Source organism: Rhodococcus sp. NPDC004095 (genome assembly GCF_053604015.1).
In genome coordinates this window covers 1-113,592 of record NZ_JBSGGS010000013.1, presented here as the reverse complement: position 1 = coordinate 113,592, position 113,592 = coordinate 1, and the positions used below count along the sequence as shown (strand labels likewise).

Annotated in this window: 109 protein-coding genes and 1 riboswitch (1 of these 110 only partly in view); of the genes, 72 read left to right on the top strand and 37 right to left on the bottom strand. The window is 70.0% G+C overall.

Annotated features, from left to right (window positions below; translation table 11 throughout):
• Both ACWEPG_RS23050 and ACWEPG_RS23045 read right to left on the bottom strand, forming a co-directional pair.
• On the bottom strand, positions 1–1,360 hold the 5' portion of the coding sequence (locus ACWEPG_RS23050) for a hypothetical protein (RefSeq protein WP_452595439.1). It extends 242 nt beyond the left edge of the window; 1,360 of the gene's 1,602 nt are visible here — the first part of the coding sequence; its start codon is at positions 1,358–1,360; its stop codon lies beyond the left edge, outside the window.
• Between the two features lie 20 nt (positions 1,361–1,380).
• Complete coding sequence (locus tag ACWEPG_RS23045; RefSeq protein ID WP_450113393.1) at positions 1,381–1,974, bottom strand: histidine phosphatase family protein; 594 nt, start codon at positions 1,972–1,974, stop codon at positions 1,381–1,383.
• Positions 1,975–2,053: 79 nt separating this feature from the next.
• Here ACWEPG_RS23045 and ACWEPG_RS23040 point away from each other — a divergent pair, with 79 nt between their 5' ends.
• Entirely contained in the window at positions 2,054–2,338 is a 285-nt protein-coding gene (locus ACWEPG_RS23040) for a helix-turn-helix transcriptional regulator (RefSeq protein ID WP_450113394.1), read from the top strand.
• An 18-nt stretch (positions 2,339–2,356) separates the two neighbouring features.
• Here ACWEPG_RS23040 and ACWEPG_RS23035 read toward each other — a convergent pair whose 3' ends face one another.
• Positions 2,357–2,740: an excalibur calcium-binding domain-containing protein gene (locus tag ACWEPG_RS23035; protein ID WP_450132515.1), complete on the bottom strand. Its 384-nt coding sequence runs from the start codon at positions 2,738–2,740 to the stop codon at positions 2,357–2,359.
• Between the two features lie 293 nt (positions 2,741–3,033).
• Here ACWEPG_RS23035 and ACWEPG_RS23030 point away from each other — a divergent pair, with 293 nt between their 5' ends.
• Together ACWEPG_RS23030 and ACWEPG_RS23025 are read left to right on the top strand one after the other, a co-directional pair.
• Entirely contained in the window at positions 3,034–4,683 is a 1,650-nt protein-coding gene (locus ACWEPG_RS23030) for an NERD domain-containing protein (protein ID WP_450113396.1), read from the top strand.
• 70 nt (positions 4,684–4,753) lie between these two features.
• On the top strand, positions 4,754–5,905 hold the full coding sequence (locus ACWEPG_RS23025) for a hypothetical protein (RefSeq protein WP_450113397.1): 1,152 nt from the start codon (positions 4,754–4,756) through the stop codon (positions 5,903–5,905).
• 3 nt (positions 5,906–5,908) lie between these two features.
• On the opposite strand, the gene ACWEPG_RS23020 is transcribed toward ACWEPG_RS23025, so the two are convergent.
• Positions 5,909–6,541, bottom strand: a complete 633-nt coding sequence (locus tag ACWEPG_RS23020) for a TetR family transcriptional regulator (protein WP_450113398.1) — start codon at positions 6,539–6,541, stop codon at positions 5,909–5,911.
• Between the two features lie 176 nt (positions 6,542–6,717).
• On the opposite strand from ACWEPG_RS23020, the gene ACWEPG_RS23015 reads away from it, so the two are divergent.
• The 13 genes from ACWEPG_RS23015 (at position 6,718) to ACWEPG_RS22955 (ending at position 18,256) form a co-directional block, all read left to right on the top strand.
• Positions 6,718–7,896: an acyl-CoA dehydrogenase family protein gene (locus ACWEPG_RS23015; RefSeq protein ID WP_450113399.1), complete on the top strand. Its 1,179-nt coding sequence runs from the start codon at positions 6,718–6,720 to the stop codon at positions 7,894–7,896.
• A gap of 9 nt (positions 7,897–7,905) precedes the next feature.
• Positions 7,906–9,039, top strand: a complete 1,134-nt coding sequence (locus ACWEPG_RS23010; protein ID WP_450113400.1) for an acyl-CoA dehydrogenase family protein — start codon at positions 7,906–7,908, stop codon at positions 9,037–9,039.
• Positions 9,040–9,141: 102 nt separating this feature from the next.
• On the top strand, positions 9,142–9,699 hold the full coding sequence (locus tag ACWEPG_RS23005) for a TetR/AcrR family transcriptional regulator (RefSeq protein ID WP_450113401.1): 558 nt from the start codon (positions 9,142–9,144) through the stop codon (positions 9,697–9,699).
• 107 nt (positions 9,700–9,806) lie between these two features.
• Positions 9,807–11,411, top strand: a complete 1,605-nt coding sequence (locus ACWEPG_RS23000) for a GMC oxidoreductase (protein ID WP_450113402.1) — start codon at positions 9,807–9,809, stop codon at positions 11,409–11,411.
• An 86-nt stretch (positions 11,412–11,497) separates the two neighbouring features.
• Positions 11,498–13,153, top strand: a complete 1,656-nt coding sequence (locus ACWEPG_RS22995; protein ID WP_452595426.1) for an LVIVD repeat-containing protein — start codon at positions 11,498–11,500, stop codon at positions 13,151–13,153.
• Positions 13,150–13,782: a DUF305 domain-containing protein gene (locus ACWEPG_RS22990; RefSeq protein WP_452595425.1), complete on the top strand. Its 633-nt coding sequence runs from the start codon at positions 13,150–13,152 to the stop codon at positions 13,780–13,782. Before ACWEPG_RS22995 ends, ACWEPG_RS22990 begins: the two co-directional genes overlap by 4 nt.
• Positions 13,783–13,908: 126 nt before the next feature.
• Positions 13,909–14,109, top strand: coding sequence for a hypothetical protein (locus ACWEPG_RS22985; RefSeq protein ID WP_450113405.1), 201 nt, complete (start codon positions 13,909–13,911; stop codon positions 14,107–14,109).
• Positions 14,110–14,305: 196 nt separating this feature from the next.
• On the top strand, positions 14,306–14,749 hold the full coding sequence (gene rplM / locus ACWEPG_RS22980) for a 50S ribosomal protein L13 (protein WP_450113406.1): 444 nt from the start codon (positions 14,306–14,308) through the stop codon (positions 14,747–14,749).
• On the top strand, positions 14,746–15,264 hold the full coding sequence (rpsI, locus tag ACWEPG_RS22975; RefSeq protein ID WP_450113407.1) for a 30S ribosomal protein S9: 519 nt from the start codon (positions 14,746–14,748) through the stop codon (positions 15,262–15,264). Before rplM ends, rpsI begins: the two co-directional genes overlap by 4 nt.
• Positions 15,265–15,419: 155 nt before the next feature.
• The gene (gene glmM / locus ACWEPG_RS22970) at positions 15,420–16,760 is read left to right on the top strand and encodes a phosphoglucosamine mutase (RefSeq protein WP_450113408.1); all 1,341 of its coding nucleotides are present in this window, start codon (positions 15,420–15,422) and stop codon (positions 16,758–16,760) included.
• 157 nt (positions 16,761–16,917) lie between these two features.
• Complete coding sequence (locus ACWEPG_RS22965; protein WP_452595424.1) at positions 16,918–17,178, top strand: hypothetical protein; 261 nt, start codon at positions 16,918–16,920, stop codon at positions 17,176–17,178.
• Positions 17,175–18,074: a hypothetical protein gene (locus ACWEPG_RS22960; protein ID WP_452595423.1), complete on the top strand. Its 900-nt coding sequence runs from the start codon at positions 17,175–17,177 to the stop codon at positions 18,072–18,074. Before ACWEPG_RS22965 ends, ACWEPG_RS22960 begins: the two co-directional genes overlap by 4 nt.
• Entirely contained in the window at positions 18,071–18,256 is a 186-nt protein-coding gene (locus tag ACWEPG_RS22955; protein WP_450113411.1) for a hypothetical protein, read from the top strand. Before ACWEPG_RS22960 ends, ACWEPG_RS22955 begins: the two co-directional genes overlap by 4 nt.
• On the opposite strand, the gene ACWEPG_RS22950 is transcribed toward ACWEPG_RS22955, so the two are convergent.
• On the bottom strand, positions 18,229–19,059 hold the full coding sequence (locus ACWEPG_RS22950) for a hypothetical protein (RefSeq protein ID WP_450113412.1): 831 nt from the start codon (positions 19,057–19,059) through the stop codon (positions 18,229–18,231). The genes ACWEPG_RS22955 and ACWEPG_RS22950 overlap by 28 nt on opposite strands.
• A 91-nt stretch (positions 19,060–19,150) precedes the next feature.
• Here ACWEPG_RS22950 and ACWEPG_RS22945 point away from each other — a divergent pair, with 91 nt between their 5' ends.
• The 3 genes from ACWEPG_RS22945 to glmS all read left to right on the top strand — a co-directional run bounded on the left by ACWEPG_RS22945 (position 19,151) and on the right by glmS (position 23,364).
• Positions 19,151–20,215, top strand: coding sequence for an alpha/beta fold hydrolase (locus ACWEPG_RS22945; RefSeq protein ID WP_452595422.1), 1,065 nt, complete (start codon positions 19,151–19,153; stop codon positions 20,213–20,215).
• Positions 20,216–20,310: 95 nt separating this feature from the next.
• On the top strand, positions 20,311–21,468 hold the full coding sequence (locus tag ACWEPG_RS22940; protein WP_450113414.1) for a sialidase family protein: 1,158 nt from the start codon (positions 20,311–20,313) through the stop codon (positions 21,466–21,468).
• Between the two features lie 33 nt (positions 21,469–21,501).
• Positions 21,502–23,364: a glutamine--fructose-6-phosphate transaminase (isomerizing) gene (gene glmS, locus ACWEPG_RS22935; protein WP_450113415.1), complete on the top strand. Its 1,863-nt coding sequence runs from the start codon at positions 21,502–21,504 to the stop codon at positions 23,362–23,364.
• Between the two features lie 90 nt (positions 23,365–23,454).
• On the opposite strand, the gene ACWEPG_RS22930 is transcribed toward glmS, so the two are convergent.
• Both ACWEPG_RS22930 and ACWEPG_RS22925 read right to left on the bottom strand, forming a co-directional pair.
• Positions 23,455–23,817 carry a cupredoxin domain-containing protein gene (locus tag ACWEPG_RS22930; protein ID WP_450113416.1) on the bottom strand — a complete coding sequence of 121 codons (363 nt, stop codon included), beginning with the start codon at positions 23,815–23,817 and terminating at the stop codon, positions 23,455–23,457.
• 56 nt (positions 23,818–23,873) lie between these two features.
• Entirely contained in the window at positions 23,874–24,260 is a 387-nt protein-coding gene (locus ACWEPG_RS22925) for a cupredoxin domain-containing protein (RefSeq protein ID WP_450113417.1), read from the bottom strand.
• Positions 24,261–24,324: 64 nt separating this feature from the next.
• Here ACWEPG_RS22925 and ACWEPG_RS22920 point away from each other — a divergent pair, with 64 nt between their 5' ends.
• From ACWEPG_RS22920 to ACWEPG_RS22885, 8 genes are read left to right on the top strand one after another with little or no spacing between them, the layout of a single operon-like run.
• Entirely contained in the window at positions 24,325–25,764 is a 1,440-nt protein-coding gene (locus tag ACWEPG_RS22920) for an NAD(P)H-hydrate dehydratase (RefSeq protein ID WP_452595421.1), read from the top strand.
• A 59-nt stretch (positions 25,765–25,823) separates the two neighbouring features.
• Positions 25,824–27,029: an alanine racemase gene (alr, locus tag ACWEPG_RS22915; protein WP_452595420.1), complete on the top strand. Its 1,206-nt coding sequence runs from the start codon at positions 25,824–25,826 to the stop codon at positions 27,027–27,029.
• Positions 27,029–28,102: an alpha/beta fold hydrolase gene (locus ACWEPG_RS22910; RefSeq protein ID WP_450113420.1), complete on the top strand. Its 1,074-nt coding sequence runs from the start codon at positions 27,029–27,031 to the stop codon at positions 28,100–28,102. Before alr ends, ACWEPG_RS22910 begins: the two co-directional genes overlap by 1 nt.
• Positions 28,095–28,574, top strand: coding sequence for a tRNA (adenosine(37)-N6)-threonylcarbamoyltransferase complex ATPase subunit type 1 TsaE (tsaE, locus tag ACWEPG_RS22905; RefSeq protein ID WP_450113421.1), 480 nt, complete (start codon positions 28,095–28,097; stop codon positions 28,572–28,574). Before ACWEPG_RS22910 ends, tsaE begins: the two co-directional genes overlap by 8 nt.
• A gap of 49 nt (positions 28,575–28,623) precedes the next feature.
• The gene (gene tsaB / locus ACWEPG_RS22900) at positions 28,624–29,274 is read left to right on the top strand and encodes a tRNA (adenosine(37)-N6)-threonylcarbamoyltransferase complex dimerization subunit type 1 TsaB (protein WP_452595419.1); all 651 of its coding nucleotides are present in this window, start codon (positions 28,624–28,626) and stop codon (positions 29,272–29,274) included.
• Complete coding sequence (gene rimI / locus ACWEPG_RS22895) at positions 29,271–29,759, top strand: ribosomal protein S18-alanine N-acetyltransferase (protein WP_450113423.1); 489 nt, start codon at positions 29,271–29,273, stop codon at positions 29,757–29,759. The genes tsaB and rimI overlap by 4 nt, the downstream gene beginning before the upstream one ends.
• Positions 29,756–30,808: a tRNA (adenosine(37)-N6)-threonylcarbamoyltransferase complex transferase subunit TsaD gene (gene tsaD / locus ACWEPG_RS22890; protein ID WP_450113424.1), complete on the top strand. Its 1,053-nt coding sequence runs from the start codon at positions 29,756–29,758 to the stop codon at positions 30,806–30,808. Before rimI ends, tsaD begins: the two co-directional genes overlap by 4 nt.
• Positions 30,798–31,412 carry a potassium channel family protein gene (locus ACWEPG_RS22885; protein WP_452595418.1) on the top strand — a complete coding sequence of 205 codons (615 nt, stop codon included), beginning with the start codon at positions 30,798–30,800 and terminating at the stop codon, positions 31,410–31,412. The genes tsaD and ACWEPG_RS22885 overlap by 11 nt, the downstream gene beginning before the upstream one ends.
• On the opposite strand, the gene ACWEPG_RS22880 is transcribed toward ACWEPG_RS22885, so the two are convergent.
• Positions 31,409–31,855, bottom strand: coding sequence for an RrF2 family transcriptional regulator (locus ACWEPG_RS22880; RefSeq protein ID WP_450113426.1), 447 nt, complete (start codon positions 31,853–31,855; stop codon positions 31,409–31,411). The two genes, ACWEPG_RS22885 and ACWEPG_RS22880, sit on opposite strands and share 4 nt — an antisense overlap.
• Positions 31,856–31,926: 71 nt before the next feature.
• Positions 31,927–33,645, bottom strand: a complete 1,719-nt coding sequence (locus ACWEPG_RS22875; RefSeq protein WP_452595417.1) for a TIGR03767 family metallophosphoesterase — start codon at positions 33,643–33,645, stop codon at positions 31,927–31,929.
• Between the two features lie 242 nt (positions 33,646–33,887).
• Here ACWEPG_RS22875 and groES point away from each other — a divergent pair, with 242 nt between their 5' ends.
• Both groES and groL read left to right on the top strand, forming a co-directional pair.
• Entirely contained in the window at positions 33,888–34,190 is a 303-nt protein-coding gene (groES, locus tag ACWEPG_RS22870) for a co-chaperone GroES (RefSeq protein ID WP_007535256.1), read from the top strand.
• 108 nt (positions 34,191–34,298) lie between these two features.
• On the top strand, positions 34,299–35,915 hold the full coding sequence (gene groL, locus ACWEPG_RS22865) for a chaperonin GroEL (RefSeq protein WP_452595416.1): 1,617 nt from the start codon (positions 34,299–34,301) through the stop codon (positions 35,913–35,915).
• Positions 35,916–35,987: 72 nt separating this feature from the next.
• Here the strand turns inward: groL and ACWEPG_RS22860 are convergent, their stop codons facing one another.
• Positions 35,988–36,281 carry a WhiB family transcriptional regulator gene (locus ACWEPG_RS22860; protein WP_450113429.1) on the bottom strand — a complete coding sequence of 98 codons (294 nt, stop codon included), beginning with the start codon at positions 36,279–36,281 and terminating at the stop codon, positions 35,988–35,990.
• Between the two features lie 550 nt (positions 36,282–36,831).
• Here ACWEPG_RS22860 and ACWEPG_RS22855 point away from each other — a divergent pair.
• The 3 genes from ACWEPG_RS22855 (at position 36,832) to ACWEPG_RS22845 (ending at position 39,352) form a co-directional block, all read left to right on the top strand.
• Positions 36,832–37,650 (top strand): hypothetical protein, encoded by an 819-nt coding sequence (locus ACWEPG_RS22855; protein WP_450113430.1) that lies wholly within the window; start codon positions 36,832–36,834, stop codon positions 37,648–37,650.
• Between the two features lie 90 nt (positions 37,651–37,740).
• Positions 37,741–38,319, top strand: a complete 579-nt coding sequence (locus ACWEPG_RS22850; protein WP_450113431.1) for a sigma-70 family RNA polymerase sigma factor — start codon at positions 37,741–37,743, stop codon at positions 38,317–38,319.
• Positions 38,312–39,352, top strand: a complete 1,041-nt coding sequence (locus ACWEPG_RS22845; RefSeq protein ID WP_450113432.1) for an anti-sigma-D factor RsdA — start codon at positions 38,312–38,314, stop codon at positions 39,350–39,352. Before ACWEPG_RS22850 ends, ACWEPG_RS22845 begins: the two co-directional genes overlap by 8 nt.
• Before the next feature lie 127 nt (positions 39,353–39,479).
• Here ACWEPG_RS22845 and ACWEPG_RS22840 read toward each other — a convergent pair whose 3' ends face one another.
• Positions 39,480–39,884 carry a DUF5319 domain-containing protein gene (locus ACWEPG_RS22840; RefSeq protein ID WP_450113433.1) on the bottom strand — a complete coding sequence of 135 codons (405 nt, stop codon included), beginning with the start codon at positions 39,882–39,884 and terminating at the stop codon, positions 39,480–39,482.
• Positions 39,885–40,138: 254 nt separating this feature from the next.
• Here ACWEPG_RS22840 and guaB point away from each other — a divergent pair, with 254 nt between their 5' ends.
• The 7 genes from guaB to ACWEPG_RS22805 all read left to right on the top strand — a co-directional run bounded on the left by guaB (position 40,139) and on the right by ACWEPG_RS22805 (position 49,408).
• Positions 40,139–41,662, top strand: coding sequence for an IMP dehydrogenase (guaB, locus tag ACWEPG_RS22835; RefSeq protein ID WP_450113434.1), 1,524 nt, complete (start codon positions 40,139–40,141; stop codon positions 41,660–41,662).
• A gap of 53 nt (positions 41,663–41,715) precedes the next feature.
• Positions 41,716–42,852: a GuaB3 family IMP dehydrogenase-related protein gene (locus tag ACWEPG_RS22830; protein WP_450132490.1), complete on the top strand. Its 1,137-nt coding sequence runs from the start codon at positions 41,716–41,718 to the stop codon at positions 42,850–42,852.
• 177 nt (positions 42,853–43,029) lie between these two features.
• Complete coding sequence (locus tag ACWEPG_RS22825; protein WP_450113436.1) at positions 43,030–44,775, top strand: FAD-dependent oxidoreductase; 1,746 nt, start codon at positions 43,030–43,032, stop codon at positions 44,773–44,775.
• 180 nt (positions 44,776–44,955) lie between these two features.
• Complete coding sequence (locus tag ACWEPG_RS22820; RefSeq protein ID WP_452595415.1) at positions 44,956–46,560, top strand: class I adenylate-forming enzyme family protein; 1,605 nt, start codon at positions 44,956–44,958, stop codon at positions 46,558–46,560.
• Between the two features lie 38 nt (positions 46,561–46,598).
• Positions 46,599–48,185, top strand: coding sequence for a glutamine-hydrolyzing GMP synthase (gene guaA / locus ACWEPG_RS22815; RefSeq protein WP_450132488.1), 1,587 nt, complete (start codon positions 46,599–46,601; stop codon positions 48,183–48,185).
• A gap of 223 nt (positions 48,186–48,408) precedes the next feature.
• Complete coding sequence (locus ACWEPG_RS22810; protein ID WP_452595414.1) at positions 48,409–48,918, top strand: sigma factor-like helix-turn-helix DNA-binding protein; 510 nt, start codon at positions 48,409–48,411, stop codon at positions 48,916–48,918.
• Positions 48,919–49,018: 100 nt separating this feature from the next.
• Positions 49,019–49,408, top strand: coding sequence for a hypothetical protein (locus ACWEPG_RS22805; protein ID WP_452595413.1), 390 nt, complete (start codon positions 49,019–49,021; stop codon positions 49,406–49,408).
• Between the two features lie 62 nt (positions 49,409–49,470).
• On the opposite strand, the gene ACWEPG_RS22800 is transcribed toward ACWEPG_RS22805, so the two are convergent.
• Both ACWEPG_RS22800 and ACWEPG_RS22795 read right to left on the bottom strand, forming a co-directional pair.
• The gene (locus tag ACWEPG_RS22800; RefSeq protein ID WP_450113441.1) at positions 49,471–49,689 is read right to left on the bottom strand and encodes a hypothetical protein; all 219 of its coding nucleotides are present in this window, start codon (positions 49,687–49,689) and stop codon (positions 49,471–49,473) included.
• Positions 49,682–51,061 (bottom strand): PspC domain-containing protein, encoded by a 1,380-nt coding sequence (locus ACWEPG_RS22795; protein ID WP_452595412.1) that lies wholly within the window; start codon positions 51,059–51,061, stop codon positions 49,682–49,684. Before ACWEPG_RS22795 ends, ACWEPG_RS22800 begins: the two co-directional genes overlap by 8 nt.
• 130 nt (positions 51,062–51,191) lie before the next feature.
• On the opposite strand from ACWEPG_RS22795, the gene ACWEPG_RS22790 reads away from it, so the two are divergent.
• Complete coding sequence (locus ACWEPG_RS22790; protein WP_450132483.1) at positions 51,192–52,541, top strand: ATP-binding protein; 1,350 nt, start codon at positions 51,192–51,194, stop codon at positions 52,539–52,541.
• A gap of 20 nt (positions 52,542–52,561) precedes the next feature.
• Positions 52,562–53,218 carry a response regulator gene (locus ACWEPG_RS22785; RefSeq protein WP_450113444.1) on the top strand — a complete coding sequence of 219 codons (657 nt, stop codon included), beginning with the start codon at positions 52,562–52,564 and terminating at the stop codon, positions 53,216–53,218.
• Positions 53,219–53,302: 84 nt separating this feature from the next.
• On the opposite strand, the gene ACWEPG_RS22780 is transcribed toward ACWEPG_RS22785, so the two are convergent.
• The 3 genes from ACWEPG_RS22780 to ACWEPG_RS22770 all read right to left on the bottom strand — a co-directional run bounded on the left by ACWEPG_RS22780 (position 53,303) and on the right by ACWEPG_RS22770 (position 56,639).
• Positions 53,303–53,527, bottom strand: a complete 225-nt coding sequence (locus ACWEPG_RS22780; protein WP_450113445.1) for a hypothetical protein — start codon at positions 53,525–53,527, stop codon at positions 53,303–53,305.
• Positions 53,524–55,245 (bottom strand): aa3-type cytochrome oxidase subunit I, encoded by a 1,722-nt coding sequence (gene ctaD / locus ACWEPG_RS22775; RefSeq protein ID WP_450113543.1) that lies wholly within the window; start codon positions 55,243–55,245, stop codon positions 53,524–53,526. The genes ACWEPG_RS22780 and ctaD overlap by 4 nt, the downstream gene beginning before the upstream one ends.
• Positions 55,246–55,469: 224 nt before the next feature.
• A complete protein-coding gene (locus ACWEPG_RS22770) occupies positions 55,470–56,639 on the bottom strand; it encodes a serine/threonine-protein kinase (protein WP_450113544.1) in 1,170 nt (389 codons plus the stop codon).
• 244 nt (positions 56,640–56,883) lie between these two features.
• Here ACWEPG_RS22770 and ACWEPG_RS22765 point away from each other — a divergent pair, with 244 nt between their 5' ends.
• The 4 genes from ACWEPG_RS22765 to ACWEPG_RS22750 are packed head-to-tail and all read left to right on the top strand — an operon-like array spanning position 56,884 to position 62,208.
• Positions 56,884–57,675 carry a hypothetical protein gene (locus ACWEPG_RS22765; protein ID WP_450113446.1) on the top strand — a complete coding sequence of 264 codons (792 nt, stop codon included), beginning with the start codon at positions 56,884–56,886 and terminating at the stop codon, positions 57,673–57,675.
• Complete coding sequence (locus ACWEPG_RS22760) at positions 57,672–59,264, top strand: DNA polymerase Y family protein (RefSeq protein ID WP_452595411.1); 1,593 nt, start codon at positions 57,672–57,674, stop codon at positions 59,262–59,264. The genes ACWEPG_RS22765 and ACWEPG_RS22760 overlap by 4 nt, the downstream gene beginning before the upstream one ends.
• 56 nt (positions 59,265–59,320) lie before the next feature.
• Positions 59,321–61,438: a heavy metal translocating P-type ATPase gene (locus ACWEPG_RS22755; RefSeq protein ID WP_452595410.1), complete on the top strand. Its 2,118-nt coding sequence runs from the start codon at positions 59,321–59,323 to the stop codon at positions 61,436–61,438.
• Positions 61,435–62,208, top strand: a complete 774-nt coding sequence (locus tag ACWEPG_RS22750; RefSeq protein WP_450113449.1) for an alpha/beta fold hydrolase — start codon at positions 61,435–61,437, stop codon at positions 62,206–62,208. Before ACWEPG_RS22755 ends, ACWEPG_RS22750 begins: the two co-directional genes overlap by 4 nt.
• A gap of 4 nt (positions 62,209–62,212) precedes the next feature.
• Here the strand turns inward: ACWEPG_RS22750 and ACWEPG_RS22745 are convergent, their stop codons facing one another.
• Positions 62,213–63,034 (bottom strand): AraC family transcriptional regulator, encoded by an 822-nt coding sequence (locus ACWEPG_RS22745; RefSeq protein WP_452595409.1) that lies wholly within the window; start codon positions 63,032–63,034, stop codon positions 62,213–62,215.
• A gap of 24 nt (positions 63,035–63,058) precedes the next feature.
• Between ACWEPG_RS22745 and ACWEPG_RS22740 the strand changes: the two genes are divergently transcribed.
• Together ACWEPG_RS22740 and ACWEPG_RS22735 are read left to right on the top strand one after the other, a co-directional pair.
• Positions 63,059–63,577, top strand: a complete 519-nt coding sequence (locus tag ACWEPG_RS22740) for a hypothetical protein (protein ID WP_450113451.1) — start codon at positions 63,059–63,061, stop codon at positions 63,575–63,577.
• Between the two features lie 72 nt (positions 63,578–63,649).
• A complete protein-coding gene (locus tag ACWEPG_RS22735; RefSeq protein WP_452595438.1) occupies positions 63,650–64,537 on the top strand; it encodes a sucrase ferredoxin in 888 nt (295 codons plus the stop codon).
• 46 nt (positions 64,538–64,583) lie between these two features.
• Here the strand turns inward: ACWEPG_RS22735 and ACWEPG_RS22730 are convergent, their stop codons facing one another.
• Positions 64,584–66,695 carry an MMPL family transporter gene (locus ACWEPG_RS22730; protein ID WP_452595408.1) on the bottom strand — a complete coding sequence of 704 codons (2,112 nt, stop codon included), beginning with the start codon at positions 66,693–66,695 and terminating at the stop codon, positions 64,584–64,586.
• A 119-nt stretch (positions 66,696–66,814) separates the two neighbouring features.
• Here ACWEPG_RS22730 and ACWEPG_RS22725 point away from each other — a divergent pair, with 119 nt between their 5' ends.
• The 4 genes from ACWEPG_RS22725 (at position 66,815) to ACWEPG_RS22710 (ending at position 72,175) form a co-directional block, all read left to right on the top strand.
• Positions 66,815–67,978 (top strand): RNA-guided endonuclease InsQ/TnpB family protein, encoded by a 1,164-nt coding sequence (locus ACWEPG_RS22725; protein ID WP_452595407.1) that lies wholly within the window; start codon positions 66,815–66,817, stop codon positions 67,976–67,978.
• 193 nt (positions 67,979–68,171) lie between these two features.
• Complete coding sequence (locus tag ACWEPG_RS22720; protein WP_450133297.1) at positions 68,172–69,176, top strand: zinc-binding alcohol dehydrogenase family protein; 1,005 nt, start codon at positions 68,172–68,174, stop codon at positions 69,174–69,176.
• Between the two features lie 318 nt (positions 69,177–69,494).
• Positions 69,495–70,484, top strand: coding sequence for a linear amide C-N hydrolase (locus ACWEPG_RS22715; protein ID WP_452595406.1), 990 nt, complete (start codon positions 69,495–69,497; stop codon positions 70,482–70,484).
• Positions 70,485–70,540: 56 nt separating this feature from the next.
• A complete protein-coding gene (locus ACWEPG_RS22710; RefSeq protein WP_452595405.1) occupies positions 70,541–72,175 on the top strand; it encodes an MFS transporter in 1,635 nt (544 codons plus the stop codon).
• A 31-nt stretch (positions 72,176–72,206) separates the two neighbouring features.
• On the opposite strand, the gene ACWEPG_RS22705 is transcribed toward ACWEPG_RS22710, so the two are convergent.
• On the bottom strand, positions 72,207–73,514 hold the full coding sequence (locus tag ACWEPG_RS22705; protein ID WP_452595404.1) for a lipase family protein: 1,308 nt from the start codon (positions 73,512–73,514) through the stop codon (positions 72,207–72,209).
• Between the two features lie 168 nt (positions 73,515–73,682).
• Positions 73,683–74,258, bottom strand: a complete 576-nt coding sequence (locus ACWEPG_RS22700; RefSeq protein ID WP_452595403.1) for a hypothetical protein — start codon at positions 74,256–74,258, stop codon at positions 73,683–73,685.
• 159 nt (positions 74,259–74,417) lie between these two features.
• Between ACWEPG_RS22700 and ACWEPG_RS22695 the strand changes: the two genes are divergently transcribed.
• On the top strand, positions 74,418–74,834 hold the full coding sequence (locus tag ACWEPG_RS22695) for a helix-turn-helix domain-containing protein (RefSeq protein WP_450132472.1): 417 nt from the start codon (positions 74,418–74,420) through the stop codon (positions 74,832–74,834).
• A gap of 150 nt (positions 74,835–74,984) precedes the next feature.
• Here the strand turns inward: ACWEPG_RS22695 and ACWEPG_RS22690 are convergent, their stop codons facing one another.
• The 3 genes from ACWEPG_RS22690 to ACWEPG_RS22680 all read right to left on the bottom strand — a co-directional run bounded on the left by ACWEPG_RS22690 (position 74,985) and on the right by ACWEPG_RS22680 (position 77,602).
• Positions 74,985–75,323 carry a hypothetical protein gene (locus ACWEPG_RS22690; protein ID WP_452595402.1) on the bottom strand — a complete coding sequence of 113 codons (339 nt, stop codon included), beginning with the start codon at positions 75,321–75,323 and terminating at the stop codon, positions 74,985–74,987.
• Between the two features lie 115 nt (positions 75,324–75,438).
• Complete coding sequence (locus ACWEPG_RS22685) at positions 75,439–77,118, bottom strand: PHA/PHB synthase family protein (RefSeq protein ID WP_452595401.1); 1,680 nt, start codon at positions 77,116–77,118, stop codon at positions 75,439–75,441.
• Entirely contained in the window at positions 77,111–77,602 is a 492-nt protein-coding gene (locus ACWEPG_RS22680) for a MaoC family dehydratase (RefSeq protein ID WP_452595400.1), read from the bottom strand. The genes ACWEPG_RS22685 and ACWEPG_RS22680 overlap by 8 nt, the downstream gene beginning before the upstream one ends.
• Positions 77,603–78,157: 555 nt before the next feature.
• Here ACWEPG_RS22680 and ACWEPG_RS22675 point away from each other — a divergent pair.
• From ACWEPG_RS22675 to ACWEPG_RS22665, 3 genes are all read left to right on the top strand, one after another.
• Positions 78,158–81,466 carry an error-prone DNA polymerase gene (locus ACWEPG_RS22675; protein WP_452595399.1) on the top strand — a complete coding sequence of 1,103 codons (3,309 nt, stop codon included), beginning with the start codon at positions 78,158–78,160 and terminating at the stop codon, positions 81,464–81,466.
• A 113-nt stretch (positions 81,467–81,579) separates the two neighbouring features.
• Positions 81,580–83,217, top strand: coding sequence for an FAD-dependent oxidoreductase (locus ACWEPG_RS22670; protein ID WP_452595398.1), 1,638 nt, complete (start codon positions 81,580–81,582; stop codon positions 83,215–83,217).
• A gap of 93 nt (positions 83,218–83,310) precedes the next feature.
• Positions 83,311–85,488 carry an MMPL family transporter gene (locus ACWEPG_RS22665; RefSeq protein ID WP_452595397.1) on the top strand — a complete coding sequence of 726 codons (2,178 nt, stop codon included), beginning with the start codon at positions 83,311–83,313 and terminating at the stop codon, positions 85,486–85,488.
• 32 nt (positions 85,489–85,520) lie between these two features.
• Here ACWEPG_RS22665 and ACWEPG_RS22660 read toward each other — a convergent pair whose 3' ends face one another.
• A complete protein-coding gene (locus ACWEPG_RS22660) occupies positions 85,521–85,943 on the bottom strand; it encodes a hypothetical protein (protein WP_452595396.1) in 423 nt (140 codons plus the stop codon).
• Between the two features lie 146 nt (positions 85,944–86,089).
• Between ACWEPG_RS22660 and ACWEPG_RS22655 the strand changes: the two genes are divergently transcribed.
• The 6 genes from ACWEPG_RS22655 to ACWEPG_RS22630 all read left to right on the top strand — a co-directional run bounded on the left by ACWEPG_RS22655 (position 86,090) and on the right by ACWEPG_RS22630 (position 90,966).
• Positions 86,090–86,359, top strand: coding sequence for a metal-sensitive transcriptional regulator (locus tag ACWEPG_RS22655; protein WP_450113463.1), 270 nt, complete (start codon positions 86,090–86,092; stop codon positions 86,357–86,359).
• Between the two features lie 5 nt (positions 86,360–86,364).
• The gene (locus ACWEPG_RS22650; protein ID WP_452595395.1) at positions 86,365–86,958 is read left to right on the top strand and encodes a class I SAM-dependent methyltransferase; all 594 of its coding nucleotides are present in this window, start codon (positions 86,365–86,367) and stop codon (positions 86,956–86,958) included.
• Between the two features lie 47 nt (positions 86,959–87,005).
• Positions 87,006–87,395, top strand: coding sequence for a DUF302 domain-containing protein (locus ACWEPG_RS22645; RefSeq protein WP_450113464.1), 390 nt, complete (start codon positions 87,006–87,008; stop codon positions 87,393–87,395).
• A gap of 123 nt (positions 87,396–87,518) precedes the next feature.
• Positions 87,519–88,697, top strand: a complete 1,179-nt coding sequence (locus tag ACWEPG_RS22640; RefSeq protein ID WP_452595394.1) for a hypothetical protein — start codon at positions 87,519–87,521, stop codon at positions 88,695–88,697.
• Positions 88,698–88,782: 85 nt separating this feature from the next.
• A complete protein-coding gene (locus ACWEPG_RS22635; protein WP_450113466.1) occupies positions 88,783–89,676 on the top strand; it encodes a LysR family transcriptional regulator in 894 nt (297 codons plus the stop codon).
• A gap of 495 nt (positions 89,677–90,171) precedes the next feature.
• Positions 90,172–90,966, top strand: a complete 795-nt coding sequence (locus tag ACWEPG_RS22630) for a class I SAM-dependent methyltransferase (RefSeq protein ID WP_452595393.1) — start codon at positions 90,172–90,174, stop codon at positions 90,964–90,966.
• An 18-nt stretch (positions 90,967–90,984) separates the two neighbouring features.
• On the opposite strand, the gene ACWEPG_RS22625 is transcribed toward ACWEPG_RS22630, so the two are convergent.
• Positions 90,985–91,449 (bottom strand): tRNA (cytidine(34)-2'-O)-methyltransferase, encoded by a 465-nt coding sequence (locus ACWEPG_RS22625; RefSeq protein ID WP_450113468.1) that lies wholly within the window; start codon positions 91,447–91,449, stop codon positions 90,985–90,987.
• Positions 91,450–91,549: 100 nt separating this feature from the next.
• Between ACWEPG_RS22625 and ACWEPG_RS22620 the strand changes: the two genes are divergently transcribed.
• The 3 genes from ACWEPG_RS22620 (at position 91,550) to ACWEPG_RS22610 (ending at position 93,273) form a co-directional block, all read left to right on the top strand.
• Positions 91,550–91,960 carry a pyridoxamine 5'-phosphate oxidase family protein gene (locus ACWEPG_RS22620; RefSeq protein ID WP_450113469.1) on the top strand — a complete coding sequence of 137 codons (411 nt, stop codon included), beginning with the start codon at positions 91,550–91,552 and terminating at the stop codon, positions 91,958–91,960.
• A gap of 81 nt (positions 91,961–92,041) precedes the next feature.
• The gene (locus tag ACWEPG_RS22615; RefSeq protein ID WP_450113470.1) at positions 92,042–92,647 is read left to right on the top strand and encodes a pentapeptide repeat-containing protein; all 606 of its coding nucleotides are present in this window, start codon (positions 92,042–92,044) and stop codon (positions 92,645–92,647) included.
• A gap of 35 nt (positions 92,648–92,682) precedes the next feature.
• Positions 92,683–93,273, top strand: coding sequence for a class I SAM-dependent methyltransferase (locus tag ACWEPG_RS22610; RefSeq protein ID WP_452595392.1), 591 nt, complete (start codon positions 92,683–92,685; stop codon positions 93,271–93,273).
• Between the two features lie 7 nt (positions 93,274–93,280).
• On the opposite strand, the gene ACWEPG_RS22605 is transcribed toward ACWEPG_RS22610, so the two are convergent.
• A complete protein-coding gene (locus ACWEPG_RS22605; protein ID WP_452595391.1) occupies positions 93,281–93,802 on the bottom strand; it encodes a GNAT family N-acetyltransferase in 522 nt (173 codons plus the stop codon).
• A gap of 31 nt (positions 93,803–93,833) precedes the next feature.
• Here ACWEPG_RS22605 and ACWEPG_RS22600 point away from each other — a divergent pair, with 31 nt between their 5' ends.
• Positions 93,834–94,694 carry a bifunctional methylenetetrahydrofolate dehydrogenase/methenyltetrahydrofolate cyclohydrolase gene (locus ACWEPG_RS22600; protein ID WP_452595390.1) on the top strand — a complete coding sequence of 287 codons (861 nt, stop codon included), beginning with the start codon at positions 93,834–93,836 and terminating at the stop codon, positions 94,692–94,694.
• 5 nt (positions 94,695–94,699) lie between these two features.
• The gene (locus ACWEPG_RS22595; protein ID WP_450113474.1) at positions 94,700–95,005 is read left to right on the top strand and encodes a DUF3017 domain-containing protein; all 306 of its coding nucleotides are present in this window, start codon (positions 94,700–94,702) and stop codon (positions 95,003–95,005) included.
• A gap of 96 nt (positions 95,006–95,101) precedes the next feature.
• Here the strand turns inward: ACWEPG_RS22595 and metX (ACWEPG_RS22590) are convergent, their stop codons facing one another.
• From metX (ACWEPG_RS22590) to ACWEPG_RS22560, 7 genes are all read right to left on the bottom strand, one after another.
• Complete coding sequence (gene metX / locus ACWEPG_RS22590; RefSeq protein ID WP_450113547.1) at positions 95,102–96,217, bottom strand: homoserine O-acetyltransferase MetX; 1,116 nt, start codon at positions 96,215–96,217, stop codon at positions 95,102–95,104.
• A gap of 194 nt (positions 96,218–96,411) precedes the next feature.
• Positions 96,412–97,596, bottom strand: coding sequence for a homoserine O-acetyltransferase MetX (gene metX / locus ACWEPG_RS22585; protein ID WP_452595389.1), 1,185 nt, complete (start codon positions 97,594–97,596; stop codon positions 96,412–96,414).
• A gap of 91 nt (positions 97,597–97,687) precedes the next feature.
• Complete coding sequence (gene metX / locus ACWEPG_RS22580) at positions 97,688–98,857, bottom strand: homoserine O-acetyltransferase MetX (protein ID WP_452595388.1); 1,170 nt, start codon at positions 98,855–98,857, stop codon at positions 97,688–97,690.
• On the bottom strand, positions 98,854–100,158 hold the full coding sequence (locus ACWEPG_RS22575) for a bifunctional o-acetylhomoserine/o-acetylserine sulfhydrylase (RefSeq protein WP_450113477.1): 1,305 nt from the start codon (positions 100,156–100,158) through the stop codon (positions 98,854–98,856). The genes metX (ACWEPG_RS22580) and ACWEPG_RS22575 overlap by 4 nt, the downstream gene beginning before the upstream one ends.
• 137 nt (positions 100,159–100,295) lie before the next feature.
• Positions 100,296–100,406: riboswitch (SAM riboswitch) on the bottom strand.
• A 49-nt stretch (positions 100,407–100,455) separates the two neighbouring features.
• Positions 100,456–100,854: an arsenate reductase ArsC gene (locus tag ACWEPG_RS22570; RefSeq protein WP_452595387.1), complete on the bottom strand. Its 399-nt coding sequence runs from the start codon at positions 100,852–100,854 to the stop codon at positions 100,456–100,458.
• Positions 100,851–101,921: an ACR3 family arsenite efflux transporter gene (gene arsB, locus ACWEPG_RS22565; RefSeq protein ID WP_452595386.1), complete on the bottom strand. Its 1,071-nt coding sequence runs from the start codon at positions 101,919–101,921 to the stop codon at positions 100,851–100,853. Before arsB ends, ACWEPG_RS22570 begins: the two co-directional genes overlap by 4 nt.
• A 4-nt stretch (positions 101,922–101,925) precedes the next feature.
• A complete protein-coding gene (locus tag ACWEPG_RS22560; protein ID WP_452595385.1) occupies positions 101,926–102,387 on the bottom strand; it encodes an ArsI/CadI family heavy metal resistance metalloenzyme in 462 nt (153 codons plus the stop codon).
• A 107-nt stretch (positions 102,388–102,494) separates the two neighbouring features.
• On the opposite strand from ACWEPG_RS22560, the gene ACWEPG_RS22555 reads away from it, so the two are divergent.
• Positions 102,495–102,854 carry an Rv2640c family ArsR-like transcriptional regulator gene (locus ACWEPG_RS22555; protein ID WP_450113548.1) on the top strand — a complete coding sequence of 120 codons (360 nt, stop codon included), beginning with the start codon at positions 102,495–102,497 and terminating at the stop codon, positions 102,852–102,854.
• A gap of 84 nt (positions 102,855–102,938) precedes the next feature.
• Positions 102,939–104,330: an amino acid permease gene (locus ACWEPG_RS22550; RefSeq protein ID WP_450113481.1), complete on the top strand. Its 1,392-nt coding sequence runs from the start codon at positions 102,939–102,941 to the stop codon at positions 104,328–104,330.
• Between the two features lie 13 nt (positions 104,331–104,343).
• Here ACWEPG_RS22550 and hutU read toward each other — a convergent pair whose 3' ends face one another.
• Positions 104,344–106,050 carry a urocanate hydratase gene (hutU, locus tag ACWEPG_RS22545; protein ID WP_450113482.1) on the bottom strand — a complete coding sequence of 569 codons (1,707 nt, stop codon included), beginning with the start codon at positions 106,048–106,050 and terminating at the stop codon, positions 104,344–104,346.
• Positions 106,047–106,364, bottom strand: coding sequence for a hypothetical protein (locus tag ACWEPG_RS22540; RefSeq protein WP_450113483.1), 318 nt, complete (start codon positions 106,362–106,364; stop codon positions 106,047–106,049). The genes hutU and ACWEPG_RS22540 overlap by 4 nt, the downstream gene beginning before the upstream one ends.
• Positions 106,365–106,515: 151 nt before the next feature.
• Between ACWEPG_RS22540 and ACWEPG_RS22535 the strand changes: the two genes are divergently transcribed.
• Positions 106,516–109,353: a DEAD/DEAH box helicase gene (locus tag ACWEPG_RS22535; protein ID WP_452595384.1), complete on the top strand. Its 2,838-nt coding sequence runs from the start codon at positions 106,516–106,518 to the stop codon at positions 109,351–109,353.
• Positions 109,350–110,066: an SWIM zinc finger family protein gene (locus ACWEPG_RS22530; RefSeq protein ID WP_450113484.1), complete on the top strand. Its 717-nt coding sequence runs from the start codon at positions 109,350–109,352 to the stop codon at positions 110,064–110,066. The genes ACWEPG_RS22535 and ACWEPG_RS22530 overlap by 4 nt, the downstream gene beginning before the upstream one ends.
• A 51-nt stretch (positions 110,067–110,117) precedes the next feature.
• Here the strand turns inward: ACWEPG_RS22530 and ACWEPG_RS22525 are convergent, their stop codons facing one another.
• Both ACWEPG_RS22525 and ACWEPG_RS22520 read right to left on the bottom strand, forming a co-directional pair.
• Positions 110,118–111,008, bottom strand: coding sequence for a hypothetical protein (locus tag ACWEPG_RS22525; RefSeq protein WP_452595383.1), 891 nt, complete (start codon positions 111,006–111,008; stop codon positions 110,118–110,120).
• The gene (locus ACWEPG_RS22520) at positions 111,005–111,832 is read right to left on the bottom strand and encodes a DUF4386 domain-containing protein (protein WP_452595382.1); all 828 of its coding nucleotides are present in this window, start codon (positions 111,830–111,832) and stop codon (positions 111,005–111,007) included. The genes ACWEPG_RS22525 and ACWEPG_RS22520 overlap by 4 nt, the downstream gene beginning before the upstream one ends.
• A 207-nt stretch (positions 111,833–112,039) precedes the next feature.
• Here ACWEPG_RS22520 and ACWEPG_RS22515 point away from each other — a divergent pair, with 207 nt between their 5' ends.
• Both ACWEPG_RS22515 and ACWEPG_RS22510 read left to right on the top strand, forming a co-directional pair.
• Positions 112,040–112,774 (top strand): TetR/AcrR family transcriptional regulator, encoded by a 735-nt coding sequence (locus tag ACWEPG_RS22515; protein ID WP_450132446.1) that lies wholly within the window; start codon positions 112,040–112,042, stop codon positions 112,772–112,774.
• 140 nt (positions 112,775–112,914) lie between these two features.
• On the top strand, positions 112,915–113,592 hold a 678-nt coding region (locus ACWEPG_RS22510), incomplete at its 3' end, for an aldehyde dehydrogenase family protein (protein ID WP_452595381.1).

The window sequence follows — 113,592 nt, the reverse complement described above, 5'->3', positions numbered from 1 at the left end:
TCGCCTCCCGCGTGGTGGCCGCCGGGTCGAACGCGGTGACTTCGAGGCGATATCCGGACGGTGCCGCGTGACTGCCGAGTGCTTCCAGTGCTCGCGGATCGACCACCGTGTAGGGGAAGCCGATGTCGATCAGGACCTGCGCGTCGATCAGTGCGTCACGGGACGGCAGATCCGCGGTGAAGTTCCAGGGGGCCGGTGGGGCGAGGGTGCGGTCGGAACGGTCCTCCGCCGGATTCTGCACCGCGATACCGAGCCTGCCGGCTCGGGTCGGGGTGAACTCCCATGCGGGGGAGTCGAGGTCCTTGTGCCAGAACCCCGCCTCGCGGCCACGGCTGCCCTCCACCCGCAGCTCCCGCCGACCGGGACCGGGTCCGGTGGAATGCACGCTGATCGCGGAGGTGATCTCGCCGGGGATCTTCGGTTGGTGCACCCAGTCCGGGGCGGGCAGTTGGATCGCGGCGGTGCTGCGGTCCAGCGTCTCCACGACCAGGTTCGGTGCCGTCGGCTTGCCGGACTGGTCGTCCCAGCTGTACCGGAAGAAGATCGAATCGGAGCCCGAAGAGTCGAAATCGAAGGTGCGGGTGTACATGTCGCCGTAGGAGTTCATCACGAAGGTCGTCGATCCGGCCGCTGAGAGCGACGATGCGCGGAACCGTCCGCCGAGCGGTGACCCGATCTCGTAGCTGTCGTCGTTCGGCAGCCACGGATCCGCGTAGGTGATTCGGCTGCCGTCCCCGGTCAGGGCAGGCACCATCGTCATCTTGCCCAGTCCGACGTAGTGGATGCGGCCCGCGATGTCGGTGTACGTCTGGTTGTCCCATGGTGACGACACGCTGAGCGCCCACCCGTTCGGGCGGTCGTCCGGGAGTTGGCGTCCCGAGGCGAGCCAGAGCGGTGCACCCCACGCCGACGTCCAGGTCCATGCGACCGGGTCCTGGGACACGTTGTCCATCGTGTAGATCCACCCGGACTCGTCGACCGCGATCAACTCGTCGTCGTCCACGGAGATCCCGACGAGGCGGTCTCGGAGGCACTCCGGCATCGGTGCGAACCGCCACGGCTCCGCGGTCGCACGCGGCCGGGCCAGCAGGGCGTGACCGGCGAGGGCGAACTCCCAGGACCTGTTGAACTGGGTTGTCGCCGTTCGCAGTTCGACGTTTTCCGGTGCGTCGGTGCCGGGGTACGTCGGGAGGGCGGTGAGTCCGAGCCGGCCACCTCCGGACGGCACGCCGGGCGGCAGTTGGGCGGTGCCGAACGGGACGCAGCCCGCTGGTGCCGCCGACGGCGCCGCCGCCGCGGGCGGGGCGAAGGCCACCACCGTGGCGAACGCCGCCGCCGCGGCCAGTCGAACGTGGTGCATCGTCATCGGTGCCTCCCGGGTCAGGGCTCGATCGGCGCGCGGTCCATCGTGATGCGCCCGCGGACAGCGACACCGTTGATGCTGAGCACCGACCAACGGTGGCCGTCGTGATGCAGCGTCGCGATGCCCGCGTTCGGGATCCGTGGAACGGGTGGGCCGTGCAGGGCGCCGATCACCGAGCGGATCAGCCCACCGTGGCTGACCGCCACGACCGAGCTCCCCGAATGTCGCTCCGCGAGTTCACCGAGGACGGCCAGACCCCGGCGCCGGACCTCCTCGCGCGGCTCGAGGCCCGGGTACATCCCGTCCGGCCAGCGGTCCCACGCCTCGTAGTCGGTCACGCCCTCCGCCCCACCGAAGTGGCGTTCGGCCAGGCCCGGATGGGTCGCCGAGCGGGTCAGCCCGAGCCGGGTGCCGATGATGTCCGCGGTCTCGCTGGCCCGGGAGAGCGGGGAACTGACCAGCACGTCCCACGGTCCGTCCGCCAGGCGAGTAGCCGCGCGCTCGGCTTGGAAACGACCGGTGTCGTTGAGCGGGACGTCGGAGGAACCCTGCAGACGTCGCTGCGCGTTCCAGTCCGTCTCGCCGTGCCGGACCAATGCCAGGTAAGTCATGGTTGCCGCAGGCTAGCACCGCTGGACAGTGCTCGGGGGTAGGCGCACACTGCACACATCCAGGCGAGGAGATGGTGTGGTGCCCGAGACTGACACCCCGACGACGTTGGCGCGGGCTCGGCCGCGGCGCAGCGGCCGGGCACCGTCCGGTCAGATCGCGGACGGCTTCGTCGCGCGGCGGCTGCAACTGGGGCTCACCCAGAGCAGGCTCGCAGAACAGGCCGGGGTCTCCCGGTCCAGTGTGCAAGCCATCGAATCCGGCCGCGCCACCGTGCAACTGGACGTGCTCGAGGCCGTCGCGGACGTGCTCGGCTGCGACATGGTCCTTGCTGCGCGGGCCGGTCGCCGCGTCCCGGAGGAGTGACCGGCGCCCGGCCGGGGGTCAGTTCTCGCAGCCGATGCCGTCGTTGTCGCGATCGAGGTGCGGTGCGTAGCCCGCCTGGCCACGGTAGACCGGAGCGGCACCGGCATTCCGGGCCTCGGTGCAGTTCCGGTAGTACACCTGACTCGGTGCGGGCTGCGGCACGGCGGCCGGCGGTGCGGGCTGCGCGGGCGGAGTCGGGGTAGCGGGCGGCGCCGGGGTGGCGGGCGGTGCCGGGACCGGAGGCAGGAGCGGTGCCACCGAGTCCGCAGATGCGCTCGGGATCAGTGCCACGATCTCCGGCGGCAGGAAGTCGGAGAGGGTGGACGCGGCGGCTGTCGAGGTCCCGCCCACCGCAATTGTCGTGGCGGCAACGAGGCCGATGGTCAGTCTGCGAAGAGTCATGTTTCCCCAGAAATGGTCGAAGGTGCGCTCGAACGATACCGGCGGGGAGGTTTGCCGCACAGTTGCGGGTGGGCGCGATCTCGGCGCGCCCGAGTTTGTCGGGTCAAGCGTTCACGACCTGATCGGGGACAACTTCGGGAACGCCGAAAGGCATTGTCATTCAGTTGGATGACAAGAACCGCGCCGGCACGGTGGGCGGTCGCGGACCGGGCCGACGAGGAGTCGGACAACCGCGAAGTCGCCGCCGTTGCCGCGGGTGCGCCTCCTCGCCGGCCCGTGACAAGCTCACCGTCATGGTGACACGCATTCCGGAGAATCCCCGTCTGGTCAACGCCGCCGAGCGGACGGTGTGGGATGCGTTGAGCAGTCAGCTCGGCGACGCGGACCTGATGGTCGCAAACCAGCGGGTAACCGATCACCAGAAGGACCACGAGATCGACATCGTCGTCGCGGTGGCGGGTCAGGGGATCGTCACCGTCGAGATCAAGGGCGGGATGATCTGGCACGACGGCACCGACTGGTATCAGGATCGGCGCACCGGCCCGACCGTGATCAACCCCGTCCGGCAGGCCCGCGACGGGTGCTACGCGTTGCGTCACTACGTCGAGACCGATCCCCGGTGGACGCAGGGCAGGCTGCGCTGGGACCACCTGGTGGTCTTTCCGAACGCCACCATCGACGCCGGCTTCGCACTGCCGGACTGCCCGCGGTGGAAGGTGATCGACCGCACCGAGCTCGACCAGATCGCCGGACGCATCTGGAAGGTGCTGGTCGGGCAGGAGCTCGACCGCCCCGGGCTGTCGGACGAAGGCGTCGAGCAGCTCGCCACCGCGCTGGCCGGACGCGGGCTGCCGCAGCGGGACGTCGTCGCCCGCGCGGTCGCCAACGAGGACGCGGCGGACGCTTTGTCGGCGCAGCAGGCCGTGATCCTCGACGCCACCCGCCTGCTCACCCGGGTGGAGGTACGCGGTGGAGCCGGCAGCGGCAAGACGTTCCTCGCCGTGGAGCAGGCCCGCCGTCTCGCGAAGCGCGGACAGCGGGTCGCACTGCTCTGCTACTCCCACGGGCTCGCGTCCTACCTGCGTCGCGTGACCGCGAACTGGAACAGGAAGGAGAAGCCGGCCTACGTCGGCGAATTCCATTCGCTCGGCCGCCGGTGGGCCGGGGACGCCGATCCGGACGGGCCGACGTCGGTCCCGGTGCGTCAGGACTACTGGGAGTACGAACTCCCGCGCCAGATGACCGAATTGGCCGCTGCGTTGCCGCAGGGGGAACGGTTCGACGCGGTCGTGATCGACGAGGCGCAGGACTTCGCCGACGCATGGTGGGAGCCGGTCCTCGCGGCACTCGTCGACGAGGAGACAAGCGGCATCTACGTGTTCAGCGACGAGGGCCAGCGGGTGTTCGACCGGCAGGGCGTGCCGCCCGTGCCTCTCGTTCCGCTGGTTCTCGACCAGAACCTCCGCAACACCCGCCAGATCGCCGAGGCGTTCGGCCCGCTCGTGGGGCAGCGGATGCGGCTGCGGGGCGGTGAAGGGCCGCAGGTCCGCTTCGTGGCGTGCGGGACCGCCGACGCAGTGTCGGTCGCCGACGACCAGGTCGACCAGTTGATCGATGCCGGGTGGCGGCCCGAGGACGTGGCGTTGCTGGTGACCGGCAGCCGGCACCCGGAGCAGGTCGAGCGTCAGCAGGAGGGCAACCGTGCCTACTGGGACAGCTTCTGGGACACCGAGCAGGTGTTCTACGGGCACGTGCTCGGGTTCAAGGGACTCGAGCGCCGCGCCGTGGTGCTCGCGTTCAACGAGAAGGAGGCGGCGCAGCGGTCGCGGGAACGGCTGTACGTCGGACTGTCCCGCGCCCGCGACCAGCTCGTGGTGTGCGGCGACCCGGACCTGATCCGCGAGGTCGGAGGCGAGGAACTGGCCCGGCGGCTCGGCCTCTGACCGGGGCTCCGACGAGGACGTCGAAGTTCTGGGACAGTGGAGTCGGCGAGTATCGATTCTGGGAGGGCCGATGGACGCGGCGCAGCGGCGGGAACGAATCACCGCACAGGTGCGGCGGTGGTGCGAGGAGGCGCGCGTCGACGGCTTCCGGCAGGACCTGTCCGCGGACGCGGCGGTACTGATCGCCGCCGGCCACCTGGACGAGCCGACCAGGGAGGTCCTCGCGAACCGGCGCCGCATCGGGCGCCCACTGCCCGACATCGGCGGGTTCGGCGCGCTGCGTACCCTCGCCGACGACTACAGCCGGCTCGACCGCAAGGCGCGCGGCATGCGACCCGGCGCGATGCAGGCGTTGACCTCGTACCGGGCGGGCGAGCTGGAGCGGCGGCTGCTCACCGCCCGCGCGAAGTTCACGCACTCACCCGCGCACTACGCGAACGGGGTTCGCACCATTCGCAGGGACCGGAGGGACGGCGTCCACCTGGAACCGGCGCAGCGGCAGGCGCTGTTCGACGCGCTGGCCTGCACCCCGACCCCCATCTCCGAGCACCGCACGGATCAGGCCACCGCGGCCGCGGCCGCCCTCGCGGCCGAGCGGCTGGCGGGCCTGGCCGACCGGACGCCCTGGGCGGCTGCGGGCCGGCGCGCCGCGGAGATGCTGGGCGGGGTGGCCGGTCCGCCCGACCGCTTCACCGACCGGTTCGACGCGCTGCTGTTCTTGGCCGGAGCCCTCTACGACCGGATCGACGGCTCCGCCGCCTGGCACTCCGAGTACTTCGCGGTTCAGCGTGTGCAGCTGGACCTCGCCGACGAGCTGACGCAGATCGCGGTCGACGCCGTCGCATTGCGGGGGATCGGCGGGGAACTCGACGATGCGTTGCGCGTCGCGCACGGGGACGCCGCCCGCGACCAGATCCGGTCCCGGCAGCGGTCACTCGAACCGGTGTGGGATCAACTGGTCGAGCGGGTCGCCGCGCTCGCCCGGATCGGCGACCTGCTCGGGGATGCCGAGGGGCAGTTGCGGTCGATGGCCGCGGTGCAGCGCACGATGAGCCTGGACTCGCGGATCGACGACCTCGTCGCTCGGGCCGGAAACCGCGAACTGTCCACGGAGAACACCCATCACGTCGGGGACCAGATCGGCGGCGTGGACGAGCTGATGCTGAGCTATCAGGCGCTGCTGCACGGCGACATCCTCGCGCTGCAGGCCCGTACGCGCTGAGACTCAGGCCGCGACCAGACGCAACGCGAGCTCCGCGTACAGGTCGGCGACGGTATCGGGGTCGGTGAACCCGCCGCCGGGGAACCAGCGGCACACGTCCACGCACAGCGAATTGATCGCGAGGTTGACGCCCTGGACGTCGGGCACGACGAAGGAACCGTCCTCGGCGCCGGCACGAATGATCCGCTCGATGATCCGGCTGATCTCGCGGCGCAGGCCGAGGATCTCGTGGTAGTGCTCGGGGGAGAGCGCGGTCAGCTCGTACTGCACCACTCTGCCGCGGGTGTGGTGGGTGGCCTGCCAGCTCGTGAACGCCCGGACCACTGAGGTGAGCCGCTTGGCCGGAGCCTCCCCAGAGGGGTCCGCCTCGGTGAGCAGCTCGACGCACAGCAGGTGGCCCTCGTAGCTGATCGCGAAGAGCAGGTCTTCCTTGGACTTGTAGTGCGGGTACATCGCCGCGGGGGACAGCCCGAGTCGCGCAGCGATGTCCCGGGTGGTGGTGCCGCCGTAGCCGTTCTCGGCGAACGCCTCGGCCGCCGCAACGCGGATCCGCGCCGCGGCTTTCGACGAGCTCACCACGGTGTTGGGTGTCGTGAGACGTATCGCGTTCGCGTCCTTCTCGTCCGTCTCGCTCATCGCCACCTCCTTCGCGCCTGTCGGCCTTGACAACGGCCGTTCACCGGGTAAGTATAAGCATGCGCTTATATAATGAGCGAGCGCTTAGTTCTGGCGCTCACCGGCAGGCGGAATGTGGCCACCGCCCCTGTTCGGCGAACAGGGGCCGGCCCTCGATCTGACACAGAAAGCACGCCATGAATCTGAAACTGACCGACGAGGAACTGCAGTTCCGCGACGAACTGCGGACGTTCTTCACCACGCAGATCCCCGCCGAGATCCGCGAGCGGGCCGCCGGTGGTGGCGGTGAAGTCACCCGTGAGGATTTCGTCGCCACCCAGAAGATCCTGAACGCCAACGGTCTCGCCGTCCCGCACTGGCCCGCCGAGTGGGGTGGCCGGAACTGGACCCCGGTGCAGATGCACATCTACCGCGACGAGATGCAGCTCGCGTCCGTGCCGGACCCGCTCGCGTTCAACGCCGACATGGTCGGCCCCGTGATCGCCGCCTTCGGCTCGCAGGAGCAGAAGGAGAAGTTCCTCCCCGGCACCGCGAACCTCGACATCTGGTGGTGCCAGGGCTTTTCCGAGCCGGAGGCCGGCTCCGACCTCGCGTCGCTGAAGACCCGCGCCGTCCGCGACGGGGACAGCTGGATCGTCAACGGTCAGAAGACCTGGACCACGCTCGGTCAGCACGCCGACTGGATCTTCTGCCTGGTGCGCACCGATCCGGACGCGCCGAAGCGGCAGCAGGGCATCTCCTTCCTGCTCATCGACATGAAGACCCCGGGCATCACCGTCCGCCCGATCAAGCTGATCGACGGCGGCTACGAGGTGAACGAGGTCTGGTTCGAGGACGTGCGCGTCCCCGCCGAGAACCTCGTCGGCGAGGAGAACGCCGGCTGGTCCTACGCGAAGTTCCTGCTCGGCAACGAGCGCACCGGCGTCACCCGCACCGGTGCCAGCAAGGCGCGACTGGCCAAGGCCAAGAAGTACGCCGCCGAGACCAGGGTCGGTGACGGCTCGCTGCTCGACGACCCGCTGTTCGCCGCCCGGTTCGCCGAGCTCGAGAACGAGCTCGTCGCGCTGGAGCTGACCCAGCTGCGCGTGGTTGCGGCCTCCGCCGACGGCAAGCCGAACCCGGCGTCGTCGCTGCTGAAGTTGCGTGGCTCCGAGCTGCAGCAGGCCACCACGGAGATGCTGATGGACGTGGCGGGTCCCGACTCGTTGGCGTTCGAGGCCGGCGACGACATCGCCTCCCCGGCCTGGGCGCAGCGCAGCGCCCCGGTCTTCCTGAACTACCGCAAGGTGTCCATCTACAGCGGATCGAGCGAGGTTCAGCGCAACATCATCTCCTCCTCGATTCTCGGATTGTGAGTAGCAGCCATGGATTTCGAACTCAATGACGAGCAGGTCATGCTGCGGGACACCACCCGTGAACTGCTGAGCCGCAGCTACGACGCAGAGAAGCGCAACGCCGTCACAGCCGAGGGCAAGGGCTGGAGCGACGACGTGTGGGGCAAGCTCGCCGAGATCGGCCTGCTCGGTCTGCCGTTCTCCGAGGAGGACGGCGGCATGGGGGCCGGACCGGTCGAGACGATGGCCGTGATGAACGAGATCGGCCGGGCCCTCGCGCCGGAGCCGTTCCTCGACGGAGTCGTCACCCCGGGCGGACTGGTTGCCGAGGTCGGGTCCGCCGATCAGCGCGCCAAGATCCTGCCTGCGCTCGCCGAGGGCACCGCGCTGCTGGCCTTTGCGCACGCCGAGCCCGGCAGCCGCTGGCCGCACGAGGTCGTCTCGACCAAGGCCACCAAGGCCGGTGACGGCTGGACCCTGACCGGCACCAAGAACCCCGTGCTGCACGGCGACTGCGCCGACACGCTCGTCGTCAGCGCCGTCCTCCCCGGCGGCGGTGTCGGGCTGTTCCTGGTCGCCGCAGGCGCGGCCGGTGTCACCCGCAAGCCGTACGCGACGCATGACGACCTGCGTGCCGCGCAGATCGAGCTCGCCGACGCTCCCGCCGAACAGCTCGGCGAGGGCGGCGACGCGTCCGCAGCCATCACGGCCGCGCAGGTGCGCACCCAGGCCGCACTGTGCGCCGAAGCGGTCGGTGCGATGGAGGAGACCCTCCGTCTCACCACCGAATACCTCAAGCAGCGCAAGCAGTTCGGGGTCCCGCTGGCGAGGTTCCAGGCGCTGACCCAGCGGGCCGCCGACATGTACGTCGAGCTCGAGCTGGCCTCCAGCATGAGCCTGTACGCCACCATGAACCTCGCGGACGGCATCGTCGACCCGATCGTCGCCTCGCGTGCCAAGCTGCAGATCAGCCGCGCCGCCCGGCACATCGGCCTCGAGGCGATCCAGATGCACGGCGGCATCGGCATGACCGCCGAGTACCCGGTCGGCCACTACGTCTCTCGTCTGACCGCGATCGGCCACACCCTGGGCAGCGCCGACGACCACCTCCGGGTGCTCGCCGGTGTGGTTGCCGACCACACGATGGTCGAACTCGCCAAGTAGGACCGTATTTCCCCCTCGCACGGCGGCCCCGTCGACCATCCGGTCGGCGGGGCCTCGGTGTTCTTGCCCCGAGATCGCGGTGCGGCCCGCGATAATGGTGCGATGCGGTCGAGAGACAAGATCCTGGACGCCACACTGGCGACGATCGGCACCGAAGGCTTCGGGGGCGTTTCCATCGCGTCCGTGGCCTCCGCCGCCGGCGTGACCCGGCAGACCATCTACACCATCTTCGGTTCCCGCGAGAACCTGGTGTCGCAGGCGATGGCCGGGCACCTGACGGAGGTCGCGCGGGAGATCCAGTCCGGCCTGACCTCCTCTCGAAACCCCTGCGAGTACGTCGTCGAGCTGATCGTCGCCTCCCGGCGTGCGGTGCGGGCGGATCCCGTCCTGATCACCCTGCTGCGGTCGGAGGCCAGCAACCCGCTGTTCGACTCGGGGGCGATGAGTCGGGCGAAGGAGGTCGGGCGCGGGCTGATCGCGCCGCTCGCCGAGCTGTTCCCGGAGGCCACGTCGCAATTCGACGACATCGTGGAGATCGGCGTGCACCTCGGACTGCCGGTGGTGTGTTTCGACGACGACGAACTACGGACCGACGACGAATTGCGCGCCTTCCTGACCCGGTGGATCGAACCCGGACTGAAATCTTCCGCAACTCCTTGACACTTTCCCGTGCAGGTGTCTAGTTTTAGCCGTCCCGGTGGGCCGGCGTGACATGGAACACGCAATCCTCGGGGGCCATTTGTCGTTCGCAGTCTGGGGGTAGCTCTGTGTCCGGGATCAACCGTCGGTCCTTCTTCACCGCCGCAGCCGCAGCGGGATTCGCCTTGACCGGAGCGTCCGCCGCGCAGGCCGCGACCACCGCGACGGGCATCGGCGCGCAGGTTCGACGGGTGCCGCTCACCCAGGAGGAACACCGGGTGGTGGTGGTCGGTTCCGGATTCGGCGGCGGCGTGGCCGCGCTCCGGCTCGCCGAGGCGGGCGTGCCGGTTCTGGTGCTGGAACGCGGGATTCGCTGGCCGACGGGTCCGAACGCCAAGACGTTCCCGAGTCCGACCGCCCCCGACAAGCGGTTGCTGTGGTACCGCTCCGCGCCTCAGCTGTTCGGCAGGCCGGTCGCATTCGACCCGTACGTCGGCCTGGTCGAGGCGGTCGTCGGCGAGAACATGACCGCACTGTGCCCGGCGGGTGTGGGAGGCGGATCCCTGGTCTACCAGGGGATGTCGCTGCAGCCCGCCGAGGCCGTCTTCAACTCGTGCCTCCCGAACGAGCTCGACTGGCAGCTGATGAACCGGGTGCACTACCCGCGTGTCGCCAAGATGCTCCAACTCGCGACCGCTCCCGACGAACTCGTCAACACGGATGCGTACCGCGCACCTCGGGTGTTCGCCGAGCGCGTCAGGCGCGCCGGTCTGCCCCTGTCGAAGATCCCGATGCCCATCGACTGGAACTACGCGCTCGCCGAATTGCGCGGCGAGATGGCCCCGTCCTACTCGGACGGCTCCGGCGCCATGGGAGTGAACAACGGCGGCAAGCACTCCGTCGACGTCACCTACATCGCGGCGGCCGAGGCCACCGGCAACGTCAAGGTCGAGACCCAGCACGAGGTCACAGGTATCGAGCGCGCAGGGGGCGGTCGATGGCGGGTCCTCGTCAACCGGATCGACACCGACGGAACGGTTCTCGAGAACAAGGTCCTCACCACCGACGCGCTGATCATGGCGGCGGGCAGCGTGAACACCACCAAACTGCTGGTACGGGCCCAGGCGACCGGGCAGATCCCGGACCTGCCCGACGGACTCGGTGGAGGTTGGGGGACCAACGCCGACCGGATCTACGTGTGGACCAACCCGTTCGAGGAATTCGGGGCAACCCAGGGCGGACCGGTCGTGTACGGCAGCCTCAACTGGGACGACCCGACCCGCGCGCACACCGTCATCCAGGCGTCGATCCCGTCGATCTCGCTGGACATGCACAGCACGATGATGGTCGGCTTCGGTGTCAGCGAAGGACGCGGCAGGTTCGCGTACGACTCCGCGCGGGACGAGGCGACGCTGCACTGGCCGTTCGAGGGGGACTCGGTCATCCAGAACAGCGCCATCGGCCCGACCGCGCACAAGATCGCCGGTCCGGACAGCGTGCTCACCGACACCAACGCGATCGTCAACTCGACCTGGCACTCGCTCGGCGGTGCGAGCATGGGGACCGTCTGCGACCTCGACGGCCGCGTCCACGGCCAGCGCGGGCTGTACGTTCTCGACGGCGCACTCATCCCGGGTACGACCGCCGCCTGCAACCCGTCCATGACCATCGCCGCGGTCGCCGAGCGTGCCATGGACAACCTGGTCGCCAACGACGTCGGCACCGTCTTCTGACCGGAGCTCGTTCGTACAACCACGCCCACCGTGCCGGGCAGATCACCGTGCGGTCCGGGCGCGGACGTCCAAATGGAGGGGGAGCCATGTCGGGAACAACGGGACGCAGCGGCGGAGCCGCACGGGTTCGCACCGGCGGAGCCGGACGGGTTCGCAGCGGCGGAGCCGCACGGGTTCGCAGCGGCGGAGCCGTGCGTCGGCGCAGATCCCTGGTCGTCGCAGTGGCGGCGGCGCTGCTGTTGCCGGTGGGTCACGTGGCCGCCGCCCCGGTGGCGGACACGTCGGGGGTGGTCCTGGAGGATCACGACGTCGTACGGGTCGCGGCCGGCCGGGCCGACTGCGGTCCGGGATCGCGGCCGGAGCCCGGACTCCAGGGGGACGTCCCGGCCGCGGATCGTGCCGGTGGGCGCAGCGTGGAAGGCTACGACTGCAACATCTCCCGGGTCGGCGGCTACGCCGGGCAGGGCAGCGGGATCGTCTCCGCCGCCTACGACCACTGCGCCTACATGGGCTCGATCTTTCCGAGTGCACTTCTCGGGCCGTCCCCGGGCGTGCAGGTCGTCGACGTCTCTGACCCGGCGAACCCGGTGCCGACCGTCGCGCTGACGGAACCCGCCATGGTGGCGGGCACCTGGGAGAGCCTCAAGGTGCACGCGGGCCGGAAGCTGTTGGTGGGCACCGGAGTCCCGGCGCTGTTCGGTGCCGGACTGCTGTCGGTGTACGACATCTCCGACTGCGGGTATCCGCGGCTGCTCAATCCCGGGCCCGGCACGAGCCTGCAGATGCCGCTGCCGATCACCGCGCACGAGGGTGGATTCTCCCCGGACGGCCGCACCTACTGGACGTCCGGAACCGAGGGTGTGCTCAGCGCGGTCGACCTCGCCGACCCCACCAACCCGAAGGTGATCTGGCAGGGTTGGATCGGGTTGTCCGGGCACGGGTTCGGTGTCAGTCCCGACGGCAACCGGTTGTACCTGTCGAACAACTTCGGTGGCCTCACCGTCCTGGACACCAGCGCGGTGCAGCGGCGTGACGCCAACCCGCAGGTGCCGCAGCTGTCGAAGATGTCGTGGACCGACGGCTGGGCCACCCAGCACAGCATTCCCGTCACCTACGACGACCGCCCCTACCTGTTCACCGCGAACGAGAGCGGTTCCGGCGGAGTCAAGATCATCGATGTCGCCGACGACGCGAACCCAAAGATCGTGAACGCGATCAAGCTGGAGATCAACCTGCCGGAGAACGTCGACAGCCAGATCGCGTCCGGCATGGGTGGGTCACTGTTCGCCTACGAATCGCACTACTGCGCCGCGGACCGGCCGGACAATCCGACCGCCCTCGCGTGCGGCTGGTTCTCGTCCGGCATCCGGGTGTTCGACGTGCGGGATCCGTTCGACGTCCGTGAGATCGGCTACTACAACCCGCCGGCCATGACCGGGCGCACCCTCGATCTCCCGAATTCGAGCCACGCGATCGCCTCGCTCCTCGGGGTGCCGGCGCTCAGCCTGCCCGCCGTGATCGAGTCCGTCGCGGGCGGACAGTTCGACCCGGCGCAGGCCTCGGGGCCGCGCTCCGGCATGGTCCTGGGCGGCGACCTGTCCACCGACTGGTGCTCCTCCCCGCCGGAATGGCGTGGGAACGAGCTGTGGGTCTCCTGCAGTGACAACGGCTTCATGACCCTGCGGCTCGACGACCGCGTCTACACGGCGCCCGCCGACCAACGGTCCACCGTCGGCTCATGACCCGACTCGTCCGCGCGCTCGCCCTCACCTCGCTGGCACTGCTGTTGCTGGTGGTGGGGGCGGCGCTGCGGCCGCTCGTGGTGCCGGAGTCTCCTGAGCAGGGCGCCCTGCTCAGCGACGTCGAGATCGGGTTCGTACAGGACATGGCCGCCCACCACCAGCAGGCACTCGCGATGGTGAACCGCCTCGCCCCCGACGTCGATCCCGCCGTCGCGGCGCTGGCCCGGCAGATCGGCGACACCCAGCGCATCGAGCTCGGCACCCTGCACGGCTGGCTCACGCTCGCCGAGGCCGCGCCGACGAACACGGCGCCGATGGCATGGATGGCCGGTGCCTCGGAGCATCACCACGCGACGCCCGCCGCCGCATCCGGGCCGATGCCCGGCATGGCGTCCATGGCCGAACTCGACGCCCTGTCCACCGCCCGGAGCCGCGACGCCGAGATCCTGTTCCTGCAGCTGATGCTGCGTCATCACGTCGGCGGGGCGACGATGGCGCGGGCCGCGGACGGGTTGCTGACCGGTGGACCGGTCGCGCAGACCGCCCGCGACATGATGCAGTCGCAGAGTCAGGAGGCGGGACTGATGGGCGTCATGCTGGCCCAGCGCGGTGCCCAGCCACTGTCCTGATCGTCGCCGACTCGTGTGGTTCGGTTGCGCGCGCCTCCCACACCTCGGTCGCTGACGGCAGTAGTCTCCGGAGCTGTCCCTGCGCGCGTGCGTGCGACACCAAAATGTTCGGGTAGGTGTTCTCCGATGGCCGCAATTCCTTCCCCCACGAAGAAGATCGTCGGGACCCTTGTGTTCCTGGCCGGACTGATCGGCGCAGCCGTCGGCATCTGGTCCCTCGACGTCGTCGCGGCGGTCGTCTGGCTGGTGGTGGCCACCCTGTCCGGCTTCTATCTGCTGAAATTGCGGGCCGAGGCACGCGGTCGCCTCGACCAGACCTCCTCCTGAGGTCCACCCCACTTTGACCCGCCCCTGACCTGGGCGGTAAGGTCTTCTGTCGGCGTACGGTACGACGCGCATCCAATCCACTTCACGGTGGCCGGCTGTGCTCGTAGCGCGGGTTCCCGGGTCTCCACTGGTCGCCGGGAACGCATCCGGACCGTACCCGCTGGCCAGCAGTTATACGACATGACGAGGAAGTTCTGTGTCTACCTACGCTCCGAAGGCAGGTGACGTGACCCGCCAGTGGTACGTCATCGACGCCACCGACGTGGTGCTCGGCCGCCTTGCCGTCCAGGCAGCGAACCTGCTGCGCGGCAAGCACAAGCCCACCTACGCTCCGAACGTTGACGGCGGCGACTTCGTCGTCATCATCAACGCCGACAAGGTTGCCATCTCCGGCAACAAGCGCACGGACAAGTTCCTGCACCACCACTCCGGTCACCCGGGTGGCCTCAAGTCCCGCTCCGTGGGCGAGGTGCTGGAGAAGAACCCCGATCGCCTCGTGGAGAAGGCCGTCACCGGCATGATCCCGAAGAACAAGCTCGGCCGCGCCATCGCCGGCAAGCTGAAGGTCTACGCAGGCCCGAACCATCCCCACGCCGCGCAGCAGCCGGTTCCGTTCGAGATCAAGCAGGTGGCACAGTGACCGAGCAGAACGAGACCCCCGAGGTCGAGACCGCCGAGGTCGTCGTCGAGGAGTTCGCCGCCGAGCCCGAGGTCGTCGAGGAGTACGTGGCCGAGGAGTCCGTCGCTCCCGCCGCGCCGATCTACATCGACCGCCCGATCCAGACCGTGGGTCGCCGCAAGGAGGCCGTCGTCCGCGTTCGGCTCACCCCCGGCACCGGTGAGTTCAAGCTCAACGGCCGCACCCTCGAGGACTACTTCCCGAACAAGGTGCACCAGCAGCTGATCAAGGCCCCGCTGGTCACCGTCGAGCGGACCGAGTCCTTCGACATCACCGCGCTGCTGCACGGTGGCGGCCCCTCCGGTCAGGCCGGCGCACTGCGCCTCGCGATCTCCCGCGCCCTGATCGAGGTCACCCCCGAGGATCGCCCCGCCCTCAAGAGCGCCGGCTTCCTCACCCGTGACGCCCGCGCCGTCGAGCGCAAGAAGTACGGCCTGAAGAAGGCCCGCAAGGCTTCGCAGTACTCGAAGCGCTGATGCGCCACCGGCCCCGCCTTTCACGGTGGGTGCCGGGACCTGTTCACCCGAGAGCAGGCGTCCACGCAACACCGGACGCCTGCTCTTGGCGTAGAAGTGCAACAGCAGGAAATCAACCACGCGGGAAACAGCAAGAACGGCAAGGGGTCTGATTCATGGGTCGAATGTTCGGTACGGACGGTGTGCGAGGTCTGGCGAACGCCGACCTCGACGCGGAGCTGGCGCTGCGGATTGCCGGGGCGGCCGCCTCGGTGCTGGCGCTGTCCGAGCGGGCCGCGCCCCGACCGACCGCGGTCGTCGGCCGCGACCCCCGGGCCAGCGGTGAGATGCTCGCCGCTGCGGTCACTGCCGGCCTGTGCGCGGCCGGTGTCGACGTGATCGACGTCGGGGTCCTGCCCACCCCTGCCGTCGCGCACCTGACCGGCGCCTACGACGCCGCGCTCGGCGTCATGATCTCCGCCTCGCACAACCCCATGCCCGACAACGGCATCAAGATCTTCGCGGCCGGCGGCCACAAGCTCGACGACGAGTCCGAGGACCGCATCGAGTCGGCTCTCACCGACCGGGACCTGATTCCGCGGCCCACCGGCGCGGCGATCGGACGGGTCACCACGGCCACCGACGCCGCCTCGCGTTACCTCACGCACCTGGAGGCGGCGGTAGCGCATCCGCTGACCGGGCTGACCGTCGTCGTGGACTGCGCCAACGGCGCCGCATCCGTCGTCGGCCCCGCCGCCTACCGGGCCGCGGGCGCGACCGTCGTCGAGATCCACAGCGCCCCGGACGGCTACAACATCAACGACGGCTGCGGGTCGACGCACCTCGAGGACCTGCGGGCCGCGGTGGTCGAGCACGGCGCCGACCTCGGCATCGCCCACGACGGCGACGCCGACCGCTGCCTCGCCGTCGACGCGACCGGTTCGGTCATCGACGGTGACGTCATCATGTCGATCCTCGCCGTCGCCATGCGCGATTCCGGCGAACTCGCCGACAACACCCTCGTCGCGACCGTGATGAGCAATCTCGGCCTGCACATCGCCATGCGCGAGGCGGGCATCGAGGTCCGCACCACCGCCGTCGGTGACCGCTACGTCCTCGAAGAACTGCGCGCCGGGAGCTTCAGCCTCGGTGGCGAACAGTCCGGGCACGTCGTGCTGCCCGGATTCGGCACGACCGGGGACGGCGTGCTGACCGGCCTGCGGCTGATGAGCAGGATGGCGCAGACCCGGTCGACCCTCGCGGAGCTGGCGACCGTCATGCGGACCCTGCCGCAGGTGCTGGTCAACGTGAAGGTCACCGACAAGGCCGCGGTCGCCGTCGCACCCTCGGTACTCGACGCCGTCGCCGAGGCCGAGCGCCGACTGGGAGACACCGGCCGGGTGCTGCTGCGCCCGTCCGGGACCGAGCAGCTGGTGCGGGTCATGGTCGAGGCCACCGAGATCGAGGTCGCCCGCGCGCTGGCCGACGGTCTCGCCGACCGGGTCGCCTCGGTCTAGAACTCGACCGGTCCTCGCCCGCTCGCGCCTCCCACGTCCGCCGATTGTTCCGGTTCACCCGGAACCGAGGCGGGGTCCGCTGCGTCTGACACCGTGACGGTGTAGTCGGCGGGCGCGCAGCGAAGCGGAGCCGCCCCATACGACAGCGGGAGTTCAGGTGGGTGACGGTCAACTGGAGTTCGACGAGGAGACGGTCCGCGCGGTGGCCGCGGCGCTGATGGATTCGGTAGCGGAACTCATGCGCCTCGCCGAGCGCGTGGACGCGACGGTGACGCACGACCACGGGCGACTGGCCAGCGTGGTGCGCGCGTGGGCACAGAGAACCGGGGCGGATGCGGCCCGGTTGTCCCTCATCGCGGATCGCTACGCAGAGCAGGACGGGGCCGCGGCCTCGAGCGTGCGGCGGTCGGGGTCGTGAGCCGCGACGACGGCCTGGGTCGGTACCGGGTGCACCGCGCGGTCGACCCGGGACCCCTGCACGCCGACGCCGAGGTCTTCCGCTCCACCGCCGCCGTCATGCGGGCGCACCTGCTCGCCCAGGAACAGGCGGTGGCACGGTTGGCCGCGGGCTGGGCGGGGGAGGCGGCCGATGCGGCGCTCGCCGCACTGGGGCGTCGACTCGACCGGGCCCGCGCGGACTGTGCGGCGGTCGCGGCTGCGGCGGAGACACTCGACGGTGCCGCAGACCTGATCCGCGACGCGCTGGCGGCACAGGCGGACTTCGTGGAGCGGCTCGGGTCCGTTGCCGGGGACGGACCCGGCGCCGGGCCGGACCCGGGCCGGGTCGACAGCGCGGTCGCGCCGTACATGCGGGCCCGCAGCAGCGCGCTGACGGACCTGTTCGCGGTGATTCACCTCGTCGTCGACGGGGCACGAACCGTGGTCGAGGAAGCGCTCGACGCGGTCGGCGGAGATGTGGAGCCGGCGGCGGACGAATGGCTCGAGACCCCGGCCTCGGGGCCGCGGGAGGTCGCCGTGCCGCAGGAGTGTGCGGCGCCGCTGGAGGCCGCCGCCCCGCAGGAGGCCGCCGCCCCGCAGGAGGCCGCCGTGCCTCGGGAAAGTGACGTGCCGCAGGAAGAGCCCGGGGTGCAACAGGATTCGGTGCTCAGGGGACTGGTCGATCCTCCGGCCCCGCCCGATCCCGCAGACGTGGCCGATCCTCCGATACCCCCTCCGGTCGACGTTCCCGGCGCGCTCGGATTCGGGTCGGGCGCGGTGCCGCAGCGCGATCGTCCGCGGGTCGCTGTGCCGCCCGCGGATCTCCCCGGCGACTCCGCAACCGGTGCGGAACTGGCCGCTGCGGGACAGCTGTGAATCTCGAGGACTTGCGGGCAGTGCTGGCCGCGGCGCTCGACCGAGCCGAGCGCGCGAGCGCGGAGGCCGAACGCCTTGCGGGGGAGGCGGTGCCCACCCGTCCGGCCGAGTCCGTGCCCACGGGTGAAGTGGACCCGGGTGACGGTGGGGCCGGTTACCCGCGCAGCAGCTGGCTCGTGTGATGCGGCTCCTCGACCTCCGAAACCAGCGTGGTGTGCGGGATCTCGACGCCCGGGGTCGCGAACGGTGCGTACTCCGTCTCGCCGGTCAGGTGGTAGAGCAGGTAGCCCGTGAGCAGGGCCCGGGTGGTGCGCTGGGTACTCCGTTTCGAGCCGCCGAGACCCAGGGCTCCGAGCAGGGCCCGGCCCTCTGGAAGCCCGTTGCCGGACGCCTTGTCGACTCCGCGCAGGATCGCCTGCCCACCCCAGGCCGCGGCGAGGGAGCGGGCGTTGCAGTTCATCGAATCCAGGTCTTCGGCGGCCGCCAGGATCAGCGCGGGTCCGGACTGGCGGGCCGCGTACTTCTCCGCCGGGGGCGTCGTCGGTGCCGGAAACACCGCGGCCACAGCGGGGGCGCCGTGGTCGGCGGCAGCGATCACGGCGGCACCGGCGCCCATCGCGTGCCCCGCGAACGCCACCCGGTCTCGCGCGACGCTGATCTTGCCCGGACCGAGCCGGACACCCGTGCAGATGTCGGCGGCACTGCGCAGGTCCGCGGCGAGCGTGAGGTGCGATGCGACCGGAGAGCGCTGGGTGTCCGGGGCGGCCGCGACGATTCCCCACGACGCCAGGTGGGTCAGGGTCTCCCGGTAGCGGTCGGCGCCGGTCATCCAACCGTGCCCGAACACGACCGCGGGCAGTCCGAAGCCCTCGGCGGGGGTGTACACCACGCCGGGCAGACCCGCCAAGGCGAGGTCACCGCGCAGCACCGGATGGGGTCCACGCTTGGATAGACGGGAGGCCAGGGTCTTCGGAGTCGGCGCCACGTGCACGACCGTATCCGATTGCCGGGCCGTGGTGTTCGAAGGACGGGTCGTCCCCAGCCGGAAACGGCGGCAGAGAGAGGAAACGATCAGGGTGTTTGGCATTCCGGTTCCGGTACCGCGGGACCTGACGCAGGCAGTGGTGAACGTCCGGGACCGGATCGACTCCGGCGGACTGGCGGATCTGCGTCCGACCGAGTCCGAGATCGTCGACACGAACGCGGAACGGACCATCCGCCGCTTCCGGTCCACCGAGCGCGAGGCCACCGGCGCGCCGGTCCTGCTCGTCACCCCGCTGGCCGCCACGTCGATCGCCTTCGACCTGCGACGCGGCTGCAGTCTCGTCGAATACCTGAAGGAGACCGGCCGGGACGTGTACGTCCTCGACTACGGGCCGGTGAACTTCGCGGACCGTTCCCGTGGATTCGAGCACTGGGTCGACGGCGTTGTGCCGGACGCCGTCCGGGTGGTCAGCGACGATGCAGGCGGATCCGACGTACACCTGGCCGGCTGGTCGCTCGGTGGGATCTTCGCGGTGTACGCCGCAGCGGCACATCCCGGTCTGCCGCTGCGATCGCTGACACCGATCGCGAGCCCGTTCGACCTGCGTCGGGTGCCGCTGTTCGCGACGCTGCGTCCACTGGACCGGTTGTTCGGGCCGTTCACCGTCGCCCCCCTGTACCGCCTCGTCGGCACGATCCCGGCGCCGTTGACCAGTCTCGGCTTCAAGGCGGCGAGCGTGGACAAGTACCTCACGCGGCCGTGGACGGTGCTGGCGAACCTGGACGATCGCGACCACCTCGAGCAGATCGAGGCCGTCGACCGGTTCATGAGCAGCATGTACGCCTACCCGGGCCGGACCTTCGGCCAGCTGTATCACGTCGTCATGCGGTCCAACGAGTTCGCCACCGGGCACATGCAGATCGGTGGCAGGCAGGTGAACCTGGACGCGATCGACGTGCCGGTGATGGTCGTCGCGGGCAGCGGTGACGGGCTGGCACCGAAGCACGCCGTCCGGCACCTGACCGACCTGCTCGGCGGTGCGCCCGCCGTGCGCTACGGCGTGTATCCGGGAGGTCACCTCGGGGTGCTCACCGGGCGCAGCGCCCGCGACACCATGTGGCCGGCATTCGCCCGCTTCCTGACCGACTGCGACTGACGATCCACGCCGGCGGGGACCAGTTTCGCGGAACCCCCGCAATCGAGGGGCCGCCTCTGTTTGACTGACGCCTCCTCACGGTAAGGACGGTGCGCATGCGGCGAACGGCCCGCGTCTTGACTTTGGTGTTCCTGCTCCTGCTGACTGTCGGCACCCTGCCGACCGGTGCTGTCGCCGCCCCGCCCGGACCCGCCGAGCCGGAGCCCGCGGTCCTCGGCGTCGGACAGTATCCGCGCCTGGTCCGGCTCGACTCCGGGGCGATCGTCGCCTCGCTGACGACACGGGACGCACAGGGCGACTTCACGCAGATCATGGAGAGCACCGACGAGGGCGTGAGCTTCCATCCGATCGGTGCGGTGCGTGATCCCGAAGCGATCGGCGGCCAGTGCTGCGCCACCATCTTCGAGATGCCGCAGCAGGTGGGCTTCCTGCCTGCGGGCACCCTGCTGTGGGCGGGCACCGTCGGCTATCTGGCAGGCACCGACCGGAAGGTCGGTATCAAGGTCTGGTCCAGCGCGGACGGCGGCCGCAACTGGAGTCCCCTCGGCGTCGCGGCGAGGTCCTCGGGAGACGGCGGCGTCTGGGAACCGGAGTTCACCGTCGACGCGGGCCTGCTGTGGCTGTACTACGCCGACGAGACCGAGCGCCCGCGCCACTCGCAGGTGCTGAGCCGGGTGGCCACCCTCGACGGCGTGAACTGGTGGGGCAGGCACGTGGTGCAGGCCAACGACGAACAGAGCCTGCGTCCGGGCATGGCTACCATCGCGCGCCTGCCGGACGGGCGTCTGGCGTCCACCCACGAGATGTGTGAGCAGGGCGGCGACCGCTGCACGCCGTACCTGAAGTTCTCCGACACCGGGATCTGGTGGGGCAACGGCACCTTCGACCCGGGCGTCCAAGTGGTCGCCGACGACGGCAGCATGCTCAAGCACTCGCCGTTCCTCACGGCGTTGGCGGGCGGACCGAACGGCACCCGACTGGTGCTCGGCGGGCAGGCCCTGATCGACCGGGACGGCAAACGGGACGGACGCAGCGGCCGGGTGCTGCTCGTCAACGACAACTTCGGGATCGGCCCGTGGTTCGAGATCGCGGCGCCGGTCCCCGTCCAGGATCCGAAAGCCGACACGTGCGCCAACTACAGTTCGCCGTTGCTGCCGGTCGACGGCGGAGCGAACCTGCTGCAAATCGCGGTCACGCTGAAGGACGGCGTGTGCACTGCGCGATTCGGCAAGGGTCCCGCGGGTCCGAACTGATCTGGGTTCCGGTGCCCAGTAGGCTTGGGAGCCATGTGCGGAATCGTGGGATATGTCGGCCACCGCCAGGCCCTGGACGTCGTGGTGGAGGCGCTGCGGCGGATGGAGTACCGCGGCTATGACTCCGCCGGGATCGCGGTCCTGGACGGCGCGGGCGGCCTCGCGGTCGAACGCAAGGCTGGGAAGCTGGCCAACCTGACGGCGGAGCTGGCCGAGGTCGGCGCGGAACGCTTCGCCGGCACCACCGGCATCGGCCACACCCGGTGGGCCACCCACGGTCGCCCCACCGACCGCAACGCCCACCCGCACCGCGATGCGAGCGGCAAGCTCGCCGTCGTGCACAACGGCATCATCGAGAACTTCGCCCCGCTGCGCCACGAGCTCGAGGCGGCCGGGGTGGAACTGCTCAGCGACACCGACTCCGAGGTCGCGGTGCACCTCGTCGCGCAGGCGTACGCCGAGGGCGACACGGCCGGCGATTTCGTGGCCAGCACGCACAAGGTGCTCCGTCGCCTCGAGGGTGCGTTCACGCTGGTGTTCACGCACGCCGACCACGCGGACACCATCGTCGCCGCTCGCCGCTCCACCCCGCTCGTGGTCGGTGTCGGCGACGGCGAGATGTTCGTCGGTTCCGATGTCGCCGCGTTCATCGAGCACACCCGCGACGCGATCGAGCTCGGCCAGGACCAGGTCGTGGTGATCACCGCGGACGGCTACGAGATCACCGACTTCGCCGGCAACGAGTCGACCGGGCATCCGTTCCGGATCGACTGGGACCTCGAGGCCGCCGAGAAGGGTGGCCACGACTACTTCATGCTCAAGGAGATCGACGAGCAGCCCTCTGCGGTCGCCGACACCCTGCTCGGTCATTTCGAGGACGGCAAGATCGTGCTCGACGAGCAGCGGCTGTCCGACCAGGAGCTGCGCGACGTGGACAAGGTCTTCGTCGTCGCCTGCGGCAGCGCCTACCACTCCGGCCTGCTCGCCAAGTACGCGATCGAGCACTGGACCCGACTGCCCGTCGAGGTGGAACTCGCCAGCGAGTTCCGCTACCGGGATCCGGTCCTGGACCGGTCCACGCTGGTCGTCGCGATCTCGCAGTCCGGCGAGACCGCCGACACGCTCGAGGCGGTCAAGCACGCCAAGGACCAGAAGGCCCGTGTGCTTGCGATCTGCAACACCAACGGCGCTCAGATTCCTCGCGAGGCCGACGCCGTCCTCTACACCCGGGCCGGTCCGGAGATCGCCGTCGCGTCGACGAAGGCGTTCCTCGCCCAGGTGACCGCCAACTACCTGGTCGGGCTGGCCCTCGCGCAGGCGCGCGGCACCAAGTACCCGGACGAGGTGGCGCGCGAGTACGCCGAACTCGAGGCGATGCCCGCCCTGGTGAGTCGGGTGCTCGAGACGGTCGAGCCGGTGCGGGCACTGGCACGCGAGTTCGCCGATGCGTCGACGGTGCTGTTCCTCGGCAGGCACGTCGGATACCCGGTGGCCCTCGAGGGTGCGCTCAAGCTCAAGGAGCTCGCGTACATGCACGCGGAGGGCTTCGCCGCCGGTGAGCTCAAGCACGGGCCGATCGCGCTGATCGAGGAGGGCCTGCCGGTCATCGTCGTGATGCCGTCCCCGAAGGGGCGGGCGGTGCTGCACTCGAAGCTGGTCTCGAACATCCAGGAGATCAAGGCTCGTGGTGCCCGCACGATCGTGATCGCGGAGGAGGGCGACGAGATGGTGCGCGCGCATGCCGACCATCTCATCGAGATCCCCGCGGCACCGACGCTGCTGCAGCCGCTGCTGTCCACCGTGCCGCTGCAGGTGTTCGCGGCCGAGATCGCTCGCGCCCGCGGCTACGACGTCGACAAACCCCGCAACCTGGCCAAGTCCGTCACGGTCGAGTGACACTCGGCTCCGCCGCCCGTGAGTGCTCTTCTCCCCAGAGGGGGCCCCGCCCGCCCGAGGGCGAAGAGCACACACGGGCGCGTCGGCGCCCTAGCCGACGACGATCGTGCCGCCCATGCTGGTGTGCACGTTGCACCGGTACGGGTAGGTGCCGGGCTGGCTGAACGTGTGGGTGTAATAGCCGCCGGTCATGGTGCCGCTGTCGAAGTAGTCGTGCGTGGTGCCCCGCTGGGTGGCGGTGACACTGTGCGCGCTGCTGGCGTCGCTGAAATCCCACGTCACGGTGTCGCCCACGTGGATCCGGAGAGTCGACGGCCGGTAGGCCATCTGGGTGACCTGAACGGTGTACTCGGTCCCGGTTTGCGCCGAGGCCTCGAGCACGGTGACCGGTGTGGCGAAGGAGATCAGGGCGGCTGCCGCGGCACACGACATGGCGACCCGAATCGTGTTCATGTTATGAGGGTAGTCCCGGATCCAATCGGGCGAAACCGGCAATTCGACCGAGTGGTCTAGTCGGTGACGACGACGGTTCCGGTCATGTTCGGGTGCAGTGTGCACTCGTAGGCGTAGGTGCCCGGCGTGTCGAACTGCTTGGTGTAGGTGCCGCTGGCCAGGATCGGGCTCTTGAGTTCCGTGGCGGCGGCGCCGGTGCCGGTGACGTTGTGCGGGATCGCGTTGTCGTCGAACTGCCATGTGACCGACTGTCCGACCCTGATGGTGACCGTGGCCGGGGTGAACGCCATCCCCGCGACCCGCACCACCGTGGTGTCGGCGGGCAACGTCGCCTCCGCGGACGGCGTCGGCACCGTCGACGGAGTGTCGGTGGAGTCGCCGCAGCCGGCCAGCGTCCCGAGGAGCAGCAGTGCGGTGGCGGTCGAGGTCGCGAGTGCACGCATGGACCGAGCGTAGACCTCTCGATACGGTCGTCTCGTCGTATCGATCGATCGGGAGGAATGTCCGGTGCGCCGGTTCCACACGACCTCGCAAGTCCGTGCCGCCGAGGCGCCACTGCTGGCGGCACTGCCGGAGGGCACGTTGATGCGCCGGGCCGCACACGGCCTGGCCGTCGTGGCCGCAGCCGAATTGCGCTCGCGCACAGGTGGTGTCGCGGGAAGGTCGGTGACGTTGCTGGTCGGGTCCGGGGACAACGGCGGCGACGCGCTGTGGGCGGGCGCAATGCTCCGACGGCGCGGGGTGGCCGTGCGGGCGGTCCTCCTCGATCCCGCCCGCGCGCACGGTCCGGGACTCGCCGCGCTGCGTGCGGCCGGGGGCCGGGTGGACGAGGAGGTGGGGGATCCCGACCTGGTCCTCGACGGCATCGTCGGGATCTCGGGCCGAGGGCCGCTGCGACCGGCGGCGGCCGCGCTGGTGGCAGGCATCTCCGCGCCGATCGTCGCGGTCGACCTGCCGAGCGGCGTGGACCCCGACACGGGTGCCACCGCGGGGCCCGCCGTGACCGCCGCGGTGACCGTGGCCTTCGGTGCGCTGAAACCGGTGCACGTGCTCGCCGGCGCGCGGTGCGGGCGGGTCGAACTCGTCGACATCGGGCTGGACCTGCCGCCCGCGGCGATCGCCGCGCTCACCCCGGACGAGGTGGGGGTGCGGTGGCCGCTGCCCGGTGCGGTGGACGACAAGTACAGCCAGGGCGTCGTGGGTGTGGTCGCTGGGAGCGACCGCTATCCGGGCGCCGCGGTGCTGTGCTGCGGCGGCGCGGTCGCCGCCACGTCCGGCATGGTCCGGTACGTGGGAACTGCCGCCCCGCAGGTTCTTTCGCGCTGGCCGGAGGTCGTGGCCGCCGAGACGTTCGCGGACGCCGGCCGGGTGCAGGCATGGGTGGTCGGGCCGGGGATCGGTACCGGGGACGCCGCCCGCGAACTTCTGCGCGCCGCGCTGGCGTCGGATCTGCCGGTCCTCGTTGACGCCGACGGGCTGACCGTGCTCGCCGCCGAGCCGGCGCTGGTCGCCGGGCGCACCGCACCCACCCTGCTGACGCCGCACGCCGGTGAGTTCGCCCGACTGGCCGGCATCGATCCGGCCGACGACCGGGTCGGCCACGTCCGGGCCCTGGCGGCCCGGTGGGGGGTGACCGTACTGCTGAAGGGACGCTCGACGGTGATCGCCGACCCCGAGGGCCAGGTCCTGGTCAACGAGGCGGGCGGTTCCGCGGCCGCGACCGCCGGTTCCGGGGACGTCCTCTCTGGGGTGATCGGGGCGCTGATGTCGACGGGGCTGGATGCCTCGACCGCCGCCGCGATGGGCGCGCGGGCCCACTCCCTGGCCGCGGCCCTGGCTGCGGGCGAAGGATCGGAGGTGCTCGCACCGATCTCGGCCGGGGCCCTGTCGGAGCAGGTCAGGTCCGCGATCCGCATCCTTCGCGCGCAGCGTGTGGTCAATCCGTGACCTCGACAGTGAGCGAGGTCATTGGGCATAACGGCAGGTGGTGGCAGGATTGACGCATCATGACCATCACCGCGCACAGTGACCGTACGGAGTCCGTCCCACCGAAGGAATCCGGTTTGTCCGAAACGTCACCGCAAGCGGAGGCGCTGATCGACCTCGACGCGATCGCCCACAACGTTCGGATCCTGCGCGAGCACGCCGGTGACGCCGCGTTGATGGCGGTGGTCAAGGCCGACGCCTACAACCACGGAGCCGTCCCGGTGGCGCGGACCGCGCTCGCTGCCGGTGCCTCCGAACTCGGCGTCACCACCGTCGGCGAGGCACTCACCCTGCGTGCGGCAGGAATCACGGCGCCCGTGCTGTCGTGGCTGCACACCGCCGACACCGATTTCCGTGCCGCCATCGCCGCCGACGTCGAACTCGCCGTCTCCTCACCCCGGCACTTGGACGCGGTGGTCGCCGCCGCTCGCACGGTCGGAACCACGGCGGGCGTGACGCTGAAGGTCGACACCGGGTTGAACCGCAACGGTGTGTCCGCGACGGAACTCGACGAGCTGCTCGACGGACTGGCCCGCGCGCAGTCCGAGGGCGCCGTGCGGCTCGGGGGCGTGTTCTCCCACCTCGCGCACGCCGACCAGCCGCACCACCCCGTCATCGACGCGCAGGCGCAGGTGCTGCGCGACGCCGTGGACCGGGCCGCCCGGCTCGGGATGCGGGTCGATCGCGTGCACCTGTCCAACTCGGCGGCCGCGCTGACCCGACCGGATCTGCGGTTCGACATGGTTCGCCCCGGCATCGCTCTGTACGGGCTGTCCCCGGTGCCGGAACTCGGCGGGTTCGGACTGCGGCCCGCGATGGAGCTGCGCGCCCGGGTCGCACTGGTCAAGAAGGTCGCGGCCGGTGCCGGGGTGTCGTACGGGCACACCTGGATCGCCCCGCACGACACCACTGTGGCCCTGCTGCCCGTCGGGTACGCCGACGGTGTGCCGCGCGCGCTCGGTGGCCGGTTCGAGGTGCAGATCGGGTCGCGCCGCTACCCGCAGATCGGTCGGGTGTGCATGGACCAGGTCGTCGTCGATCTCGGGACCGACCCCGGCCCGGTCGCGGAGGGCGACACCGCGGTCCTGTTCGGTACCGGCGAGAGCGGCGAACCCGTCGCACAGGACTGGGCCGACGCCCTCGACACCATCCACTACGAGGTGGTCACCGGGGTGCGCGGACGCGTCGTGCGCAGCTACACCGGTGACGAGCAGGTTTGGCGGTGATGCCGTTCGGACGCCGCGGTGCGATCGGCGGGGCCGGAGTCGCGACCGCGGTCGGGGCGCTGGCCGGCGTGCGGGCCGTGCACCACAGAACCGAGCCGAGCCGACGCAGGCGGGACCGGCACGCGGACGAGGACTTCGGCCTGCTCGAGAGCGACCGTGGCAGCATGGTCGTCGCCGACGACGGCGTGACCCTGGCGACCCGCGAGGTCGGGCCTGCCGACGCGCCGCTGACGGTGGTGTTCGTGCACGGCTACTGCCTGCGGATGGATTCGTGGCACTTCCAGCGACGGCAGCTGCGCCGACGCTGGGGGAATGCGGTACGTATGGTGTTCTACGACCAGCGCGGGCACGGACGCTCCGGCACCCCGAGCCCCGAGTCCTGTTCGGTCGGGCAGTTGGGTCGTGACCTGCACGCCGTCCTCCGGACCGTCGCGCCGAACGGTCCGGTTGTCCTGGTCGGGCATTCGATGGGCGGGATGACGATCCTGTCGCTGGCACGCCAGGTTCCGGAACTGTTCGGCACCCACGTGATCGGCGTGGGACTGCTCTCGACCGCCGCCGCCGGACTGAACCAGACCGGGTTGAGCCGCAACCTGCAGAACCCGGTGATCGACGCGTTCCGGCTCGCGGTGCGCACCGCACCGGGTGTCGTCCAGCTGGGCCGCGGCGCGGCCCGCGCGATCATCTCGCCGATCCTGCGGGCGGCCTCCTTCGGCACCGAGGTGAGCCCGTCGCTGCAGCGATTCTCCGAGAGCATGCTCAACGAGACGTCCGTGACGACAATCGTCAACTTCCTCAAATCGCTGGAACTGCACGACGAATCGGCCGCGTTGCCGGTACTCGGGGACCTGCCCGCGCTGGTCCTGTGCGGAGATGCGGACATGGTCATTCCGTTCGTGCAGTCGCAGGCGCTGGCCGACGCACTGCCGAACTCCGAACTGGTGCGGGTGGTTTCGGCCGGGCACCTGGTGCAGCTGGAGTTCCCGATCCGGGTCACCGACTCGATCGACCGCTTGGTGACGCGGGCCGTCGCCGACCAGGACCTCGAATGGAAGGAAAGCGTCGGTGGCTGAATCCGGGCACACCCTCATCCACCTCCCGACGGTGGAGGACACCGAGGCGTTCGGCCGGCGGCTGGCGGTCGAACTCGGCGCCGGCGACCTGGTGGTGCTCGACGGGCCGCTCGGGGCCGGGAAGACGGCGCTGGCGCGGGGAATCGCCGCTGGGCTCGGGGTGCAGGGCCGGGTCAGTTCCCCGACGTTCATCATCGCCCGTGAGCACCGGCCCGGCGTGCGCCCCGGTGGTGGAGACCCGGTCGCGATGGTGCACGTCGACGCCTACCGGCTCGGCCTGGGGGCGCAGCGCTCCGCCACCTTCGACGAACTCGACGCCCTCGACCTGGACACCGATCTGGCGGGTGCGGTCGTCGTGGTCGAGTGGGGCGAGGGGATCGTCGAGCATCTCGCGGACCGGCACCTGCTGGTGCGGCTGCGCCGCGAACCGGAGTCCGATGTCCGCACGGCGCAGTGGGGTTGGGTCTCGTGAACACCGCCGCCGTCATTACCGCACTGACGTGCGAGTACCCTCGATAGCCGTGCTCGTTCTCGCTGTCGATACCGCCACCCCGGCCGTGACCGCGGGGGTGGTCCGCCTCGACGGCGCTTCCCCGCGCACCCTGGCCCACCGCATCACCGTCAATGCCCGCGCCCACGCGGAGGTGCTGACCCCGCACATCCTCGAGTGCCTGACCGAGTCCGGTCACGTCCCGGCCGACCTCGACGCCGTCGTCGTCGGTGTCGGGCCCGGCCCGTTCACCGGCCTGCGAGTCGGCATGGCGACCGCCGCCGCCTTCGGCGATGCGCTGGGCATCCCGGTGCACGGGGTGTGCAGCCTCGATGCCGTCGCGGCCGATGCGACCGCCGCGGACCGGCGAGATCTCCTGGTGGTCACCGACGCCCGGCGTCGTGAGGTGTACTGGGCGCGCTACTCCGGGGGCCGGCGAGTCGAAGGCCCCGCGGTGAACAAGCCCGCCGACGTCGAGCCGCAGCCGTCGGTGGTGGTGGCGGGGTCGGCCGTGCACGCGGACCTGTTCGACCTGCCGGTGGTGGACGTGCAGACGCCCTCGCCCGCCGGACTGGTCGCCGTGGCGGCACCCGCGATTCTCGCCGGTGTGAACCCGGAACCGCTTGTGCCGCTGTATCTTCGGCGCCCCGATGCGGTCGAGATGGCGGATCGCAAGAAATGAGCTACGCGCTCACCGAGATGCGACCTGCCGACGCGGAGCGCTGCGCCGAACTCGAAACCCTGCTCTTCGCCGGGGACGGTCCGTGGAGTGCTGCCGCGTTCCGGTCCGAGCTCGCGCACCCGCACAACCACTACTTCGTGGTGCGGGACGAGGCCGGCGCAGTCGTCGGCTACGCGGGAATCGCGTTGCTGGGCACCGTGACCGACGCGGAGTTCGAGGTCCACACGATCGGTGTGGATCCGGCGCACCGCCGCCGCGGGCTCGGCTCACTGCTCCTGGACGAACTCCTGCGTCTCGCCGACGGGTACGGCGGTCCGGTCTTCCTCGAGGTGCGCACCGACAACGACGCGGCGATCACCCTCTACCGGCGGGAAGGGTTCGAGATCGTGGGAACCCGCCGAAACTACTATCAGCCCAGCGGGGCCGACGCATACACGATGCGCCGGCCGGGGCGGTCGACACAGTCGGAGGAGCCGCAGTCGTGATCGTGATGGGTATCGAGAGCTCCTGTGACGAAACAGGAGTCGGCATCGTCCGCTGGCGCGAGGACGGCACCTGCGAGCTGCTCGCCGACGAGGTCGCGTCGAGTGTGGATCAGCACGCCCGCTACGGCGGCGTGGTCCCGGAAGTCGCCTCGCGGGCGCACCTCGAGGCGATCGTCCCGACGATGCGACGCGCACTGGCGCAGGCCGGGATCGCCAAGCCCGACGCGCTGGCCGTCACCATCGGCCCCGGGCTGGCCGGGGCCCTGCTCGTCGGCGCCGCCGCGGCGAAGGCGTACGCGGCCGCGTGGGACGTGCCGTTCTATGCGCTCAACCATCTGGGTGGGCACGTCGCCGTCGACACCCTCGAGCACGGGCCGATGCCGCCGTGCGTGGCGCTGCTGGTCTCCGGTGGTCACACCCACCTGCTGCACGTGCGTGACCTCGCCCGGCCGATCGAGGAACTGGGCACCACCGTTGACGACGCGGCAGGGGAGGCGTTCGACAAGGTCGCCCGTCTGCTCGGTCTCGGCTTCCCGGGCGGGCCCGCCCTCGATGCCGCCGCGCAGGACGGAGATCCCAAGGCGATCGCGTTCCCCCGCGGCATGACAGGTCCGCGCGACGCCCGGCACGACTTCTCGTTCTCCGGACTCAAGACGGCGGTGGCCCGCTACGTCGAGTCCAAGGAACGGGCCGGCGAGCCGGTCCCGATCCCGGACGTGGCGGCGTCGTTCCAGGAGGCCGTCGCCGACGTGCTGACCATGAAAGCGGTGCGAGCGGCCACGGACGTCGGGGTCGACACCCTCGTTCTCGGCGGCGGCGCGACCGCCAACTCGCGGATCCGATCCCTGGCGCAGGAACGGTGCGCCGCGGCCGGTTTGACGCTTCGTATCCCGAAACCACGGCTGTGCACGGACAATGGCGTGATGATCGCCGCATTGGGTGCCCACGTCATCGCCGGGGGAGCGACCCCCTCGCCGCTGACCGTCGCCACCGACCCGGGCCTGTCCGTCACCGTCAGCCAGTCGTCGGACCGGGGCGATGTCCACTGACGGGGACCGAGAGGTCCCTGCCGGGGGCCGCGACGTCCCGGCACCGGACGGGCTTGCGTCCCTGCCCAAGGCGACGCGGCGCACGCTGATCCGGCGCGCGGTCCTGCGGCCGGTGATCAGCGCGGTGCTGTTGGTCGTCGTGTACTTCCTGGTGCCACTGAACGACCTGTCGACCATGTCGGCGCTGGGCGGCCTGCTGCTGTGCCTCCTAGTGGTTCTCGGGGTGTTCGTCTGGCAGATCCGGCGAATCGTCACCGCGCGGTATCCGGGTCTGCAGTCGCTCGAGGCGCTCGCCATCTCGGTGCCGACCTACCTGCTCGTCTACGCGACGGCCTATCACCTGATGTCGCAGTCGGCGGTCGACAGCTTCAACGAAGCGCTGTCGAGGATCGACGCGCTGTACTTCACCCTCGTCTGCTTCTCCACCGTCGGCTTCGGGGACATCGTCGCGGAGACCGAGACCGCGCGGGCCGTGGTGTCGGTGCAGATCGTCGGGAACCTGGTGCTGCTCGCGGCCGGGGTGCGGGTGATCACCGCCGCGGTGCGGGCCGGCCGGCGGCGCCGCGGCGACGGAGACGACCGGAGCGGACCAGTGGCCGGCTAGATCTCGGCCGGTCGCGTGGACAGGGTGAGCAGGACCCGGGCGTCGGGCTCGCGAACGAGGTCGTCGATCGTGATGGTGTCCAGTGCGTCGTAGAACGCGTCCTGCGCCCGGCGCAGGGCGTTGCGCAGCTTGCAACCGTGCCGCAGCGGGCACGGGGTGGTGCCGTCGCAGGTGACGACCTCGTCGTCACCCTCGAGTTGACGGGTCAGCCAGCCGACGGAGGTTCCGCGGGCGCGTTCGGTGATGGAGAGCCCGCCGCCCCGACCGCGGCGGGCTTCGACCATGCCGAGTTCCTTGAGCCGCAACACAACCTTGGTGGTGTGGGTGTAGGGAATCGACATCTCGTCCGCCACCTGACTCGTAGTCAGTCCACCGCCGCCGGGGGCGACGGCCAGGCGCATCATCACGCGCAGCCCGAGATCCGTGAACTTGGTCAGCTGCACGTCAGGGACGCTACGTCACTTGCATTTCACGTGCAACATACGGTGGAAGCATACTGGCCATCCGGTATTCGTCACGCGCGAGGTGAGGGCAGGAGCAGCTCCGTGTTGTGGTCGCCCGCGCTGCCGAGCGCGGCGGCATCCGCGTGGATGTCGTTGAACGAGAGCTCCCGGTACAGCGACGCCAGGCCGGCGGGGGAGAAGTCGCCGTGGCGAGCCTCGTACGGGCTGTCGGCCTCGATCAGCGTGGTCAGCAGCGATATCGTGCCGTCCGCGTTGTCGGCCACCTCGATGATCCGCGCGTGCTGCGGGAAGTCGATGTGCGAGGCGGTGTTGATCTCCCAGAATCCCTGCACCGGTGTCGCACCCGGCCGCGCGGTGATGCGGTTCTCGTGCGTGTGGCCGTTGACCCAGGCGAGCACGTTCGGGAATCGGTGCAGCAGATCCACCAGTTCGGCGCCGCTGTGCCTGCGCTCACCCGGGTTCTCCGGATCGGGCAGCAGATTTCCCATCGAATCGCTGGTGTGGTGGCTGAACACCAGGAACCAGGTGTCGTCGCGGGACTGTGTGACCGGACGGCCGTCGGCGTCGTGGTAGCGGCTGCTGCCGTCCTGCAGGGTTCGTTCGATCCACCGGAACTGGGCTTCGCCCAGCGAGCCGTCGGTGAAGCCCGCCCGGTTGGTCGAGTCCAGGCTGATGCCGACCACGCCGGGGGCGATCTCGAACGAGTAGTAGCCGATACCGGTCTCGCCGGCGTCCGGGGCGAAGCCGTGTCCGACCGGGCCGGGTCCGGTGTTCGCCGGGTCGAGGTGGGCGGCGATGTACTCCCGCGGGGTGAACGGGGCGCGGGACGGATCCGGGGTGACGTGCCGTGGCGGGGTCGTGATCGCGGCCAGTGCTGCCGGTACCCCGGCGGGGTCGAACTTCGTGGCGATGTCGATGGCGCGGGCCTGCTCCGGTGAATCGGGGACCTCGAACTTGAGGGAGCCGGTGTACATCGCGTCGAGGGGGCCGATGCCGCTCGGCAGGGTGCCCTGCACCGAGTCGTCGTGGTTGCCGAACACGCTGTACCAGGGCGTCTTCAGGCCCGGACTGGTGACCGGGGCGAGTGCCGCGCCGAGCAGTCCGGGGATCTGCGGGAAGCCGGCCTGCTTGTACATGTCGCGGAGGGGGGACTCCGGGTTCCAGTACAGCTCCGCACCCGAATTCTGCACGCCCTCGTAGCGGTCCTTCGCGCCGGTGTTGGGAACGAAGGTGCCGCCGTTGAGAGCGGTGAGGAACCAGCCGAGCTCGGCGTGTTCCTTGTTGTCGGTGTTGTCGCCGGTGCTCACCACCGCGTCGAAGCCGCGGCGGGTGTGCGGACCCTTGCCCAGCGCGTTGACCCGCGAGACCAGCGAGACCAGGCCCTGGGTCGTCAGCGTCTCCTGCGGCCGGAACGCCGACCCGTTGAACGGGTGCACGTATTCGAACCGCAGCGGGGACTGGGCATCGACGATGTGGACATCGGTCAGCTGCACCAGCGAGGCCAGCGCGGTGCGGCGGTCCTCCCGGCCGGACCTCGGCTCGGCGAGCTCGCCGCGGACGATCATCGGCCAACCCGGGCCCGCGGTCAGCGAGCGGTAGCCGGTCGTGCCGAGGGGAGTGGCGACCGTCTCGAGGGTGGTGCCGGGCAGGGTGTCGGCGGCGGCGTACCAGGTGCCCCAGGGGGCTCGTCCGAACGCTCCCACCCCCAGCGCGCCCGCTGCGCCCAGTCCGGCCAATCCGAGAAATCCACGTCTGTTCAGGTTTGCCACGGTGCCGACTGTAGGACACCGGTCGTTCACCTCCTCCGATTTCGCCCGCGGCGAATCGGGTGACGCGAGCAGTCCGATGTCTTGAGCGCTGGCACTCGCATGTATAGAGTGCTAGGTGGCATCGACCTGGTTCCGGCACCCGCGACGACGGGACCAGGTGGGGCGCCGTATTCGTGCAGTACAACCGACTTGCCCGGGGAGCAGCCCTGGGCGCCGAAAACCCCGAAAGTGGAGGGCTCATCGTGGCGAGCGTGAACATCAAGCCGCTCGAGGACAAGATCCTCGTCCAGGCCAACGAGGCCGAAACGACCACGGCTTCTGGCCTGGTCATCCCCGACACGGCGAAGGAAAAGCCCCAGGAGGGCACCGTTGTCGCCGTCGGCCCCGGCCGCTGGGACGAAGACGGCGAGAAGCGCATCCCGCTCGACGTCCAGGAGGGCGACACCGTCATCTACAGCAAGTACGGCGGAACCGAGATCAAGTACGCCGGCCAGGAGTACCTGATCCTGTCGGCACGCGACGTGCTGGCTGTCATCTCCAAGTAAGCCACGTGCCTCCGCCCCGGCGTCCCGTCCACGGACCCGGGGCGGACCGCGTTACGGAACAGTTTCCACCGGTACGGCTCGCCGACCTTCCCAGGAGTAACAGCACTTATGTCCAAGCAGATCGAATTCAACGAGACCGCGCGGCGCGCGCTCGAGCGCGGCGTCGACCAGCTCGCGGACGCGGTCAAGGTGACCCTCGGCCCCCGCGGTCGGCACGTCGTGCTGGCCAAGGCGTTCGGCGGTCCGACCGTCACCAACGACGGTGTGTCCATCGCCCGCGAGATCGAGCTCGAGGATCCCTTCGAGAACCTCGGCGCGCAGCTGGTCAAGTCCGTCGCGACGAAGACCAACGACGTCGCCGGTGACGGCACCACCACCGCCACCGTGCTCGCGCAAGCCCTCGTCAAGGCCGGCCTCAAGAACGTCGCCGCCGGTGCGAACCCGATCTCCCTCGGCGCCGGCATCGCCAAGGCCGCCGACGCCGTTTCCGAGGCTCTGCTCGCCGCGGCCACCCCGGTCGAGGGCAAGGAGGCCATCGCGCAGGTCGCCACCGTCTCCTCCCGCGACGAGGAGATCGGCGGACTGGTCGGCGAGGCCATGACCCGCGTCGGCACCGACGGTGTCGTCACGGTCGAGGAGTCCTCCACCCTGCAGACCGAGCTCGTGGTCACCGAGGGAGTCCAGTTCGACAAGGGCTTCCTGTCGCCGTACTTCATCACCGACATCGACGCGCAGCAGGCCGTGCTCGAGGACGCGCTGGTGCTGCTCTACCGCGACAAGATCAGCTCCCTGCCGGACTTCCTGCCGCTGCTCGAGAAGATCGCCGAGTCCGGCAAGCCGGTCCTGATCATCGCCGAGGACATCGAGGGCGAGGCCCTCTCCACCCTCGTGGTGAACTCGATCCGCAAGACCATCAAGGCCGTCGCCGTCAAGGCGCCGTACTTCGGTGACCGCCGCAAGGCGTTCCTCGACGACCTCGCGGTCGTCACCGCGGGCACCGTCATCAACACCGATGTCGGCCTGTCGCTGAAGGAGGCGGGCCTCGACCTGCTCGGCTCGGCGCGTCGTGTCGTCGTCACCAAGGACGAGACCACCATCGTCGAGGGCGCAGGCACCCAGGCCGAGATCGACACCCGGGTCGGGCAGCTCCGCCGCGAGATCGAGAACACCGACTCCGACTGGGACCGCGAGAAGCTCGAGGAGCGCCTCGCGAAGCTCGCCGGCGGCGTCGCGGTCATCAAGGTCGGCGCGGCCACCGAGACCGACCTCAAGGAGCGCAAGTTCCGCGTCGAGGACGCCGTCAACGCCGCCAAGGCCGCGGTCGAGGAGGGCATCGTCCCCGGCGGTGGTTCCGCGATCGTGCAGGCCGGTCAGGTCCTCGTGGACCTCGCGGCGTCGCTCTCCGGCGACGAGGCCACCGGTGTCGAGGTCGTCCGCACCGCGATCGAGGCACCGCTGTTCTGGATCGCCACCAACGCCGGCCTCGACGGGGCCGTCGTGGTCAGCAAGGTGGCGGAGGCGCCCAAGGGCCACGGCTTCAACGCCGCGACCCTGACCTACGGTGACCTGCTCGCCGACGGTGTCGTCGATCCGGTCAAGGTGACCCGGTCCGCGGTCGTCAACGCGGCGTCCGTCGCGCGGATGGTGCTCACCACCGAGTCGGCCGTCGTCGAGAAGCCGGCCGAGGTCGAGGACGCCGGCCACGGCCACGGGCACAGCCACTAGGTCTCACCTGACGCGAAGAGCCCCGGACGGGAGTGCCCGTCCGGGGCTCTTTCGTGTGTCGGTGGCGCCGGATCAGGAGGCGATCCGCTGCCGGTAGCGCCGGGTGTGTGCCTCGCGCTCGGCCTCGGACATCCCGCCCCAGATGCCGTAGGGCTCGCACACACTCAGTGCGTGGTTCCGGCACTGGGCGAGCACCGGGCACTGTCGGCACATCTCCTTCGCCCGCATTTCGCGCTGTGCTCGGGCGCGACCACGCTCGCCGTCGGGGTGGAAGAACATCGCGGAGTCGACGCCGCGGCAGAGTCCGTGCATCTGCCAGTCCCAGATGTCGGCATTCGGGCCGGGGAGGTGATTTGGTTGTGGCATTCCATCTCCTGACGTCGGCGGCTCGGGCACACAGCGCTCGTTTCGCGTTTCCTGCACCGCGGTGAAGGTCGTTCACTCGCGCACACGATCAATTTCAACGGTAACGTTATAGTCGGCCCGGAAATCGAGTCAACAGTTTCAATACGTGGTGATTTACATACCCCTTGCGGCGAGAATTAACGATCCGTTCATCGACATCGACACAATTTCGTGATTGTTTGTCCGGGTGTCGAGCGAATGTCCTGGTCAGTGTCCATCGACGTCATCGGGACGGGCTGTATGCGCTATTTGCGCCGGTCGCGGCGGGTCTGGGCGGGATCGTGCAGGTGATGGCGTTCCGGTGGATCGCCCGTGCAGGGGACCGGTGCGAGAGCGGTCGTTATCGGCAAAGCCTGCAGGCGAAAGAGTTCAATACTTTTGCAAGTCGAAATCTTAATGTGATCGAAACTCTCGACAAACTCGTCGGTAACGTTTCGTGACGGGCCCGGTCCGGACCCCAACCGCGGGCTGCGGCTCACCGGCCCGTCGGGCGCGCCCTACGCTTGCGCCCGTGCCAGCGACGACAGCCGAGTCCCTCACCGACCACGCGTTCGGTCCGGCGCCGGGCCACCCTGCGCTTCCCGAGGCGCGCTCGGCGCACGACCGCTGGTTGCGGGCCGTGGCACTGGGCGGGCAGGGACGCTACGCGGGTGCCCGCGCCGAACTCGCGGCGCTGCGGCGCGAACGTCCGGGTGCCGTGCTCGCGTCCCTGGCCGCGAGCACCGAGGCGTCCCTGCTGCGTCAGCTCGGGTGGCATCGGATCGCGTCCGGATCCGACGGCCGGGCTCTCGTCCTGGCGGGCGACGATCGCTCCGCGGCGGCCATCGAGGCCCGCTGTGATGCGCTGACGGGCCTGGCCGCCGATGCGCTCGGCTGCGGCCGGTTGGCGCTCGGGTTCCGGTTGCTCGATCGGTGCGAAGAGCTGATCGACGGTGCCGGGCTCCCGGGCGGGGAGTCGCGGCTGTGGCGGCAGCGGATCCGGCTGCACTGGGTGACGGCCGAGATGTCCCTCGCGGCGGGGGATTCCGCGCGTGGTCGCCGGCACGCCGGAACGGCGGTGGAACTGGCCGCCGACTCGCCGTCGGTGCGGCACCAGGTCAAGTCCGAACTCCTGCTCGCCGCCGCGATCAGCGCCGGGGCCGACCCGGCCGCGGCAGCGGACCCCGCGCGCCGGGTGCTGGCGCGCTGCGAGGAACACGGGCTGGTCCCGCTGCAGTGGGCGGCCTCGATGCTGCTCGGGGGAGTGGCCCCAGGCCCGGAGGCCGACGAGATCCGGCGGCGCTGCGAATCACGAATCGTCAGCGCAGGCGGGCGATTCAGGGAATCGTGAGGGTCGGTCGCTATCCTTCAAACGTCCCACCGATCGGTGGGGCCGTCCGGTCACACGGGCGCCACTGTAACGCCAGGACAAAGACTGTCGATGAGTAGTACGAGCGAGGAGTTGGACTCAGCAGTCGCTGCCGCAGCGCAGGGCGATCGAGTTGCCTTGGCTCGGGTTCTGGAAGTTGTCCGACCCATGGTCGTGCGGTACTGCCGATCACGGGTCGGAGCCGCGGAACGGGGGCACCTGTCCGCGGACGACGTGGCGCAGGAGGTGTGCCTGGCTGTGATGACCGCTCTGCCGCGGTATCGGGATCAGGGTCGCCCGTTCATGGCGTTCGTGTACGGGATCGCCGCACACAAGGTGGCGGACGCGCACCGAAACGCCGGCCGCAACCGCGCAGAGTCGATGGCCGAGGTGCCGGACGTCGTCTCCTCGGACGAGGGTCCGGAGAAGCTCGCCCTGGACTCCGAAACAAGCAGGCAGGTCAATGCGCTGCTCGGCACGCTGTCCGAGAAGCACCGAGAGATCGTCATCCTCCGACTGGTAGTGGGTCTGTCCGCGGAGGAGACGGCAGCGGCCGTCGGAAGTACGGCCGGAGCAGTACGGGTCGCCCAGCACCGGGCGCTCGCGAAGTTGAAGACCGAAGTAGCGAAAGCAGGTGAGATGTATGGCTAGGGGGAGCAAGCGCGGTCACGACAAGTGGTCGCGGCGTCATGATGCGTCCGATGCCGATCTCACCCTGCCCCAGGGCGATCCGTTGGCCGATGAGGTGCGCGGCGACGAGCCCTTCGACCTGGCCGCCGTGCAGCGCGACGACGCCCTGCTCGACGCGCTCGCCGGTGGCGGCGAGGTCGCGACCAGCACCGAGGAGGAGTACCGCCTCGCGTCGCTCCTCGCCGGCTGGCGGGCCGAGATCGTCGGCCCCGATCTGCCTGCAGGCCCGACTCTCGACGAGGCCGCCGCCGCGGTCGACCGCGAACTGGGTCGTCGGCGGTCCCCACAGCGCGGCGGACTGCGCCTGCTGCGCCCGGTCGCGGGCGCAGCGGCTGCAATCGCCGTCGTGATGGCCGGTGCGACCGTGTTCTCCTACAACGCTCAGCCCGGCGACCCGCTGTGGCGGGTCAAGGAAGTCGTGTTCACCGAGCGGGCCAACTCGACGGTCGCGAGCATCGACACCGCGAACACCCTCGAAGAGGCGGAACGGATGATCAAGTCCGGCGACGCCCAGGGTGCGATGACGGTGCTGCAGTCCGCGAGCAAGCGGGTCGGTGACGTCAACGACTCCGCGAAGCGCGACGAGCTCAACGCCTGGCACGACCGCCTGATGACCGACGTGACCAATGCCACGACCCCGGCTCCGACCACGACGACAACCGGTGGCCAGAGCGGCCAGATCCCGACGACCGTGCTGCCGGCGCCGCCTCCGACGACGCTGCCGGGCAGCGAGACGACGAGTCAGCCGTCGGTTCCGCCGGAGATCCTGATCGCGCCGATCGTGCCGCCGACGCAGGTGCCGGTGACCACTCCGCCGCCGGTGGAGGTGACGACGCCGAATCCACCTGTCACGACCGTCCCGTCGCCGACACCGGAGATTCCGACCCCGGTCGAGACCGGCTCGGCGACGACCACACGGCTCTTCCCGACGTCGAAGCCGCTGACCGAGACGCGTCAGCTCCTGGTCCCGGACACCTCGCCCAGCGGCGGGTAGTGGCCGCGCCGGCGCAAGCCCCGGACGGCGCCGAGCCCGAACAATCACTGTGCTCGAACAAACACCGTGCTGGAAAAACGAAACGGTCCGACAAGTGCAACTTGTCGGACCGTTGTCGTTGGTCGGGTCAGGCGTCGAAGCTGTCGCCGTGCAGAGCCTCGTTCATGGACGCGTCCGCGTAGCCGCGGCAGTAGTCCCAGGTCACGTACGCCTCGGGAACCGGGTCGTAAGCCGGCTCGTGAGGGCGGACCGTGCCGTCGACGAGCAGCTGGAGCAGGTTCGCGCGCAGCATGTCCCAGTCGTGGTAGTGGTCCTGCTGGCAGTCGTCACAGCAGACGACGAGACCGCGGATCCCGCGGTGCGCGAGCAGCGCCTCGTAGACGGCGAGATCGGCGAGGTCCTCTTCCACGGCGAGCCGCTCGTGGGGGTCGAGGGGCTGTCCCGGCTCGATCGCATCCAATGCGGCGGAGGGGTCGGAGGGGTCACCGGCGAACGGATCCGGCGGCAGACCGGGGGGCAGTTGATCACGCACAGGTCCACGGTACGCAGCGCGAGGCCGTCTGCGCCACCCGTCACAGTCACCAGGTTCGCTCGCCCATACGCGCAGCCGATACCATGGTGAGCGGTCTGAGGGAATACATCGCCGGGGATCGAGCATTGTTTCAGTCCTAGCAATTGCGACGCATCGGTACTCGCCAGGGCGCGCGTAGTGGGTTTTCCACCCGGCGCGACTGCGCCCGAACGGTCCAGCGCAACCGACGTTCGAAGGAAAGGTTCGAAAGCCGCATGACAAATTCCGGAGGGCACGTGCGCACCGGCGGAGATCGCCCCGACAAGGTGGCGATGCTCGGGCTCACCTTCGACGACGTGCTGCTGCTGCCGGCGGCATCGGACGTCATCCCGAGCCAGGTGGACACCTCCAGCCAGTTGACCCGCGAGATCCGGCTGAACGTGCCGCTGGTCAGTTCGGCGATGGACACCGTGACCGAGGCGCGGATGGCGATCGCCATGGCCCGCGCCGGCGGTATGGGCGTGTTGCACCGCAACCTGTCGACCGAGGCGCAGGCGGCACAGGTGGAGACGGTGAAGCGTTCCGAGGCAGGCATGGTCACCGACCCGGTCACCTGCAAGCCCACCGACACCCTCGCCGACGTCGACGCCATGTGCGCACGCTTCCGGATCTCCGGCCTGCCGGTCACCGACGAGCAGGGCCAGCTGGTCGGCATCATCACCAACCGGGACATGCGGTTCGAGGTGGACCAGAACCGGCCCGTGTCCGAGGTGATGACCAAGGCGCCGCTGATCACCGCGCAGGAGGGCGTCACCGCGGAGGCCGCGCTCGGCCTGCTGCGCCGCCACAAGATCGAGAAGCTCCCGATCGTCGACGGTCAGGGCAAGCTCACCGGCCTCATCACGGTCAAGGACTTCGTCAAGACCGAGCAGCACCCCAACGCCACCAAGGACCGCGACGGCCGGTTGCTGGTCGGTGCGGCCGTCGGTGTCGGTGACGACGCGTGGGCCCGTGCGATGGCACTGACCGATGCCGGGGTCGACGTGCTGGTCGTCGACAGCGCACACGGCCACTCCAACGGTGTTCTCGGCATGATCGCCAAGATCAAGGCCGAGGTCGGCGATCGGGTACAGATCATCGGCGGCAACGTCGCCACCCGGGGCGGCGCGCAGGCTCTCGTCGAGGCCGGCGTAGACGCCGTCAAGGTCGGTGTCGGACCCGGCTCGATCTGCACCACCCGTGTCATCGCCGGCGTCGGCGCCCCGCAGATCACCGCGATCCTCGAGGCCGTCGCGGCCTGCAAGCCTCTCGGCGTGCCGGTCATCGCGGACGGTGGTCTGCAGTTCTCCGGGGACATCGCCAAGGCCCTCGCGGCAGGCGCCTCCACGGCGATGCTCGGCTCCCTGCTCGCCGGTACCGCCGAGTCGCCCGGAGAGATGGTTCTCGTCGGCGGCAAGCAGTTCAAGAGCTACCGAGGCATGGGTTCCCTCGGCGCGATGCAGAGTCGCGGACAGGGCAAGTCCTACTCGAAGGACCGCTACTTCCAGGACGACGTGCTGTCCGAGGACAAGCTGGTGCCGGAGGGCATCGAGGGCCGCGTTCCGTTCCGCGGGCCGCTCGGCTCGGTCATCCACCAGCTCACCGGTGGCCTGCGGGCCGCGATGGGCTACACCGGCTCGGCGTCCATCGAACACCTGCAGGAAGCGCAGTTCGTGCAGATCACCGCGGCCGGGCTCAAGGAGAGCCACCCGCACGACATCACGATGACGGTCGAGGCCCCGAACTATGCAGCCCGGTAGGACTGCCGCCCGCTAGCCACACACCCAACTACACATCGAAGAAAGGGGCGCGCGTGCGCGACCTCGTTGAGATCGGTATGGGCCGAACCGCCCGTCGCACCTACGAGTTGGACGACATCGACATCGTCCCCTCCCGCCGGACCCGGTCGTCGAAGGAGGTGTCGACGACCTGGCAGCTCGACGCCTACCGGTTCGACATCCCGGTGCTCGCGCATCCGACGGACGCGTTGGTCTCGCCGTCGTTCGCGATCGAGCTCGGCAAGCGTGGCGGACTCGGCGTGATCAACGGTGAGGGTCTGTGGGGCCGGCACGCCGATGTCGACGCCAAGATCGCCGAGCTGGTGCATCTGGCCGAGTCGGACGCCGACCCGGATGCGCCGATCAAGAAGCTGCAGGAGCTGCACGCGGCGCCGATTCAGTCGAACCTGCTGGCCGCCGCGGTCGCGCAGGTGCGGGAGTCCGGCGTGACCACGGCGGTTCGGGTGAGCCCGCAGAACGCCCGCGCGCTGACCCCGGAGCTGATCAAGGCGGGCATCGACCTGCTGGTCATCCACGGCACGATCATCTCCGCCGAGCACGTCGCCAACGGGGCCGAGCCGCTGAACCTGAAGACGTTCATCTCGGAGCTGGACGTCCCGGTCGTCGCTGGCGGCGTGAGCGATCACCGCACCGCGCTGCACCTGATGCGCACCGGTGCCGCGGGCGTCATCGTCGGCTACGGCTCCACCGAGGGTGCCACCACCACCGGTGAGGTCCTCGGCATCGGGGTGCCGATGGCCACCGCGATCGCCGACGCGGCGGCGGCTCGCCGCGACTACCTCGACGAGACCGGCGGACGCTACGTGCACGTCATCGCCGACGGCGACATCGCCACCTCCGGCGATCTGGCGAAGGCGATCGCCTGCGGCGCCGACGCCGCGGTGCTCGGTGCGCCGCTGGCGGCGTCCGCGGAGGCGCCGGGCGGTGGCTGGTACTGGCCGTCCGCGGCCGCGCATCCGTCGATGCCGCGCGGTGCGCTGCTGCCCGTGGCCTTCGGTGACCGGCCGAGCCTCGACCAGGTGCTGACCGGCCCGTCCGACGACCCGTACGGTTCGCTGAACCTGGTCGGTGGCCTGCGTCGCTCGATGGCGAAGTCCGGCTACTCCGACCTCAAGGAGTTCCAGAAGGTGGGCCTCACCGTCCGCGCCTGACTCCATCACGACAACGCCCGATCCGGTTCTCCGGGTCGGGCGTTGTCGTGTCCGGGCCGGTCCGCCGCGGGTTTGTGCTACCTGCCGTTACGCTTAGGTCACCCTTGTGTGATCGGTCACAGATCTCGGGTGCATACTGGCGAGTAACCAACCCAGATCCACGGTGGAGGTCTCTTGATGGGAAAGCGTGCGACGGATTTCGACGTCCTGATCGTCGGCTCCGGCTTCGGCGGCAGCGTCACGGCGCTGCGACTGGTCGAGAAGGGGTACAAGGTCGGAATCCTGGAGGCCGGCCGACGGTATGCGGATTCCGATTTCGCCAAGACCAGCTGGGACCTCAGGCGCTTCCTGTGGGCACCGGCCCTCGGCTGCTACGGCATCCAGCGGGTGCACCTGCTGCGCGACGTGATGATCCTGGCCGGGGCCGGTGTCGGCGGTGGCTCGCTCAACTACGCCAACACCCTGTACAAGCCGCCGTCGTCGTTCTTCCAGGATCCGCAGTGGCGGGGCATCACCGACTGGGACGCCGAACTGACCCCGCACTACGAGCAGGCCCGCAAGATGCTCGGCGTCGTGCAGAACCCGCACATGACACCCGCCGACGAGGTGATCAAGTCCGTCGCCGGCGACATGGGCGTCGGGGACACCTTCATCCAGACCCCGGTCGGGGTGTTCTTCGGCGAGCCCGGCAAGACCGTCGCCGACCCGTTCTTCGGCGGTGCCGGGCCGGACCGGACCGGCTGCATCGAGTGCGGCGAGTGCATGACCGGCTGCCGGCACGGAGCCAAGAACACCCTCGTCAAGAACTACCTCGGGCTCGCGGAGAAGGCCGGCGCGACGGTGATCCCGATGACCACGGTCACCGGACTGTTCGAGGCGTCGGACGGTACCTGGGACGTGCAGACCCGCCGCACCGGCGCGAAGGTGCGCAAGGGGCACCGGACCTACACCGCAGCCAATGTCGTCCTCGCCGCCGGCACCTGGGGCACCCAGCATCTGCTGCACGAGATGAAGGACCGCGGCGCGCTGCCGAAGCTCTCGCCCACCCTCGGTGAGCTGACCCGAACGAATTCCGAGGCGCTGCTCGGTGCCGCGAAACTGAAGGTCGACCCGAACATGGATCTGACCAAGGGCGTCGCGATCACCTCGTCGTTCCATCCCGCGCCCGACACCCACATCGAGCCGGTCCGCTACGGCAAGGGCTCCAACGCGATGGGTCTACTGCAGACCCTGATGACCGACGGCGGCGGCAGCACGCCGCGATTCGTCAAACTGCTCAAGACGATTGCCGCCAACCCGGGGCAGATGCTGAGGATGCTCAGCGTCAAGAACTGGAGCGAGCGGACCATCATCGCGCTCGTCATGCAGAATCTCGACAACTCGATCACCACCTACACCAAGCCGGGCCTGTTCGGTCGCCGCAAGGTCACCAGCAAGCAGGGGCACGGCGAGCCGAACCCCACCTGGATTCCCGTGGGCAACGACGCGACCCGGCGGATCGCGGAGAAGATCGGCGGCGTGGCGGGTGGCACCTGGGGTGAGGTGTTCAACATCCCGCTGACCGCGCATTTCCTCGGCGGCTGCGCGATCGGCGAGGACGCCGCGCACGGCGTCATCGACCCCTACCATCGCGTGTACGGCTATCCGACGCTCAGTGTCGTGGACGGGGCTGCGGTGTCGGCGAACCTCGGCGTGAACCCGTCGTTGACGATCAGCGCCCAGGCCGAGCGGGCGGCGTCGCTGTGGCCGAACAAGGGGGAGCAGGACACGCGGCCCGCACAGGGGGCGGCGTACCGGCGGCTCGCGCCGGTGGCGCCGAACGCTCCGGTGGTGCCTGCGGGTGCGCCCGCGGCGCTGGTGCTGCCGATCGTGGAGATCCGCTCCGGAAAGCCCGCGCCGTCGAACAGCAGTGGCGTGGCCTGACGCTGCTGCGTGGAGTGGCCCCCGGCCGGTGAGGTCGGGGGCCTTCTCCGTATCTCCGGGAGAAAATCAAGCAATCATGCTTGCTTGTTTCAGTGTCCGGTTCTACAGTCGCGAGTGATCGATGTCACTCCTGCCTGTGTCGGTGACCGAAACAACAATCCATTGATGCGGAGGCTGTCCATGAAGCCTGATTTGTCCGGACTATCCGATCTCGAGATCAATCTCGCCACCCGGGTCTCGGTCGGAGACGCACTGACCCGCTCGGCGAGGATGTTCGGGGCGCGGGCGGCGGTCGTCGATCGTGGAGACACCGTCACCTACCGTGACCTCGACACCGCCGCAGAGTCGGTCGGCCGGGCACTGCTCGACGCCGGTCTGGGGCATCAGCAGCCGGTCGCGATGCTGATGGGCAACTCGTGGCAGTTTCTGGCCACCTACTTCGGGTGTGCGAAGGCCGGACTCGTCGCGATGCCGGTGAACATCGTTCTCGCGCCGGAGGACATCGTGTGGATCCTGCGGGACTCCGGCGCCACCACGATCGTCGCCGACGCCGACTTCGTGCCGCTGATCGAGAAGATCCTCCCCACACTCGACACCGTGACGACCGTCGTGGTCTCCGGGGAGGGCGCGCCCGATGAGATCGCCGGGCGGCCGATCCTGCCGTGGACCGAGATCGCTTCCCGGACCGTGGACGGACCGCTCGAGGTCCTCGTCGACGACCGCGACACCGCACAGTGCCTCTACACCTCGGGCACGACCTCGCGGCCAAAGGGGGTCCTGACCAGCCACACCTCGCTGATGATCGGCGGACTGACCAATGCGTTGATGCAGGGTGCCGGGTGGGGCGGTGAGCCCGCGGTGCTGCTCAACGTGCTGCCGCTCTTCCACACCACGGGGCTGAACACACTGGTGATGCCGACGCTGTTCATCGGTGGCACCGTGGTGCTGCCGGGACCGTTCGATCCGGGTGCGGTTCTCGACGCGATCGAGACGCACCGGGTGACCACGGTGATGATGCTGCCGATCATGTACGCGGCCGCACTTGCCGCGCAGGGGCAGCAGGCCCGCGACCTGTCGTCGGTGCGCCTGGCCATCTACGCGATGGCCCCGATGCCCGCGACCCTGCTCGACCAGGTCGATGCGGCCTTCCCGAATGCGGCAGTGATCCTGGGGTCGGGTCAGACCGAGGTCGTGCCCGCGACCGTGCTGCAGTGGCCCGAGCACCGCGACACCAAGCCCGACTCGTGGGGGCCGGCGACGCCGACCGTCCAGGTCGGGATCATGGCCGACGGTGAGTTGACGGCCGTCGGGGAGAGCGGCGAGATCGTCTACCGCGGCCCCCATGTGTGCAGCGGCTACTGGAACAACGCCGACGCGAACACGGCGGCGTTCGCGCACGGCTGGTTCCACAGCGGTGACGTCGGGAATCTCGACGCCGAGCAGGTCGTCTGGTTCACCGATCGCCTCAAGGACATCATCAAGTCCGGTGGCGAGAACGTCTCGTCGGTGGAGGTCGAGCGGATCGTCGCCGCGGCACCCGGCGTTGTCGAGTGCTCCGTGGTCGGACTGCCGCACGAGCGGTGGGGTGAGGCGGTGACCGCGGTCGTCGTCGCGGCCGACCCGTCGGTCCCGGACCAGGAGGTCGAGGCGGCGGTCATCGCACATGCGAAGGCGCACCTGGCCGGATTCAAGGTGCCCAAGCTGGTCCTGGTGGTCGACGCGCTGCCCAAGACGGCGACCGGCAAGGCCCGCAAGCACGAACTGCGGGCCGCACTGCAGGCGTGAGGTCGGGGTGGGCGAGGCCACACACTAGACTGGGGGGCGTGGCAGACACCCAGCATTCCGGCCCCAGCCAGCAGAATCCGGTCCTCGTCGTCGATTTCGGTGCGCAGTACGCGCAGCTGATCGCCCGTCGGGTCCGTGAGGCCAGCGTCTACTCGGAGGTCGTGCCGCACACGGCGACCGTCGAGGAGATCGTGGCCCGCAAGCCGGCGGCGGTGATTCTGTCGGGTGGTCCCGCCAGTGTCTACGCCGAGGGCGCGCCGCAGCTCGACCCGCGGCTGTTCGATCACGACATCCCGGTCTTCGGCATCTGCTACGGCTTCCAGGCGATGGCGGGTGCACTCGGTGGCACCGTCACCCACACCGGGACCCGGGAGTACGGCCGCACCCAGCTCAGCGTCGACGGTGGCGTCCTGCACGAGGGCCTGCCGGTCACTCAGCCGGTGTGGATGAGCCACGGCGATGCCGTCACCGACGCCCCGGAGGGCTTCGAGGTGACGGCCACCAGCGCCGGTGCCCCGGTTGCCGCGTTCGAGGACCGGGCGCGGCGCCTGGCCGGCGTCCAGTACCACCCCGAGGTGCTGCACTCGCCGCACGGCCAGCAGGTGCTCACCCGCTTCCTGCGGGAGATCGCCGGCATCGCTCCGACGTGGACCGCGGCCAACATCGCAGACGTCCTGATCGAGCAGGTCCGCGAGCAGGTCGGTGACGGCAAGGCGATCTGCGGCCTGTCCGGCGGCGTGGACTCCGCGGTCGCGGCTGCTCTGGTGCAGCGCGCGATCGGTGACCGCCTCACCTGCGTTTTCGTCGACCACGGTCTGCTGCGGGCGGGCGAGCGCGAGCAGGTTCAGCAGGATTTCGTCGCGTCGACCGGGGCGAAGCTGATCACTGTCGATGCGGTCGACACCTTCCTGGGCGAACTGGACGGCGTCTCCGATCCGGAGGCCAAGCGCAAGATCATCGGCCGCGAGTTCATCCGCAGCTTCGAGGGCGCGGTCACCGAGGTGCTCGGCGAGTCCGCGGCCCACGGTGAGGCCGTCGAGTTCCTCGTCCAGGGCACCCTGTACCCGGACGTCGTCGAGTCCGGCGGCGGGACCGGCACCGCGAACATCAAGAGCCACCACAACGTCGGCGGACTGCCCGAGGACCTGCAGTTCTCCCTCGTGGAGCCGCTGCGGCTGCTGTTCAAGGACGAGGTCCGCGCGGTCGGGCGGGCGCTGGGCCTGCCCGAGGAAATCGTTGCGCGCCAGCCGTTCCCGGGGCCGGGTCTGGCGATTCGCATCGTCGGCGAGGTGACCCGTGAGCGGCTGACCCTGCTGCGGCAGGCGGACGCGATCGCTCGCGAGGAGCTCACCGCTGCCGGTCTCGACGGCCAGATCTGGCAGTGCCCGGTGGTGCTGCTCGCCGACGTCCGCAGCGTTGGTGTCCAGGGCGACGGCCGCACTTACGGTCACCCGATCGTGCTGCGTCCGGTCTCCAGCGAGGATGCGATGACCGCGGACTGGACCCGACTGCCGTACGACGTGCTCGAGCGGATCTCCACCCGCATCACGAACGAGGTGCCGGACGTCAACCGCGTCGTGCTCGACGTCACGAGCAAGCCGCCGGGAACCATCGAGTGGGAGTGACCTGACAGGTGAGGGCCCCGTGTTCGATCTTCGAACGCGGGGCTCTTCGCTTTTTCGGGAGTTGTGACGCGTCCGCAGGGGACGGTGACGGTCGGCATCTCCTCGTGCCCGGGATTTCTGGCAGCGCACTGTGTGCAGAGCAAGTTTTCTCCCAGCGGTCCCCAAGGTTCGCGGTGTCCAATGGGCGCCGGGCGGAGGAGGTCTCGGGGCGAAAGGAGAAACGATGGTTCACTCGGCGCGACAGGTCGACTACGGTGCGCTCGACCGCGGTGCCGGGAGGGTGCGCAGTCGGGCCGCCGAGGGTGACCTGGGTGCGCTGAGGGAGTTGGACGCCGCCACCCGCTCGTTCGCCACGCGGCTCTGCCGGGCGGAACTCGGTGCCGGCCTGGGCATGCGGGAAGCGGATCGGATTGCGGCCGAATCGGTTCCCGTCGCGATCGCGGCGATGCTGGCCGATCCCGGCGCCTCCCCACTGCGGGTTGCCTACACCGAGACGGTGCTCGGGATCGAGTCGGCGCGGCCGGCGGCCGGGCTCGCCGTCCTCCCCGATCGGCTTCACGGGCTCACCCGGCACGAACGGGACGTGCTGGTGCTGAGGATTCCGGTCGGCCTCACCGTGGAGCAGACCGCCGAGGCGTTGGCCTGTACTGTCCACCGGATCCGGCTCGACCAGCACGCGGCGCTCGGCGCCCTGCGTCGCCTCGTTCCGAGCGATTCATCGATTCACAGCTGATTGTCAGGGTCGTCGGTCCTTCGGCGGAGTTGACTTGACGGTGGAGGGAGAGTTTGCGGCTCCCCGCCGCGCCTCCCTCGCGTACGAGGAAGGATCGACGATGAATATCGCAACGAGGAAGCGTGCGGGGACGCTTCTGGTCAAGAGTGCCCTCATGGGCGTCGCTGTCGTGATGCCCGTGGTCGCCCTGGCGGGACCCGCCGCGGCTGCGTCCGGGCCCGCGCAGGTGGTCCCACAGGTCCAGGTGGACCGGCATCACCGCGACGGCGGTGACGGATGGAACCAGTGGAACCGTCCGCGCTGCGGCGACGACTGGAACCGCTGCGGGCCGCGCTGCGGCGGCGACGACTGGAACTGGAACGGGAACCGCTGCGGCGGGCCGGAAGGGGGCTGGCAGCAGGGGCCGCAGTTCAACCAGTTCGGCCAGTTCAACCAGTTCAATCAGTTCGGCGGCCTGCTCGGGCCGTTCGGGGGGCTGTTCGGCAGCTGAACCCAACACGACGCACCGGTCATCGTCTGCGGTGACCGGTGCGTCGTGTTCGGGGTTCCAAGCTACTTTCGTCGGCCCGGTGAGACGACCAGGACAACGCCGACGACGACGGCGGCGAGGACGAGCAGCCACTTGAACTGCCAGTCGCCGAGGGCGCCCAGGTGGTCCGGACCGATGAATGCCCACACGCTGACGAGGAGGGCGGCCAGCCCCGACAGGAGCAGGACTGCGGACGGTCGCCGGGTGCCGGCCGTCTCGGTGGATTCGCTGTTCTCAGCCACGGCGGACCTCCATGTCTCCCATTCGGCCGTTCATGTTGAGGGTCAGGACGGGGCCGCCGGTGCCGTCGGCGCCGCCGTTGAGCCCCTCGGGCAGGCACTTGACGTCACCGACTGCCATCGAGCAGTGGTTGACGACGTCCATGTTCTCCGGGACCAGTACCGTGAAGGTTGCGAAGCCCGAGGTGATGTCGACGGTCTTGTCTCCGGTGAGGGTCACGCCGCGGAGGTCGAGCGTGAAATCGCCCAACTGGCCGGAGTATTCGGGTGCGATCTCCGCCGCGGAGACCGGAGTCCAGGTGCGGGTGCCGACGTTCTGGCTGTTCCAGTCGACCGGGCCGACCAGTGACGCGAGGATCACGAACCCGATCAGCGGGCCCGTCACCACGAGCAGGCCGTAGCCGCGGCGCAGGAACGCACCGACGACGAGGCCGACGCCGATCACCGCCAGGCCGACGGCCCCGATCCGGCCGGGGGACATCCACTCCCAATCGGTGGCGGTGCCGATCGCCCAGGCGGCGACCGACGCAAGGATGGCCAGTCCGAGCACGACCGACGTCAGCCGGGACCTCGGTCGGGGCGGTGTCGTGACCACCGGCGCCGTGACGGGTGCGGGCTCGGGCAGATCCCACGCGAACGGGGCGACTCCGAGCGGATCCCAGGCGGGCGGGGTGGGGGTGTCGGAGGCGGTCGGAGTGAACACGTCTGTGTTCGTGGGTGATTCACCTGTTCGCGCCGGTTCGCCGCTCTGCGGCGACGTGTCCTCGGTCGTTGCGCTCGGCGGCTGGGCGCCGGTGTCGGGTGCGGACGGTTCGTACGTCTTCGGCAGGGTGGTGAAGACTCCGGGGGGCGTGTAGGCGGTGCCCGCAGCGGGCGGGTACGCACCGGGGAAGACCGTGGCGGGTGGAGTGATGCCGTACCAGGGATCGGCGCCGCCCGGAACGGCCGGCGGGTGCGGCCTGCGCTGGAACAGGAGCCACAGCCCGCCCAGCATCAACGCCATGCTGACCAGACCGGATCCGCCCATTCCGATACCGATCGGTCCGAGTGTCGACATCGCGATCAGCAGCGCGACGACGAGGACGATCGTCTTGGTGCCGGACTCCGAACTCTGTCCCCGTCCGAGCAGTGACTCCGCTGCCGAGGACGGGTCGCCTGCGCGCGGCAGTACCAGCCAGCAGGCCAGATAGAGGACGATGCCGGCCCCACCGAACAGGGTGGAGACGACGAAAGCCACCCGCACCAGTACGGGGTCGACGTCGTAGCGGTGGCCGATCCCGGCCGCGACGCCGGCGATCGGTCCCTGCCGGGGCAGCCGCACGGGCCGGGTTCGCCACAACTGGTTCAGCTGCTCGGAGAAGCTCGGTGTGCTCATGTCGTCCATCGTGGCGGGCACGGACCCCCGGCACATCAGGGACGAACCCTGATCTTTGCCCCCGAGCGGGCCGACGGATCAGGGTCAACCCTGATGCGCCCGCCCGCGTGGGCGTGCCACCATCGATGGTGTGCAGCCGATTCCGCATGCCCACATCCCGGGCGAGGTGACCTGGCCCCGACTCGAACGTCGCGTCGGGGGTCGGGTGATCGGTGGTGTCGCGGGCGGCGTCGCCGATCATCTGGGCATCGACGTGTTCAAGGTGAGAGTGGCGTTCGTCCTGCTCGGTGCGCTCGCCGGTTCCGGCATCGTCGCGTACGGCCTGCTGTGGATCTTCACCCCGCCCGGCAGTGACACCGAGCGGCCGAGCCCCGCGGAACGCCGTCGTGCCCTCGGGTTGGCGGTGCTCGGCCTCGCGCTTTCGGGTGGGCTGGCGATCCTCGTCAGCGGTACCGCGGCGGAGGTACTGGTCCCGGTCGTCGTCGTCGCCATCGGCGCGGCCCTGGTGTGGCGTGAGTACGACTCCGACGGCCCGCGATCGGCATTCGGGTTGCCGCAGAGCCCGACGGTGCTCACCTGGGCCCGGGTGCTCGGCGGCATCTCGCTGATCGTGCTCGGCCTCGGTGTGGTGATCCTCGCTCGGGTGGACCTGGCGTCGCTGCGCTCATCGGTGCTCGCCGTGGTCGTCACCCTGGTCGGCATCGGGCTGCTGAGCGTGCCGCTGTGGCTGCGGTTGTGGCGTGACCTCGGGCAGGAGCGGTCGGCGCGGATCCGCAACGAGGAACGCGAGGAGATCGCCTCGCATCTGCACGACTCGGTCCTGCAGACCCTCGCGCTGATCCAGAAGCAGGCCGACCGCCCGCAGGAGGTGCTTCGGCTGGCGCGCGGTCAGGAACGCGAACTGCGCAAGTGGCTGTTCGGGGAGGGCGAGGCGGCCCACGCGAGCCTTGCGGAGGCGCTGCGCACCATCGCCGGGGAGGTCGAGGACCAGCACGGTATCGCGGTGCAGACGGTCACGGTCGGTGATGTGCGATTGGACGTCCCGGAGGAGGAGTCGGGTCTGCCGAAGGAGGCGGTCACCGCGATCCTCGGCGCCACAAGGGAGGCGCTGGTCAACGCGGCCAAGCATTCCGGTGAGTCGACGGTCGACCTGTTCGCGGAGTCCGACGCCACGCAGGTGAACGTGTTCGTGCGAGATCGGGGTGTCGGATTCGACGCGGCGGCGGTTCCTGCGGACCGCCAGGGGCTGGCGAAATCGATCCGGGCGCGGGTCGAGCGCCGCGGCGGCGAGGTCGTGGTGGACTCCGCGGTGGGACGCGGCACCGAGATCCGGATCGGGATGCCCCTGGGAGCACCGGAATCCGGAGACGGGGCCGGAACCTCGGCGAAGGCACAGGGCAGTGACCAGTCGTCGCAGACGGGTGGGGACCCCCTAGAGTCGGTGGTGCCCGAGACCCCGATGAAGGAGCAGCGCAGGTGACGTCGTCCGGAGGACACGAGGTGGTTTCGCCAGGTCCCGGTTTTCGTGTCTTTCTCGTCGACGATCACGCGGTCTTCCGGTCCGGGGTGCGTGCGGAACTCGCGTCGGAGCCCGACATCGAGGTGGTCGGTGAGGCCGGGGGAGTCGCCGAGGCGATCGCCGGGATCAACGCGTCCGCGCCCGATGTGGTGCTGCTGGACGTGCACATGCCGGACGGCGGCGGAGTGGCGGTGCTCCGCGGTATCGACCCCGGCCCGGTGTGCCTGGCGCTGAGCGTCTCCGATGCCGCGGAAGACGTCATTGCGGTGATCCGATCGGGTGCCCGCGGCTACGTGACCAAGACCATTTCCGGCCGCGAACTCGCCGACGGGGTGCGCCGGGTGGCGGGCGGGGACGCGGTGTTCAGTCCACGCCTGGCCGGATTCGTCCTCGACTCCTTCACCGGACGGTCCTCGGCACCCGAACCACCACTGGACCCGGAACTGGATTCGTTGACCCCGCGCGAACTCGAGGTGCTGCGGCTGCTGGCTCGCGGCTACACGTATCGCGAGATCGCCGAGTCCCTGGTGATCTCGGTCAAGACCGTCGAGACACACGCCTCGAACGTGTTGCGAAAGACGCAGCAGTCCAACAGGAATGCCCTGACCCGTTGGGCGCACCGGCGTCGGATCGAGTAGCCACGTCCGGGATCGAGTTCCGGTGCTTGCGGATTCGACGACGCCGCCGGCCCGCGGAGGATGCGGGCCGGCGGCGTCGTCGGTTCAGGGGCAGGTGCGGTGCACGTCGAGTCCGCCGGCGCGAGCCCGGCGCACCACCCACACCAGTGCGGCCGCGACGAGGGCGAGAGCGGCGGGGGCCGGGACCAGCAGCGGCGAGGCCAGCGTCGCCACCAGGACGAGCATCGGTACCAGCAGTGTGCCGGGGTGGGGCCGGAAGGTCGGGGTGACCTGCCGGTCCAGCCAGGCCGGCGCCGGGCCCGCCCTCACGGCCCGACCTGCGCGGGTGCCACGGTGTGGCCGCGGCCGACGTGAGCCTCGGCGCGCATCCGGTCGACCATGTGCGGGTAGTGCAGCTCGAACGCCGGGCGCTCGGAACGGATCCGGGGCAGTTCGGTGAAGTTGTGCCGCGGCGGCGGGCAGGAGGTGGCCCATTCGAGCGAATTGCCGAAGCCCCACGGGTCGTCGACCGTGACGACCTCGCCGTAGCGGTAGCTCTTGAAGACGTTCCAGATGAACGGCAGCGTCGAGGCCCCGAGGATGAACGCACCGATCGTCGAGATCATGTTCAGCGAGGTGAAGCTGTCCGACGGCAGGTAGTCCGCGTAGCGACGCGGCATGCCCTCGTTGCCCAGCCAGTGCTGCACCAGGAAGGTGGAGTGGAAGCCGAGGAACGTGAGCCAGAAGTGCCACTTCGCCAGGCGCTCGTCCATCATCCGTCCGGTCATCTTCGGGAACCAGAAGTAGATGCCGGCGTAGGTGGCGAACACGATGGTGCCGAAGAGCACGTAGTGGAAGTGGGCGACCACGAAATACGAGTCGGTCAAATGGAAGTCGAGCGGCGGGCTGGCGAGCAGGACACCGGAGAGGCCGCCGAAGAGGAACGTCACCAGGAAGCCGACCGAGAACAACATCGGTGATTCGAATGTCAGCTGACCGCGCCACATGGTGCCGATCCAGTTGAAGAACTTCACGCCGGTCGGGACCGCGATCAGGAACGTCATGAACGAGAAGAACGGCAGCAGGATGGCGCCGGTGGCGTACATGTGGTGCGCCCACACCGCGATGGACAGGGCGGCGATGCCGAGGGTGGCGTACACCAGGCCGCTGTAGCCGAAGATCGGCTTGCGTGAGAAGACCGGGAAGATCTCCGACACGATGCCGAAGAACGGCAGTGCCAGCACGTACACCTCGGGATGGCCGAAGAACCAGAACAGGTGCTGCCACAGGATGACTCCGCCGTTGGCGGGGTCGAACAGGTGCGCGCCGAAGTGGCGGTCGACGAACACGCCGAGCAACGCCGCGGCGAGCAGCGGGAAGATCATCAGCGCAAGCAGGCTGGCGACGAGGGTGTTCCAGGTGAAGATCGGCATCCGGAACATGGTCATGCCGGGGGCGCGCAGGCACACGATCGTCGAGATCAGGTTGACCGAGCCCAGGATCGTGCCGAGGCCGCCGAGTGTCAGGCCGATGATCCACAGATCGGCACCGGCGCCGGGCGAGTGGACGGCGTCGGTGAGTGGAACATATGCGGTCCAGCCGAAGTCGGCGGCGCCGCCGGGGGTGACGAAGCCGGCGGAGGCGATCAGTCCGCCGAACAGGTACATCCAGTAGCTCGCCGCGTTCAGGCGGGGGAAGCAGACGTCGGGGGCGCCGATCTGCAGTGGCATCAGGTAGTTGGCGAAGCCGAAGAAGATCGGTGTCGCGTACAGCAGCAGCATCACCGTGCCGTGCATGGTGAACAGCTGGTTGTACTGCTCGTTCGACAGGAACTGCATGCCCGGCACCGCGAGTTCGGTGCGGATCAGCAGGGCCATCAGGCCGCCGATGAGGAAGAACGCGAACGACGTGACGATGTACATGATGCCGAGCGTCTTGTGGTCGGTCGTGGTGAGGATCTTGACGATCGCCGAGCCCTTCGGCGCCCGCCCGGGTGCCGGGCGGGCGGCCTCGATCGATGCTGGGGGGCGGGGTGCGAGATCAACCACGGCGCACGCTCGCGGCGCCGTGGTTTCCTCGGATCTCGGATTGTCTGTGCTCACGCATGGATCGGATGATTGTCCTGCCCTGCCGCGCGGTGCCAGAGTCGAAGGTCCCTAGGCGGACTGGGAGGAGGATCACAGTCTCGATCCGGGGTGACGGCTCGCCGGATCATTTGGGGGAGGGTAGATTTCGTCCGGCTGTGTGACGGGTGGACCTACGGTCGGGCAGGTCAGACCACGAGGGCGACGATCAACACCACGATCAGCAGGGCTGCCACCGCGAGGGCGGCGATCAGCGGCACCGGCAGGCCGGGTCCGGACTTCGTCGACTCGAATGCCGGCGGCTGGGGGAGCCCCGGACTCGGGCGGTGCACGGACTGCAGGGGTACCGCTTGCGGGGCGGCGGGTAGGCCGCTGGCGGTGCTCGTGGGTAGCCGGCGCGCGGACCGGGCCGGGCCGCTCGATGCGCCCCGGCGGGCCCAGAACGGGACCGTCCCGTCCGCCTCGCGGAGCGGGGCGTCGAGGACGTATGCGATGTTGACGCCGGCGCCGGCGGCACTGCGCGCCAGCAGATCCCGCGCCTCGGCCATGGTGGGACGCCGGGTCGGGTCGGGTTCGAGCATGCGCAGCAGGACGTCGGTGATCTCACCGCTACGGACCGGGCGCATGATCTGTGCCTTGGCCACTCGGTGCAACAGGGCGAGGGTGTCGTCGTCGATGCCGAACGGCGGTTGCCCCTCGGTAGCGGTGTACAGGGTGGCGCCGAGCGAGAACACATCGGACGCCTCGGTCGGGTCGGCGCCGCGCGCGACCTCGGGCGCGAAATAGGCCGGGGTGCCGGTGATCACGGAACTCTGCCCGGGCTGGGTCTCGCCTTTCGCGCGCGAGATACCGAAGTCGCTGATCTTGACGGTGCCTGCGTCGGGTCCGCGGTCCGCGATCAGGATGTTGCCCGGTTTGACGTCACGGTGCACGATGCCGGCGGCATGCGCGGCGACGAGGGCGTCGGCCACCTGCGCACCGATCTGGGCGACCTGCAACGGGGGAAGGGTCTCGGTGACGTTCAGCGCCTGCGCCAGGCTGCGGGAGGGCATGTGCTCCATCACCAGCCACGGATCGTCGCCTTCGAGCGTGACGTCGTACATCGCGATGGCGTGCGGGTGGGACAGGCGGGCGGCGAGGCGGCCCTCGCGCATCGCGCGGGCCCTCACGTCCGCGGCGGCCTCGGCGGTGAGGCCGGGCGGAAAGCTGATCTGCTTGATGGCGATCTCGCGGTCGAGGAGGGTGTCGTGGGCGAGCCAGACCGATCCCATTCCGCCGCCGCCGAGTTTCGAGCGCAGGCGGTGGCGACCGGCCACCAGATGGTCCGGTCCGACGATTCTCTGCCCCTGCTCCGCCACACCCGCGAGGGTAGACGACGCCCCCGCGGTGTCGACGTCCGGCGCCGTGAACTGCGGTTTCTTCACGCCTTGACGGAGTCGGCGGGACGGGCTTTACTGAAAGTGTTCGAATATGTGTTCGATGCCTGATTGTTTGATGTCCGGTGTTCGATGTTCGGTGGTCCCGTGTCTTCCCCCACGGCGGTGCCCACGACCTCGTTCTGTGTTGTGTGGACGTTTGTGTTGTGTGTGGACGGAGTGTGCGGTGGGTGGTCTCGCTGTCGACCTGGCCGGGTTGTCCCGGCAGGAGCGGCTCGAGCAGTTGCGGCGGCAGATCGCCGCGGTGCCGGCGCGGGGCGAGTCGGTCGCGACCCGGCCGGATCGGTCGGCTCCCGGGCGTGAGGCTCCCGGGGCGGCCGCCGAGCGTCCGGTCTTGCCCGTGCCCGAGGCCCTGGCCGACCTGCTTCCGCAGGGAGGGCTTCCCCGGGGGGCAGTGGTCACCGTCTCCGGCGCCGGGTCGCTTCTGGTGGGCCTGCTCGCCTCGGTGACCGCCTCCGGGGGGCACGCGGCGGTGATCGGGCATCCTCGGCTCGGTCTGCTCGCGGCGGCCGAGATGGGCGCCGAACTGGGCCGGCTGGCGGTGATCCCGGACCCGGGGCCCGATCCGGTGGAAGTCGCGGCGGTGCTGCTGGACGGACTGGACCTGGTGGTGCTGGGTCTCGGCGGGCTCGCGGTGCCGCCGTCACGGGCCCGGGCGGTGGTTGCCCGGGCCCGGAGCAAGGGCGCGACGCTGGTGGTGACCGGTGGCGGCTGGAGCGGGGCGGAGGTCCGGCTCGACGCCACCGTCCGCGGCTACGACGGGCTGGGAGGTCACGACGAATCGGGGTGTGGGCGTGGCCGGTTGCGGGGTCTGCGACTTGCGGTCGGCGCCGAGGGGCGGGCCTTCCAGCGGCGGACCGCCAGCGTGGACCTGTGTCCGCGTCGGGGTCGGGTGGAGTGGGTCGCCGAAGTCGCCCCACCGCAGCGGCTGCCGAGTGTCGAGGGCGGTGTGGCATGAGCGCGGGAACCGGATCGCGGGTGTTGGCGCTGTGGTGCGCTGACTGGCCTGCGGTCGCCGCCGCCGCGACCACGGATCTGTCGCCGGCCGAGCCGGTGGCGGTGGTCTCCGGCAACCGGGTGGTCGCGTGCTCGGCGACCGCCCGTGCCGAGGGGGTCGGGCCGGGCCTGCGGAGGCGGGACGCGCAGGCCCGGTGTCCGCGACTGCACGTGCTGCCCGCGGACGAGGGCCGCGACGCCCGGGTGTTCGAGCCGGTGGCCGCGGCGGTCGATGCGGCGGCACCCGGGGTGGAGGTGCTGCGACCCGGGTTGCTGGTGCTCGCCGCGCGCGGGCTCGCCCGGTACTTCGGCTCGGAGGAGGCCGCCGCGGAACGGCTGGTCGACGAGGTCGCGGCGGTCGGGGTCGAGTGCCAGGTCGGGATCGCGGACGAACTGTCCACCGCCGTCGTCGCGGCACGGCGGTCGGCGCTGGTTCCCCCGGGGAGCGGTGCCCGGTTCCTGGCTCCGCTCCCGGTCGCGGAACTCGCCGCCGAGCCGGCGCTGGCGGGGCGGGACCGGATCGACCTGGTCGATCTGCTGCACCGGCTCGGGCTGCGTACCGTCGGGGATTTTGCCGCTCTGACCCCGGTCGCGGTGGCCTCCCGGTTCGGCGCGGACGCGGTGGCGGCCCATCGCAGCGCGCGCGGCGAGCCGGAGCGCCCGCCGTCGGCGCGACCGTTGCCGCCCGATCTCGAGGTGGAGTTGCGGTGCGATCCGCCGGTGGACCGGGTGGACGCGGCCGCTTTCGCGGGCCGTGCGTTGGCCGAGCGTCTGCACGCGCGACTGTCGGCCGCGTCGGTGGCCTGCACGCGGCTGGCGGTGCACGCGAGCACCGGTCACGGTCAGCACCTTTCGCGCATCTGGCGGTGTGCGGAGCCGTTGACACCGGAGGGCACCGCGGACCGGGTGCGCTGGCAGCTGGACGGCTGGTTGACCGGCCGGAGCGAGTCCCGCCCCACTGCGGGAATCGAATTGCTGCGGCTCGAGCCGGTGGAGGTGGTGGCGGCAGGGGCGCTGCAACTCGGGTTGTGGGGCGGCGTTGGGGCGGAGGACGAGCGCGCCCGCCGCGCCCTGGTCCGGGTGCAGGGGCTGCTCGGCGGGGACGCAGTGCGGGTCGGGGTGCTCAGCGGTGGCCGCGGACCGGGGGAGCGGGTCACTGTCGTGCCGTTGGGTGACGAGGCGGTGCCGCACAACGATCCCGCGGCGCCCTGGCCGGGACGGTTGCCCGAGCCTGCGCCCACCGCGGTGCTGCCGGTTCCGCCGTCGGTGGAGCTCGAGGACGCCGCGGGAAATCCGGTGAGGGTGACCGATCGGGGCGAGTTCGGTGCACGTCCCGCCCGGTTGCGGTGGGGCGCCCGCAGCTGGAATCTGCTCGGCTGCGCGGGCCCCTGGTCGGTGGACGAGCGGTGGTGGGATCCGGCCGCGGCCCGGAGGGCGGCGCGGGCGCAGGTCCTGCTCGGTCCGGGAACCGGTGTCGGGGACGGTGCGCCGCGAGCGCTGCTGGTGCTCTTCGACGGGGCCGGGTGGTGTGTGGAGGGAACCTACGAGTGACGGGCCGGGCTCGCGGCTCCGTTGCAATATACCCACCGGGGGTATATTCTCGCGGCATGAACTCCGCTCACGGAAGTCATACCGGCCACCTGGACCACGGTGCCGCCGAGCACGCCCACTCCGGGCATCCCGGCCCCGCTCACCCGGGCCACGGCGACCACGCCGGCCACAGTGACCACGCCGGTCACGGCGACCACGCCGCCCGGTTCGGCCGGCTGTTCCGGATCATGCTCGTGCTGGCGGTGCCCGTCGTCCTGGCCAACGCGATGTTCGCCGACCTGGTCGGTTACTCCCTGCCGCACGACGGGCCGGTCACCTGGATCTCGCCGCTGCTCGGCACGGTGATGTACCTGTGGGGCGGACGGCCGTTCCTCGCCGGAGCCGTCGACGAGATCAAGGCGCGCCAACCCGGCATGATGCTGCTGATCGCGCTGGCGATCACCGTGGCGTTCGTCGCGTCCTGGGGTGCGACCCTCGGGCTGCTCGCCCACGACCTCGACTTCTGGTGGGAACTGGCGCTTCTCATCGTGATCATGTTGCTCGGCCACTGGATCGAGATGCGCTCGCTCGGGCAGGCGTCGAGCGCACTGGACTCGCTGGCGGCACTGCTGCCGGACGAGGCCGAGCGGCTCGATGCCGACGGTGTCGCGGAAATCGTGCCACTCACGGCGCTGCAGGCAGGGGATCTGGTGATCGTCCGGCCCGGCGGGAGGGTGCCTGCGGACGGGACCGTCGTCGACGGCGCGGCGGACGTCGACGAGTCGATGATCACCGGCGAGTCCGTCGCCGTCCGGCGAACGGTCGGCGACCGGGTCGTCGCCGGGACCGTCACCACCGATTCGGCGTTGCGCGTGCAGGTCACGGCGATCGGGGAGGACACCGCGCTCGCCGGGATCCGTCGTCTGGTCGCGGAGGCCCAGAACTCGACCTCCCGCGCCCAGGTCCTCGCCGACCGGGCAGCCGGGTGGCTGTTCTGGTTCGCGCTGGTCGCCGCGTTGCTCACCGCCGCGGCCTGGCTGCTGCTCGGTGAACCCGAGTCGGCGGTCACCCGCACCATCACCGTGCTCGTCATCGCCTGCCCGCACGCGCTCGGTCTCGCGATCCCACTGGTGGTGTCGATCGCCACCGAACGTGCGGCCCGGGCCGGCGTGCTGATCACCGACCGCCGCGCACTCGAGGCCATGCGCACCGTGGATGCCGTGCTGTTCGACAAGACCGGCACCCTCACCCGCGGCGAGCCCGCGGTCGTCGAGGTGCTCCCCGCGTCCGGGCGCACCGCGGGAGAGGTGGTCGCCGCGGCCGCCGCGGTCGAACACGACAGCGAACACCCGCTGGGGCGTGCCGTCGTCGCGGAAGCCGGAGCGCGCGGACTGACGGTGCCCGCGGCGTCGGAATTCCAGGCGCGCAACGGGGTCGGGGTCACCGCCGTCGTCGACGGGGCGACGGTGAGTGTCGGCGGTCCCGGCATGCTCGCCGCGCACGGGCTGGACGCACCCGGCATTGCCCCGAAGGCGTCGGGAGCGACTGTGCTGCACGTGATTCGGGACGGAGAGGTGATCGGGGCACTGGCGCTGGCCGACGCGGTCCGCCCCGAGTCGCGGCAGGCGATCGACGCCCTGCACGCACGCGGCGTGCACGTCGCGATGATCACCGGCGATGCGCAGGCGGTGGCGGATTCGGTGGCCGCGGACCTGGGCATCGACGAGGTGTTCGCGGGCGTGCTGCCGCAGGACAAGGGGGCCAAGGTCAAGTCGCTGCAGGCGGCGGGCCGCACGGTGGCGATGGTCGGTGACGGCGTCAACGACGCGCCCGCGCTGGCACAGGCCGACGTGGGCCTGGCGATCGGCGCAGGCACCGACGTCGCGATCGCCTCGGCCGGAGTGGTGCTCGCCAGTGACGATCCGCGGTCCGTCCTTTCGGTCGTCGAACTCTCCCGCGCCACCTACCGGAAGATGATCCAGAACCTCACCTGGGCGGCCGGGTACAACGTGATTGCGGTGCCGCTCGCCGCCGGTGTGCTCGCGCCGTGGGGGATCACCCTGCCGATGGAGGTGGGGGCGCTGCTGATGTCGGCGTCCACGGTTGTCGTCGCGCTCAACGCCCAACTGCTGCGGCGCCTCGACCTGCGTCCCTCCGCCGTCATACGGGGGACTAACCTTTCACGAGAAACATGAGCGGTGCGAAGGATGGGTCTGATTCGATGATGGCGACGGCGACGGCCACCCTCGGAGGCGTCGAGATCCACTACCGCGACTCCCACGGCCCGGACCCGGTTCCCGTGCTGCTGGTGCACGGCATGGGCGGCGACGGCCGCACCTGGGACCGCTTCGCCCGCAACCTGATCGGTCGCGGCCGCCGGGTGATCACCGCAGACCTGCGTGGCCACGGCCGCAGCACGCACACCCCCAGCTACCTGTTCCACGAGTTCGGTGCCGACCTGCTGGCCCTGTGCGACCACCTGGCGCTGGACCGGGTGGACCTGGTCGGCCACTCGCTCGGGGGGCACGCGGTGTCCCTCGTCGCCCAGTCCCGGCCGGACCTGGTGCGGCGGCTGGTGCTCGAGGAGGCGCCGCTGCCGCTGCGAGCGGGGGAGGAGATGGGGACGCTGACCCGGCGGCTGCCGTCGCCGGTGGAGTTGTGGCACGCGGTGACCAGCCTGGTCCGCAGTCCCCGCGCGACATTCGCGTTCGACCGCTCGATGACCGCGTCCGCGCTCGACCAGTTCCACACCCCGCACCCCGACTGGTGGGAGGCTCTGCCGTCGATTGCCGCGAGGACCCTGCTGGTCACCGGAGGCCCCCGCGGCATGGTGCACCCGGCGCGGCTCGACGCCGCGCTCGCCGCGATCCCGGACAGCCGGACGGTGACGATCGACGTCGGGCACAGCGTGCACCGCGACCGGCCCCGCGAGTTCGCGGCCACCGTCGGCCGGTTCCTCGGCTGAGGCCCTAGCCCCGCCGTCGCCCGCCGAGTTGACGGACGTAGGTCGCCGGTGGGGTGCCGACCGCGGCGGTGAACGCGCGCACGAGGTGCGCCTGGTCGCTGAACCCCAACTGGTGGGCGAGTTCGGTCCACACCAGGGGCGTTCCACCGTGCGCCTGCGCGGCCGCGTCGAGGAGTCGATGCCGCTGGATCACCCACTTCGGTCCGATTCCGACGTACTCCGTGAACAATCGCTGCAGGGTTCGCACGCCGGTTCCGGTGCGGGTCGCCAGCTGATCGACCCGATGCAGCGAGCGGTCCGTCTCGATCAGCGTGACCAGCCCGTCCACCTCGTCGACCGTCGGATCGGGTCGAGGAGCACAACGTTCCAGGTAGTCCTCGACGAGTGCGGTCATCTCGTCGTCGTCGGTCGTGCCCAGTGCGGCGGCGGCGACGGGAGCGTCGTCGCGGCCCACCAGCGGCCCGGCCGGCTGCACCGTGCCCTCCAGCGCGCCGACACTCGATCGCAGGAACGGGTGGAATCCGCCCGCCCGGAACGCCACCCCGATCACGTGCCCGGTGCCGGTCAGCGTCCGGTGGAACGGTGCCCGGTTCACCCCGTGCACCAGCAGGCGGCCCTGCTCGGCGGCGAGGTGGATCTTCGGCTGTGGGAGCACCTGCTGGTCGCGGCTGCCCGGCTCCGTCCAGTGCACGATCCACAGGTACTCGACGAACGGACGCAACGACTCTCGGGGAAAGCGTCGTGCCACGGTGATGGTCTGCGCGGCCTCGTCCGGTCGCACGATCGCCTCCGGCACTCCGCGCGGTTGGTTCGCCCTGTCGGTCACGATCACCGAGCTTAGGATCGCCGGGTGACACTCACCGCGCTCGACGGCAAACTCATCGGCTGGGCAGCCGCGTACGTGCTCTCCCAGGCGAACATCATCCGGCTGCTCGGACCGGCGGGGTCGAAGCTGCTCGCCACCCAGACCGCGCTGTCCGCGCACCGGTACCGCGCTGTCCTCGACAGCATGGACGAGACCGAAACCGCACGGTTCCGCAGTCATTTCGCACCCGACATGGTGCATCCGGTGATCTACGCGTCCGCGCTGTACACCGGCGGTGCCCGGCTGGCGCAGCTCACCGACCTGTCGCCGGGCACCCGGACCGCCCTGCGGGTGGCGCCGGTGGTCGCGGCGGCGTGCGACTACGTCGAGAACGTCGTCGACCTGCACCTGCTCGACCACCGCGAGGCCGTCACCGACGCCCGGGTCCGGGCGATCACGGCCGTCAGCACCACCAAGTGGGTGCTGAGCATCGGCACGCTCGCCTACCTGGCGCAGGGATTCGTGCGAGTCCGGGCGCGGATGGCGACCGGCCGTCGCCACTGACCCGGGTCGCGCGGGGGAGCCGGGGCCGAGGGCAGAATGGGCCGGGTGAGCCAGGCGACGACGACCGACGACATCTACCCGACCGTGCCGGAGCAGCGGACCTGTTCGGCGCTGTCCGCGCTCGACGAGCCGCTGCCGGGTACCGCCGCGCAGGTGACCGCCTGGCTGTGCCTCGAACATCCGGGGCCGTGGGGGCGGGACGTGTTCTCCGGTCAGGCTCTCGGCTTCGACCTGTCACCGCGCCTGCAGGCGCACACCGAGGCGTCCGGGGTGCGGCTGATGCTGATCCGGCGGCCCGGCCGCACCGTCGTCGGTTCGCGCCGCACGGTGTTGTTCGCGCGGTCCGCCCCGGACGGCACCTGGTGCGAACGCTTCGAGGTCGCCGAGCCCGAAGACCTGCTCGATCTGGACCTGACCGTGACACCCGCGGCGCCCGGGCTCGGCACCGAGGTCGCCGACCCGGTGGCGTTGGTGTGTGCGCACGGCAAGCGCGACCAGTGCTGCGCGGTGCTCGGCAGGCCCGTCGCCGCGGAGCTGGCCGCCGAGTTCGGGGACGCGGTGTGGGAGTGCTCGCACACCGGCGGGCACCGTTTCGCGCCGTCGCTGATCCTGCTGCCCACCGGGTACACCTACGGGCGGCTCTCCCCGGAGGAGTCCGTGGCGGCGGTCGAAGCCGCCGGCCGCGGCGAGGTGTACCGGACCGGCCTGCGCGGCCGCAGCTGCTGGTCGCCCGCCGAGCAGGTCGCGGAAATCGCGGTCCGCGAACAGGTTTCGGCGGGGACATCCGATCTGGTCGTGACGGGGCCGCCGGAGTGCCCGGTGGTCCGGCACCGGGACGGCCGGTCCTGGAGCGTGCCGGTCACCGGTGCCGACCTGCCGCCGCGTCCGGCCAGCTGCGGCGCCGAGGCGAAGCCGGTGCGCGCACTCGTCGCCGGCGAGGTGACCCGCACGGCGCGGTGAGCAGAGGCCAGCTCCGCTGCGCGAGCGCCGCAGGCGCCCTGGCGATTCAGTGGCCGATGCCGACCTTCTGGTGGATCTTGCGCATCCACGCCGGGGCCCACCAGTTCGCCTCGCCCATCAGCTTGACCAGTGACGGCACCAGCAGCATCCGCACCACCGTGGCGTCGACGATCAACGCGATGATCATGCCGACCCCGAGGAAGCGCATGATCGACAGGCCCGACGTCATGAAGGCGCCGGTGACGATGATCAGCAGCGCCGCGGCCGCGGTCACGATCCGGCCGGTCCGGGCGGTACCGATGCGGACGGCCTCCTCCGTGCTGGCGCCGTTCTCACGGGCCTCGACCATCCGCGACATCAGGAACACCTCGTAGTCGGTGGACAGTCCGAACACGACCGCGAGGATCAACACCACGAACGTCGGTTCGAGCGGGTTCGGGGTGACGCCGAGCAGGTCTGCACCATGGCCGAGCTGGAAGATCCAGGTGAGCAGGCCGAACGTTGCGGCCAGGCTCAGTCCGGCCATCGCGACCGCCTTGACCGGCAACACGACCGATCCGAACGCGAGGAACAGCAGCACCAGCGTCGAGACCACCATGATGGTGAGCATCAGCGGAAGGTGGCTGACGATCGACGAGTTGGTGTCCTCGGTGAGGGCTGCGCCGCCACCGACCATCACCTCGGTTCCCGTGGGCGGGTCGATCGCGCGCAGTGCCTTCACGGTGTCGGCCGGCGGGACGTCGTTGGTGAACGTGGCGGTCAGGATCGACACATCGCCCGGCGACGCGGCCAGTTTCACCTGCGCGACGCCGTCGAGATCGCGGACGTCGCGGGTGAACTCGGTCAGCTGCGGGGTGGTCGGCGGGTTGCCGTCCTGGCCGCGCAGCAGGACGCTCGCCCCGGTACCCGCGGAGTCGAATTCGGTGGCGAGGGTCTCGGCGGCGATCCGGGAGGGGTCGTCCTTGGGTAGCACGGTGTAGGTGACCTCGCCGAGGGCGACGCGCAGCAGCGGTGAGGCCAGCACGAGCAGGCCGGCGATGATCGTGACGGAGAAGACGACCGGTCGGCGCATCACCGTGGTCACGACCCGGCTCCAGAACCGGGCGGCGCGCTCCTCTCCGCGTTCGACGGCGCCGCGACGCCAGGCGAGGGAGTTGACTCGGTGACCCAGGATCGCGAGCAGCGCCGGGACGGCCGTCAGCGACAGCAGTGCCGCGCTCGTCACCGCGGCGATCGCGCCGAATCCGAGGGAGCGGATCACCGGCTGCGGGAACACCAGCATTCCGGCGAACGCGCACACCAGCAGAAGTCCGGAGAACATCACCGTGCGCCCGGCGGTGAGCACCGTGCGCTGCACCGCCGCGGCGGGCTCACTGCCGCCGGCGAGTTCCTCGCGGAACCGGCTGACGATGAACAGGCCGTAGTCGATCGCCAGTCCGAGGCCGAGCAGCGACGCCACGTTGAGGGCGAACGAGGAGACCTCGGTGAGCTCGGTGAGCAGGCGCAGTGTGCCGAGGGCGCTGAACACGGTGAGCATGCCGACGAACACCGGGATTGCGGCGGCGGTGACGGTGCCGAATACGACCACCAGCAGCAACAGGGTGATCGGCAACGCGATCGCCTCCGCCTTCACCAGGTCGTTCTGCAGGTGCTGGTTGAACGAATGCCCGACGAGGGTGCCGCCTGCGAATTGCGTCTCGATGCCCGGCGGGCTCAACGATGACTGCATCGCCTCGAGGTCGGCGACGGTGGGGCCGGCGTCCCAGTCGACGAACACGGTCGCCAGTGCCTTCGTGCCGTCCTCGGAGAGCAGCGGTTTCGCGGACGCCGGGTCCAGGGACCAGTACGAGGTGACCGAGCGGGTGGGCCAGTCCTGCCGGAAGTCGGCCAGGGTCTGCTGGACCTCCGGGCCGATGTCGCCGACGGTCCTGCCCTCGGGAACCGAGTAGATCGCCACGATGTCCGGTGACTGTGGACCGAGTTCGCGGCTGACCAGCATACTGACCTGCGCGGACTCACTGTTCGGGTCGTAGTAGCCTTCCTGGCTCATCTTCCCGAACACCCCCAGCCCCCACAAACCGGCGGCCACGACGATGAGAACGGCCAGCGCCAGTACCCACCACTTCCTTGCGACAACGAATTCGGCCCAGCGCGTCATCTGATACTCGGCGCGGATACTCCCTCATTCACGAGGGAGAGGAAGCGCCGGCCTCCTTTCCAGAAGTGTGATGGTGATGTCGAGGAAACGTGTCAGTGGGGTCGGTTAGCGTGCCGGGCATGGGGATCGAGGTGGTGCGCTACAACTACCGGTTGCGGCCGGGAGCCACCGCCGAGCATGCCTTGCTCGAGGAGTGGCATCGCTGCCGCTTCCTGTGGAACGAAGCCGTCCACCGGTTCAGTTCTGGTGTTCAGTCGACGTTTGCGAAACTCAGTAAGCAGTTGACCGAAGCCCGGGCACGCTCGTCGTGGCTGCGGGACGGTTCCCAGGTGGCCCAGCAGCAGATGCTGCGCACCTACGCGAAGGCGTTGGAGGACTCGTTCACGGTCAAAGGGCGGGGCCGACCCCGCTTCAAGGTGCGGAAGAAATCCTTGCCGTCGCTCGAGTACACCCGTCGCGGGTTCCGGATCCGTGACGGCCGGTTGGTGTTGCCCAAAGGTGTGAGTATTCCTGTGGTGTGGTCGCGGGCACTGCCGTCGGAGCCGACGAGCGTGCGTATCACCCGCGATTCGTTGGGGCATTGGTATGCCTCGTTCGTGGTGACCCGCGGAGCCGAGCCGATCCCGGTGGCCGATCCGGACAGTGGTGTCGGGATCGATTGGGGTGTGACCCGTACCGCCACGGCCACCAAGGAGCGTTTCGATCTGCCGCATCACGGGCACCGGCATCGGTGCGCGGCGGAGTTGGCGAAAGCGCAGCGCCGGATGGCGCGACGCAGCCGCGGGAAAGGGCACGCCCCGTCGAAGGGCTACCGGCAGGCCCGTACGCGTGCCGCGAAGGTGCAGAAGAAGGCGGTCCGGCAGAACCGGCACCACGGCAGGATCTGGGCGAGAACCGTCGTCGACGAACATCACCTCATCGCGGTGGAGGACTTCAAACCCAAGTTTCTGGCGAAATCCACGATGGCACGGAAGGCCGCGGATGCCGCGGTCGCCACGGTGAAACGGGAGTTGATCGAGCAGGGCAGGCGGGCCGGCCGGAAGGTGGTGTTGGTGCGGCCCGCGTACACGAGCATGACGTGTTCGAAGTGTTTCGCGAGAGCCAAGCAACGCCTCGAACTCGATGAACGGACTTTCCGGTGCTGTGCGTGCGGGCACACCGCGTGTCGGGATCGGAACGCTGCCAGGGTGGTTCTGGCTGTGGCGGAGCGTGGCCACACCGGTGTCGACGACGTGAGTCAAGCGGATTACCTCCCCCCGGGTGGTGGTGTGGTTGCGGTCTGAGTCGGAAATCTTCTGCCTTCAGGCAGGAGAGGCGTTAATGAATTGGCATCCTCGTCAGGTCGTGTGGTCGGGTCAGGGGGCACGAGCGCCATGACTCTACCGACGGGATCCTGAGGCGATCCTGAGGCGTTGTTCACGGGTGGCGCACGGCCGACGATCGGGGGACAGTGGACGGGTGAACCTCCCCGGCACGATGACCGGTTGGCGGGTGCGCGAGCCCGGACCGATGCGCAGCAGGCCGCTCGCTCAGCTGACGATGCCGGTTCCCGAGCCCGCGCCGGACGAACTGCTCGTCCGGGTCCTGGTGTGCGGCGTGTGCCGCACCGACCTGCACGTGACCGAGGGCGATCTTCCGGTGCACCGGGCGTCCGTCGTACCCGGGCACGAGGTGGTCGGGGAGGTCGTCGGCTGGGGCGACCGGGCCGGGGAGGGGTTCGGGTTGGGGGACCGGGTCGGCATCGGCTGGCTGCGCGGCACCTGCGGAGTGTGCCGTTACTGTCTGCGCGGCGACGAGAACCTATGTCCCGATTCGCGATACACCGGCTGGGACGTCGACGGTGGCTACGCGCAGTACGCGGTGGTGCCCGCGGCCTTCGCGCACCGGCTGCCGGACGGCTACCTGGACGAGGAGCTGGCGCCACTGTTGTGCGCCGGGATCATCGGCTACCGCGCCCTGAAGTGTGCGGCGGTCCCGGATGGGGGACGGTTGGGGATCTACGGATTCGGCGGCAGCGCGCACCTGGCCGCGCAGGTCGCCCTGGCCCGCGGCGCCGAGGTGCACGTGATGACACGGGGGGAGCGCGCCCAGCGACTGGCTCTCGAACTCGGCGTGGCGTCGGTGCAGGGCCCGTCGGATCCGCCGCCGGTGCCGCTGGATTCGGCGATCCTGTTCGCTCCGGTCGGCACCCTGGTCCCGCCCGCGCTGGCCGCGCTGGACCGCGGCGGCACCCTCGCGGTCGCAGGCATCCACCTGACCGACGTGCCGCGGCTGAACTACCAACAGCACCTGTTCCAGGAGCGGACGCTGCGGTCGGTCACCGCGAACACCCGGGCCGACGCCCGCGAGTTCCTCGAATTCGCCGGTCGCCACCGGCTTCTCGTCACAGCCAACGCCTACACCCTCGACGAGGCGGATCGCGCGCTCACCGACCTGAGGGAGGGCCGAGTCGTGGGGGCGGCCGTGCTCATCGCCGGCTGACGGTGGTCGAGCGAGCGAGCGTGCGTGCGGCCAGGCCCGTTTGCCACGGTGTCGCCCCCTCCCGCAATCTCTCGGCGCCGCCCTGCCCGAGCCCCCGCGTCTCCCCGGGCGGCGGAGCGGGGACGGCGACTCCGCGATCTCGAGGTCAATCCTCCCGTGTCGTAACGGCATTGACCGTGCGGTGGGGCGGTGGCGACGCGCCCGGGGAGTCCCGCGAAGGGGCGCGTGACGCCGATGTCCCTGTTATCGTTCGGCAAACCCAGTTTCGAATCTCGACGAAGAATGCCGGTTCTTTCGACGGTTACGGAAGGTGGAGTTATGTGTACGAGGGTGATCTGGCCGGACGCCGCGGGAGCCGTGCTCGTCGGGCGCAACATGGATTATCACCGAGACACCGGGACGAACCTGTGGTCGCTCCCCCGGGGAATCGAGCGCAACGACGGCGTCGGCGGTTCGCTCGCCTGGACCGCGAAGTACGGCAGTGTCGTCGCCGGTGCGTTCGACATGATGACCGTGGACGGCATGAACGAGGCGGGACTGGCGGGCCACATCCTCTGGCTCGCGGAATCCGAGTACGGCACCCATGACACGTCGCGGCCGGGTCTGAGCATGGCGGTCTGGCTGCAGTACTTCCTGGACAATTTCTCCACGGTCGCGGACGCCGCCGCGTGGATCATCGAGTCCCAGGTGCAGGTCGTACCGCTCGGAGATCCGGCGACCGGCGAGGTGCCCGCGGTGCATCTCGCACTCGACGACGCGACCGGCGACTCGGCGATCATCGAGTACATCGACGGCAAGGCGACCGTGTGGCACGACCGCGAGTATCGCGTGATGACCAATTCCCCGACCTACGACAAGCAGCTCGAGCTGCTCAAGGAGGTCGACGGCTTCGGTGGCGACAAGCCCCTGCCCGGGACCACTCTCGCAGCCGACCGCTTCGCGCGCGCCGCCTACTACGTGGGCCGGTTGCCCGAACCCAAGACCGAGGTCGAGGCGGTCGCGGGAATGTTCAGCGTCATCCGCAACGCCGCGCAGCCCTTCCGGATCCCCGATCCCGACAAGCCGTATGCGTCGCAGACGATTTGGCAGACCGTCGCAGACCTGACCAACAAGCGATACGTCTTCGACTCGACCACGCGGCCCAACATCGTGTGGGTGGACCTCGACAAGCTGGACTTCGGTGAGGGTGCGCCTGCGGGCAGGCTCGACCTGATGGGGGATACGTCGCTCGAGGGCGGTCTCGCCGGAAACGTCACCGGCCGCTTCGAGGAAACCGCCCCGATGCAGTTCCTGACCCTGCCGTCCTGATCCGGGACAGCGGTTGAACACTCACATTGGCTGCATGATCTCCGAGGGGTGCACACATGGATACCGCCGACCAGCAGCCCCTCGTCGGGGAAGCACCTGAGAACACGGGCGAAGCTCTCCTCCGAGCGAGCTGGTTGCCACTGGCGCTGGTGTGTTTCACCGGTCTCGTCTCGGTCTTCAACGCATCGGTGCTGCCGATGGCGATCAGCGGGGTTGTCGAGGGCCTGGACACCACGATCTCGAACGTGCAGTTGGCGATCGTCGCGTATGGGGTGTTCGTGGCCGCCTTCACGGTCACGGGCGGCAAGATCAGCGGAGTCCTGGGTGCCAGGAACACCCAGCTGCTCGGCTTGACCGTCTACGCGGCCGGCATGCTGACCTGCTTTCTGGCACCGGCTGTCTCGGTGCTGATCGCCGGCGAAGCGGTCGCCGGCCTCGGCGGTGCTCTGCTGGTGCCCAACGCGCTGGCGATTCTCGGTCAGGCCTACTCGGGCACGCAGCGCACCGTTGCGGTGTCGATCCTGGCGGGCACCACCGGTATCGGTGCCGCGCTCGCGCTTCTGGCCGGTGGATTCCTCGTGCAGACCTGGGGCTGGCGGGCGCCCTTCCTGCTCCTGCTCGTCGTCATCGCGGGAACGATGGTCATCGCGCTCCGCGTCGTCCTTCCCCGAACGCCGTTCGCGGGCACCATCGACAAGACGAGCATCGCGCTGTCCGCCGTCGGTGTGCTCCTGCTGGTCGCCGCGATCAACCAGATCGGGTCGTGGGGCCTTCTCCTCGCCGCCGAGTCCGCGCCGGTGAGTGTGCTCGGCCTGTCACCCGTACTGGCGTTGCTGTTGCTCGGGGTCCTTGTCCTGCACGTGTTCGCGGCCCGCCAGCACTCCCTGCTCGACGACGGCCGGACGGCCCTGCTCGATCCCCAGGTCTGGGGGTCGGGGCTCAACCGCGCCTGCCTGAGTGGTCTGGTGGCGGTGAACCTGTTGATGGCCGGCGTGAGCTACCTGCTGCCGTTGTACACCCAGATGGTGCTGGGGAAGAGCCCGATGGGATCGGCTCTGATGCTGGTGCCGATCTCCCTGGCCGCGCTCGTCTCTGCCGCTGCCACACCGGTTTTGATGAGGCTGGTCGCGTGCCGCCGGCTGTTGACCGGTGCCCACGTGCTCGCGGCCGCGTCGGTGATCCTGCTGGCACTGACCATCTCGAACCAGTGGTCGGGCGGGTGGACCTGGCTCAGCGAGGTGTGCCTGGGTCTCGGTATCGGAGTCGGGTTGAGTGCGGGCAGTGCCCTTCTCATGGAGACCAGCCCGCCGTCGCTCTCCGGCGAGATCGGCAGCGCGCGGGGTATGGCGAACTTCCTCGGGCTCTGCACCGGCACCGCCGTCGCGGGGGCCGTACTGATGGCCGTGCTCGCCCAGTCCGCCTCGAACCGGGTCGCCGACGACCCGGATCTGCGGTCCGACAGCAGGATCGAGGTGACCACCAGTTCGGTCAGCTTCGTCGAGAACGACGACCTCCGCGGCCGTCTCGCCGGACTGGAGCTGACCTCGGCGCAGCTCGACCGGGCGGTGGGGATCAACGTCGAATCCAGACTGGTCGCCCTGCGCGCGAGCCTCTTCGTGCTCGGGCTGGCCGTACTGCTGCCGATCGTGACCTTCCGGCACCTGCCCGCTCGTCGGGAACAGGAGGAGTGAACGGCTTCGGCGGCAGCGCGCGCCGGGCCGATCAGGGTCGCGTCTCGAGGTCGTTCCCCGGCGCGATCGCGCCGCAGTCGGTGGGAGCGGGCAGCCCGGCGAAGCGGTCGCCCAGCCAGATGAATGCCTCCGGCGCCCAGGCGGCCATCGTGGGCACGTGGCTCAGCCCGTCGTACTGGGCGTACCGGATCTCGGTGTTGCCGGTGGCGCAGTACTGGCGGGCGAGGGCGCGCACGTCGCCCGCGACCATGACGCCGTCGCCGGGGCCGACGTTCGGCTTGTCGCCCGGGGTGCCTTCGATGACTCCGTTGGCGCCCTGGCCGATGAACATCGGAACCGTCGGGGTGGGGGCCTGGCCGAGGTTGACCTTGGCCGCCGCGGTCATGAACGGTTCGACGCTCGCCGGGTCCGCGTACTCGGGCTTGACCAGCTGCTGCCACGTCAGTCCGGGGTATTGGAAGAGGACGTTGGCGATCGACGCGTCCTGGATCCGGGTGAACAGCCGCTTGCCCTCGTCGTTGAGGTATTCGGAGAAGTCGATGTCGTAGGAGCGCGCGACACCGGCGATCGCCATCAATGCCACGCCGGACCAGCCGGTGCTGCCGCTGATGTAGGTCAGGTTGCGTGCGGGGTTGACGAGCACCCCGGCTTCGGCCGCGCCGACGAGGTTCTCGTTCACGTCGGGGGCGTAGTCGGGCGCCAGTGCGGCGGCCCAGTTGGTGGCGATGGCCCCACCGGAGTAGCCGAACAGTCCGACGCGGGTGCCGGCGTCGAGGCCCGTCTCGGTTGAGCGGGTGGCCGCGCGGATGGAGTCGAGGGTGTTCATGCCGTATTCGGGTCCGGCGGCGAAATCCGCGTTCTGGCCTTCGGTGTCGGCGACGATGACCGTGTACCCCTGGGCGAGGAGTACGGCGAGGAACTGGGCCTCCGAGGCGTTGACCGCGCCGCCGAAGGAGAAGTCCCCCGCGATCGCGCGCGACGGACTGTCGGCCGGGTTCATCGAGTCGTAGAACGATTGGTAGGCAACGGTCTTGGTTGGGTCGACGCCGGCGGGCGGCTTCAGCACCGAGGTGACGTTGGTGGTCGGTCGGCCCTGGGCGTCGGTCGTGCGGTACACGAGTTGGACCGCGGTGACCGGGGTGGGCAGGCTCGCGACGTGGTAGGGCATCGATCGGGTCGCAAGGACCGTGCCGGGTTCGATCGCGGCCAGGGGGGTGCCGTCGGTGTAGGTGTAGAAGGGGTCGGTCGTCGCCTGCGCAGCGGGAGCGATTCCTGCTGAGACGGCCATGGCCACCGATATGGCCGCCACCGCTCGTGCGACGGTCCGCGTCCTCGTCATCTGCACCTGTTCAACCTCCCCTGTGTGGACGTGACGGCTGTCACGTCGCGCGGGGAGATTACCGATCGGTAACCGGATCGACAAGAGCAAACTGGACAGATCCTGGTCGAGTGTCAGATGCGCGGGAGGGCCGAGCGAACCTGCCACCGCCACGGTGAGGGTGCTGGGTCAGGGCGAATCCGGCCCGCCGTCGGTGCCGGGGCGGCGGGGCCAGAGGAACCCGACCATGCCGGTGATCGCGAGGGTCAGTACTGCGGTGACGATCATCGTCCGGCCCACACCGGTGGAGAAGGCGTCCACGGCCGCGGCGGTGACGTGCTCGGCGAGGTCGGTGGGGAGGGAGGCGAGGGCGTCCGCGAAGGACGACGAGTCGACCAGAGCGCGGTGGGCCTGGTCGACGTCGTCAGGCGTCAGGCCCGCCGCGTCGATCGCCTCCCGGCTGCCGGCGACGGTGAATCCGCGGGCGAACGCGGTGAGCACCGCGACGCCGAGCGCCCCGCCGACCACGTCCCCGAACTTGCCGGCGGCGATCACCAGGGCGCCCGTCACGAGGCTGAACGCGTTGTTGGCCCACGACAGCGCGGACAGGTCCGCGCCGAAGTCGTCCGCGATCGTGGGGATCGCCACCCCGAGGTCGGCGAAGGCCAGCCACACCAGCCCCGCTGCGGAGCAGATCGCCGCGAGGGAGACCCAGCGCCGGCTCGGCGCCGTGTCCGGGGTGACGGTCCGGGTCTCGTCGGTCATTTCGTCGGCCCCCTCTGTCACGCGACGGCTGTCCGACAGTGTGCTCGCGGCATGGAGGCCGGCGGTTCACCCGGAAGGAGTGATCCGGGCCGGGTGGTCGGTTCGGCGGTCCTGATCGCAGGGCGAGCGGGCCTGCGGCGATTCAGTAGGGTGATGGGCATGGTGGACGACAGTCGGCTCCCGACCCTCGGCGAGCTGATCCGGCAGCAACGGGAGCTGGCGGCCGTCCCGATGCGCAAGTTCGCGGAGATGGTCGGGATCTCGAATCCCTATCTGTCCCAGATCGAACGCAACCTGCGCGAGCCCAGCGAACAGGTGCTCGACGCGATCGCCGAGCACCTGCACATGTCGGCGGACATGCTGACCGCGCAGGCGCGCCGTGACGACCCCGCCGCCGCGTCCGAGGTGATCGCCGCGATCCGTCGGGATCCCGATCTGACGAAGGCACAGCGGTCGGCACTCGAGGAGATGTACGGCACGTTCCGGGAGGTGACCGTCGCGAAGCGACGTCGCGGGGGATCGGCGAGCGACCGGACCGGGCCCACCGTCGGTGATCGGTCCGGTGACGACGCCTGATCTGCAACCGGATGCCGGTTTTTCATTGCAGTACAAGGTGATTGGCGGTTGCCGTTCGATCTCGCATCGCGTTTTCGGGGATGGTGATGCGCGTCGGCCCCAGGTGGTTCGGGTGAACCGGCCTGGGGTCGACGTGGTGATGCTGCCCGGCTATTTGAGGATCTCGCGGGCCGCGGTGGTAGCGGCCGTGCTGATGCCCTTGACCAGTGAGTTCTGCGCGTCCACGACCGCGCTGACCCAGTCCAGCCTGGTGGCGCCCGCGATCGACGTGTTGAAGTCGAGCACGGAGGCCACGGCCTTCTCGTAGGCGTCGATCGTGAGATTGCCGCTCAGTTTCGCGGCGTCGACGAACTTCTCGTTGAGTCCCTGCATCCGCTCGAGATTCTCGTCGAAGGACCTGGTGAGCGACTCGACGCCGTCGGTGACGACGTTCTTGGCGCCGGTGCCGGCGGTGTTCGCGTTCGTGCTCGTGGCGGTCTGTGTGGCCATGTGGATGTCTCCTCGGTGTCTCCGGGATGCGGTGCGCCCCGACTCTGATGTGTTCCTTGACGTACTCGGACGCCTTGTTAGCAAGTTAGCACGATGACTGCTAACGGTCGAGGGGTCAGCCGAAAACGTAGGTTCCCGGGGCGTCGCCGAGTGTCGGATGGGCGTCGCTGCCCATCGGCGGCGGCGCCTGCAACTCGCCGGCCCGAGCGCCGGCCCAGTCCGCCCAGTCCTCCCACCACGACACCGGGGTCCGCTCTGCGGACCCCCGCCACGATGTCGAATCCTCAGGAAGCGCCGCAGAATTCGACTCCGGTCCGCCGACCGATTCGATCCAGCACCGCTTCCCCGGCGGATTGACGATCCCGGCGATGTGCCCGCCGTTGGACAGCACATAGCGGACCCGGCCGCCGAAGAGCCGCGCGCCCGCGTACGACGAGGTCCACGGCACGATGTGGTCGTCGATCGCCCCGACGACGTACACGTCGCCTGTCATGTCGCCCAGGGAGATCGTGCGCCCCGCGATCTCGAACGTGCCCTCCGCCAAACGGTTCTCGCCGTAGAGGGTGCGTAGGTACGTGCTGTGCATCGTCGCCGGCATCCGGGTCGAGTCCTCGTTCCACGCCAGCAGGTCGAACGCCGGCGGCTCCTCGCCGAGCATCCAGCGGCTGATCCAGTACCGGAAGATCAAGTCGTCGGCACGCAGCAGGTCGAAGGTCAACGACATGTTCGCGCCGTCGAGGTAGCCGTCGGCGGCCATCAGCGTGTCGAGGGCCTCGCGGGACCGTTCGTCGGAGAGCAGGCCCAACTGGCCGGGCTCGGCGTAGTCGAGCAGGGTGTTCGCCAGTGTGAGCGTGCCCAGTCGCCGGTCGCCCGCGCCGGCGAGGTATGCCGCCGCGATCGACGCCATCGCGCCGCCGAGACACAGTCCGACGACGTCGACCTTCGGCGCGCCGGTGATCTCGCCGATCGCGTCCATCGCCGCTGCTGCCCCGTGCGTGAGGTAGTCGTCGAACGTTATCCCGCTCATCGACTCGTCGGGGTTGCGGTAGGAGATGAGGAACACCGTGCGGTGGTGCCGGATCGCCCACTCGACGAAGCTCCGGTCCGGCCCGATGTCCATGATGTAGTACTTGTTGATCCACGGCGGGCACGCCAACAGCGGCGTCGCGTACACCTGCTCGGTCTGCGGCGAGTACTGGATCAGCTCGATCAGGTCGTTGCGGTACACCACCTTGCCGGGGGTGACGGCCATGTTCTCCCCGACGGTGAAGGCGCCGTCGGGCACGCGCTTCGGCCGGCCGCCGCGCGTGACGACGTCCTCCACCAGGTACGACGCGCCGCGGGCCAGGCTCTTGCCGCCGGTGGTGATCGCCCGGGTGAGCACCTCGGGGTTGGTGATCGGATTGTTGGTGGGGGCGGCGGCGTCGAATAGCAATTGGACGAACTGGCGTGCCTTGGCCGTGGTGAACTCGTCGTCCGCGCCCGCGTCGACCAGGCTGTCGGCGTACGAGCGGGTGGCGAGGTACGACCGCAGCACGGAGTAGTACGCCGGGTTGTCCCGCCACGCCGGATTGCGGAAGCGGGCGTCGTCGGGCAGCGGGGAGACGTGCCGGGTTCCGATCGCGACGCACGCGGCCTCGGACGGGATCTGCGCCAGGTCCAGCGCGAACCGTCCGGTGGCGGCGGTGACTGCACCCGGGTTGCGCACGGCGCAGCGGGCGACCGACGCGGTCGACGAGAGCCAGCCGACGGGGTCGACATGGGCGGTGAACTGGCGTTTTGCAGACTCAAACATGGCCGCCTCCATTCAGGTAGCGCAGGACCATCTGGGCGACGCACACCGGTCGATCCACGCCGGTGGCGGTGAAGGTCAGGGTCGTGGCCAGCTGGTGGCCATCTGCGCACGGCGCCACCGACGTGATGTCGGCGACCGCGCTGACCCAGGAGCCGACCGGTACCGGCGCGGGGAAACGGACCTTGTCGAGCCCGTAGTTGATCACTTGGCCGGAGTCGGTGACCTCGAGCAGGTCGAAGAAGAGTTCGACCGCGAGCGAGAGGGTGAGGTAGCCGTGGGCGATCGTCGTTCCGTACGGTCCGACGGCGGCCCGCTCGGGATCGACGTGGATCCACTGGTGGTCGCCGGTGGCGGCGGCGAACTGGTTGATTCGGTCCTGGGTGACCAGGATCGGAGACGACGCCCCGAGTCGGGCGCCCGCGAGGCCGGGAAGGTTCGCCATCGTGACGGTGTGCGTCACCGGGCCGGTGGGTGTGGTGGTCATCGCATCCCCCTTGTACGCGGATTCGAGGTCCACTCGAATCCCAGGAAATTTCTCTGAGACTGCACTGTTGGTCTTTTTGATCGTGGACCGAGTCCGGGTCGATGGAAATTGTTACCCGGCGTCCGTGAATTAATGAAATTCACACCGATCGAGCCGGAGCATATAGCCGAATGGGTCGGCGTACACACCGGGGGTGGCTGTACTACCTGTACGAATGTCCAGGTAGTACAGGAACTTTCGGTGGGTGTGCCTTCGGGTGAGGTCGTGAATCGGGAGTCGGGTTTCGATATGGGATTGAACGGAACAATTCCTTCGGGAAACTACCGACGGGTAGATATTTGACCTACTTACCGGACAGTTGGAATTGGAATCACAGTAATTGTCCGAATTGGCCGGTATTGCAATTTCCGAATTCCGGTGCGAATGGCGAACGGGTGGCGGGTTGACGCACGTATCTGCCTGCGTGCAGTATAGAACACATGTTCGAAGCGTCTTCCCCGCTTCGGGCCTGCCGTCGGTGCTCTGTCGGCATGGTCGAAGCGGGAGGAGTGCGTGGTGGGGTGGAACAACGGGCCGCCGACCTGGTCGGAGATGGAACGGGTGCTCTCGGGGCGCTCGGGCCGCAACCCACCGGAGGCCATGTACCCCGGTGACGGCAGCGACAGCCCGGCATGGTCCCGCAAACGCGGTGTCTACCAGGCCGATCGCATCGTTTCGGAGGTCGGCCCGGTCGTGCCCTACGCGGAACTGCACGCGCACTCCGCGTTCAGCTTCCTCGACGGCGCCGGGCAGCCGGAGGAACTGGTGGAGGAGGCGGTTCGCCTCGGGCTCGAGGCGATCGCCCTGACCGACCACGACGGGCTCTACGGGGTGGTCCGGTTCGCGGAAGCCGCGAAGGAGCTGCGCGTGCGGACCGTCTTCGGTGCCGAGTTGTCGCTTCCGGCAACGGGTGCCGTGGCCGCGCCACCGCGCACCGGGATCCCGGACCCGGACGGCACCCACCTGCTGGTGCTGGCCCGCGGGCAGGAGGGCTACCGGCGGCTGTCCCGGCAGATCGCCGCCGCGCACCTGGCGGGCGGGCAGAAGGGCAATCCGCGCTACGACCTCGACACCCTGACCGAGGCCGCCGGTGGGCACTGGCAGATTCTCACCGGATGTCGCAAGGGTCACGTGCGTGCAGCGCTCGAGGCCGGCGGATTGTCCGCCGCCGAGGTCGAATTACGCTCACTGGTCGAGAGATTCGGCGCCGACCGGGTTGCGGTCGAGCTCACCGCGCAGGGGGTCGTCGAGGACGACGAACGCAACGCCGCGCTGGCCGAACTCGCTCACCGCTGCGGTCTGCCGGTCGTCGCGACCACCGCTGCCCACTTCGCCGCACCCGACCGGAGCCGTCTGGCGATGGCGATGGCCGCGGTCCGCGCCCGCCGGTCCCTCGACGAGGCCGCCGGCTGGCTCGCCCCCACCGGGGGTGCCCACCTGCGCTCCGGTGCCGAGATGACCCGGCTGTTCGCCGACCACCCGTCGGCGGTGCCGACGGCGGCCGAACTCGGCCGGGAGTGCGCGTTCGACCTCGCGCTCATCGCGCCGAAGCTGCCGCCGTTCGACGTGCCCGACGGGCACACCGAGGACACGTGGCTGCGGGAACTGACCATGGCAGGCGCCCGCCGCCGCTACGGCACCCCCGGCGAGCGGCCCGACGCCTACCGACAGATCGAGCACGAGCTGGGAATCGTTGCGCAACTGGGGTTCCCGGGATACTTCCTGGTGGTGCACGACATCGTCTCGTTCTGCAAGCGCAGCGACATCCTCTGTCAGGGTCGCGGCTCGGCGGCCAACTCGGCAGTCTGCTACGCCATCGGCATCACCAACGTGGACCCGGTCGGCAACAAACTGCTCTTCGAGCGGTTCCTGTCCCCGGAGCGGGACGGTCCGCCGGACATCGACGTCGACATCGAGTCGGACCGGCGCGAGGAGGCCATCCAGTACGTCTACAACCGGTACGGACGCGAGTACGCCGCGCAGGTCGCGAACGTCATCACCTATCGCGGCAAGATGGCGGTGCGGGACATGGCCCGCGCCCTCGGTTACTCGCAGGGCCAGCAGGACGCGTGGAGCAAACAGGTCAGCCGGTGGTCCGGCGTGAAGGACGAGACGGGAACCGACATCCCGCGGGCCGTTCTCGACCTGGCCGGTGAGATCGAGGGTTTCCCGAGGCATCTGGGTATCCACTCGGGAGGCATGGTGATCTGCGATCGGCCGATCGCGGACGTGTGCCCGGTCGAGTGGGCGCGGATGGAGAACCGCAGTGTCCTGCAGTGGGACAAGGACGACTGCGCGGCGGTCGGGCTGGTCAAGTTCGACCTGCTCGGCCTCGGCATGCTCTCCGCACTGCACTACATGATCGACCTGGTTGCCGAGCACAAGGGCGTCGAGGTGGACCTGGCGCATCTGGACCTGTCCGAGGCGGCGGTCTACGAGATGCTGTGCCGCGCCGACTCGGTGGGTGTGTTCCAGGTGGAGTCGCGGGCCCAGATGGCGACGCTGCCGCGTCTGAAGCCGCGCACGTTCTACGACCTGGTGGTGGAGGTGGCGCTGATCCGGCCCGGTCCGATTCAGGGCGGCTCGGTGCATCCCTACATCCGGCGGCGCAACGGCCGCGAACCCGTCACCTACGACCACCCCAGCCTGGAGCACTCGCTCGAACGGACCCTCGGGGTGCCGCTGTTCCAGGAACAGTTGATGCAGATGGCCGTCGACGTCGCCGGGTTCACCGCCGCGGAGGCGGATCGGTTGCGGCGGGCAATGGGCTCGAAACGGTCCCCGCAGAAGATGGAGCGGCTCAAGGGTCGGCTGTACGAGGGCATGCGGGAGTTGCACGGCATCACCGGCGAGGTCGCCGACCGGATCTACGAGAAGCTGTACGCCTTCGCGAATTTCGGTTTCCCCGAAAGTCATTCGCAGTCGTTCGCCTCGTTGGTGTTCTACTCTGCGTGGTTCAAGCTGCACCACCCCGCCGCGTTCTGCGCCGGTCTGCTGCGCGCGCAGCCGATGGGCTTCTACTCGCCGCAGTCGCTGGTCGCCGACGCCCGTAGGCACGGTGTGGTGGTGCACGGCCCGGACGTGAACTTCAGCCTCGCCTACGCGGGCCTGGAGCAAGGCGGCACCGAGGTCCGGCTGGGGCTCGGTGAGGTGCGGCACATCGGATCCGCGCTGGCGGAGAAGATCGTCGCCGCCCGAGTGGAGGGCGGCCCGTTCGCCTCGCTGCTCGACCTGACCGGCCGGGTGGAACTGACCACCGCGCAGGCGGAGTCGCTGGCCACGGCGGGCGCGCTCGCCGGTTTCGCCGGGACCCGCAGGCAGGCGCTGTGGGCGGCCGGGGCCGCGGCGGGGGAGCGGCCCGACCGGCTGCCGGGTACCGGGGCCTCGGTGACCGCGCCGACGCTGCCCGGGATGAGCGACATGGAACTGGCGGCTGCCGACGTGTGGGCGACCGGGGTCTCGCCGGACTCGTACCCGACCCAGTTCCTGCGGCCGCAACTCGACGCGCTGGGGGTGGTCCCGGCGTCGCGGCTGCTTTCGGTGCCGGATGGGGACCGGGTGCTGGTCGGCGGGGCGGTCACGCACCGGCAGCGGCCCGCGACCGCGGCGGGCGTCACCTTCATCAACCTCGAGGACGAGACCGGAATGGTCAACGTCGTCTGCTCGGTGGGGCTGTGGGCGCGGTACCGCACCCTCGCGCACACCGCGCCGGCGCTGCTGGTGCGTGGTCGGGTGCAGAACGCGGAGGGTGCGGTGACGGTGGTCGCGGACCGGCTGCAGCGGATGGACCTGCGGATGGCCGGAAGGTCCCGTGACTTCCGCTGACGCCGGCGTGACCCGCGCCACCCCCGTGCGTTGTGGGGAACAGGGCCCGCCGCACTCTGGTTCAGATACCCCAGGGGGTATGCTTGCCTCTGGATCCGAGGAAGGGAGTCGACGTGAAGGTCGTCATCGTGGGTGGCGTCGCCGGCGGAATGTCCGCCGCGACCAGGCTGCGCCGGCTGAACGAGGACGCGCAGATCGTGGTGTTCGAGCGGGGAGCGCACGTCTCGTTCGCCAACTGCGGCCTGCCGTACTACGCGGGCGGGGTGATCGAGGACCGTGAGGCGCTGTTGCTGCAGACGCCAGAGTCCCTCGCCGCCCGGTTCGAGCTCGACGTGCGCGTGCGCACCGAGGTGACCGCGATCGACCCCGCCGCGCGCACCGTCACGGTGCGCGACCTGGCCACCGGCGCCGAGACGGTCGAGTCGTACGACGAACTCGTCCTCAGCCCCGGCGCGAACCCGATCGTCCCGGACATTGCCGGTGTCGAGCGCGCGCTGGTGCTGCGTGACGTCGACGACGTGGACCGCCTCGTCGGCGCGCTCGATTCGACCGCGCGGACGGCCGTGATCGTCGGGGCCGGCTTCATCGGGGTGGAGCTGGCCGAGAACCTGCGCCGCCGCGGCCTCGACGTCACGGTCGTCGAACTCGCCGACCAGGTGCTCGCGCCGCTCGACCCGGAGATGGCCGCGCCCGTCGCGGACGAGTTGCGTGCCAACGGGGTTCGGATCGAACTCGGCACCCAGGTCACCTCGATCGGTGCCGGCGACGTCACCCTGGCCGACGGTCGGGTCCTCCCGGCCGAGGTGGTTGTGATGGCGATCGGCGTGCGCCCCGAATCCGGGCTCGCGGTCGCGGCGGGCATCGAGATCGGTCCCCGTGGCGGCATCGCCGTCGACGAGCGGATGCGCACCTCCGCCGAGCATGTCTACGCGGTCGGGGACGCGGTCGAGAAGATCGACGCCGTGTCCGGTCAGCCCGGCCTGGTTCCGCTGGCCAACCCGGCGAACCGGCAGGGCCGGCTGGTCGCGGACGTGATCTCCGGGCTGCCGGTGCGTCCGCGTCCCGTCGTCGGCACCGCGATCGTCGGCGTGTTCTCGCTGATGGCCGCCGCGGTCGGCTGGAACGAGAAGCGCCTGCGTGCCGCGGAACGGCCGTACCGGGCGATCCACACGCACCCCCAGTCGCATGCCGGGTACTACCCGGGCGCCCAGGGCATGTCCCTGAAGCTGCTCGTCGATCCGGACACCGACACGATCCTCGGCGCCCAGGGTGTCGGCGGGGAGGGTGTGGACAAGCGCATCGACGTGATCGCGACCGCGATGGTCGGCGGCATCACCGCGTCCGAACTCGCCGACCTGGAACTCGCATACGCGCCGCAGTTCGGCTCCGCGAAGGATCCGGTGAACATGCTCGGTTACATCGCAGACAACCTGCGGAGCGGGACCGCCGCGACGGTCCAGTGGCACGAGTTGCCCGCTGCGCTGGACGCAGGCGCCGCGCTCGTCGACGTTCGCACGCCCGAGGAGTTCGCGGCCGGGTCGATCCCCGGTGCCGTCAACATCGAACTCGACGCGCTGCGGGGGCGGGTGGGCGAGCTGCCCGCCGGTGAGATTGTCGTGACCTGTCAGGTCGGCCAGCGCGGGCACACCGCGGCCCGCATCCTGCGCCAGCTCGGTCGCGACGTCCGCAACCTGGACGGCGGGTACCGCACCTGGAGTGCCGGGCGCGCTCACGCCGACGTTCTCGTCTGACCCACCCCTTTCGGGAAAACCCCCGGTCTCCGGGGGTTTTCTCGGGCCACTCATATACCCCCACCCGTATTTACGAGAAGGACGTTCAATGCCATGACCACCACCGACACCGACAAGCACGCCCCGCCGGAGCAGGTGCACGGCCTGATGGCGCGACTCGGCGCCACGATGGCCGACCGCTTCAAACTCGTCGTCATCGCCTGGATCGCCGTCGTCGTCGCGCTGGGCGCCGCCGCGCCCAGCGTGTTCAGCTCGCTCGCCGGCGCCGGCTGGCAGGCCGACGGCTCCGAGTCCGTCCAGGTCCGTGAGCTCGCGCAGCAGCACTTCGGCGGCACCGGATCCGACGCCCTTCAGGTCGTCGTGCACTCCGAGACACACACCGTGGACGACCCCGAGATGGCCGCCGCGATCGCCGGCGTCACCGACGTCCTGAACGCGGACTCCCGGATCTCCGAAGTCGTACCGCCGCAGCCGGGCATGACGATCAGTCCCGACGGGCGCACTGCGATCGTGCTCGGTGGTGCGGGCGCCGACCCGAACACGATGGTCACCGCCGCGGGCGACCTCGCCGACCCGCTGGCCGCTGTCGCCACCGGAACATCACCCGAGGCTTCGCCCGAGGACGTCGGCATCGAGATCCACCCCACCGGTGCGTCGGCGCTGTGGAGCGACTTCAACGCCGCCAACCACGACGCGATGATCAAGGCCGAGTTGTTCTCCTGGCCGGTCACCCTCGCGATCATGGTGCTCGCGTTCGGCTCCCTGGTCGCAGCGGGTCTGCCGCTGCTGCTGACGATGGCCGGTCTGGTCGCGTCGGCGGGCGCGCTGGTGCTGCTGAACGAGCTCACTCCGATCTCGGTGTGGGCGATGAACTTCGCGATGATGTTCGCCCTCGCGCTCGGCATCGACTACGCGCTGTTCCTGGTCGTCCGCTTCCGGGACGCGCTGCGTAACGGCGCGAGCTCCCGGATGGCCGTCGCCGAGACGATGGCGACCGCGGGCAAGGCGGTGCTGCTGTCCGGCTTGACGGTGCTCGTCAGCCTGTCGGCGGTGCTGCTGGTGCCCGCCCCAGCGGTGCGCACCATGGCGGTCGGCATCATGCTGGCCGTGGTGTTCGTGCTCGCCGCGACGCTGACCCTGCTGCCCGCGGTGCTGGGCAAGCTGGGCGGCAAGGTGAACAAGGGGGCGCTGCCGTACGCGAAGCGTCAGGAGCACCGGTCGCCGGTGTTCTCCCGCTGGGGTGCGCTGGTGAACCGTCGGCCGTGGCCGCTCGCCATCGGCGCGCTGATCGTCCTGGTGTTGCTCTCGATCCCGGTGTTCGGCCTGAAGGTGGCCATGCCGTCGATCCAGGTCGTGCCCGAGGACGCCGCCGTGCGGCAGGGCTACGAGATCGTGCAGGAACAGATGGGTGCAGGCGTGCCCGGCACGCTGCAGATCGTCGCGAACGCACAGGACGCCGACGAGGTGGCGCGGGTCGCCGCCGCCACCGAGGGCGTCGCGATGGTGAGCCCGGCGATGCCTGCGGCCGACGACTCCGGCCTGGTGCTGCTTCAGGCGGTGCCGGACGTCGACCCGTCCGACCCCGCGCTGGCAGGCACGCTGGACCGGCTGCGGGCGGACCTGCCCGAATCGGCAGTGGTCGGTGGTGCCCCCGCCGAGAACCTCGACCTGCAGCAGGCGCTGAACGACTACCTGCCGATCGTGATGGCGGTGATCCTGGTCCTGGGCTTCCTGTTGCTGCTGATCGCGCTGCGTGCGCCGCTGGTGGCGCTGATGGGGACGGTCGTCAGCCTGCTGTCCACCGGTGCCGCGTTCGGAGTGGCGAAGCTGATCTTCCAGGACGGTCACGGCGCGGGCCTGCTCGGCTTCGAGCCCCAGGGCTTCCTCGACGGATGGGGGCCGGTGTTCTTCTTCGCGATGATCTTCGCGATCGCGATGGACTACACGGTGTTCCTGCTCTCGACCGTCAAGGAGCACTACGAGCGCACCGGTGACGCCGCGGCCGCACAGGTCGAGGGCATGGCGCACTCGGGACGGGTCATCTTCGCGGCCGCTGCGGTGATGGTCGGCGTGTTCTTCAGTTTCGCGCTCGCCGAGCCGCTGCCGCCCAAGGAGATGGGCATCATCCTCGGCGTCGCGGTGCTGCTCGACGCGGTCCTGGTCCGGCTGGTGCTGCTGCCCGCGCTGCTGCGCATCACCGGCCGTGCCGCCTGGTGGTCACCGGCGTGGCTGCGTCGCCTGCTGCCCGAGATCAGCTTCTCGCACGGCTGAGTTCGCGGTCGGTTCGATGGACGGCTGCGCCGTCAGTGCTCCGGATCGGGCTCGACGTCCGCGTCCGATCCGGAGCCGGCGTCGGTGTCGGGTTCGGTGTCGAGGGCGCTGACCGCGATGCCGTACGGCAGGAACCGGACGCGCCGGTGGGAGTCGGTGTTGCTCTTGTTCGCGCGCAGCGCGTCGAGTTCGGTGGCGTACACCTGCTCGACCGTCGCGGCACCGTCGTCGCCGACGACGAAGACCGCCCAGACCCCGTCGGCGGCCGGTCGGCTGTCCTTCCGGCGTGGATAGGTCGCCGTCCACCCGGGGCCGCTCGACCGCACCGTCTCGAACCCGGCTTCACCGAGAAGGTTGCCGAACTTGTCGAAGGCGTCGCGCAGTCCCGCCCCCACCTCACGGGCCAGCCGGTCGAGGTCCTCGGGATCGAATCCGAAGGGCCGGTTCTCGCTCATGGCGTCACTCCTGATGTTCTGGCGGTGGTGCCACCAGTGTGGGCCCGATCACCCGGTAGTGCCAGGAGTTTCACCCAACCCCTTCCAGATACCCCGAGGGGTACCCTGGGGGCAACAGACATCCGAAAAGAAAGTGCAGGTGTCCCATGACCGGAGACGAGGAGAGCATCGCACAGGTGCTGAACCGGCTGCGCCGGGCGCAGGGGCAGCTCGCGGGCGTGATCTCGATGATCGAGAACGGTCGCGACTGCAAGGACGTGGTCACCCAGCTCGCCGCGGTGTCGCGGGCGCTGGACCGGGCCGGGTTCAAGATCGTGGCGACCGGACTGCGGGACTGCCTCGAGGGCACGAACCGGGAGAACCAGGAGCCGATGACCGAGGCGGAGCTCGAGAAGCTCTTCCTCGCGCTGGCGTGACGGGGATGGACGCCGCGGCCTGGGACGAGCGCTACCGGGACCGGCCCGACCCGTGGGGCAGCGAACCCGCGGAGACGATCCGGCAGCGCCTCGCCGGCGCGGCACCCGGCCGCGCAGTGGACCTGGCCTGCGGCGACGGCCGGCACGCCCGGTGGCTGGACCGCCACGGGTGGACGGTCACCGCCGTCGACCACTCCGCGGTCGCCATCGAACAGGCCCGTGACAAGGACACCGACGGCCGGATCGACTGGCAGGTCGGTGACGTCACCGACTGGGCGCCTGCCGGCCCGGTAGACCTGGTGCTGCTGAGCTTCCTGCACCTGCCGATCGCGCTGTTGCGGGAGCTGATCGCGGCCGCTGCCGGGTGGCTGGCCCCCGGCGGCAGGCTGGTGTACCTGGGGCATTCCGCCGAGAACTACCACCGCGGCGTCGGCGGCCCGCCCGACCCGGCGATCCTGCCCGGAATCGCCGACCTCGCGGCCGCCGCCGAGGGCCTGCGGGTCCACGCGCTCGAACACGTGCTGCGCCCCCAGGGCGACGGCACCGCCGTCGACATCCTGCTCGACGCCTCGCCGTGGGAGTTGCCACCGCACCGGTGAACCGGCACGGCACACCGGCCATCGCACCAACGAAAGGACGACAAGACATGGAACTCGGCATCGGAGCCACCCTCGCCACGGACTTCGACGACGCGGTCGCACGCACCCGGGCCGCCCTGCAGGAGCAGGGGTTCGGCGTGCTGACCGAGATAGACATGCAGGCCACCCTCAAGGCGAAGGTCGGTGCCGAGCTCGACCGGTACCTGATCCTCGGCGCGTGCAATCCGGGCCTGGCGAACCGGGCCGTCGGCATCGACCCGCAGATCGGTCTGCTGTTGCCGTGCAACGTGGTCGTGCGCGCGAACGGCGACGGCGTGGTCGTCGAGGCGATGAACCCCCAGCTGATGGTCGAGGTCACCGGCAATCCGCAGCTCGCGGTCGTCGCGGACGAGGCGGCTGGATTGCTGCGGGCGGCGATCGGTTCCCTCGACGCCTGACGGTCGACGGGCCGCGTGGCGAGATCGTCGGCGCGGCAGGATGTGTCCCGAATGACGGTGTGGTGAGGAGAGGCCCGCCGAGCGCGTAGATTGCTCTCTGTTCGTCACCCGAATGGAGTACGCATGTCTGTGGGAATTGGGGTCAGGATCGGCAGCCTGGTGTCGACACTGGTGGTCGCGTCGAATGAGCCGGGCACCCCAGATCCGATCGTCATCGTCCGGGACACCGTGCTCTACGTCGGCTCCAACAGTGAGGTGGTCCTCGGCGGCGGAGATCCGCCGGAGGGCAGCACGTTCGTCAGCACGGTCTCGGGTTTCGTTGCCCGCGTCGGAGATCCGGAGGGGGTGGCCGCCAGCGACGGCACCCGATACCGCGCCGAGGACGTGGTGGCCTCCGCCATGCGCGCCCTGGTGCGTGAGTGCGAACCGCTGCCCACCTTCGGCGGCCGCGACGGCGGCGCTCCCGCGGTGGTCGCCTCCTACCCGTCGATGTGGGAGGCCGACCTCGTCGCCGATCTGCGCAACTCGCTGAACTACGCGGGCCTGAACGAGATTTCACTCGTCTCGGATGCGGAGGCGGCGTGCGCCTGGTTCGAGTCCGAGGTCGCGGAGAAGCCCGGCCAGTTGATCGGCAGCTACCACGTCGACGATGCGGGCGCGACGGTCACGCTGGTCCGCTCGGGGGTCTCGAGCGGCCGGTCGTTCCGGTTCGCCGCCGGTCGTGGATCGTCGCCGACCGCGCAGTTGTCCACGGCACTGGGCGCATTCGGCTGGTTGCCGTCGAACCTCGATGCGGTGGTGGTCACCGCCGACGGACTGGTCGCCCGCGACGACGTCGCGTTGCGCGGAGTCGCGGACGCGCTCGCCGGGAAGTTCGGCGTGCACGTCGTCGTCGGTCCCGGACCCGAACAGGCCGCGGCACTCGGTGCCGCGATCCTCGCGGCCGGATTCCGCAGCTCGACCCGGCCGAACAAGCCGATCGGGCTGCCGCCCTCCTACGACGTCACCGAGGTGCTCACCGCGATCCGCGGGCCGCTGCTGCCACCCGAGGTCACCGCCGGCGAGACGGTGACCCCGAGCGAGGCGGCGGTGGCGGTCGACGGTGGGGAGCCGGTCGTGGAGGCGGAGTCGACGGTGGTGACCGTCGAGCCGGCGCCCGAGCCCGAGACCGAGGTGCAGGCCGAGTCGGCGTCCACCCCGGACGGGGTGGGGGGATCGCTCGGCCGGGTCGTGCTGTGGCTGATCGTCGGCCTCGCGGTGTTCGCCCTCGTCGCGGCCGTGGTGGTGTTCTTCGCGCTCTGACCGGGCGTTCCTCGCAACGGGAGTGTGGTCGGCTCGCGCTTGTCACCTCACAACCCGTGTTTGTCGCCCGGGTATCCTGGCGCCCATGCCGCTCTCGCCCCGGGTCCCCGAACTGGCTGCTCTCGATGTCCTGGTATCCGTTGCGCGGCTGGGCAGCATGGGTGCGGCCGGTCGTGAACACGGCCTCAGTCAGCAGGCCGTCAGCGCCCGGGTGCGCTCGGCCGAGCGGCAGCTCGGCATCAAGGTGTTCGATCGCGCCACCACCGGCGTGACCCCCACCTACGAGGGTGGTCTCGTGCTCGAGTGGGCGACGGGAACACTCACCGCCGCAGAGCATCTCGCCTCCGGCATCTCCGCGCTGAGAGGGGAACGGGAGGCGAACCTGACCGTCGCCGCGAGCATGACCATCGCCGAGTACCTGGTGCCGGGGTGGACCGTCACCATGCGCCGCAAGAACCCGAACGTGGTGACGTCGGTGCGGTTGCTCAACTCAACCGACGTGGCCATCCAGGTGCTCGCCGGCGACGCCGACCTCGGGTTCGTCGAGGGGCCCGAGGTGCCCGCCGGTCTCGACTCGCGCGAAGTCGCCCGCGACGAACTGGTGGTCGTGGTTCCGCCCGGCCACCCCTGGGCGAGGTCCGGTCCGATCGCCCCGGCCGAGCTCGCCCGCACCCCGCTGATCCAGCGCGAGTTCGGGTCCGGTACCCGCACGACATTGGAGAAGGCGGTCCCCGGCTGCGTGGCCCCGCTGCTCGAACTGACGTCCTGCACCGCGGTCAAGGCCGCCGTCGTCGCCGGGAACGCGCCCGCGGTGGTGTCGTCGCTGGCGGTTGCCGCCGACCTGAACGATGGCCGCCTCGTCGCCGTCGAACTGCAGGGCCTGCGGATTCCACGACGGTTGCAGGCGGTGTGGGACCGCGACCGCGGGCTGCGCGGTTCGGCCCGCGAGTTCCTCGACATCGCTGCGGGCGCGCGGTGAGCGTCACCCGGTGATTCGCGCACGGCGAGTCCAATTCTTCCCGCCGAGGTGACGGCGGGTCATCCTGATCGGGTGTACCGGTCCGATGCGTTTGAACTCGTCACAGCCGAACGTCAGGGCTTCTGCCCGTCGTGCGCGCACCCGGCGTGCACGACGGGCCCGGGTCGAATTGCCCGACTGATCGGGCTCCGTCCGGCACCGGCGCGCTGCGCGGAGATCCTGATGATCGATCACGCCGCGTCGTGTGCCATGTACTGCCAGTGCCGGGATCCGTTCCACGGCGCCTGACGGACGCGCCCGGTGGGGTCGGACTCCGCTCGTGACCTCGTCGGGATCCGCGGCCAGGTCGTACAGCTCGCGGTGGGCGCGGGGTTCGAGGTGGTTCCTGCCCAGCGCCGCCCGCGCCGCGCAGCTACCCGGCCACACCGTGCGGGCCTGCGGTCGCGGCGCAGAATCCTCGGTGGGCTCGACCGAAACGCTCGTATGCTGGCTCACGTGCCCGCGTGGGAGGGTCGCGACTACGCCGAGGTGAGTGCGCTGCAACGCACGCTCGCCGGGCAGGCGCTGGCTCACCTCGCCCTGGACGGTGACGAGCGGCTCCTCGACGTCGGCTGCGGGGACGGGTACGTCACCCTCGAACTCGCCCGGCGGCTACCCCGCGGATCGGTGGTGGGGGTGGACGCGTCGCCCCGGATGGTCGAGACGGCGGCGCGCAGGCCGGTGCCGGACGGCACCTCGGTGCGGTTCCTGACCGCCGACGCCCGCGACCTGCCGTTCGTCGGCGAGTTCGACGTCGTGGTCTCGTTCAATGCGTTGCACTGGGTGCCCGACCAGCGGCGGGCGCTGGCGGCCGTTGCCCGGACGCTGCGGACCGGCGGGCGTGCGGTGGTGCAACTGGTGTGCGCGAGCGAACGTCCCGGCGTCGAGGATGTCGAGATGGACGTGACCCGACGGGCCGAGTGGGCCGCGGAGTTCGCCGGTTTCGTCGCCCCGTACGTGCACCCCGACCCCGAGTCGTACTCCGCGCTCGCCGAATCCGCGGGGTTGACGGTGACCGGCCTGCGCACGTGGGACATGCAGTGGGACTTCGGTTCTCGTGCGGACTTCACGCGTTGGTGCACCGTCGGATCCACCGACTGGACGGGTCGTCTCGCCCCGGACCGGGCGGATCGGTTCATGGCCGAGGTGGTCGCGGCCTACGAGGAGGTCGCAGGCGGGCCGGGGCTGTTCCGGTTCACCCAGATGCGGGTGGAGATGCGCCGAGCGGGGGACGGTGATCGCCGGCCGTGACCGAGGGCGAACCGTGGGTCAGACCCCGCCCGCGAAGCCGTGCTGGCGCCACGCCTCGTAGGTCACCACCGCGGCCGCGTTCGACAGGTTCAGTGAGCGCCGACCCGGGATCATCGGGATGCGCACCCGCGCGGTGACGTGCGGATCGGCGAGGACCTCCTCCGACAGGCCCGTCGGCTCGGGCCCGAACAGGAGCACGTCACCGGGGCGGTACTCGATGTCGGCGTAGCTCGTCTCGGCGTGCGCGGTGAAGGCGTACACGCGTTCCGGGGCCAGCGCGGCCCACGCCGCCTCCAGGTCCGTGTGCACCGTCACCGATGCCAGGTCGTGGTAGTCCAGGCCCGCCCGCCGCAGCTTCGGCTCGGACAGGTCGAACCCCAGCGGCTCCACCAGGTGCAGTTCGCACCCGGTGCCCGCGACGAGGCGGATCGCGTTGCCCGTGTTGGGAGGGATGCGGGGCTCGTGGAACAGCAGACGGAACACCCGATCAGCTTGCCACCGGCCGTGGCGGGCGTGGTCGGCAACCCGGCATGCGGGTGTGTCGCGTCGTATGGTTGAGCAATCCCACAGGAGGCCGACGCCCATGGACATGCCACCGGAAGCGCTGCGACGGATCGCCGAGGACCAGGTCGTGTGGCTCACGACCGTCGCAGACAGCGGAACCCCCGCCCCGAACCCGGTGTGGTTCGTGCCCGACGGTGCGGACCTGGTCGTGTTCACCCCGCCGGGCTCGCGCAAGGTGCACAACATCGGCCTGCGACCGACGGTGTCGCTGAACTTCAACTCCGACGAACACGGCGGGGACATCGTCGTCATCACCGGCACCGCCAGTCTGACGCCGAACGTGCTGCCGAGCAGCAACCATCCCTACGTCGACAAGTATTCGGCCGCCATCACCTCGGAACTGCGGACGACCATCGGCGAGATCGACCGCCTGTACAACACCGAAGTTCGGATCACACCGAGCCGGGTCAGGCTCACGCCGCCCGCGTGAGGGTCGAGTAGCAGACGTCGGATGGCTGCCGGACACGCACTGCCGGTCTCGCCTGTCGCCGGGGCAGGGCAGTATCGGGGCATGGCAGAAGAGATCCAGGAATTCGTCGGCGAGGACTTCTCGGATGCCCGGCTGGCGCGCCAGCACTGGGTCGGGAGGCACTACACCGGCTGCACCTTCCGCGATGCGGACCTCAGCGAACTGCGGACCGAGCACGTCGTGTTCACCGACTGCGACTTCACGGGGGCCGACCTGACCGACTCGAAGCACACCGTGACCGCGTTCCGATCCTGCACCTTCGCGCGGACAACGCTGTGGCACAGTGCATTCCACAGTTCGACGGTGCTCGGGTCGACGTTCGAGCAGTGCCGGATGCGGCCGATCGAATTCGACGAGGTGGATTTCACCCTCGCCTCCCTCGGGAAGGCGGACCTCCGCGGCGTCGACTTCACCGACTGCCGGCTGCGCGAGGCCAACCTCGTCGAGGCCGATCTCCGGAAGGCGGACCTTCGCGCCGTGGATCTGCACGGCGCCCGCACCTTCGGGGTCCGCCTCGAGGAAGCGGACCTGCGGGGCGCGCACGCCGACGCCGGCCTGTGGACGAATGCGAAACTCGGGGGCGCCAAGATCGACCTCACCCAGGCGGTCGCCCTGGCCGCCGCGCACGGACTGGTCGTCGAGCATTGAGTCCCGAGCCCCGGCGCCCGACCGGTCACGAACGAATGACCGGTCTGCCCTGGGACGCGTCGTACCGGGAGGGCCCCGCTCCCTGGGACACCGGCCGACCGCAGCCGGCCGTCGTGCGGGTCGCCTCCGAGGGAGGCTTCACCGGATCCGTGCTCGATGCGGGCTGCGGGACCGGGGAGAACGCGCTTCACGTTGCGGCACTGGGATTGTCGGTCCTGGGTGTCGACGTGGCCGAGACGGCCCTGGCGATGGCCCGGACGAAGGCGGAGGACCGGGGAGTGGAGGTCGAGTTCGCGGCGGCCGATGCTCTCGACCTGGCGGGTGTGGGTCGCACGTTCGACACGGTGCTGGACTGCGGACTGTTCCACACCTTCGACGGTGCCGAGCGCTCGCGGTACGTCGCGAGTCTCGCGGCGGTGACCGAGCCAGGTGGCACGCTGTACGTGCTGTGCTTCAGCGACGGCGGACCGGACACCGGCCCGCATCCGGTCACGCGGGACGACCTGCGCAGCGCGTTCACCTCGGATGACGGCTGGGTCGTCGTGTGCATCGAACCGGACCGGATCGAGACGCGATTCCACGACCACGGCGCGCCCGGCTGGTTCGCGACGATCCGACGGACCTGACTCCGCCTCAGCGCACGAACTCGCGCGCCAGCAGGTCCATCAGCAGGCCGTCGTCCCGGGTGCCGTCGTGGCGCAGCTCGTACTCGCGCATCACTCCGACGTCCTTGAACCCGACCTTCCGGTAGCAGGCGATCGCGGCGGAGTTCGCGACCGCCGGATCGATCACGAGGCGGTGGTGGTGATGGTCGTCGATCAGATGCGCGCACAGCACCCGCACCACCTCGGTGCCCAGACCGCGGCCCTGAACCTCGGCAGACAGGAACAGGTCCAGGCCGGCGTGCCGGTATTCCGGATCGGGTTCGAAGTACCACTGGGCGAAGCCCACCACCCGGCCGTCCTCGAGCACCGTGTACTTGGTGGTGTCCGGTTCGGTGACCTCCGGCCAGTCGTCGTCCGGCATCTGCCACCACCGGCGCACCTCCGGCTCCCGGTGGATCTCGCGCAGCCGGGCCCGATGCTCCGGTCTCAGCGCGGTCAGTACCACCCTCGGACCGTGCAATTCGGGCGCGAGTTCAGGACTGTGTGCCATGAGTTCAGTGTTACCTGAAACAATGGGCGCCGTGACTGCGACGATCCTGGATGGCAAGGTAACCCGAGACGAGATCTTCATCGACCTGAAGGCCCGGGTGGACGCACTCAAGGCCAAGGGCATCACCCCCGGGCTGGGCACGGTCCTGGTCGGTGACGACCCCGGTTCGGCCTCCTACGTGCGCGGCAAGCACGCCGACTGCGCGAAGGTCGGCATCAACTCGCTGCGCCGTGACCTGCCCGCCGACATCACGCAGGCCGAGCTCGAGGCCGTCATCGACGAACTCAACGCCAACCCGGAGTGCACCGGCTACATCGTGCAGCTTCCATTGCCCAAGCACCTCGACGAGAACGCCGCGCTCGAGCGCATCGACCCGGAGAAGGACGCCGACGGCCTGCATCCGGTCAACCTCGGCCGGCTGGTGCTCGGCAAGGAGTCGACGCTGCCGTGCACCCCGCGCGGTGTCGTGCACCTGCTGCGTCGCTACGAGGTGCCGATCGACGGCGCCCGCGTCACCGTCGTCGGTCGTGGCGTCACCATCGGCCGTCCGATCGGGCTGCTGTTGACCCGCCGCTCCGAGAACGCCACCGTCACCCTCTGCCACACCGGTACCAAGGATCTGGCCGCCGAGGTGCGCCGCGCCGACATCGTCGTCGCCGCCGCCGGCGTCGCGGGCCTGATCACCGCGGACATGGTCAAGCCGGGTGCCGCGGTCCTCGACGTCGGCGTCAGCCGCACCCCCGAGGGACTGCGCGGTGACGTCGCCGACGACGTGCGCGAGGTCGCCGGCTTCATTTCCCCGAACCCCGGTGGCGTCGGACCGCTGACCCGAGCGTTCCTGCTGAGCAACGTCGTCGAGCGCGCCGAGCAGCTCGCCGCCGAGTCGGCCTGACCGACGTGAGTGCCCGGGCCGGCTCCGCGAGCCGGTGGTTGGGGTTCGCCCGCCGCAACCTGCCGCTGCTCGTGGTGGCGGCCGTCGTGCTGGTCGGGATCGGATTCGTGCTCGCCGACCGGTGGCGTCGAGGTGCCTTCGTGTTCGGCATCGCGACGCTGCTGGCCGCCGGGTTCCGGCTCTGCCTGCGGCCGGAGGAGGTGGGCCTGCTTGCCGTGCGCGGGCAGGCTTTCGACGTCACCGCACTGACGCTGGTCGGGGGCACGATCGTGTGGCTCGCCGTCTCCATCGACCCGCTCGGGACCGGCTGAGCCGCACCCGAGCGAGCAACAGGCGCCCCGAGTCGGCCGCCGAAGGCGTGCGCCGGTGATGCCACCGTCGAGGCGGCAGCACCGGCCCGGCGGCGACTACGGGTTGGCGCGGATCGTCCGGGCCAGCGCCAGGGTCTCGTCCATCAGTTCGGTGACCCACTCGACCTCGGTGAGGAAGCCGTCGTGCCCGGCGGGTGAGTGCACCACCCGCGCACCGTCACAACCCGGGAGCATGTCCGCCATCTCCAGGACCTGGTTCAGCGGCATGATCCGGTCGGAGTCGATGGCGCCGACGATCACCGGGACCGGGGTCGACGCGAGGGCGGCGGGAATGCCGCCGCGGCCGCGGCCGACGTCGTGCTTGTTGGCGCAGTGGGTGAGGGCGACGAAGGAGCCGGCGTCGAAGGTTGCCACCAGTTTGTTCGCGCAGTACTCGAGGTAGCTCTGGACCGCGTACCGGCCGCCGTTCCAGATGTCCTCGCCGTCCTGTGCGGCATTCTCGAACTGGTCGTCCAGGGCGGCGGCGCCGCGGTACGTCAGGTGCGCGAACCGGCGGGCGATGTTCAGCCCGTGGTCCGGCGAGGTGCCGGTGCCGTAGTAGTCGCCGCCGTGCCAGTTCGGGTCGGAGGCGATGACGTCGATCTGGGCGGTGTGGCCGCCGATCTGGTCTGCGGTCGCGCGGGGGCTGACCGCGAGGATCAGCGCCGACGCGATCCGGTCCGGGTGGCCGATTATCCATTCGAGGGCACGCATGCCGCCCAGTGAGCCGCCGACGACGGTCGCGAACCGCTTGATGCCCAGTTTGTCCGCCAGTACGCGTTCCGTTTCGACCTGGTCGCGAACCGAGATCGCGGGAAACCGCGAGCCCCAGGCGCGGCCGTCCGGTGCGGGCGAGGAGGGTCCGGTCGTGCCGCGGCAACTGCCGAGCACGTTGGTGACGAGAACACACCATTCGTCGGTGTCGATCGGGGCGCCGGGGCCGACCATGCCCTCCCACCAGCCGGGGGTGGGGTGTACGTCGTCGGCGGGGCCGACCACGTGGGAGTCCCCGGTGAGAGCGTGTTCGATCAACACGATGTTGTCCAGGTCGGGGCTCGGCTCACCCCAGCACTGAACGGCGATCGTGACGTCGGGCAGTTGCTCGCCCGACTCGAGGTGCAGCGTGCCGATCTCGAGATGGACCATGGTCCCGTCGGTCGGGGGAAACGCCAGGAGGGGCCGAGTGTCAGGCGACAGGGTGGTTGTCGCCGCGGCGAAACCGGCAGCCCCAGCGGGGCGCCGGCGGATGCCACCGGGCAGCGGGTGGGTCGTGGTCGGATCTGTTGCTGTAGGGAGCACGGCGCGATGTTATCGAGCTGAGACACTCCCGATGAGGGCATTGGCGAAACTGGGGTCTCGCCCCGCGTTCAGCCGATGCGACCTGCTCGGGCCAGCGTCATCGTCTCCCCGAGCAGGCCCGTCACCCACGCCGCCTCGGTGAGGAATCCGTCGTGTCCGTCGGCGGAGTGGACCACGCGCAGCCCGTCGCAGCCGGGCAGCAGGGTCGCCAATTCCTCGAGTTGGCGCAGCGGGAACAGTCGATCGGAGTCGATGCCGCCGACGATCACCGGGACCTGTGTCGAGGTCAACGCGGCCGTGACCCCGCCGCGCCCACGACCGACGTCGTGCCGGTTGATGACGTCGGTGAGCACCACGTAGGTGCCGGGGTCGAAGCGGTCCGCCAACTTCGCCGCCTGGTGGTCGAGGTAGCTCTGCACCGCGTACCGGCCGCCGGCTCGGGGGTCCTCACCCGGCTGGGCGTCGTTCGCGAAGCGCCAGTCCAGGCCCACCTCGGCGCGGTAGGTCAGGTGCGCGATCCTGCGCGCCAGGGCCAGGCCGGCCTCGGGGGAGCGGCCGGTGTCGTGGTAGTCGCCGCCCTGCCAGTCGGGGTCGCCGGTGATCGCGGCGATCTGGGTGCTCTGGGTGCCGATCTGGTCCGCGCTCGCGCGGGCACCGACCGCCAGGACCAGCGCGGCCTCCACCCGTGTCGGATGGCCGACGATCCACTCCAGGGTGCGCATGCCACCCATCGAGCCGCCGACGACTGCCGCGAAGCGATCGATTCCGAGCAGGTCCGCGAGCGCGACCTCGGCGGCGACCTGGTCGCGGATGGAGATCGCCGGGAACCGCGACCCCCACGGGGCGTTGTCAGGTGCCCGAGACGAGGGGCCGGTGGAGCCGTCACACCCGCCGAGGACGTTCGCCGCCACCACGCACCATTCCTCGGTGTCGATCGGCGCGCCGGGTCCGACCTGCTCGTTCCACCAGCCGGCGACGGGCAAGCCCGGTCCCGCCTCGCCGGTGACGTGGGAATCGCCGGTCAGGGCATGCTCGACCAGCACGATGTTGTCGCGGGCCGGGGTCGGCGTGCCCCAGCACTGGACGGCGAGGACGACGTCGGGGAGCGCGACACCGTTCTCGAGGTGCAACGGTCCGATGTCGATCGCGATCCGTGTCCCGTCCGTCGGGAGTGGCCATCGCGCTCCCGACGCTGCAGGCGCGGGCTGCCCGTTGGGTGCGGAGCGTACGGACGGCGGGTCGGTCACAGACACGTTTTCGATGCTAACGATTTGGTGTTGAGGGCGCCACGACCACGCGCGTGTCGTGACATCCGCCCGCCGGGACGGGCCCGGTGTGGGCTGTCTAGCGGACGCGGCAGTCGGTGCGGTGTGCCCTGGCCAGTGCCATCGTCTCGCCGAGCAGGGTGGTGACCCACGCCGCCTCGGTGAGGAATCCGTCGTGACCGTCCTTCGAGTTCACCACCCGCAAACCCTCGCATCCGGCGAGGTGGGTGGCGATCTCCCGCTGCTGCCACAGCGGGTAGAGCCGGTCCGAGTCGACGCCGCCGACGATGGTCGGGACGGTGCAGGAGGCCAGTGCCGCCTCGACGCCGCCGCGACCGCGACCGATGTCGTGGCGGTTCATCGCCTCGGTCAGCAACACGTAGGTGCCCGGGTCGAAACGGGCCACCAGCTTGTCGGCCTGGTGCTCGAGGTAGCTCTGAACGGCGTAGCGGCCGCCGTCGAGCGGGTTCTCGCCCTGCTGGGCGTTGTTCGCGAAGCGCGCGTCGAGTTCGCTCTCCGTGCGGTAGGTCAGGTGCGCGATCCTGCGCGCGATACGCAGCCCGGCCTCGGGTCTGCGGCCGGTGCCGTGGTAGTCGCCGCCCAGCCAGTCCGGATCGGAGGTGACAGCTGCGATCTGGGTGGTCTGCGTGCCGATCTGATCCGCCGTCGCGCGGGCGCCCACGGCCAGGACGAGTGCGGCCGCCACCCGCTCCGGCTGGCCGACGATCCACTCCAGGGTGCGCATGCCGCCCATCGACCCGCCGAGCACCGCGGCGAACCGTTCGATGCCGAGCCGGTCCGCGAGCGCCACCTCGGCGGCCACCTGGTCGCGGATGGAGATCGCCGGGAACCGGGATCCCCACGGTTGGCCGTCCGGGGCGATCGAGCCAGGGCCGGTGGTGCCGCGGCAACCGCCGAGCACATTGGTGGCCAGCACGCACCACTCGTCGGTGTCGATGGGCGCGCCGGGGCCGACCATGCCGTCCCACCACCCGGGCGAGGGGTTGTCGGCGTCGGCAGGCCCGGTCACGTGTGAGTCACCGGTCAGTGCGTGCTCGACGAGCACCACGTTGTCGCGGGTCTTGTTCGGTTCGCCCCACACCTGCACGGCCAGAGTGACGTCGGGGAGCACCGCGCCGCTCTCGAGCGTCACCGCGCCGATGGAGACGGACGTCAGCCGCCCGTCCGGCGACGGGAATCCCTCGTGGGACCCGGCCGGACGGGCGCCCGAAACGGAACCGATCGTCAAGATGCCGCCGCCGCGAAACCGGTTTCGAGGTCGGCCAGGATGTCGTCGATGCCCTCGATGCCGACCGCCAGGCGAACCAGGCCCGGGGTGACGCCGGACGCCAGCTGCTCCTCCGCGCTCAGCTGGGCGTGGGTGGTCGACGCGGGGTGGATGACGAGTGAGCGCACGTCGCCGATGTTAGCGACGTGGCTGTGCAGGGTCAGGGCGTCGACGAACTTCTTGCCCGCCTCGACACCGCCGGCGAGTTCGAACGCGACGATCGCGCCCGCGCCCTTCGGGGCCAGCTTCTGGGCTCGCTCGTACCAGGGCGAGCTGGGCAGACCGGCATAGGAGACCGAGGTGACCTCGTCCCGGCCCTGCAGGAACTCGGCAACCGCGGTGGCGTTCTGCACGTGCCGCTCGATGCGCAGGCTCAGGGTCTCGATGCCCTGGCTGATCAGGAACGCGTTGAACGGCGAGACCGCCGACCCGAGATCGCGGAGCAGCTGGACCCGCGCCTTGAGGGCGTAGGCCGGCGCACCGAGGTCGGCGAACACGACGCCGTGGTAGCTCGGGTCCGGGGTGGTGAAGCCGGGGTGGCGACCCTGAGTCCAGTCGAAGGTGCCGCCGTCGACGATGACACCGGCGATCGCGGTGCCGTGGCCGCCCAGGTACTTCGTCGCCGAGTGCACGACGATGTCGGCGCCGTGCTCGAGCGGGCGCAGCAGGTACGGGGTGGCGACGGTGTTGTCGACGATCAGCGGGATGCCGGCGGCGTGCCCGACCTCGGAGATGCCGGGGATGTCGAGGACGTCGTTGCGCGGGTTCGCGATGGACTCGCCGTAGAACGCGACCGTGTTCGGGCGGATCGCGGCCTTCCACTGCTCCAGGTCGTCCGGATCCTCGACGAAGGTGACCTCGATGCCGAGCTTCGGCAGCGTGTAGTGAAAGAGGTTGTAGGTGCCGCCGTACAAGCTCGGGCTGGACACCACGTGGCTGCCGGCGCCCGCGATGTTCAGCAGCGCGAAGGTCGACGCGGCCTGACCGGAGGACAGCAGCAGCGAGGCCACGCCGCCCTCGAGCGCGGTGATCCGCTGCTCGACCGCGTCCTGCGTCGGGTTCATGATCCGGGTGTAGATGTTGCCCGGCTCGGCGAGCCCGAACAGCGCGGCGGCGTGGTCGGTGTTGTCGAACGTGTACGAGGTGGTCTGGTAGATCGGCAGCGCGCGTGCCTTGGTGGTGGCGTCCGATGTCTGGCCGGCGTGGATCTGCTTGGTCTCGAAGGTCCAGTTGGCGGTCGGATCGGTTGCGTTCTCGCTCATGAGTTGGCTCTGCTCCAAGAGTGTCGGGAGATGAGGCGCGGCAAGGGCGCCCGGGGCTGGCTGGGGCCTATCTGCGACAACAACACATGGTGAAACCTCCGGTGGGTCGTGGCCCGGTTGGTGGGTCCGTCCCAGCGGACCCGCGCTTGTCCTCCGTTCCGGAGGACCAGGTCATCACCCGGGGCACCCCACCGCGGATGGAGGGTTGCCGACCAGCGAGCCGGGGCTTGGCACTGGCACTCATGACCTGGCAGCGATCTTAGCGGTACCGGTCACACCCTCGACAACGGGTTCGGTTCACGCGGGCAGCAATTCTGCGATCAGCGCCTCGACGAGGGCGCGGATCTCGTCCCGGACCGGGCGGACGTCGTCGAGGCCCTTGCCTGCGGGGTCGTCGACGGCCCAGTCGCGGTAGCTGACGCCGGGAAACCACGGACAGGTGTCCCCGCAACCCATGGTGATCACCACGTCGGACGTCTGCACCGCGTCGGTGGTGAGGACCTTCGGGCTCTGCGCGGAAATGTCGATCCCGACCTCCGCCATCGCGGCCACGGCGGCCGGGTTGACGGACTTCGCCGGTGCGCTGCCCGCCGACCTGACCTCGATCGCGTCCCCTGCGAGGTGTGTCAGGAAGGCGGCGGCCATCTGGGAGCGGCCGGCGTTGTGGACGCAGACGAACAGGACGCTGGGTGTCATGCGGGCACCTTTCGGGAGAATCGCCCACGCAGGGCGAGCGAGACGTAGACGAGCCCGACCAGGACCGGGACCTCGATCAGGGGACCGACCACACCGGCCAGCGCCTGCCCAGAGTTCGCGCCGTAGGTGGCGATCGCGACGGCGATGGCGAGTTCGAAATTGTTGCCGGCGGCGGTGAACGCCAGCGTGGTCGTGCGTGCGTAGCCGAGTCCGAGGGCGGCGCCCAGCAGGTAGCCGCCGCCCCACATGATCGCGAAGTAGGCGAGCAGGGGGATGGCAATCCGCACCACGTCCCACGGGTGGGAGGTGATCTGGTCGCCCTGCAGCGCGAAGAGCACCACGATTGTGAAGAGCAGTCCGTACAGGGCCCACGGGCCGATCCTCGGCAGGAAAGTCGACTCGTACCAGTCGCGGCCCCTGGCCTTCTCTCCGTAGCGGCGTGTGAGGTAGCCGGCAACCAGTGGCAGACCGAGGAAGATCAGCACCGACTTCGCGATCTGCCAGGGCGAGGCGTCGATGGTGGTCTGCTCGAAACCCAGCCAACCGGGCAGCACCGACAGGTAGAACCAGCCGAGGACGGCGAACATGATCACCTGGAAGACCGAGTTGATCGCCACCAGCACGGCGGCAGCCTCGCGGTCGCCGCAGGCCAGGTCGTTCCAGATGACCACCATCGCGATGCAGCGGGCCAGGCCCACGATGATCAGTCCGGTTCGGTACTCGGGCAGATCCGGCAGGAAGATCCAGGCGAGGGCGAACATCAGCGCCGGCCCGAGAACCCAGTTCAGGAGCAGGGAGCCGACGAGGAGCCTGCGGTCCCCGGTGACGGAGCCCAGGCGGTCGTAGCGGACCTTCGCCAGGACCGGATACATCATGATCAGCAGGCCGAGGGCGATCGGCAGCGAGATGCCGTCGACCTGCACCTTCTCGATCGCGGTGTTCATCCCCGGGATCGCGCGGCCGAGAACGAGTCCGGCGACCATGGCGGCGCCGATCCAGACGGGCAGGTAGCGGTCGAGGGTGGAGAGCCTGCCGACCGGAGTTGCCGTGGTCACCGGTGTGCGCACGCGGTCAGCAGCACGACGTGGAGGACGCCGCGGTGCCGCAGCAGGTGCCGCCCGAGTTCTCCTCGCCGGCGGCGAGCAGTTGCGGGCTGGTGCCGAAGGTGTCCGAGTCGGCGAGGACGGTGTAGACCTCCCATTTCTCGCCGGCCGGGCCGGTCACCCACACCTTGTCCTGGGTGGCGAAGCAGCAGGTGGTGTTCATCTCCTCCTCGGTGAACAGGCCCTCTCCGGACAGGCGGGCGATCTCCTGGTGCACCCGCTCGGTCGACTCGACCTCGACGCCGAGGTGGTTGATGGTGCCGCCCTTGCCGGGGTTCTCCAGCAGCACCAGTTTGAGGGGCGGCTCGGTGATCGCGAAGTTCGCGTAGCCGGGCTTGCGCTTCGCGGGTGCGGTGCCGAAAAGCTTGGAGTAGAACGTGATCGCCTGGTCGAGGTCGTCGACGTTGAGGGCGAGCTGGGCGCGGGACATGGCGGCCTCCTCGAAGTGCCAACCTTTGTGGCATATGTCGAATTACTGCGGAGCCCAGGGTGCGCCACCTTCTTGACATATGTCAAGAGGCTGGGATGATCGGACTCATGCCCAAGGCGCTGCCCGTGCTCGACGTCACCGCACCGATCTGCTGCGCACCGGTGTCCGCCACTCCGATCTCCGACGACGACGCGTTGCAGCTCGCGCTACGGCTCAAGGCGCTCGCGGACCCCGTCCGTGTCAAGCTGCTCTCGCTGCTCCTGACCGCCCCCGACGCGGAGATGTGCACCGGGGACCTCGCCGTCCCGCTGAACGTCGCCGAGTCCACCGTCAGCCACCACCTCGCGCAGCTCCGCAAGGCGGGGATGGTCGAGTCCACCCGGCACGGGATGAGCGTCTGCCACCGGGTGCGCCGGGACTCCCTCGACGCGCTGCGGGCGGTGCTCGACCCGAACTGCTGCGCCTGACGCGCCCGGGCCGCAGGGCGGTGACCTGCGCAACACGGCTAAAGTGCTGGTCGCACGCTTGCACGACCTAGCTGGGAGCCTGAAGTGAAGGACGCCGCGACGGCGCTGACCCGAGGGCTGAACGCCCGCCACATCCGATTCATCGCGCTCGGCTCGGCCATCGGGACCGGACTCTTCTACGGGTCGGCCGGGGCGATCGAGAAGGCCGGGCCGTCCGTGCTGCTGGCCTACCTGATCGGCGGCGCCGCCGTCTACATCGTGCTCCGGGCACTCGGTGAGATGGCCGTCAGCAACCCCGTGTCCGGCTCGTTCGGGGAGTACGCGGGCCGGCACCTCGGCCCGCTCGCCGGATTCATGACCGGGTGGACCTACACGTTCGAGATGATCGTCGTCTGCCTCGCCGACGTCACCGCGTTCGGTGTCTACATGGGCTTCTGGTTCCCGGACGTGCCGCGCTGGATCTGGGTGCTGGCGATCGTGTTCTTCATCGGTGCGCTGAACCTGCTCAGCGTCAAGGTGTTCGGCGAACTCGAGTTCTGGTTCACCCTCGTCAAGGTGGCCGCGATCGTCGCGATGATCGCGGCAGGCATCGCGATCCTGATCTTCGGGTTCGGCGTCCACGACACCGGCACCGGAGTGAGCAACCTGTGGGCCGAGGGCGGCTTCTTCGCGAACGGCTTCGGCGGGTTCGTCGCCTGCTTCGCGATCGTCATGTTCGCGTTCGGCGGCACGGAGATCATCGGCATCACCGCCGGTGAGGCCGAGGACCCGGCCCGCACGATTCCCCGCGCCGTGAACACGGTGCCGGTGCGGATCATGCTGTTCTACGTCGCCACCCTCGCAGTGATCATGGCGATCAACCCGTGGCACACGATCGGCACCGAGGGCAGCCCGTTCGTGCAGATCTTCGAGGCCATCGGCATCGGTCCGGCCGCCGCCGTGCTCAACGTCGTCGTCATCACCGCGGCGCTGTCCGCGATCAACAGCGACATCTTCGGTGCGGGCCGGATGATGTACGGGATGGCGCAGCGCGGCCAGGCGCCCGCGGTGATGGCGAAGGTGACCCGGGGCGGGGTGCCGTGGATGACGGTGGTGGTGATGATCGGGGCGCTGCTGCTCGCGGTGCTGCTCAACTACCTGATCCCCGAGTCGGTGTTCGTCGTCATCGCCTCGATCGCCACGTTCGCGACGATCTTCGTGTGGGTGATGATCCTGCTGTCGCAGTACCGGTCGCGGCGCCGGATGAGCCCGCAGGAGACGGCGGCCCTGAAGTTCCCGGTCCCGCTGTGGCCGTACGGGCAGCTGGCGGCGCTGGCGTTCCTCGGCTTCGTGATCGTGGTGCTCGCGTTCGATGCCGACTCGCGTGTCGCCCTGGTGGTCGGCGCCGTGTGGCTCGCCGGTCTCACGCTCGCCTACCTGCGCTTCGTCCGCCCCCGGGTGGCCGCGGCCGACCCGGTCCCGGTACCCGTCGACTGACCCACGCCTGCGCTCATCGTCGCTCCCGCATCGGGATCCGGATCCCGTGGGCGGCGGCCACCTCGACGGCGCGGTCGTAGCCGGCATCCGCGTGCCGCAGTACCGCCGTCGCCGGATCGTTGGAGAGCACCCGCTCGATCTTGCGGGCGGCGAGGTCGGTGCCGTCGGCGACGCACACCTGCCCGGCGTGGATCGACCGGCCCATTCCGACACCACCTCCGTGGTGGATCGACACCCACGACGCCCCCGACGCGGTGGAGACCAGGGCGTTGAGCAGCGGCCAGTCGGCGATCGCGTCCGACCCGTCGGCCATCGCCTCGGTCTCCCGGTACGGCGACGCCACCGACCCGCCGTCGAGGTGGTCGCGGCCGATCACGACCGGTGCGGACAGTTCCCCGGAGGCGACCATCTCGTTGAACCGCAGACCGGCCCGGTGCCGCTGCCCGTGGCCGAGCCAGCAGATCCGGGCGGGCAGCCCCTCGAACCGCACCTTGTCGCCGGCCAGCGTGATCCAGCGGTGCAGGTGCGCGTCGTCGGGGAACAGGGCACCGATCGCCCGGTCGGTGGCGGCGATGTCGGCCGGGTCGCCGGACAACGCGACCCACCGGAACGGGCCGCGGCCCTCCTCGAACAGCGGCCGGATGTAGGCCGGTACGAACCCGGGGAACGAGAAGGCCCTTTCGTAGCCGCCCTTGCGGGCCTCGTCGCGGATCGAGTTTCCGTAGTCGAAGACCTCGGCGCCGGCACGCTGGAAGCCGACCATCGCCTGGACGTGGAGGGCCATCGACGCGCGCGCCTGCTCGGTGAACCAGCCGGGATCCTTCGCGGCCAACCGGTGCCAGTCCTCGACGGCGATCCCGACGGGTAGATAACTCAGCGGGTCGTGCGCGGAGGTCTGATCGGTGACCACGTCGACCGGTGCCCTCATCCTCAGCAGCTCCGGAAGCACCTCGGCGGCGTTCCCGCACAGGCCGATCGAGAGCGGTCTGCGGTCGTCCCGCGCGGCGACCGCGAGAGTCAGCGCCTCGTCGATGTCGGCGGCTTCGACGTCGAGATAGCCGTGGTCGATCCGGCGGGCGATGCGGGCCGGGTCGACCTCGACAACGATCGCGACGCCGCCGTTCATGGTGACCGCGAGCGGCTGCGCCCCGCCCATGCCGCCGAGGCCCGCGGTCAGGGTGACGGTGCCGGCGAGGGTCCCGTCGCACTGCGCGCGGCGACCTGACGCGGCCAGGCGACGGGCGACGGCCCCGAACGTCTCGTAGGTGCCCTGCAGGATGCCCTGGGAGCCGATGTAGATCCACGAGCCCGCCGTCATCTGCCCGTACATGATCAGCCCGAGGGACTCGAGCCGGCGGAACTCCTCCCAGTTCGCCCAGTCCCCGACGAGGTTCGAGTTGGCGATCAGCACCCGCGGCGCCCACTCGTGGGTGCGCAGCACACCGACCGGCTTGCCCGACTGCACCAGCATGGTCTCGTCGTCGGCGAGGCCGGTCAGGGTCGCGACGATCGCGTCGAACGCCGCCCAGTTGCGCGCGGCCTGCCCGGTGCCTCCGTAGACCACCAGGTCGTCGGGACGTTCGGCGACCTCGGGATCGAGGTTGTTCATCAGCATCCGCAGCGCCGCCTCCTGCGGCCAGCCGCGGCACGTCAGGGTCGATCCGCGCGGGGCGCGCACCGGACGGGGACCGGAGCCCGGGGTCGGGTCGTGTGTCGTCACGGCAGTGGGAAGCGGGTCGCGGCGATCGAGTCGAGGTTCATGCCGTCATGCCCGATCAGCCAGTAGCCGCCCTGTCGTTTGCAGGTGGCGATCTCGTCGACGATTCGGAGCAGGAAGTAGAGGGACTCCTCCGGGATCGGGGTGGACGCCAGCTGGTGGGACTCGCCGGGGCGGACCATGTCCAGCCACACCCCGGACCGGCCGTCCAACCGCAGGCCGACGACGTGCGCGGCGTCGACGAACTGATACTTGCGCTGCTGCCACGGCGTGCCGTGCGCATAGCCCTGCTCGAGCACTTGGATCAGTACGGTCATCGACCCTCCCGACGCTGCGCAGGCGATGCCGGTGAACCCACACCGCCAGAGGTCATTATCCCGCTGGTCACACCCGTAAATCCAGGGTGTCGGCGGCGGGTGATTGGATGGTCCGGTGGTGCATGCGGTGTGGTCCCCCGGGGCGGGAGTGATGCTCTGGCGCGACGCCGCCGCACCGGATGACGGCGTCGATCTGCCGTCGCCGCTGCCCGGGCTGCTCGGTCGCAGGTTCCGGCACCGCGCCACCGTCGCCCTGCCCAACGGGGACGGCACCCTCTCCGACGTCACGGTGCCCGCGCTGGCGCTCGCCCCCGCCGACGCGGCCTCGCTGCTGCTCGACCTGCCCGCCGCTGATCCGCGTCTGCCCGGCGACCTCCGCTACCTGGTGCACGTCGCGCGGGGTGTCCGACGGTGGGTGGATGCGGGCCGGGTGGTGCCGGAACTGCGCCGCGAGGACGGGCACTGGTGGGCGCGGTGGCGGCTGCTCGGCGGGGACCGGCAGCGCGCGTGGCTGGCCGAACTCGCCGTCGCGATGCCCGGAGTACTGCGTGCCGCCGGCGGCAGGCAGGCCCTCGACGACTTCGTCGAGGCGCTCACCGACCCGATCGCGCGGGACCGGCTCGGCGGCCGCGAGGGCGCGCATCCGCTGCTGCACGCGCTGCTGACCGACAGCCCGCTCGTGGCACCGAACGAACAGCCCTCCCCGCAGTCCGGCGGCGCGCAGGCCGAGGCCCGGCTGGTGCGGTGGCGCGAGTCGCTCGCGGTCGAGGAGCCGGACCTGGTGCTGCGGCTCGTCGAACCGGACGAAGCGGCGTGTGGCGGCGCGGCCCCCGACCCGGAGGAGGTGCTGTGGCGGCTGGAGGTGTGCCTGCGGCCGGTCGGGGAGGCGCCCGCGCCGGTGCCCGTCCGGTACGCCGACCCGGATTCCATGCGGATCGCGTTGCGCGGGCTCGGCGTCGCGATGGAGGCGTACCCGCGGCTGCGGGCGGTCCCGTCCGACCCGGACAGCCTGGACCTGCTGCTGCCACTGGCGGTGGTCACCGACCTCGTCGCGCACGGTGCCAGGGCGCTGGCCGTGGCGGGGGTGACGCTGCTGCTGCCACGGGAGTGGGTGATCGCCGCCCCGTCGCTGCGGTTGAAGGTGACCAGTCCGCCGGTGCTGCTCGACACCGACGACCGGGCGGTCGGACTGGGTCAACTGCTGTCCTACAACTGGGAACTCGCGGTCGGTGATCACGTGCTCACGGCCGACGAACTCGACCGGCTGGCACGTTCGACGTCGGACCTGGTGCGGTTGCGGGGCCGGTGGGTGCAGGCCGACGGCGCGGCGCTCGCGAAGGCGGCCAGGTACGTCGGTGCCCGCGCGGACGACGACTCCACACTCGGCGGGCTGCTGGCCGAACTCGCCGCCGGGCCGCCGCCGCTGCCGGTGCAGGAGATCATGTCGACCGGATGGGCTGCGGCGCTGTTCGATTCGCGGTCCCGGCCGGCCGGGGTGCCCACGCCGGCGGGTTTGGCCGCGACGCTGCGGCCGTACCAGCAGCGCGGACTGGACTGGCTGGCGTCGATGCACCGGCTCGGGCTGGGGGCGATCCTCGCCGACGACATGGGCCTCGGCAAGACGGTGCAGGTGCTGGCGCTGCTCGCCCACGAGCGGGAGGCGCTCGAACCCGGGACGCGTGACGTGCCACCGACGCTGCTGGTGTGCCCGATGTCGGTGGTGGGGAACTGGCAGCGCGAGGCGGCGACGTTCACGCCCGGACTGCGGGTGCACGTCCACCACGGTGCCGCGCGCCTGCGCGGGGAGGCGCTGGCGGCCGCGGCGGCCGACCACGACCTGGTGGTCACCACCTACGCGCTGGCCGCGCGCGACGTCGACACACTCCGCGAGATCACTTGGGGAAGGGTCGTTCTCGACGAGGCCCAGCACGTGAAGAACTCCGGGACCGCGCAGTCGCGGGCGGTCCGGGCGATCCCGGCCCGGCATCGGCTCGCGTTGACCGGCACGCCGGTCGAGAACCGGCTGGAGGAGCTGCGCGCGATCCTCGACTTCGCCAATCCCGGGCTGCTCGGCTCGCCGCAACAGTTCCGGGCCCGATTCGCGGTGCCGATCGAGCGAGAACACGACGAGGGCACGCTCGCCCGGCTCAAGACCGTCACCGCGCCGTTCGTGCTGCGCCGCGTCAAGACCGATCCCGCGGTGATCTCCGACCTGCCCGACAAGTTCGAGATGACGGTGCGCGCGAACCTGACCGTCGAGCAGGCGAGCCTGTACCGGGCGGTGCTCGACGACATGACCGCACGACTGCGGGACGCGCAGACCCCGGCGGGACGCAAGGGCGTGGTGCTCGCCGCACTGACCCGGCTCAAACAGGTCTGCAACCATCCCGCGCACTACCTGGCGGACGGGTCGGCGGTGCTGCGGCGCGGACGGCACCGGTCCGGGAAGCTCGCGCTGGTCGAGGACATCGTCGACGCGGTGCTTGCCGACGGCGAGCGGGTGCTGCTGTTCACCCAGTTCCGCGAGTTCGGCTCGATCGTCACGACCTATCTCGCCGAGCGGTTCGGGGTGGACGTCCCGTTCCTGCACGGCGGGGTGTCCCGTGCCGCCCGCGACGCGATGGTGCACGCGTTCCAGCACGATCGTTCCGGCCCGGACACCCCGATCATGGTGCTCTCGCTGAAGGCCGGCGGCACCGGCCTGAACCTGACCGCCGCCAATCACGTTGTGCACCTTGACCGGTGGTGGAACCCGGCAGTCGAGAACCAGGCCACCGACCGGGCGTTCCGGATCGGCCAGCGCCGCGACGTGCAGGTGCGCAAGCTGCTGTGCGTGGGCACCCTCGAGGAACGGATCGACGCGATGCTCACCGGCAAGGCGGAACTTGCGGACCTCGCCGTCGGGGTCGGGGAGAAGTGGATCACCGAGATGAGCGACGACGAGCTGGCCGCGCTGATGATGCTCGGCGACGACGCGGTGGGCGAATGAGCGGCCGCGGGGTGCCACGACGGCCCGCGGGGTCGGGGTGGGGGCGGTCGCTGCTCGGCGCGATCGAACGCGCCGCGCCGGGCGCCCGGCTGTCTCGTGGCCGCAGTCATGTGCGGGCCGGTCAGGTGCTCGGGGTGCGGTTGGCTCCGGGGCTGGTGATCGGGGAGGTGCAGGGTTCGCAGAACGAGCCGTTCACTGCGACGTTCACGTTGCGCCGCCTGGACCCGGACGCGCTCACCGAGCTGGTCGACCGGGTCCGCGGGACGGCGGGCGTGCTCGCCGCGGTGGCGTCGGGGGTGGTTCCCGCCGAACTCGGTGAACTGTTGCTGCCGATCGGCCCGGGCGACGTCGACTTCGGGTGCACCTGCCCGGACCAGGGCTGGCCCTGCCGGCACGCGGCCGCGCTGGTCGCGGTGACGGCGGAGCGTCTCGACTCCGACCCCACCCTGCTGCTCACGCTGCGCGGGGTCGACCTCGACACCCTGATCCGCGGCGTCGACGAGCGGTCGGAGGAGGCGCCCGACCTCGGCGACTGGTTCGGTGACGACGCCGTCCTCCCGGCGCTGCCCCGGCTCCCGTTCGCGCCGGCGCCGCAAGATCTCAACCCCGTGCATCTGCGGGCCGCGTTGCGGGCGACCGCGGCCGAGGGGGACGACGTGGCGCGTGCCCTGCGCGACCTCGACGCGCTGTACCGGGCACTCGGCGGCGAGTAACCGGACGTCTGAATCCGGGCGGACAATTGTCCAGTCACATCCCTTGCCCAGTCACCTCCCGTCGAAGAATGCCGAGAGTGCTGGGACCGGGTTTGCCGCGGTGGTCGTGTTAGCCACTGCGACGACGATCACGACCGGGGACAGCAACGTCCAGAACACGCCGAACGAGCCCATGAGGCGTCTCGTTCGCCTGTCGGACGATCCCGTTCGCGCGCACGTCGTCCACGACGCCACGCTCATGCCGAGGAGGACAGCCGCCACGATCGTTGCGATCACGGCCATCGCCGCGTGGTATCGAGAAAAGTCCCTGATCATCACATCGAGGGCGGGCAGGGTCTGGTCACCCGCACTCGGGGAGTCGGCCAGTTGTCGCCGGACCTCACCGAGCGTCCCGGCGAGTTCTCCGTCGGTTTCGCCGACCGGCAGCATCGAGATCAGCGAGGAGAAGGGCGCGACCGTTCCCTGGATGTTGGCCATCACCAGCACCAACGAGACCTGCGCGAGCATCGTGGCGAGAACACCGGCCGACGCGAGCGCGGCACGCCTTCCCGACCCCACACCGTCGGTTTTCAGGAACGCCTTCCAGAGCAGAACCGCGAGCGCGACGAGCACGGCCAGCAGGAGCACAGCGATCACAGCCTTGGCGACGTGGTACCGGAACCAGTAGTCGACCAGCGTCTCCAGTCCGGGGGAGAAAGCCCGGTCGCCGGACCTCCAATAGCCGTCGAACGCCTCGCGGAGGGTGGCGGCGAGGCTGCCCTGGTCGAAGAGGCCTCCGCCGGGCCTGCTGCCCGCCAGCACGCGCGGGGCGAAGACGAACGCGGCGACGAGGACTGCCGTGAGGACGAGGAGCGCAGCGAGTGCGCGACCGGGTATGCCGGCCGATCGCGCCGGGAAGGATGGGGGGTCCGCCGGCGAGGACATCTTCGGTGTGCGCTTCATGATCGGCGACCAGTCGGAGCCGGCGTCCCCGGTTCAGTCGGTCCGTTGTCGTTCTTCGCTTCCGGCGGCAACTCGGCACCTCCACCTGTGCGGGCGGCCGCTCGGGGAGTCCGGAAGCCCTTGGCGATCAGCCAGGCGGCGAGCAACAACTCCCACACCGAGATCGGGAGCGCGGCGAGTCCGGCGGGCGCGGTGCCCTGGGCGTAGACGCCACAGAATATTGCGATGTCGGAGGCGAGCAGCAGTGGGGCACCGACGAGGCCGACGACGGGGATGATCCGCGGCACGAGACCGGAGCGCAGCAGTACGTAGCCCAGGCACAGCGCATTGACCACGGGCATCAGGCTCTGTCCGAGCAGGAACGTCCAGTTGTGGACTGCGACGAGTGCCCGGCCGGCCGTGACGAGCGAGGCCTCGTCCCGCACACCAACTCCAGCGCTGTCTTCGCGCAGGGTGATGACCGACAACAGGCTGATGGCACCGACCATGATGAGGCTGCCCTCGAGTGCTCGGGCAGCCACGAAACCGAGGGCCGCCGGCTCGCTCTGACGTCGTGCCACCGGGAACAGCGTGACGGCGGTACCGATGCACGCGAGCGCCAGGACGACCTCGAGAAATGCACCCCACAGCACACTGTCGGGGTTTCCGGCACCGAGAACAAAGTTCGGGTTGTCCAGTATCGGCTCGTAAAGCCACAGGGTGGGAATCGAGGTGACGAAGGTGACGAGGTACAGCGCGCCGGCGATGCGCGCAGTCGTCGCCCCGGTGGTGCCGACCGGTCCTTGTGCCTCAGTCGCCGGCGGAGTGAATGCGGCGGTACTCATGTCGGTACCTCTCCTGACTCGGTGGTGTACGCCGTACACTTTCCCTTGAGACGGTAAGTGTACGATGTACACCTGTCAATGGTGCCGCGCACCATGCACCCGGGAGTGTGGCAAAGTGCCGCACGGACAGGGGTACTTGCTGCTCGCTGTGCACGGCCACGCCCTGCCGAGAAGCTCGAGGCCAGGTGACTGGGCAAGGAGGAGGCGATGTCTCGCGACACCCAGGGTCGCGCTCGCATACCGCTCAACCGCGATCGGGTCCTGCGATCGGCTGTCGTGCTGGCGGACGAGGTCGGTCTTGCTGGGCTGAGCATGCGGCGACTGGCGCAACAGCTCGGGGTGGTGCCGATGGCGCTGTACAAGCACATCGCGGACAAGGACGAGCTACTCGACGGCATGGTCGACCTCGTCATCGACGAGTTCACGCCCCCCGATCCGGCCCTGGATTGGAAGGGTGGCGTTCGGGAACGCGTACTCGCGGCGCGACGAGCAGTGCTGCGCCACCCATGGGCGCGGCAGGCGATCGAATCCCGCACGCGGCGAACGCCGGCGGTGCTGCAGTACATGGATTCGGTGGCCGGCATGTTCCGTGCGGGCGGGTTCTCCGTCGACCTCACCCACCACGTGATGCACGCCCTCGGCAACCGCATCTGGGGGTTCAGTCCCGAACTGTTCGACGAACCGCACGACGATCACGCGCCGCCGCCCGACCCACAGGCACTGCAACAGATGGCGGCCGAGTTCGCCCAGCGGTACCCGCACATCCTCGAGATCACGCTGGCCGCCACCCACGGCGACCTCTCGGGTGTCGGCCAGGGCTGCGACGAGCAGTTCGAGTTCGAGTTCGCGCTCGATCTGCTGCTCGACGGCGCCGAGCGCCTGCATCGCCGGGGCTGGAGCTCTACCGGGCGCGGCCGGAACGCGTCGTTCCCCGCCCCGTAGAGCGTCGGCACCGCCACCCGAGCGGGGTGCCGGCTCTAGACATACGTGGACTTCCAACTATAGGATGGGCACATATCCGAGCACCCGTGATCCGGGCGCGGTTTCCTCCGGTGGCCTTCCCTTCAGTCAGGACAGGAAAAATGGTTCAGGAACTCACTCACTTCGTCGGCGGCAAGCGCGTCCCCGGCACCTCCGACAAGTTCGGCGACGTCTACGACCCCAACACCGGCGAGGTGCAGGCACGCGTGCCGCTCGCCGACAAGGCCGAGACCGAGGCGATCATCGCCAACGCGGTTGACGCTCAGCGTGAGTGGGCCGCGTTCAACCCGCAGAAGCGTGCCCGCGTCCTGATGAAGTTCCTCCAGCTCGTGCAGGAGGAGATGGACTCGCTCGCGCGGCTGCTGTCCTCGGAACACGGCAAGACCATTCCCGACGCCAAGGGCGACATCCAGCGCGGCCTCGAGGTCATCGAGTTCGCGCTCGGTGCTCCGCACCTGCTCAAGGGCGAGTACACCGAGTCCGCCGGCACCGGCATCGACGTGTACTCGATGCGCCAGCCGCTCGGTGTCGTCGCCGGCATCACCCCGTTCAACTTCCCCGCGATGATCCCGCTGTGGAAGGCCGGTCCGGCCCTCGCCGCCGGCAACGCCTTCATTCTCAAGCCGTCCGAGCGCGACCCCTCGGTGCCGCTGCGCATCGCCGAGCTGTTCGTCGAGGCCGGGCTGCCCGCCGGTGTGTTCAACGTGGTCAACGGCGACAAGGAGGTTGTCGACGTCCTGCTCACCGACGACCGGATCAAGGCTGTCGGCTTCGTCGGC

Coding starts and splice junctions, on each gene's coding strand:
- ACWEPG_RS23045 (WP_450113393.1), bottom strand. CDS start 1,974: ATGACTTACCTGGCATTGGTCCGGCACGGCGAGACGGACTGGAACGCG.
- ACWEPG_RS23035 (WP_450132515.1), bottom strand. CDS start 2,740: ATGACTCTTCGCAGACTGACCATCGGCCTCGTTGCCGCCACGACAATT.
- ACWEPG_RS23030 (WP_450113396.1), top strand. CDS start 3,034: ATGGTGACACGCATTCCGGAGAATCCCCGTCTGGTCAACGCCGCCGAG.
- ACWEPG_RS23025 (WP_450113397.1), top strand. CDS start 4,754: ATGGACGCGGCGCAGCGGCGGGAACGAATCACCGCACAGGTGCGGCGG.
- ACWEPG_RS23020 (WP_450113398.1), bottom strand. CDS start 6,541: ATGAGCGAGACGGACGAGAAGGACGCGAACGCGATACGTCTCACGACA.
- ACWEPG_RS23015 (WP_450113399.1), top strand. CDS start 6,718: ATGAATCTGAAACTGACCGACGAGGAACTGCAGTTCCGCGACGAACTG.
- ACWEPG_RS23010 (WP_450113400.1), top strand. CDS start 7,906: ATGGATTTCGAACTCAATGACGAGCAGGTCATGCTGCGGGACACCACC.
- ACWEPG_RS23005 (WP_450113401.1), top strand. CDS start 9,142: ATGCGGTCGAGAGACAAGATCCTGGACGCCACACTGGCGACGATCGGC.
- ACWEPG_RS22995 (WP_452595426.1), top strand. CDS start 11,498: ATGTCGGGAACAACGGGACGCAGCGGCGGAGCCGCACGGGTTCGCACC.
- ACWEPG_RS22990 (WP_452595425.1), top strand. CDS start 13,150: ATGACCCGACTCGTCCGCGCGCTCGCCCTCACCTCGCTGGCACTGCTG.
- ACWEPG_RS22985 (WP_450113405.1), top strand. CDS start 13,909: ATGGCCGCAATTCCTTCCCCCACGAAGAAGATCGTCGGGACCCTTGTG.
- glmM (WP_450113408.1), top strand. CDS start 15,420: ATGGGTCGAATGTTCGGTACGGACGGTGTGCGAGGTCTGGCGAACGCC.
- ACWEPG_RS22940 (WP_450113414.1), top strand. CDS start 20,311: ATGCGGCGAACGGCCCGCGTCTTGACTTTGGTGTTCCTGCTCCTGCTG.
- glmS (WP_450113415.1), top strand. CDS start 21,502: ATGTGCGGAATCGTGGGATATGTCGGCCACCGCCAGGCCCTGGACGTC.
- ACWEPG_RS22930 (WP_450113416.1), bottom strand. CDS start 23,817: ATGAACACGATTCGGGTCGCCATGTCGTGTGCCGCGGCAGCCGCCCTG.
- ACWEPG_RS22925 (WP_450113417.1), bottom strand. CDS start 24,260: ATGCGTGCACTCGCGACCTCGACCGCCACCGCACTGCTGCTCCTCGGG.
- alr (WP_452595420.1), top strand. CDS start 25,824: ATGACCATCACCGCGCACAGTGACCGTACGGAGTCCGTCCCACCGAAG.
- ACWEPG_RS22910 (WP_450113420.1), top strand. CDS start 27,029: ATGCCGTTCGGACGCCGCGGTGCGATCGGCGGGGCCGGAGTCGCGACC.
- rimI (WP_450113423.1), top strand. CDS start 29,271: ATGAGCTACGCGCTCACCGAGATGCGACCTGCCGACGCGGAGCGCTGC.
- ACWEPG_RS22885 (WP_452595418.1), top strand. CDS start 30,798: ATGTCCACTGACGGGGACCGAGAGGTCCCTGCCGGGGGCCGCGACGTC.
- groL (WP_452595416.1), top strand. CDS start 34,299: ATGTCCAAGCAGATCGAATTCAACGAGACCGCGCGGCGCGCGCTCGAG.
- ACWEPG_RS22860 (WP_450113429.1), bottom strand. CDS start 36,281: ATGCCACAACCAAATCACCTCCCCGGCCCGAATGCCGACATCTGGGAC.
- ACWEPG_RS22850 (WP_450113431.1), top strand. CDS start 37,741: ATGAGTAGTACGAGCGAGGAGTTGGACTCAGCAGTCGCTGCCGCAGCG.
- ACWEPG_RS22845 (WP_450113432.1), top strand. CDS start 38,312: ATGGCTAGGGGGAGCAAGCGCGGTCACGACAAGTGGTCGCGGCGTCAT.
- guaB (WP_450113434.1), top strand. CDS start 40,139: ATGACAAATTCCGGAGGGCACGTGCGCACCGGCGGAGATCGCCCCGAC.
- ACWEPG_RS22825 (WP_450113436.1), top strand. CDS start 43,030: ATGGGAAAGCGTGCGACGGATTTCGACGTCCTGATCGTCGGCTCCGGC.
- ACWEPG_RS22820 (WP_452595415.1), top strand. CDS start 44,956: ATGAAGCCTGATTTGTCCGGACTATCCGATCTCGAGATCAATCTCGCC.
- ACWEPG_RS22810 (WP_452595414.1), top strand. CDS start 48,409: ATGGTTCACTCGGCGCGACAGGTCGACTACGGTGCGCTCGACCGCGGT.
- ACWEPG_RS22805 (WP_452595413.1), top strand. CDS start 49,019: ATGAATATCGCAACGAGGAAGCGTGCGGGGACGCTTCTGGTCAAGAGT.
- ACWEPG_RS22795 (WP_452595412.1), bottom strand. CDS start 51,061: ATGAGCACACCGAGCTTCTCCGAGCAGCTGAACCAGTTGTGGCGAACC.
- ACWEPG_RS22760 (WP_452595411.1), top strand. CDS start 57,672: ATGAGCGCGGGAACCGGATCGCGGGTGTTGGCGCTGTGGTGCGCTGAC.
- ACWEPG_RS22755 (WP_452595410.1), top strand. CDS start 59,321: ATGAACTCCGCTCACGGAAGTCATACCGGCCACCTGGACCACGGTGCC.
- ACWEPG_RS22750 (WP_450113449.1), top strand. CDS start 61,435: ATGAGCGGTGCGAAGGATGGGTCTGATTCGATGATGGCGACGGCGACG.
- ACWEPG_RS22730 (WP_452595408.1), bottom strand. CDS start 66,695: ATGACGCGCTGGGCCGAATTCGTTGTCGCAAGGAAGTGGTGGGTACTG.
- ACWEPG_RS22725 (WP_452595407.1), top strand. CDS start 66,815: ATGGGGATCGAGGTGGTGCGCTACAACTACCGGTTGCGGCCGGGAGCC.
- ACWEPG_RS22720 (WP_450133297.1), top strand. CDS start 68,172: ATGACCGGTTGGCGGGTGCGCGAGCCCGGACCGATGCGCAGCAGGCCG.
- ACWEPG_RS22715 (WP_452595406.1), top strand. CDS start 69,495: ATGTGTACGAGGGTGATCTGGCCGGACGCCGCGGGAGCCGTGCTCGTC.
- ACWEPG_RS22710 (WP_452595405.1), top strand. CDS start 70,541: ATGGATACCGCCGACCAGCAGCCCCTCGTCGGGGAAGCACCTGAGAAC.
- ACWEPG_RS22705 (WP_452595404.1), bottom strand. CDS start 73,514: ATGACGAGGACGCGGACCGTCGCACGAGCGGTGGCGGCCATATCGGTG.
- ACWEPG_RS22700 (WP_452595403.1), bottom strand. CDS start 74,258: ATGACCGACGAGACCCGGACCGTCACCCCGGACACGGCGCCGAGCCGG.
- ACWEPG_RS22695 (WP_450132472.1), top strand. CDS start 74,418: ATGGTGGACGACAGTCGGCTCCCGACCCTCGGCGAGCTGATCCGGCAG.
- ACWEPG_RS22690 (WP_452595402.1), bottom strand. CDS start 75,323: ATGGCCACACAGACCGCCACGAGCACGAACGCGAACACCGCCGGCACC.
- ACWEPG_RS22685 (WP_452595401.1), bottom strand. CDS start 77,118: ATGTTTGAGTCTGCAAAACGCCAGTTCACCGCCCATGTCGACCCCGTC.
- ACWEPG_RS22680 (WP_452595400.1), bottom strand. CDS start 77,602: ATGACCACCACACCCACCGGCCCGGTGACGCACACCGTCACGATGGCG.
- ACWEPG_RS22665 (WP_452595397.1), top strand. CDS start 83,311: ATGACCACCACCGACACCGACAAGCACGCCCCGCCGGAGCAGGTGCAC.
- ACWEPG_RS22660 (WP_452595396.1), bottom strand. CDS start 85,943: ATGAGCGAGAACCGGCCCTTCGGATTCGATCCCGAGGACCTCGACCGG.
- ACWEPG_RS22655 (WP_450113463.1), top strand. CDS start 86,090: ATGACCGGAGACGAGGAGAGCATCGCACAGGTGCTGAACCGGCTGCGC.
- ACWEPG_RS22650 (WP_452595395.1), top strand. CDS start 86,365: ATGGACGCCGCGGCCTGGGACGAGCGCTACCGGGACCGGCCCGACCCG.
- ACWEPG_RS22645 (WP_450113464.1), top strand. CDS start 87,006: ATGGAACTCGGCATCGGAGCCACCCTCGCCACGGACTTCGACGACGCG.
- ACWEPG_RS22640 (WP_452595394.1), top strand. CDS start 87,519: ATGTCTGTGGGAATTGGGGTCAGGATCGGCAGCCTGGTGTCGACACTG.
- ACWEPG_RS22635 (WP_450113466.1), top strand. CDS start 88,783: ATGCCGCTCTCGCCCCGGGTCCCCGAACTGGCTGCTCTCGATGTCCTG.
- ACWEPG_RS22620 (WP_450113469.1), top strand. CDS start 91,550: ATGGACATGCCACCGGAAGCGCTGCGACGGATCGCCGAGGACCAGGTC.
- ACWEPG_RS22615 (WP_450113470.1), top strand. CDS start 92,042: ATGGCAGAAGAGATCCAGGAATTCGTCGGCGAGGACTTCTCGGATGCC.
- ACWEPG_RS22610 (WP_452595392.1), top strand. CDS start 92,683: ATGACCGGTCTGCCCTGGGACGCGTCGTACCGGGAGGGCCCCGCTCCC.
- ACWEPG_RS22605 (WP_452595391.1), bottom strand. CDS start 93,802: ATGGCACACAGTCCTGAACTCGCGCCCGAATTGCACGGTCCGAGGGTG.
- ACWEPG_RS22575 (WP_450113477.1), bottom strand. CDS start 100,158: ATGAGCGAGAACGCAACCGATCCGACCGCCAACTGGACCTTCGAGACC.
- ACWEPG_RS22570 (WP_452595387.1), bottom strand. CDS start 100,854: ATGACACCCAGCGTCCTGTTCGTCTGCGTCCACAACGCCGGCCGCTCC.
- ACWEPG_RS22560 (WP_452595385.1), bottom strand. CDS start 102,387: ATGTCCCGCGCCCAGCTCGCCCTCAACGTCGACGACCTCGACCAGGCG.
- ACWEPG_RS22555 (WP_450113548.1), top strand. CDS start 102,495: ATGCCCAAGGCGCTGCCCGTGCTCGACGTCACCGCACCGATCTGCTGC.
- ACWEPG_RS22540 (WP_450113483.1), bottom strand. CDS start 106,364: ATGACCGTACTGATCCAAGTGCTCGAGCAGGGCTATGCGCACGGCACG.
- ACWEPG_RS22535 (WP_452595384.1), top strand. CDS start 106,516: ATGCTCTGGCGCGACGCCGCCGCACCGGATGACGGCGTCGATCTGCCG.
- ACWEPG_RS22530 (WP_450113484.1), top strand. CDS start 109,350: ATGAGCGGCCGCGGGGTGCCACGACGGCCCGCGGGGTCGGGGTGGGGG.
- ACWEPG_RS22525 (WP_452595383.1), bottom strand. CDS start 111,008: ATGAAGCGCACACCGAAGATGTCCTCGCCGGCGGACCCCCCATCCTTC.
- ACWEPG_RS22520 (WP_452595382.1), bottom strand. CDS start 111,832: ATGAGTACCGCCGCATTCACTCCGCCGGCGACTGAGGCACAAGGACCG.
- ACWEPG_RS22515 (WP_450132446.1), top strand. CDS start 112,040: ATGTCTCGCGACACCCAGGGTCGCGCTCGCATACCGCTCAACCGCGAT.